Source organism: Gillisia sp. CAL575 (genome assembly GCF_000403785.1).
GTDB lineage: Bacteria > Bacteroidota > Bacteroidia > Flavobacteriales > Flavobacteriaceae > Gillisia.
Window position 1 is genome coordinate 1 of the sequence record NZ_APHJ01000023.1, and the last position, 115,343, is coordinate 115,343.

Sequence of the window (115,343 nt, forward strand, 5' to 3'; positions counted from 1 at the left end):
GTCAGGATACATTTCAATTACAATTTGGAACCTTATTAAATGATTTTGCTAAGCAAACGAAAGATCATTTATCGGGTGATCCAGTAGAATGTAGAGTTGCCGATCCTTCTTATGTATTAGTTGCTTTAACCAATAGCAGTGACGACTGGGTTGCTGGAATGAATCCAGAGGCAGATGCAAATGACTTCATTAAAATTAATGTTAAAAACAATAATGGAAGTTGGGAAACCCAATATTCTGATGTTTTAGGCTTGCCAGCAGGTACTTATAAATTACAGTATTTTATTGTTTATAGCGCAGATGATCAAGTATTATGGGTAGCTCCGCGTGAAGGAGGAGCCTATGCAGGTAGTGTAGCAGATGCATTGCCACAAACAATAGAATTAGGAGCAGGTACTAAGCCTTATGCAGACGTAGATGTATTATGCTATGTTCCTCGTATGGAAGAAGCATTTGGTTATATTTTCTTCGATATTAACTTAATTAGAATAACTAATAACTACTGCATCTTCGTAAACTTTTGTGATGATGGAACAGGAAGAGAATATCCAGCGAAATTCCAAGTAGATGTTTGGGCAGATGGATATGGTGGAAGTGAAGTTGTTATAGATGGAGAGATGAATACTGTTAGTGGAGAGGGTAATTCTTTTGCAGCTACCGTATTATGTTTCCCATTACCTCCATTAGGAGAAGGAGAAATTTATTATGCAAGAGTAACTGTACTTGATGCAGGAGTTTATGATGCTGATGCTTCAGATTTCGTTCAATTTACTATTTCTCAAGCAAATGTAGATGCTCAATTATTAGCTACTCCTAAATATGAACACGTTAGAATTAATTGTGGTGATGACGATAATGGAAATGGAGAATGTGATCAAACAAACCCTAAAGATGATTGTGATGATGATGGAATCTTAAATGAATGTGATACAGATAATCCAAACTGGGCAAGCTTTGATTGTGATGGGGATACAGTTGCCAATGGAGTTGATAATTGTCCAAATAGAGCAAATTCAGGCCAGGAACCAGATGAAGATTGTGATGGTATTTTAGATGCTGATGAAGCCGAGGGTTGTATAAACAATCCAGATCCAAACTGTGGTGTAATCACTCCTCCACCTTCATGTATTGATGAAAGTGGTTTTGTAATAACATTTAATCAAACTGTTGATGTTGCTGGTTTTCCTGTTGGAATTAATCCTTTTTATATTTTGGAGTTAGACGGAGAAGAAGTGGGGACTATTACATTTGAGCTGACGGTAGGACAGAATGAAAATTTAGTTGTATTAATTGATATGTATGACGGTACAGTAGAAAATGCTTTTACAGATTATACTGTTACTACAGTTGAGATAAGCTTACCAAGTATTGATGATGAATCTCTATGTGTAGAAAATATAGATGCTAATGAATTTCAAATCACATGGGATAGAGAAAACGCAGAAGCTCTTGCCTATCCTCTAGAAGTTATATTCAAAGCTAATGTGATGATATCAATGGAATAAAAAAAACTGACTTTAGTTGATTTGTCAACCGGGGGGATGACTTTTTTGCTGAGTTAGTTATATTGATCACCAATAGTTATTTTAATAATAAATAGAGGTGTTAATAGAAGAGGCTGTCCGAAACAAATCGGGCAGCTTTTCTTTTGTTTAAAATGTTAAAGTTAAATAAATATTAAAATTTTATACCGTTAATCGGATTTTTGTGTATTTTAGCGACTTCAAATAATGACGGACTCAGATCTCCCCCCCAAAATGAGCTGCCGCATTAGTTCAATCTTAATGAAAAATTGAATTGTATTTTTTTTAATTAAAACTTATTAAGATTAGATGTAATAATTCGTAAATATTATGAATTATTTAAATTATTGTTTTTTAACCGATTGATTATTAAATAATTGTGATTATTTAATAATTTTTTTGGAATGAACTTTGAAACAATCCAAGTCGTACAATTATTTTAATAACCAGAACAGATATTATATACTAAAAGAAGTATTTGTTCGATTTAATTTTTTTAAACCCTAATTTATGAGGAAATCAAATTTATTGTATTTACTACCGGCCCTAGCTATTTTTTCCTGTAGTAAAGATGAAATTACCCCAGAAACAGAACAACAATTATTAGAAACAAAAGAATTAGCTGCAAACGTCGAGGTGGCATACCCAGAGGATTTCGGTCTATTATCAGATGTCTATTATGCAGGTAAAAAAATTACTGTAGAAGAAATAGATGGCAATTATATTTACGAAGGAGACATCATTTTTTCAAATGATATGATTACATCACAAGATGTTAAACTAGTATTTGAAAAAGGCGAAGAGATACCGGCTCAAAAAAGTGTAGGGAGAACGTCAGCTAGATGGCCTGATAATACGGTATATTATTCTATAGATAGTAATCTTCCAGATCAAAATAGAGCAATTGATGCTATTAAACACTGGGAAGCGAATACGTCCCTAGAATTTGTTCAAAGAACTAGTCAGTCTAACTACATTTATTTTACTCCAGGATCAGGATGTTCTTCATATATAGGAATGACCGGGGGTAGACAAAATATAACCCTTGCCAGTGGATGTTCTACTGGAAATACCATTCATGAAATTGGACATGCAGTAGGATTGTGGCATGAGCAAAGTAGAGTGGATCGTGATAAACACATCAAGATCAATTATGCTAATATTCAAAGTGGGAGAGAACATAACTTTAATACTTATGAAGAAAGTGGATATGACGGAGATGAGTTCACTTCAAATTTAGATTTTGGTTCTATCATGTTATATAGTTCATATTCTTTTTCTAGCAATGGGCAGCCAACTATAGTAAAAGTAGATGGAAGTACTTTCAGCGTACAAAGAAATGCTCTGTCTTCTGGAGATAAAACTGGAATTAATGCGATGTATCCATCAGGAAATACAGGAGGCACTACCGAGCCTATTGAACCAACTTATATCAACGGAGAATATTATACTGTTGAAGGTTTAACTGTTCTTCGTTTTTACAATGGATGGTATTACAGCGGTCCTTATGGAATGCGAGCTGTAATACTTGTAAACGGCGTTTGGTATTATAAATAAGAAAAATAATTACAACCTGAGCAGTTTTAAATGTTCAGGTTGCAATTTATTGTGTATACTTTAATGGAACAACTGTGGAAATCTTTCACAGTTTTTTTGTCCGCATTATTTCAACCCACAGTCTTTTCTATTCACATCTTTTTTTTTCAATTAATTTAAATTGAGAGCTAACTATTAATGCATCTCCCCAATGATAATTAATAATTTAATTTCAAAAAACCTACTTATGAAAACACGTAGTTTATTTTATTTACTTCCTGCGCTAGCATTATTCTCATGCAGTGAAGAGCCAATAAATCAGCTGGAAACAGAAAATAAAGTTGATAATTCTGAGATTACTTTTAAAGCTATGGAATTGGCATTTCCTGGAGAATCTGGAAAAATTTCAGATGTTTATTTTGCAGGAAAGAAAATTCCTATAGAAAACATTAATGGAAATTTAGTGTATCAAGGTGATATTATATTCTCTAATGATATGGTGACAAATCAGCCAATTAAAATAGTTTATAATAAAGGAGAAGAAACCTCTCAACAAAAAAGTGTTGGAAGAACTTCTAATTACTGGCCAGATAATACAGTTTACTATGAAATTGATGGTTCCCTTCCAGATCAGGAAAGAGTAGCAAATGCAATTGCACATTGGGAATCCAATACCGCAATGAAATTTGTACAACGCTCGGGAGAACCCAATTATATATACTTCACTCCAGGAAGTGGATGTTCCTCTTATATTGGAATGGTAGGAGGGAGACAGAATATTACTCTTGCAAATGGGTGTTCTACAGGAAATACTATTCATGAAATAGGTCATGCAGTAGGCCTTTGGCATGAGCAAAGTAGAATTGATAGAAATAATTACATTACTATCAATTTCCAAAACATAGTTTCTGGAGCAGAGCACAATTTTCGAACTTATGAAGAGAGTGGGTATGATGGAGTGGAATTTACATCTAATCTGGATTTCGGTTCTATAATGATGTATAGTTCTTATTCATTTTCTAGTAATGGTCAACCAACCATTGTTAAGAATGATGGAAGTACTTATTCAGCACAGAGAAGTGGTTTATCTGGAGGAGATGTTGAAGGGATTTTTAGTATGTATCCTGGAGAAACTGGTGGAACACCACCACCGCCTATTCCTCCAACAGAACCAGAACCTACGCCAACTGAGCCAGAACCAACTAATCCTGAACCTACGAACCCAGAACCAACTTATATCAATGGTGAATATTATACTATTGCAGGTTTGACGGTATTAAGAAAAAAGGATAAATGGTTATATAAAAAAGATAGAGGAGGTTGGCAAGAAGTAGAATTAATTGACGGTATTTGGTATAATGTGAATTAAAATTTCAAATATATTTTCTAAAACCCGAAGCTTCTAGTTTCGGGTTTTCTTATATAAAATAATTAATAGAAATTGTGGGAAATTATTTGTTCTTGTAGGATTATTATACAGAGCTTTTCCCGTAATTATTTACCAGCATAAATAATATTTAATTTAAAAACGGGGTTTTTCCCCTTTCCTCATTTCCTTTTATTTTCTAATTTTGTTAATCAATACTAGAGACAGTATTTCCCTTTCCTCCCTTTCCTCCCTTTCCTCCCTTTCCCTCCATTTAAGACTACCCTTTTTTATTTCAAATTTTTAGATAACTTTTTTATTGCACTCTCAGGCTTAAGGAAATTCTTTATCCTGATTTTAACTTTTAATTTAAAATATCTAATCATGAAAGCGCACAAAAAAATTTTCTCACTCTTTTTAATTGCAAGCTTATATTTAGGTTGCAGCAGTTCGGATGATTCAAGTGTTATTGCCGAAAGTCCTTTCGGTACAGGTATCATTACATTTGGTGTGACACCAATCTATATTACGCGAAGTATGCAGACTGGTGAATTAATAAAGAAACAAGCAGATTGTTCTAGTTCAGAATGGAGATACGTTCGCGTAGCAATTAGAGATAGTCAAGGCAATTGTTTTTATGGGAATAGTGAAACTGGATTTCAGGAGATGGAAATGGATCCTTTAGGTATAGATACTAATAACGACGAGATCTTAGATACTTGGCATACATCTAGTAATAATAAATTGCTATTACCTGTTGGAAATTACACTTTGGAATATTTAGCGGTCACTAATAAAAGAGGTAGACATTCCGAGATCATTTTAATGTCACCTAAAAAAGGGGAGGAGGATAATGCAACGCAATATTATAATTTAGTAAACAATTCTTTACCTATTACTTTCTCTATTGTCGAAGGTCAAGAACAATATATTCCACTAGAGGCCCTATGTTTTAAAATGGAACATGCATATGAGTTTGGATTTATTTTCCTTTCTTATGAAGATTCTAATCCATTTTATTTATGCTCTCAGTAGAACTTTGTTTTTTGTTTTAGTACCAAAGTATCCCCCCATATTTTCCCAATCTTCTTTATAGTTCTATTTTATAATTTTCACTTTACGTTAAAAAGAATTTCTTCTTATTTAAATTCAACGCTCAACTTTATAGTTTTCTTCAAATTCTAATTATAGCTTCTTTAGATTAGCTTTAGTAAATAAAAATGGATCTAAATGACATCAATTTGATTCATATTTAAAATTTAGCGATTCTAAAAAATATTATAATTACTTAAAACATTTAACAAATTTGCTTTTTAGATATTTAAATAATTGGCTAAATTTTAAGAAAATTTTTGCTGATTAAATATTTTGTTAATTATCTGAATTATCCTCAGCGCCTACTGTTAAAAGGCTAACCGAATATCTTGTTATGTATTTAATTAACTTTCTAACTGATAATTGTTTAAAATATTATCAACAAAAACTACGGGTTTTCCCCTATACTGTTAATTGTTTTATGATTATAATTTGGTCATAGTGAAAATGTTTACTTCCCTACAATGTAATTTATTTTAGTCCTACCCACACAATTTTTGATTTGCTAATTAAAATTCAAATTTTTGATTTGCATTTCTACAACTGCCAATACCCATAAATTAAATTTTATAGATATGTTAAATTCTCGTGCTTTATTTTTCGGAATTCTTCTAATTTTTCTTTCATCCTCCTGTAGTAAAGAAGATGATACTAATTCAAAATTACCTGGAAATGTAGGAGAATCAAAGGGTATACTGTCCTTTGGTGGACTATTAGAAAATTTTGAGGACAATAATTTTAAAACCGTATTTGAGGAATTTGCAAAAATTCCTCAATGTTCTGATGAACTACCAAAATATGTAAGAGTCGCCGTGAGAGACTTAAGTGATAATTCTTGGGTAGCTGGGAGGGATGGTGTAAATAGTTTTATAGAAATTGAAGTAAATCCAAATGGTAGTGATACCAATGGAGATAATGTTTTAGATGCCTGGTTTACAAAAGAATCGGAAGACTTAGAACTTAATGCAGGATCTTACAGTATTGAATACTTTGCAGTACTAGATGGCAATGGTGATGATGCTAATATTATTTATCTAGCACCTAGAAAAGATGATAATTATGGCCCAATTTCTTTTCAAAACTACGTTAACAAACCTCTGCCAATTAAAGTAGATATTATGAGTGGTGAAAAGCATTATGCCCCAGTAGAGGTGTTATGTTATGATGAGCAACTTGCAATTGCTTTCGGGTATTTATTCTTTGATTTTACTAATCCCAACTTTATTTATATCTGTTCTTTCGGAAATATTTGTGATGATCTGGGAAGACATAGTCCAGCACATTTTAGACTTAAAGTATGGAAATTTGACGAAAATGGAGATTATAATGCTGCTAATCTGTTAGTAGATGAAGAAAACACAATTAAATCTATTATAGATGATGATGAAGTTGAACGTTTTTACGGGGATCTAATATGTATACCTCTACCTGATGGTCCTGGAGAAGATAAATTCTATGGTCAGATATATCTTATTGAAGATGATCAAACTCAAACTCTAATTCGTGAAGGTTCTTTTACAGATACTACAATTTTAGAAAATCTTTATAAAGAAGAGAAATTTAGCTTATATCATTTTAGAGATAATTGTTGTGGGCAGGAAGATAATTTCCCTTTACTAACAGATCTTACAACTACAGATTGTGAAGAACCAGAATGCCAAATTTGCGATGGGGAACTTACAAAATTAGACCTCAAATATACAGGAGCTGGATCTCAAGACGTATTGGTGAAATCTGGTGAAACTGTTCTTTTCGATGGCGCGGCATACACTAACGATGTAATTGAATTAAATAAAAATGGGACTCTATCAACCTTAGGTAATGAAATTAAGATTTATATAAACCAAGTACTGTATAGAAAAATTACCACAGACTGTTCAACTGCAGTAGGTCCAGGATTATTAGTAGGAGATTTTGAAATTGTAGCTGGGGAAAGTCTGAATGGTGGAAAACTTTGTCCTATTCCTCCGGGAAATAACCCAGAATGTCAAAGCTGTGATGGAAAAGTTACAGATCTAAGTATTCAATTTAATGGTCCAGATAATTCTACTATTAAAATTACACAGGAAAGTGATGGCTCTGTTTTATTTCAAAATAATGTAGATAACGGTGACATAATCAATATTACTCATGCTACTTCAAGTTCAACAATGGGTGATGATTTAAATATCTATATGGATGATTCATTTTACGGCAAGTTACATACTAGCTGTTCTACCCCAATTGGTCCTGGCTTAGAATTAGGCGATTTCACAATTGTTTCCGGAGCAAGTCTTATTGGAGGAATGTTATGTCCTGTTCAAACTCCTCCTGTGGATTGTGGCCCATGCTTAGGTAAGGTAACTAAATTGACACTTAAATATACTGGAGATGATGCTACCATTAAAGTAATCCAAGAGAAAGATGGAGCAATTTTATTTAATGCGATGGTTAGCAAAAACGGAAATTTTGATATCGTTGGGACTTATAATAAGAACGGTAAGATCAGTATGTGGGTAAATTTAAATGTATACATAAATGAAGTACATGGTACTGATATCCATACCAGCTGTTCCCAAACCATAACCCCAGGCACTGTATTCGGACAATTTGAAGTAATTGCCGGTAGCAGTTTGGGTGGAGGTCCATTCTGTTCCCCAGATTAAAAGAAGTTAAAACAGGTACCAATTATAATAATAGCTAGCTAACCAATTTAATTTTTAATCAAAACCAATTTAATTTTTAACTAAAACCAATTTAATTATGAAAAATGCAAGAATTTCAGTTATGCTTATTGCTGTAATAGCAATGTGCTTTACCTCCTGTAGTAAGGAGGACAATGCTGCACAAGATCCGGATGGACCACAGGCAGTAGAGAAAGTCAACTTAAGTTTTGATCTAGCACTTAAACAATTTGACCAATCTAGGATGCAAACAATGAAAAATCAGGAAAGCGACGATACGATGGTACCAATGTGTCCTGGTGATGATGTTATTCCTACCTATGTGAGGGCTATGATAGAAAAACCAGGCGGAGGTTATGTTTCTGATGGTGTGGGGGACCCTAATGATGTGCTGATTGACATTATAAATAACACATCAGACCCAGATGGGGATGGATTACTCAATTGGCTTACTTATGAAGAGAGCTTTTTGGAATTAGATCCAGGAACTTATAAACTTAAGTATTTCGCAGTATTAGATGCAGGTCAAAATATTATGTGGTTAGCACCTTCCTCTGATGATACTTATGGTCCAGCAAACTTCGCGAATTTTGTAAACAATCCACTTCCTCATAATATTGTTCTAGAAGAAGGAACTAAACATTATGACGAGGTAGAAGTACTATGTTATGATGAAACTTTTGCGAAAGAATACGGTTATTTATTCTTCGATTTTCAAGAGGTTCCATTAACTTATGTTTGTTTCTTTGGTAATGAATGTGATGAAAACGGAAGACATACTCCTTCTAATTTTAAAGTTATAGTTTGGGAGCATGATACAGATGCACAATCACCAGATTCCTTCTTTGATATAGTTTTAGATAGATCTAAAGCTTTGGTAGAAAGAACAAACAACGCAGTTTACGAAAGTGGAGTTGTTGTAAGTGCAGAGTCATTATGTATTCCTCTTCCAGATAGAACAGGGGAAGATTCTTATTATGCTGAAATTTGGACAGTAGATGAGAATGGAGTTGAAGAAGATCTTATTAGACGTGGTAATTTCACTGATACCATGATTAATAATGGTGATTTTGATGATCCAGACTCTGATCTTAAAAAATACTGGCACTTTAGAGAAGGACCTTACTGTGGAGAAGATTCTACTCCTTGTTTATTATCACCTTTAGCATATTATGAAAATAATTTTGATAATAGTGCATTCTTGTCAGGATCAGGTATTACTACAGGTACACAGTATAGCTATGTAGCACCAACGACAAATGCATTATGGCCAGAGGGAACATATACATTTACAGACAATCCTAGTACTGTTCATAATAACTTCGCCAATTTTAATAATGGAGATAATATGATGGTTATCAATGGATCTGTGGAAGATGGTAAGACAGTTTACTATTCATTTACATGTGAGGATATTTGTCCAAATTCAGATTATTATGTGACATTCGAAACTAGAAGCGTAGTTACTGCGAGTCCAGCAGAATTGAGAATAAGTGTGGATAGCAACTTGTTAGCAGATGTAATTACTACAAGTGATACATTTCAAAAAGTTGGACTATGGATAAGATCTGATGCTTCAGGACAATTAAAAATGCAGATACTTAATGATAATACAGCTCCAAGTGGTAATGACTTTGCGCTGGATGATGTTAAGATATCCAATAATACTAGTATAATGACGGGAATTGATATTCTGGTTGTTCAACCTTAAATTAATTAGTAATTAGTTTATTTTGTTTAGAATGAAGAGGGGCCATTGGCCCCTCTTTTATTATTAGAATCCGATTGCCGTATCGTCCCCCCTTTTATCTGCACCACCTTCCAATTTTCCATTTGGTAATTTTAATATAGCATCAACTTTTCCTAATATTGGAGAATCCTTTTCATTTACAGTATATCCCAATTCTTCTAAAGTTTGAAGCATTTTTTTATTGAAAGAATTTGGTTCAAAATTAATTTGATCTGGAAGCCATTGATGGTGGAATCTTGGCGCATTAACAGCCTCTTGCATATTCATTCCAAATTCAGAAACATTTAGAATAGTTTGTAATACAGAAGTGATGATAGTTGAACCACCTGGAGTTCCCACGCTCATCCAAAATTTGCCGTCTTTTTCTACTATTGTTGGCGTCATAGAACTTAACATTCTTTTACCTGGAGCAATAGAGTTTGCTTCTGCACCAATAAGACCAAACATATTTGGGACTCCTGGCTTTGCACTAAAATCGTCCATTTCATTATTAAGAAAAAAGCCTAATTCTTCCACATATAATTTAGAACCATATGCTCCATTTAAAGTTGAAGTCACCGCAATAGCATTTCCAAATTGATCTACTATAGAATAATGAGTGGTTTCCACGCTTTCGTATCCAGGCAGTGCTCCATGTTTTAAACTGTTGGAAGGTGTTGCTTTCTCAAAGCTGAAATTTTCCATACGTATATCCAGATAACTATCACTAGTTAATTTCTCCACTGGAACTTCATAGAAATCTGGATCTCCCAAATAATAACTTCTATCTGCATAAGCGCGTCTTTCAGCTTCCGTGATTACCTGAATTGCTTTTAAACTATTGTGACCAAATTCTTGAAGGGGGTATTTTTCTATTGTTTTCAGGATCTGAGCCAAAGCAACGCCTCCGCTAGAAGGTGGAGCCATAGAAATAACTTTTAAATTTTTATAATTAAAAGTTATCGGTTCTCTCCAAACAGTTTCGTAAGATTTAAGATCTTCTAAACTAATAATACCACCATTATCCTGGATGAATTTCACCAATATTTCGCCGGTCTTTCCTCCATAGTATTCACTCCTTCCATTATCTACTAATTTCTGAAGCGTTCTTGCAAGTGCTGGATTTTTAACTGTATCACCAGCCTTAAAATTTTTATTATATAAAATAGGTGTTTTATTAACCTTTCCAAATAGTTCCTGATGCCGGTTAAAACTATTTGCCTGTCCTTCAGATACTGCATATCCTTTTTTTGCCAGTGCTATAACAGGAGCTAAAATGGTTTCTATTGGAAGAGAACCTAATTTTTCGTGAACGGAGAAAATTCCAGCAACGGTTCCCGGAACTCCAATAGCTAAACTACCTAGTTGACTTTTTTCTGAAATCGCATTTCCATTTTCATCTAAATACATATTCTTAGATGCCGCAAGTGGTGCTTTTTCTCTAAAATCTAAACTTCCTATTTCGCCATTTGCTTTCCTAAACACCATGAATCCGCCACCGCCTAAGCTTCCAGCAAAAGGATAACTTACAGCAAGTGCCATTTCTGTTGCAACCATTGCATCAAAAGCATTTCCTCCTTGCTTCATAATATCTGATGCAATTTGAGAGGCTTCAGCTCTAGCCGAAACTACCATTGCATTCTCTGTGATTAATCCAACTTCAGGAGTTACCTCTTTTTTAGAAATCTCGGGCGGAGCAGATTTGCAGGCCAAGAAAAAACTAAATATGATAAGTAAAATTGATTTTTTCATAGGTTTAGGTATAATTTAATTTCCGAATTTCATCAGAAGAATATTTAATTATTTCATTAAAAAAAGCAGTGAATTCAGCTTCAAAAAGAGGATAATATAGTTCCAATTCTTTAGTGGCAAATTGCATTTTAGATCTATTCTTTGTTCGCTGATCCATTTGATAAAGAATTTTCCCTATTCCTTCTATACTTGCATAACTATATAACCAATTATCATCGATCATATATGGCAAAAATTGTTGAACTCTAAGTGGTAAGATTTCATAGTTTTCTGTGAGTAAATTATAAAAATCTTGGGTATAATCAAATAGAGGAACATCAGAATAGTCTTCCCAGTTCTTAGCCAAAAAATGATCATATAAAATATCTATAATTACTGCGCTATAATGTCCATACACGTCGAACAATCTATGCGTGCTTTTTCTCACTGTTGGATGCTTATCTGTAAAAGTATCTAAAGCTCGATGCAAAACGATTCCATCTTTAATTTTCTTTGGGAAATGACTGAATTTATTCCCTTTAATCGAGTCTGCGATGAAATTTCCAATTTTTAATTCTTCGATCTCCTTAGAAAGGTATATATGTGCGAGATAATTCATTTTTACAAGATACTAATTAAAGCGAATTCCTGTTTAATTTATGTTAACATTTGGGGAAGACCTATCTAGCCGTGTATATTTGCTAAAATTTACTTTTCAATCTATAAAACAGAGCTTTTAACAGGTTACTTTAGGAGCTATTAATATAAAGCAATATGAGTTTAATAAAATCAATTTCAGGAATTAGAGGAACAATAGGAGGAAAACCTTCAGAAAATCTTACTCCTTTGGATGCAGTAAAATTTGCTGCTGCTTACGGTACGTGGCTTAAGAGTGAGAATACTAAAACAAAATTAAAGGTTGTGATTGGCCGCGATGCCCGAATATCAGGTTCTATGATCCAACAATTGGTGATGAATACATTAGTTGGATTAGGAATAGACGTTATAGATCTTGGTCTTTCTACTACTCCCACAGTAGAAATCGCTGTTCCCTTAGAAGTTGCAGATGGAGGAATTATACTTACTGCAAGTCATAATCCTAAACAATGGAATGCTTTAAAACTTCTGAATAGAAAAGGAGAGTTTTTAAATGGAGCAGAAGGAATAAAGATTCTTAATTATGCTGAAAAAGAAGAGTTTGTATTTGCTGAGGTGGATGATCTTGGAGCCATTACCGTTAAAGATGATTATATAGATAGACATATCGAGCAGGTACTTAAACTGAAGCTAGTAGATGCAGAACTTGTAAAAAACGCTAAATTTAAAGTAGTAGTAGATGCAGTAAATTCTACGGGAGGTATTGCTATACCTGCACTACTTAAAAAAATGGGTGTAGAAGTAGTAGAGTTATATTGTGATCCTAATGGGCATTTCCCTCATAATCCGGAACCTTTAAAGGAACATTTGGGAGATATAAGCAAGTTGGTCGCAAAAGAAAAGGCAGATCTTGGAGTAGTAGTAGATCCAGATGTAGATAGACTGGCTTTAATAGACGAAAATGGGGAGATGTTTGGTGAAGAATATACCCTAGTTGCTTGTGCAGATTACGTACTTAGTAAAACTCCAGGTGACACGGTGAGTAATTTATCATCCTCCAGAGCATTAAGAGATCTTACACAAAAACACGGAAATACTTATAGAGCGAGTGCAGTAGGGGAAGTGAATGTAGTGGAATTGATGAAAGAGACTAATGCAGTAATTGGAGGAGAAGGAAATGGCGGAATCATTTATCCAGAATCTCATTACGGCCGTGATAGCTTAGTAGGTGTAGCTTTATTCTTAACCTATTTGGCAGAAAAGAAAATGACTGTTTCTGAAATAAAGAAAGGTTATCCAATGTATTATATGAGTAAGAATAAAATTGAGTTAACTCCAGAATTGGATGTTGATGCTATTCTAGAAAGTGTTAGAGAAAATCATTCTTCTGAAGAAATCTCTACTGTTGATGGGGTGAAAATTGACTTTGCTGAAAACTGGGTACATCTTAGAAAATCTAATACTGAGCCAATAATTAGAATTTATACTGAAGCAAAATCTCAAGCTGAAGCAGATTCTTTAGCAGAAAAAATGATTGAAGAAATTAAAGCTATAGTAGCTTAATTTCTAGGATAAATGGTAGCGCTATTAGGGATGGGAGCATCTTTATGTTTCCATCTCTTATGTGTCCAAAGATAATATTCTGGTTTTTCTCTAATTTGCTTTTCCAGTTCGGTTAGAAACTTATTGGTGATCATAAAAGGAGGCTCTTGTGCGGCTTTATCTGTAATTGGAATAAATGTGGCTTCATAAAATCCTCTATTTTTCTTTTCTACATGAAGATACATTACTGCCATATCTAAATTAGTAGCTAATTTTTCTGTTCCCATAAATATTGGAACCGTAGTACCCATAAATTTAGTCCAAGTTTTTGCTCTTCCCAATTTTGGAGATTGGTCTGCAACCATGGCGTATACTCCTAAAAGTCCTTTGTCTTGATTGCTTTTTATAGTTTTGGTAGCTTGTGAGGAGGTAATTAATTCTCCGTCAAATCTTTGGCGAATATCTTTAGCCATTTTATCAAAATATGGATTTTGCACCTTTTTATAGATACCATATCCTCTATAGTCTAGTCCATATAATTGTAATGCATTTATCCACTCGTAACTAGCATAGTGTCCACATATTAGAATTATACTTTTATTTAGCTCTCGTACTCTCTGAATTTCTTTAATATTGGAGAAAGTATAGCGCCTTTTTAATTCGTTATTGGGTATAGAGATGCTCTTAACCATTTCAAGAAACATATCGCACATATGTTTGAAAGATCCCTTACTTATCTCTTTATATTCTTTTTCGGATCTATCAGGAAGAGCAAGTTTTAAATTCTGAATTACCGTTTTTCTTCTATAACCAACTAAATAGTATACAATGAAGAAAACCAGATCTGATACCTTATAAAAAAGCCAAAACGGGAACTTAGAAATTACCCAAAGAAAAGGGTAGACTAACCAAAAAACTAATCGCTGCATCAACAAAAAATTTAGGCAAATATATGGTATATTTGGCACTAAACGTAAGTATCTATGGGAGATTTAAGCTTGGTAACTATAATTATCATTGCAGTAAATGTTATTATTTCATTCAAAGGTTTTAAAGATCGAGCCTTTTTTGAAAAATATAAATTCAATGTAGGCGATATTAAAGCTGGAGCGAAATATCAGATCTTCTCTTCTGGGTTTTTGCATGTAGATACTTCTCATTTATTTGTGAATATGCTTACCCTTTATTTTTTCGCTAATGTGGTACTTTCCTTTTTAGGTTCTGTTGGATTTATAATTGTGTATTTGGCAAGTTTAATCCTTGGAAATCTCCTAAGTTATTTCTTTCATAAAGACGATCTTAATTATACTGCTGTAGGAGCAAGTGGGGCAGTAATGGGAATCTTATATTCTGCTATTTTATTAAGACCAGATATGATGTTAGGCTTGTTCTTTATTATCCCAATTCCAGCTTATGTTTTTGGAATAGGTTATCTATTGTATACAATTTATGGTATGAAAAAGAGACTTGGAAATATTGGTCACGATGCTCATTTTGGTGGAGCTGTAGGCGGTTTCGTAATAACCATGATATTGGCTCCATGGATCTTCGAGCAACATTTGCTAATGGTCATTCTTCTAGCCATCCCCATATTAATATTGTTTGTTCTGCAAAAAGCTGGTAAAATATAATTTGGTATCCTTCTTGTAATACAGTCCTGAAATACTTAAAACCTAACTAAAATGAAATCTATTTTAATACTTTTTGCAGCTTTAGGAACTTTTGCTGTACAGGCACAACAAATTAATAATATCACCCCAGCAGTTTCCGTAAACGGAGAAGGGATAATAAAGGTGATTCCAGATGAGGTAGTTATTAAATCTCGTATAGAGCATGATGGAGAAAATGCTCAGGAAGTGAAAAAACAGAATGATGCCGTGGTAGATGCGGTGATCAAATATTTAAAATCTGAAGGGGTGCCAGAAAAAAATATTCAAACGGATTATGTGAATTTGAATAAAAACTATAATTATAATGATAAGACCTATAGTTATGTAGCAAATCAAGCAATTTCTATCAAACTAGATAATTTAAAAAATTACGAGAAGATAATGAGTGGCCTATTGAATGTTGGTTTAAACAGAATAGATGGAGTACAGTTCAAGTCCTCTGAAATGGAGAAATATATGACTGAGGCTAGAAAAAAAGCAGTTTTAAATGCCAAAAGTAAGGCTTCAGAATATGCTTCCCCTTTAAATCAATCTATAGGAAAAGCTATTAGCATAAGCGAAGTGCAAACCAATAATTTTCCTCCTATGTATAGAATGAATGAAATGAAAATGAGTTCAGATTCAGGGGAACAACAGGAAACTTTAGCTCCTGGAGAAATGGAGATCAGCGCACAAGTTACTGTGGCGTTTGAGCTGAAATAACTCTTAGATATAGGACAATAAAAAAGGCTTCTGAATTTTCAGAAGCCTTTTTTATTGTCGCCTTAGTTTTATCATATTCAGCTTGTCAACATATGCTTCATTTTTAATACTTTCATTCTAAGCGGAATGTATTGGAGTGAAGTGTTTCTAGATAGTAAAGAGATTACTATTCCAAAAGCTCTAATTGCTAAATAATATTTCTTAACAGCTGTTACATTGAGTTTGAAGAAATGTGCTTCTCAAAATGTTAGAATTATAATTATTTTTCTAGTAATTCCTTCACTTTAGCTTCTAAAGCATCTCCTCTAAGATTAGTAGCTACAATAACCCCATTCTCATCCAATAAAAATGCAGCAGGTATTGCTCTTATATTATATAGTTGTGCCACAGGATCATTCCAAAATTTTAAATTAGATACTTGGTTCCAAGTAAGATTATCATCTTTTATTGCCTGTACCCATTTGTCTTTTTGTCCCTCTCTATCTAAGGAAACGCCAATAATATTAAAGCCCTTATCGTGATATTTATTATACACTTTTACCACATTTGGATTTTCTATTCTACAAGGCTTACACCAAGCGGCCCAAAAATCAATTAAAGTAACTTTTCCTAAAACATCTTTCAGCGCAATTTGTTCTCCTTGTGGATTTGGAGCAGTGAACTCGGGTGCTTTACTACCTATTTCGGTTACACTTCTTTTATCTAAATTTTCTTTAAGCATCTTTCCAATAGAGGTTTGCTTTAAACCTTCAGAAAGCCCATCAAACAGTTCTTTAACTTCATTTGCTGTAGCTCCAACATTAATCATATCTGTAAGAACTAAAAGAGACACAAAACTTTCAGAATTTTCTTTTGCTATTTTTTTCTTATAAGCTAGATCGCTATTTCTAAGTCCCTCTTCCTCCTTTTGTAATTTCAACATTGCAGAAGAATCCTTAGCAGCGGAAGCTTGATTACGAAGGTCTGTTCTAATGGTCATCACCTTTTTATTTAACTCTTTAATATGGTTTAGATAATCATATAAAAGTTTGTTTTCCTCTCCACCTTTAACAATGGATGTTTCAAGACTATCTTTATATACCTCGAATTTTATAGGTTCATTCTCTGAAATAAACAAAACATTTCCTCTTACTCCTTCCAGTGTTAGAAAGTTTAAATTGGAATTTGTAACCTCGGGCAGGTCAAGTGCAAATTGTTCATCTTTTACTGCAACTGAATCTATTTTTTTAGGCTGATTATTTGCATCCAATTCAGACAGATAAACCATTTTCCCATCTTCTATATTTTTAAGGTCTCCAGAAATAGAATATCCTTCGTTTTCCTTGGCACATCCAAGAATGCTAAGTACTGCTATAGCAGTTATAAGTCGTTTCATTTGTAATTGTTTTGAGCAAAAATACGATACTCACCTTGGATAGTTTAATTAAGTTTGTAAAAAAATGTTAATTTAAGGGGCAGATAAGTAGGGCGCTAAAAGAAATAGTAATTTTAAGCTTCAAACAAGAATATGAAAAATCAGCTTCAGGATTTTCCTTTAGACATAAAAATAAGTTTCCATAAGATCATAGAAGAATACAGGCGTCTTTTAGATGAAGAGCAAAGTAGTATTTCTAAGGAATATATGGTAAAAGTTCTAGAATATGTTTCTTCCTTTCCTAAGCTAGAAGAAGGAATAGAGGATCCTAGTGACTTAAATAAATATAAGGATGTTATCAAGATCTTGTTGGACGAACTTTTTCCGAAGATTTTAACTAAAAATGAGATCAAGGCAGCTTCGTTACCGTTTCATAATCTAATCTTTAATACCTCTGCACGTTTCAAAAAGATCCTTGAAAACGCAGGAGAAGATTATGAGTTATCTATGCGGAATATAGACGAAGATATGTACTATATTTATGGATGTATCCTTATTCTTAATCATCATTACGGTTACAAAATAGATTTTTCCAGGCCTTTATATTATGATATCCCAGATGAAACAGGCATTTTAAAACATTATAGGATTGCTTTGAATGCAGATTTTATTGATATAGAAAAAGGTAAAAATGCAATTGATATCACTGAAGATGATGTAGATCTTTTAATTCAAAATATTGATGATGTAGAATTTTGGAAAAAGAAATTCCCGCCTTTAAGCTGGGTCTTTAAAGGTTTTGTGATTTTAAATTTGACAGATGTCACAGTAGATGATGCCATCTCTGATTTAAAAACCACGCTTCTCCATAAAGAATCTTCAGACGAAGAGGAATTACTGAAATTTCAGGAAATCTTTCAATCTATCTATAGACTTCCAGACATAAGAGTTGGTTTTACTGTTTTTAATGAAGACAGGATGATGTTCGAAAGAATGGATAACCAAGATTCTTTTAGTTTTATACTTAATAATAAGGATGAAAGTGATTGTAAAGAGAGCGTTTGTGATGAAACATTCAAAAAACTTATAGAGGAACAAACTTATTTTGCAATTACGAATGTTAAACGGTATGCTAAGGAGATGGATAACAATTTATTGTCCAGAAATCTTCTAAAGAATAATGTATTGAGCTGTATTCTTGCTCCTATAGCTGTTGAAAATAAAGTTTGGGGTATTTTGGAATTGGTGTCTTATAGAAAAAATGAGTTGAACAGCATTAATGCAATCAAACTAGACGATATATTGCCTTATATAGTCACATCTGTAGAAAGAAATAGAAGTGAATTTGAAAATAAAGTAAAGGCAGTTATCCAAAGCGAGTGTACCTCTATACACCCTAGTGTTTTGTGGATATTTGATAGAGAAGCAAAGCAATTTATTAAAGATTTAAATAAAGATGGCTTAGCCTCTTTTAAAGATATAGCCTTTAAAGATGTGTATCCTCTTTACGGTCAAATAGATATTGTTGGTTCTTCTGATGCTAGAAATTCTGCAATCCAAGATGATCTAATGCATCAATTGGAAGAGATAGAGCATATTATTGATATGGCATATCAAATAGAAAATATGCCGATTTATGATCAGGTAAGGTTTAGAATTACAGATTTTAAAGAAGATCTTCAAGACACTTTAAATGCTTCAAGTGAACAGAGAGTATTTAATTTGCTTCAGAAAGAAGTGAATCCCTTGATGCAGCATTTAAGCAACCAGTCTGATGATCTGAAGAAATTAGTAGATAATTACCAGAAACAATTAAATCCTGAAACAGGAATTATTTATAATCATCGTAAAAATTATGATGATACTGTGCAGCGAATTAATCGGACAATGGCGAGGTTACTAGATAAAAAACAAGTTGAGGCTCAAAAAATTTATCCTCACTATTTTGAACGCTATAAAACAGATGGAGTAGACCATAATATTTATATTGGAGCATCCTTAACCAATAATAAACCCTTTAATGAGGTGTACTTGTATAATCTTAGGCTATGGCAACTTGCTACAATGTGTGAGATGGAAAACAAATTCTATCAGTTACAAACTAACACGCCAATACAATTAGATGCCGCATCTTTGATATTAGTATTTAATAGCACTTTATCTATTAGATATAGAATGGATGAGAAGAAATTTGATGTGGATGGTACTTATAATGCACGTTATGAAATTATAAAAAAACGAATTGACAAGGCGTTTATAAAAAATACCGAGGAGAGAATTACTCAAAAAGGGAAGATCTCTATTGTCTATTCTCAAAGTAGTGACGAGCGAGAATATTTAAGATATATTAAATACCTTCAGATCAAGAAATATCTTGGAGATGAGGTGGAATTACTGGAATTAGAAGATGTGCAGGGAGTTATTGGTTTAAAAGCAATCCGGGTAAATATTTTATATCACCCGGATGATAATGCTTTTGAGAAGGCGATCAATTATGATGGCCTTATAGATTATTTAAGGTAAAAAGCGATCACAAAGCTTAATACTGAAGCTATAATTCCAACCATAAATACGGTATAAGTAAGTCTTAGTAACATGTATTTTCTATGTAATACTTTTCCTAATAGAAAGAGGTCTAGCATAAGAGATTCATATACATAATCCTTATCCTTAATTATTTCGTTAATACCCCATTTAAACTGGTCAAAGGGCATTTTATGAAAATTCCCGAAGAATAATAGATTCACATCTCTACTTTCTACCTGTTCTTTAGTGAACTCGCCCGTAGTTACATTTGGTCTTGTAGACATAATAGATAAAATGATAGAAGCCACACTAAAGATCACCAATATTAATGTAGGGATCAATAAATGCTTATTTGTAACTGCGTCTAATTTTGGGATGATGTTCGCTAATGCAAGCGAAATTATAATTGCATTTACAGACAGCAAGATGTTTGCTTTAGTGTCTGCAATATCACTTAATTTTATGTGATTTCTAAGAGTTACTCGGAACAAACTTTGAATACTTCTCTCAGGATTATTGTTCTTATACTCAGCTTTAAGACGTGCTTTTGTTTCTTCTTTCTTTAGCTTTTGAACCTTTTTCGTCTGCTTTTCTAATATTTCTGAAAGATTATTGTCTTTACCTTCTTTCCATTGTTTAGAAGCATATTCTGTAAAATATTGATGTTTATCTGTGAACAGGGTAACATTTTCTGCTAACCATTCCTCGGTAGAATAATTATGGATATTTAGAAGCTGTAATTCCTGTCTAAGCAATTCACTGGTTTCATCAAAATAATCTTTTGCTATATGAGAGCAGTCGGCATCTCTAATAATTTTTTCCAATTTAGTCTTTGGAGAGATTTGAAATTTGGTGGCCATAATGCATTTAGAAACCAGTTCTATAGTTTCATTATCCACATTATTATCCGTCAAAAATTGCTCCGCAATTTTTACACTTTCTTCCTCATGGCCGTCAAATTTTACGGTATATCCTGTGTCATGAAACCATGCAGACAAGAGCAAAACCTCTTCTTCTTTAACATTTATTTCCGAATTCTCAATTAATTCTTTAGTACTTTTAACCACCCGTTTTGTGTGGTTATAATTATGATATATAAATGTGTTTGGTAGTTTTTCCTTAAATAAATTTAGGACGAATTTATCTGCCTTTTTTATTAACTCTGTCATGGAAATGTTGATTAAATAAGGAGCCAAATTACAAAAAAAAACGCCCTATAGATTTTTATGAAAAAAAATAACATTTTTCTAACTTTATTGGCCATTTTACTGCTAGTTGGATGCTCCACGTACGATCCAAAATACAGAGAAGGCGAACCAACCGAGAATTTTAAGTATCCTACAGATAAGAAAATTGAGAAATCTTTTTACTTATTAGGTGATGGTGGTTATTCGCCACCTGGGGGTAGTTCTGAAGGATTAATTGCTCTTAAGAACTATATGGATTCGGTTAAGGTGACAGATAATTATACTATTTTATTAGGAGATAATATTTATCCAGTTGGGATGCCTCCAAAAGATGCTCCAGAGCGGGAAGCTGCAGAATATAGACTGGATGCACAATTAGATGCTTTCGAGAAATATGAAGGAAAAGTAATAGTTATTCCTGGAAACCATGATTGGTATAACGAGGGTATTAAAGGCCTTGAGCGTGAGAGAGATTATTTGAAATCTAAATTGAAGGACAATTTAATCTGGGCTCCAAAAACTGGATGTGGATTGGATGTAATCGAGATCTCAGAAAATATTCAGCTTATAACTTTAGATTCTCAGTGGTTCCTAGAAGATTGGGATAGACATCCTACTATTAATGACAATTGTGCGCAGATAAAAACAAGAGAAGCTTTGTTTTTGGAGTTAGCTTCAGAACTACAAAAAAATCAGAATAAAACAATTATAGTCGCCTTGCATCATCCATTATATACCAATGGAGTTCATGGGGGACAATATGAATTTACTAGACACATTTATCCTTCTCAAAAGAAAATTCCTATTCCTATACTTGGGTCTCTAGCTGCTTTAATCAGAACAAGTGGGGGAGTCTCTATTCAAGATGCGCAAAATGAAAGATATAAATCTCTTGTAAAAAGATTGGAGACCATTGCACAAGGATCAGATAGACTCCTTTTTGTCTCTGGCCATGAGCATTCTCTGCAGTATATAGAACATGATAGTATTAAACAGATTGTTGCCGGTTCTGGTTCTAAAGGGTCTTATGCAGTATTGAGTAACGATGGTTATTTTGCATATCCAGATCAAGGTTTTGCAGTTTATGACGTTTTTGAGGATGGCTCTTCATGGGCAAGTTTTTATGGAAATGAAAATAATAAAGCTAAATTATTATATCAAAAAGAAGTTTTTTCTGCTCCTAAACCTTATGATGTTTCTCACTTGCCAACTGAATTTCCTGAAACTATAACTACCTCGATTTATAATGAAAAGGAAACTGAGAAAACAGGATTATATGAAAGTGTTTGGGGCCAGCGATACAGAGATCTTTACGGAACTCCAATATCTGTTAAAGTCGCAGATTTGGATACTTTATATGGTGGTTTAAAACCTGTGATAAAAGGTGGAGGACATCAAACGATATCGGTTAGACTAGAAGACAGTTTAGGTAGAGATTATAATATGCGCCGTCTTAAAAAGAGTGCTGTGCAATTTTTACAAGCTGTTGCTTTTAAGGACACTCCGGTTCAAGATCAATTAGAAAATACCATTGCAGAAAATGTGATTCAGGATTTTTATACAGCAGCGCATCCTTATGCATTTCTTGCAGTTCCAAAACTATCTGATGCCATTGGATTATTCCATACCAATCCCAAATTATTCTACGTACCTAAGCAAAAAGCCTTAGAAGAATATAATTCAGATTTTGGGGATGAACTTTATATGATCGTGGAAAGACCAGAAGATGATTGGTCTAGTATGAAGTCTTTTGGAGAAGATACAGAAGATATTTTGAGTACTTCAGATATGTTAGAGAAGTTAAGGAAAGATGAGAAATATTTCCTAGATGAAAAAGCATATATCAAAGCTAGAATTTTCGATATGCTTATTGGAGATTGGGATAGGCATCAAGATCAATGGAAATGGGCAGAAGTAGAAACACCTAATGGAAATAAGCGATTTTTACCTATACCAAGAGATCGGGATCAAGCTTTTTCAAACTTTGATGGTGCATTCTTTGGAACCTTAAGAGGATTAGCTGGGTTTGCCAATCAATTTGCAGTATATGGTGATGATATTAAGGATGTAAAATGGTTTAATACTGCAGCAACAGGAATGGATAGAACTCTTATCCAGAATGTAGGTAGAGAAGAGTGGATTGAGCAAGCTGAATTTATTCAGAAGAATTTAACCGATGAGATTATTGATGAGGCATTTTTAGAATTACCAGAAATCACAAGAAACGAAACGACTGAATTTATCGTTAAAAGTCTGAAAGGGAGAAGAGGTAATATTGTAGATATCGCTAATAGATATTACGATTATATGGCTAAGCTGGCAGTAGTTACAGGAACCGATAAGGATGACTTCGTAGAAATTGAGCGTTTAGATGAAGGTAAAACTCGAATTACGATCTCTAGGATTAAAGGTGGGAAGAAAGCCGATTTGGTAAGTGATAAGGTTTATAATAAACAAGATACAGATGAAATTTGGTTGTATGCTTTAGATGATGATGATGTGATTAATGTAAAGGGAGCAGTAGATAAAAATTTGATATTTGTTCGGGTTATTGGTGGACAAAATAACGATATCTATAATGTAGATGAGAACAGCGGGAGAAAGGTTAAAATCTACGATTATTTAAGTAAACCAAGCACCGTAGAATCTATAGGGAATGCAAAAATTAGGTTTAGAGACAACTATAATCAGAACACTTTTGATAAAGATAAGAAGACGTTTAAATCTGGATCTCTATTACCAGGCTTTGGGTACAATCCAGATGATGGGATAAAATTAGGCATACAATCTGTTTCTACTGTGAATGGGTTTAAAAGAAATCCATTTACAACAAGGAATACCTACAGTTTAGGGTATTATTTTGCGACCAATGGTTTTGATGCCAGCTACGAAGGGGAATTTGCTAGAATTATAGGAAATTTTAATCTGTTGATAGGCGCTAATTTTTCTAGTCCTAATGCATCTAATAACTTCTTTGGCTTCGGAAATGAAACTGAGAATTTTGATGATGATTTAGATTACGACTATAATAGAACAAAAATAGGAAGAGCGGGAATTAAATTTGGTTTCGTTAGAAAATCGCCTTTTGGTAGTTATTTTGGATATATGGCAAATTTCGAAGGAATTAAGGTAGATGAAACTGAGGGAAGATTTATTTCTGAAGAATTTATGCCTGACAATCCAGAGTTTTTTGAAAGAAAATTCTTTACGGGATTAGATGCGACTTATAGATATGAGAGTTATGATAATAACTTGAATCCTACTCGAGGGATGAAATTTGAGTTGAATGGAGGAGGGAAATTAAACCTTGAAGAATTAGAAAGACATTTTGGCTATATTAAACCTTACTTAGGTTTTTATAATTCACTTTCAAAAAACAGAAAACTTGTTTTGAAATCTCAGGTACAAGCCCATTTTAATATTGGTGAAGACTATGAATTTTATCAAGCTGCGGTATTAGGAGGGAATTCAGGGTTAAGAGGTTTTAGACAACAACGTTTTTCCGGCAAAACAGCTTTTGCAACTGGTGCAGACTTACGTTATAGTTTTAACCAATTTAAAACTTCGTTCTTACCTTTTCAAATTGGAATATATGGAGGTTTCGATTTTGGGCGAGTTTGGACGGAAGAGGCAGATAGCAAAAGATGGCATGATAGCTATGGAGGAGGTTTATGGATTAATAGTGCTGAAGCTTTAAGCGCTAAATTTAGCCTTTTTGGTAGTGAAGAAGATATGAGATTTACTTTCGGTTTCGGATTTAAGTTTTAAATAAATAAATGGAAACAAAAAGGATCTGGTAATGATTTTCCGGGTTTTATATAACCATAAAACGTAGTTCCTTTCTATAAGTTGAGGGGGATTTTCCAGTAAAAATTTTAAATTGCTTATTAAAGTGGCTAAAATTATTAAACCCACTTTCAAAGGAAACTTCCGTTATGCTCATTTGTTCTTCATGCAGGAGTTTAGCAGCGTGGGTGAGCCTGTATTCATTTACGAATGTTGTAAAGGTTTTCCCTGTAATCTTTTTAAAATAGCGACAAAACGCAGGATTTGTCATACTCACCTTTTCGCTAATTTCATCTAAGGTAATAGGCCTTTGGAATTCTTCCTTTACGAAATTAAAAATAATATTGATCCTGTTATTATCTTGGACGGCCGTTTCAAGAATAAAACCATGAGCATTTAATATGGTATAATTGTCAGTTTTATCTAGATCCTTCAAAATATTCAGTAACCCTATTAACCGTTCAAAATGTGAAATTTCAGTCAGGTTTTCTAAATCTTTTCCTACCTTTCTTTTTGTATTTCCATGGAAAACTATTCCTTTTTTAGACCTTTCAAATAGGTTTCGAATGCCCCGCATTTCAGCAATATTAAAAAAATCTATACCCAAAAATTCAGGTTTCAATTGGATAACCGTTTCACATTTATGTTGGGTTATACTATCAGTAAAGCCACAATGGGGAAGGTTTGAACCTATCAAAATTAGGTCACCATTTCTAAAATAGGAAATATGGCTGCCAATCTGCCTTTTGCCGTATCCGCCATTTACATATACTAGCTCAATTTCAGGATGATAGTGCCAGAAATTTTTTTTTCCTCCATTTGTTCCAGGTAGATAAGTTCTATAAGTAAAAGAACTTCCAAAAGCGGGCTCTATTTTCTCTAGTTGCGGTTTATGGTTAAGAGACATATTGTTTTTTCTATAAATTTAATCCCATAACGAGGATATAAGATATGCAAAATTGATATTTATCTATGTTATTTTAACCGAGATTGTTTATAGCGCTAATTTTATAGCTAAAATAGCATATATATCTGCATATCCTGATATAGTTTTTAGCCAGGTTTAAAAGTAAGTTTGAATAGTTATTAATAGTAGTTCTAACCTTTTAAATCTTAAGATTATGAAAACAACAATCAAAACCTTCGTAGTAGCACTAATTAGTTTAGTTGCTGTAAATGTGAATGCAGCCGATGGGCTGGTGTTGAAAGTAAATAACGATCAAAACCTTATGGTGCAAATTGAAACAATTGAAAATGGGGCAAGGTTAACCCTGAAGAATAAAAGTGGTGAAATTCTCTTTAAAAATGTTTTCTTTGAAGAAGAGTCTTTCACAAAGACACTCAGTTTTAAAGATCTTGCAGATGGAGAATATCATTTGAGTTTAGATAAAAAATTTAGCATCTCAACATGGGTCATCAGAAAGAGTGGCGATCAATTGGATATAGATAAAAATGCATATGCCTTAGTGTTCAAACCAATCTTCAAAAAAGATGATAAGTTGGTCTACTTTTATGTTGCCAATCCTACGGAAGAAAAAACCTACCTTGAAATTTATGATAAGAGTGGGGTTTTGGTTGGAACCTCCAAAAGTGATAAACTTGTTGTTAAGAAAACCTTAGATTTTTCAACAATGCCTAACGGAGAATATTCTGTCATCGTAAAAATGGGCAATAAGAAATTCACGGAAAGGATTTTTATCTAAATTTTCTACAATAAAAAAAGCCTCTATAATTTGTAGAGGCTTTTTTTATTGTAGAAAATGAAGGCAATTCATAAATGTTAAATAAAACCTAAAATATTAAAACTATTATTCTAGTTATAGTTAAAATACGGTTATTCGCCATTCATCAATCCCAAGGTATATGTCTAAGCGTTTTTTTTTAAGCCTCATTATTGCTGCAACCTCATTATTTTCATTTTCTCAAGAATTTTCTGTTTCAGGAAAGCTAATAGATCTAGATACCAAATTGCCCTTAGAAGCAGCGACTGTGTTTGTTGAATCTGTAAAGGATAGCTCTTTAATAACTTATACGATATCAGATAAATTTGGAGTGTTTAATCTTAAAGGGAGAACTCAGGCTTCAAAAGTGAATTTATATATCTCTTTTGTGGGATACCAAGCTTATGAAAGGGAAATAATGCTAGAAGAGAATAGAGTATTGCAGTTAGAAGATATCAGCCTGAATGGCCAAATTGAATCTCTGGGGGATGTCGTGATACAAGGCAGGAGAGCACCGATAACAATTAAGAAGGATACTTTAGAATTTAATGTGGCTTCCTTTAAAACTAAAAAGGATGCTAATGTGGAAGATCTATTAAAAGAACTTCCCGGTGTAGAGGTAGATGAGCAAGGGAACATCACTGTAAATGGAAAACCTGTAAATAAAATATTAGTGAATGGTAAGCCATTTTTTGGGAATGATCCAACTATCGCAACCAGAAATCTTACTAAAGAGATTGTAGATAAAATACAGGTAACCGATACTAAAACAGATTCTGAAGCCTTTAATGATGAAAATGGAGATGATCAAAATAAAACCATCAACATCACTATAGACGAAGAGAAAAACAAAGGAATTTTTGGTAGAGTGGCAGCTGGTGCAGGAACCGATGAACGTTTTGAGTACGCGGGATTAATGAATTATTTTAATAATGATCTTCGAATAAGCGCCCTTTCAGGGGGAAATAACATTAATTCACCAGGATTTAGCTTCGGTGAAATTCAGAAAATGTTTGGAAATCCTACTTATATTAATGTGAATGGGAGTGGAACTTTGGATTTTGGAGGTAGAGTTTTTGGAGGCGGAGATGGGATTATAAATTCCAGAACTGCAGGATTAAATTATGCCGATAATCTAGGGGAGAAGGTGGAGATTTCTTCAGATTATTTTTATTCCGCTTCAAATTCTTATGAAGATAAAATTAGAAATAGAGAAAATATTCTGCCAGAACAGCGTTATTTTTCAAATTTGATTTCACGTTCCGATAGTAATAGTGATAACCATGCTATTAATCTTAATTTAAAAACGAAAATAGATTCCACTTTTTTAATCGAATTCAAGCCAAGGTTTAATTATACCAAAGGAGATTCTCGATTTACAAGTTCAGAAGAAACTTTAAATGAGGATATGGTACTCACAAATTCATCTTCTACTAATAAAGAAGCCTCCAGAGAAGGAAAGAACTTTAAAAGTGATCTAACCCTAAACAAGAAATTTGGAGCAAATGGTGGGTTTGTAAAGTTTTCTATTGAAAATGAAATAAATGATACCGATAATGATAATTTTTCTCAATCTGAAACCAAGATCTTTGGTGAAACTCCTCAAGAGATCCTTAGAGACCAATTTACAAATGGTAATCAACAATCTAATGGGATAGAGATCAATACCAATGTTCGTGTGCCATTAATCCCTAAGAAGGTGTTCTTGGATCTGGAGTATAAATTTGAAAATCAGAATAAAGATGATACACAATTTGTTTATGACCTAGATCAAAATTTGGATACTTATTCTTTGCTGAATTTAGATCAGAGTACAGATTTTTCTAATGTAGATAGAGCATCAACACCTGAAATAGGCCTAACATACGATTCAGAAAAATTTAGAATTAGACTGAATACGGGGTATGTATTTAGAAGTTTAGAAAGTGATGATGACTTAAGGAATATCAATTTTGAAAACGAATTTAATGCTATAGAATATAACGGAAACCTTCGCTATAAATTCAGTGAGAAAACTTCACTATATTCTGGATTTGGTTTATCCAATGATGTGCCCGGGATAAGACAATTATCACCTTACATAGATGTTTCAGACCCGTTAAATATTATTCAGGGAAACCCCGATCTAAAGCCTACCAAATCTCATTATCTCTATTTAAATTTAAATAATTATGATTTCCAGTCGCGCTCAGGAATGTATGCTTATGTGAATGTAAATATTGCTAATGATAGGGTAGTGTCTAGATCTACAATAGATCCTACATTTATTAGAACCACAACTTATGATAATGTTGATGGTTATTATCAGATATTTGGAAATACCAATTATAGTAAGAATATTACTTTAGATAGTCTAAGGACTTTAAATTTTGATGCAGGTATTGGTATTAATGCAAGTAGGAACGTTAATTTTAATAATGATGTAAAATACGCAAGTAGGAATTTTTCTTATAGGCCAAATTTCGGTTTGAAATTTACATGGAAATAACTATTTGAGATTAGACCTAATTATGAAATAAGTTATACCAGCAGTAAATTTGATTTGGATAATTTTGAAGACAGAAATTTTGTTAGACATGAGCTTAGGTTTAGGACGACCACTTATTATCCGAAGAAATTAGAATGGAATAATGATATCAAATATATTATTAATCCAGATGTAGCGCCAGGTTTTCTAACTAGTTCGGTTTTTTGGAATAGCTCCTTAGCTTATTCTGTATTAAAGGATCAAGGGACAATTACATTTAAGGTATACGATCTCCTTAACCAGAATACAAATTCACAGCGTACAGCAACTCAGGATTATATTCAGGATATGGAAAGTACTGTACTCCAGCGCTATTTCATGCTAGGCTTCAGCTATAAATTTAATACTCTCGGTAAGAAAGGTGAAACCGGTAAAAGCAATTTTTGGTTTGATTAAAAAAAGCCTTTGCAATTGCAGAGGCTTTTTTTAATCATTCAAGGTTAAATCTAATTTAAACCTTTCAGTTTAAATGATGGAATCGATTTTAGTTTTACTCCTCTTTTGAAGGCTCATTAATGGATAACTTGTTAGTAAAATCAATAGTTCTAATAGGGAACGGAATATTGATTCCGTTTTTATCATACGCTTTCTTAATTGCTATAATAGCTTTGTTCTTAGCAACTAATATATCTCGATTTCTAGTAACATCTGTCCAGAAACGAACTACAAAGTTAATAGAGCTATCTCCAAATTCCCCATACATAAATTCCACTTCCTCATTTCCTCTTTGCGGGAATAAAGATTGCATAGTTTCAATAGTTAATTTTTGAACGAATTCAAGATCACTACTATATCCTACTCCACAATTAACAAATACACGAGACCTAGCCGTTCTTGTATAATTCTTAAAAGGCTCTTCAACAATCTTAGAATTGGGGATCATCACATAATTGTTATCAGACTCCTTTACCACAATATTTCTCAAATTGATCTCTATAACTTCACCAGCGTATCCATTTGTTTCTACCCAATCTCCAATTTGTAGTTCGGGTAAGAAACTTAAAATAACACCACTAAACGTATTGCTAAGTGTGCCTTGAAGCGCAAGACCAATTGCTAGTCCAACCACACCAGCACCGGCTAGTACAGATGTTAATACTGTATCAAGGTTAAGAAGACTTAGCGCAATAAAGAATCCAAGTAAAATAATGAGAACCTTTACGACTTTGGTTGTTATCTGCCTAATAGAATCTTGGGAACCCTTTCTTTTAAGTAACTTATCTGCAAGTTGTGCTGCATATTTCGCGATAAAAATAAATATCACAAAAATTACAGCTGCTAATAAAAAATTTGGAAGATTAAGAATTATGGAGTCTAACCACGAGGCCATTTTATCCCATATTCCCCTAATAGATTCATTTAAATTGAATTCGTTCGCCATCTAGGAGTTTCTTTTTTATAAAGTTTTATGCGTGTCGTTGGTTTTCATTTTCCACGCATCTAGCATCCAACTGGTCTTTTCTAACTCTCCAATATACCCTCCAACTAGATCTATTGTTCCTTCATCACCACCCTTATCTGCCACCTCAGCAACTTTTCTAAGTTGTTTCAAAATAATACCATGATCCTCTAATAAGGTTTCAATCATGCGAGAGTCTGAAAGATCAGATGGAGATTCTTTAACTGTAGAAGTTTTAAGATATTCACTAAAATTACTCACGGGCTGATAACGGAGAGTAAGTATTCTCTCGGCTATTTCATCCACTTTAAGTTTAGCATCGTCATATAATTCTTCAAATTTCTCATGAAGGTCAAAAAAGTTCTTTCCAATAACGTTCCAATGAAAGTTTCTAAGCTTTTGATAATATAAGTGATAATCTGCCAGAAGAATATTTAGTTCTTTTACAGTGATTGCTGTTTTTTTATCGTCTAATCCTAAGTAGCTCATAGTTTTTATTTATTGATTCTTAAATTATCATACAAAAATATGATAGTAGATGTTGCTATCCAATTTTAAAAATAGGTTTAATACAACTTTAACGGGAGTTTTATTCAATTTCTCTACCCGATTTAAGATCGAGCTTTGCCATTAATTCTTTGGATATCTGACCACCAGAAATACCGTAACCATCCACCAAAGTGCCTTTTTTGCCATCTTTAGTATGAATGCAATATAGAATGGCATTATCATCTGGATTACTCATTCCTTCAAATCTCAAAACTTTATCTACTTCAAAATCGTCAACATGATATGTTTGACATTCCGCTTTTAACTCTATTTTTTCATCCATCAAATTAAAATCGTATTCATATCCTTCTTCCAATTTTAATATATTGATAGCTTGTGAAAGTGTCCCGTAATCCTTCATTTTAGTTATATTTTATATTTATAAGGAAAGTTACTGCCATGGTTTTCTAAAAACAAATTGCATTTAATGTTTAGTAAAAGTTTAACTCGTTCAACACCTTTATTCTTTGCTATTCTTACTTCGGAATAGGGCAAAAGGAATCGCGAAAAAGATAAATAAATACCAACCTGTGATGATACCGAAAAGGGTGATAATTGCTGCAACAATATAGATCCAATACGATTTTAGGAATTTCATATGGTGATTGAAATCAGGATTATAAAGAGCAAATAGTAAAACCAATATATCTTTGGTTTTACTGGATCGCTTCCAAATAATAGAATGGTTAACTTATAATAGAAACTCCTGTTTTTAGCAATATGATTATATGCATTATTACTTAAAACCTTAAACCATTTTTGTCTCTTATACCATAAATGCCATTTGGGATTGCCCAAATAATACTGGATCTTATATGCCGAGTCTGGCCCTGAATAGACATTTCCATTGGTGTCTATAAGCCTACTCGCTTTCTGAAATTCTTTAATTGGAATATCGGGAAATTCGAGTCCTGCTTCCTGATATGTACGAAAAATCACTTTACCTTTTGTTCTGTATTCCCATCTATTCTTCCACCATTTGCAAAATTTACAGTCGCCATCCCATATAAAGATTGAATATTCTGGAGGATGATTGGTTTTATTTATTTCTTGAAACATGTAATTGAATTGTATAAACAATAAAGTTATAAAATTGAAATTGATACTTTTGTGAAAACTAAGTATTTTAAAGGGTGATTGCAGATCAACCAAAATACTTGGCAATTCAAATATATGCAAGAAGAACTTGAAAACAAGGTTTTAGTAACCGGAGCCGCAGGATTTATAGGATTTCATTTAACAAAGCAGTTATTAGACTTGGGCTTTGAGGTAATAGGTCTGGATAATTTAAATGATTACTATGATGTAAATTTAAAGTTAGCAAGACTTAAAGAATTAGGGATTGATCAAGCTGTAATAAGTTATAATGAAACACTTCAAAGTGCAAAATTCTCCAAATTTCAGTTTATAAAATTAAATTTAGAGGATAGAGAACAATTACCACAGCTTTTTAAAGAGCATAGTTTTAAAATTGTTTGTAACCTGGCAGCACAAGCTGGAGTTAGGTATAGTCTAGAAAACCCGGAAGCTTATATAGATAGTAATGTAGTTGGTTTCTTAAATATTTTAGAATGTTGCAGAAATTATAATATTGAGCATTTAGTTTATGCAACCAGTTCTAGTGTGTATGGACAAAACAAAAAGATTCCTTTCTCTGTAAAAGATAATGTGGATCATCCTATTAGTTTATATGCAGCCACAAAGAAAAGCAACGAATTAATGGCACATACCTATGGCCACTTATTTAATTTTAAAACCACCGGTCTCCGTTTTTTCACAGTCTATGGGCCATGGGGAAGACCAGATATGGCAATGTTTTTATTTACTAATGCTATAATTAATGCTAAGCCTATAAAGGTGTTTAACAATGGTAATTTGGAAAGAGATTTTACCTTCATAGATGATATTATAGATGGGATCTTGAAGATTGTTACTAGTAAAAAAGAGCAAAAATCAAACTATAGTCTCTATAATATTGGGAATAGTAAACCAGTTAAACTTTTAGATTTTATCAATGAGATAGAAAGTGAACTAGACATAAAAGCTGAGAAGGAAATGTTGCCTATGCAAGCTGGGGATGTAGAGCGAACTTGGGCAGATGTTAGTGATCTAAAAAGAGATTTCGGGTACAAGCCAAGGACAAGCATAAAAGAAGGAGTAAGAAAGTATATAGATTGGTATAAGGAGTATTATATTCAAAATAAATAATATGAAAGTTTTGATAACTGGAGGAGCAGGTTTCATTGGCTCACATGTAGTAAGGTTATTTGTAAATAAATATCCTGAATATGAAATTTTCAATTTAGATGCATTAACCTATGCTGGGAATTTAGAAAATTTGAGAGATATTGAAGGTGCATCCAATTATAAATTTTTGAAAGCTGATATTAATGATGTCTTAGAAATTGATGCTTTATTTGAAAAATATCAGTTTGATAAGGTAATTCATCTTGCTGCGGAATCTCATGTAGATCGCTCAATTTCTGATCCTCTCGCATTTGTACGTACCAATGTGATTGGGACTATGAATTTGCTTAACGCAGCGAAGGGTTTATGGAAAGATAACTTTAAAGAAAAACTGTTTTATCATATTAGTACCGATGAAGTTTATGGAACTCTTGGCGAAACAGGATTGTTTACTGAATCTACATCGTACGCACCTAATTCACCATATTCTGCTTCAAAAGCAAGTTCAGATCATTTTGTGAGAGCATACGGAGAAACTTATGATTTGCCTTATATAATTTCCAACTGTTCAAATAATTATGGCCCAAATCAATTTCCAGAAAAACTGATTCCTTTATTTATTAATAATATTATCGATAAAAAGCCTCTTCCAGTTTATGGAAATGGGGATTATACTAGAGATTGGTTATATGTAATTGATCATGCAATTGCGATTGATAAAGTTTTCCATCAGGGTAGAAATAAAGAAACATATAACATTGGTGGAATTAATGAGTGGAAAAATATCGACTTGGTAAAACTTCTTTGCAAAATAATGGATGCTAAACTTAACAGAGCGGAAGGTAGCTCTGCGGAATTAATTAATTTTATACAAGATCGACTAGGTCATGATAAGCGTTATGCTATAGATGCTTCCAAAATAGGTAAACAATTAGGCTGGAAACCCACTGTAACTTTTCAGGAGGGCTTAGAGACTACAATTGACTGGTATTTGGATAATGAAGAATGGTTAAAAAATGTGACCTCAGGGAAATATAAAGATTATTATTTAAATCAATATTCTAGCAAATAAAGTATGAAAGGAATAATATTAGCAGGAGGAACGGGTACTAGACTCTATCCCATAACAAAGGGAATTTCTAAACAGCTGTTGCCAATTTATGATAAACCGATGATCTATTATCCTTTATCTGTTTTAATGTTGGCTGGGATACGTGATATTTTAATAATTTCTACCCCTGAAGATCTTCCCAATTTTAAAAAATTACTAGGAGATGGAAAAGAGTTAGGGATGAAATTTTCTTTTGAAGAACAAGCCTCCCCAGATGGCCTTGCCCAAGCATTCATTATTGGTGAAGATTTTATTGGAGATGATGATGTTTGTTTGATATTGGGGGATAATATTTTTTACGGACAAGGATTCACGGGCATGCTTAAAAAAGCAGTAGAAAATTCCAAAAATAAAAAAGCAACGGTCTTTGGTTATTACGTAAACGATCCACATAGGTATGGGGTTGTTGATTTCAATATCAAAGGGGAAGTTAAGAGTATCGAAGAGAAACCTATTAATCCAAAAAGCAACTATGCAGTAACAGGAATTTATTTTTATCCAAATTCAGTTATTAAAACAGCGAAATCTGTAAACCCAAGCGAGCGCGGTGAATTAGAAATAACGAGTGTGAACCAAAAATATTTAACAGAAGAGAAATTAGAAGTGGAATTAATGGGTAGAGGATTTGCTTGGCTAGATACAGGGACTCATGAATCCTTTTTGGAGGCCTCAAATTTTGTACATACAATAGAAAAACGTCAAGGGCTTAAAATAGCATGTATTGAAGAGATAGCTTACGATAAAAAATATATTTCCAGAGAGCAATTACGTGAACTAGCAATCCCATTACGAAAAAATGAATATGGGGAATACTTGATGAAAATTTTAAATAAAATTCAATAACTGTTTAGTGAATTTCCTTTTCACACTTCTTTAAGAGTTACAAAACCCTATCGCTAATTTAGAAATACTATCTTTGCCGATTGTTAACTAAAACTTTCGTATTTAATGCATGAACAATTTTCTAAACTAAAATCTTCAAAAATTTTAGTTACTGGTGGAGCAGGATTTATTGGCTCTAATCTTACTGAGACACTTCTAAACCTTGGCGCTCAAGTTGTTTGCTTAGATAACTTTGCTACAGGTAAGCGTGAAAATATAGAAGCTTTTAAAGATAATTCAATGTTCACCTTAATTGAGGGGGATATTAGAAATTTAGAAACTTGCCATAAAGCAGTGCAGGGTGTAGATTATATTTTGCACGAAGCAGCCTTAGGTTCTGTGCCGAGATCTTTGAAGGATCCAATTACAAGTAACGAAGTGAATGTGTCGGGATTTTTAAATATGTTAGTCGCTGCTCGAGATGCTAAAGTAAAAAGGTTTGTTTATGCAGCAAGTTCATCTACATATGGAGATTCAGAGAATCTACCAAAAGTTGAAGATGTAATCGGGAAACCGCTTTCTCCTTATGCAATAACAAAATATGTAAACGAGCTTTACGCCGATATTTTTAAATCTGCCTATGATCTGGATACTATAGGACTGAGATATTTCAATGTTTTTGGTAGAAAACAAGATCCCAACGGAGCTTATGCAGCCGTAATTCCAAAGTTTGTAATTCAATTAATGAATCATGAATCTCCTGTAATTAATGGAGATGGAACTTATTCTAGAGACTTTACCTATATAGATAATGTGGTTCAAATGAATCTTCTTGCTCTTACATCAGATAATGAAAAGGCATTAAATGAGGTTTATAATACTGCATTTGGAGACAGAACGAATCTTCTCGAATTGATACACTTGTTAAAGGAATATTTATCTGATTATGATCCGGAAATAGCGAAAGTGGAGATCATGCATGGACCAAACCGAGCGGGCGATATCCCACATTCTTTAGCATCAGTAGATAAGGCTAAAATGAATTTAGGATATGACCCGAAATTTAATATTCAGGCTGGATTGAAAGAGGCAGCTGCTTGGTATTGGAAGAATTTAAAATAACATTATATACTTTATAAGAAGCTTATATGAATAAAGATATTAAAATAGCAATTATTGGTTTAGGCTATGTTGGATTACCACTTGCCAGATTATTTGCTACCAAATTTTCTGTAATAGGTTTTGATATTAATAAACCAAGAGTTGCAGAACTAATGTCTGGGATCGATTCTACGTTGGAAGTCGAAAAAGAACTTTTGCAATCCTCTTTAGTAGATAACCCCTCTGGAGAAGTTGGTTTGTATTGCAGTACAGATCTTAAAGACATTAAGGATTGTAACTATTATATTATTACCGTACCAACTCCTGTAGATAAAAATAATAGACCAGATCTTACCCCATTATATAAAAGCAGTGAAACGGTAGGAAAAGTTCTCAAAATAGGGGATATAGTTATATATGAATCTACTGTGTATCCTGGGGTGACAGAGGATGAATGTGTCCCAGTTCTCGAAAAGGTTAGTGGGTTAAAATTCAATCAGGATTTCTTTGCTGGCTACTCTCCAGAAAGGATCAATCCAGGAGATAAGGAACATACCGTAGATAAAATCTTGAAGGTTACCGCTGGATCTACTCCAGAAATAGGTAAGAAAGTAGATGATCTTTATAAAGCCGTTATTACTGCTGGTACTCATTTAGCTCCGACAATAAAAGTAGCCGAAGCTGCAAAAGTAATAGAGAATTCTCAAAGAGATATTAATATTGCGTTTGTAAATGAGTTAGCTAAGATCTTCAATATGTTGGATATAGATACCAATGATGTTTTAGAGGCTGCTGGTACAAAATGGAACTTTTTACCTTTTAAACCCGGATTGGTTGGTGGACATTGTATTGGTGTAGATCCCTATTATTTGGCACAAAAAGCTCAAGAAGTGGGTTACCATCCTGAAATTATACTTGCAGGAAGAAGAATGAATGATAGTATGGGTCAATATGTTGCTAGTGAGGTAGTAAAGCTTATGTTGCAACATGACATTAAGGTAAAGGGTGCAAACGTTTTAATTTTAGGAATAACTTTTAAGGAAAACTGCCCTGATGTTCGGAATACTAAAGTTGTGGATGTTATTAAGAACTTAAAGGAATACGGAGTAAATATTACTATTTATGATCCTCTAGCTAATCCAAGCGAAGTGAAACATGAATATGGATTAGAAACTACTAGGGACTTACCTAAACAAAAATTTGATTCGATTGTTCTTGCAGTTGCTCATAAAGAATTTTTGGACCTTGAATTTAATGAACTTAAATCTCAGAAATCTGTAGTTTATGATGTTAAAGGAGTTTTAGGTGATAAATGTGATAAAAAATTATAGAATGAAGATTACAAATATTTGTTGTATTGGAGCTGGATATGTTGGAGGTCCAACTATGGCAATAATTGCTCAAAAGTGTCCGCACATCAATGTGACCGTTGTTGATATAAATGAAAAGAGAATTGCTGCTTGGAATGATGATGATGTGAATAACATTCCGATTTATGAGCCAGGTTTGTCAGATATAGTGAAAGAAGCCAGAGGGAGAAATTTGTTTTTTTCAACTAAAGTAGATGAAGCCATAGATAAAGCTGAAATGATCTTTATTTCAGTAAATACTCCTACCAAAACTTATGGTATAGGAAAGGGTATGGCTGCCGACTTAAAATTTATTGAACTTTGTGCTAGACAAATAGCGCGTGTTTCTAAAACGGATAAGATTGTAGTTGAAAAATCTACTTTACCTGTACGAACTGCTGAAGCATTAAAGAATATATTAGAAAACACTGGGAATGGAGTTAATTTTCAGATTCTTTCCAACCCAGAATTTTTAGCAGAAGGAACAGCCGTAGAAGATCTATTAGCTCCAGATAGAGTTTTAATAGGTGGTGATATAGATTCTGAAAGAGGTAAAGAGGCAGTAAATGCATTGGTTGAAGTGTATGCTAATTGGGTTTCTAAAGAGCATATTCTTACTACCAATGTTTGGTCTTCTGAATTATCTAAATTAACTGCAAATGCATTTTTAGCACAGCGGGTTTCAAGTATAAACGCTATGAGCGAATTATGTGAAAAGACTGGAGCAGATGTAAATGAAGTTGCTAAGGCGGTTGGGATGGATACTAGAATTGGCTCTAAATTCCTACAATCTTCTGTTGGATTTGGTGGATCTTGCTTTCAAAAAGACATCTTGAATTTAGTGTATATAGCCAAGTCTTTTGGACTGAATGAAGTTGCAGATTATTGGGAGCAGGTTATTATTCTAAATGATCATCAAAAAAGGAGATTTGCTTCAAATATTGTCAAGACATTATTCAATACCGTATCTGGTAAAAAAATAGCTATTTTAGGATGGGCATTTAAAAAAGATACTAACGACACCAGGGAATCTGCTGCTATTTATGTGTCAGATTATCTTTTAAATGAACAAGCTGAAATTGTGGTATACGATCCAAAAGTTACTGCAGAGCAGATCTACGCAGATTTAGATTATTTAGGATCGAGATCAGACTCAGAGAACAGATCTCTTGTAAAAGTGGTAAATTCAGCTGAAGAAGCTTGCAAAAACTCTCATGCAGTTGCAATTTTGACGGAATGGGATGAGTTTAAAGAACTTGATTGGCAAACTGTTTACGATAATATGTTGAAACCAGCCTTTCTGTTTGATGGTCGAAGACTATTGGAAAGAGCAACAAAGGAAAAAATTGGATTCGAATTTTATGCAATAGGAAACTAAATATCAAAAGTTATTATGAAGAAGGTATTAGTTACTGGAGCAGCAGGATTTATAGGTTTCCATTTATCAAAGATTCTTTTAAAACACGGCTATAATGTAGTTGGGATCGATAATATAAATGATTATTATGACATCAATTTAAAATATGGTAGGCTTAGTAAATTAGGGATAGATAGGGTAGATGCAGAACGATTTAATGAAGTTGCTAAAAGTTCTAATTCCAATTTTAAGTTTTTGCGTCTTAATCTAGAAGACCGAGAAAATTTACCTAAATTATTTACTAATCATAATTTTGATATAGTATGTAATCTTGCAGCTCAAGCTGGAGTAAGATATAGTATAGAAAACCCTGAGGCTTATATAGATAGTAATGTTGTTGGGTTCTTAAACTTATTGGAATGCTGTAGACATAACAAAATAGAACATTTAGTTTACGCTAGTAGTTCTAGTGTTTATGGTCAAAATGAAAAGATTCCTTTTGATACTCAAGATAATGTAGATCATCCTATTAGTTTATATGCCGCTACCAAAAAAAGCAATGAGTTAATGGCGTATACCTATAGCCATCTATATGATTTTAAAACCACAGGACTTAGGTTCTTTACTGTTTACGGACCATGGGGAAGACCAGATATGGCAATGTACTTGTTTACCGATGCTATTTTAAATGATAGACCTATCAAGGTTTTCAATAATGGTAATTTAGAAAGAGATTTCACTTACATAGATGATATTGTTGAAGGAGTTTTTAAAATAATTGACAAGGGAAATTCAGAAGACTCAAAAAAATATTCCCTTTATAATATAGGTAATAGTAAGCCAGTAAAATTGATGGATTTTATTACAGAGATTGAAAAGCAAACTGGTATTGAAGCAAAAAAGGAAATGTTACCTATGCAAGCTGGTGATGTTTCTAGAACATGGGCAAATGTGGACTTGCTTAAGAAAGACTATAACTATACTCCCAAAACCTCTGTTAGTGTTGGGGTAGAGCATTTTATAATATGGTTTAAAAGTTATTATAATCAACAATAAATTTATAGTTATTCACTGATGCTGGTTAGACATTTTAACGATTAAAACTATTCTAAATGACAAATTCTTTTCGCTCTAAATATAATAAATGTCTTTAAGAAAACAGGCTACAGCAGGTATTTTTTGGACTTTTGCACAACAATTTGGTCAACAGATTGTTCTTTTTGTGGTTTCCACTATATTAGCAAGATTGCTTTTACCAGAAGAATTTGGGTATATAGGGATGATTGCTATTTTCGTTTCTGTAGGGAATGCACTTTTAAAGGGAGGTTTAACCCAGTCCTTAATTAGAAGCAAGAATTTAGAGGAGGATGACTATGCCACCGTTTTTTACTATAATCTGGCTGCTAGTATTCTTATATATATAGTCATTTATTTTATTGCACCTTATGTTTCCGGTTTTTATGGTTACCCAATACTTACTCCAATTATAAGGTGGTATTGCTTAAGTTTCATTTTGTTTGCCTTTTCTGTAGTACAGGAAGCTAAACTAACAAAAGAAATGAATTTTAAGATTCAGACCTTAATTTCTATACCCTCAGTAATTATTGGTGGAATCGTGGGGATTGTTATGGCTTATTCAGGATACGGGGTATGGAGTATTGTCTGGAACCAGCTAATAACTGCATTAGTGAGAAGTATTCAGTTATGGATTTATTCTAAGTGGAGTCCAGGATTAATTTTTAATTTTGCTAAATTTAAAGAGCATTTAACATTTGGATATAAAATTACTTTGTCTTCGTTATTGGAAAATATTTTCAGTAACCTCTACGTTATAATAATTGGAAAATACTTTTCAGCAGGACAGGTTGGATTTTATACCAGAGCAGATAGTATGAAGAATCTTCCTGTAAATAATATTACCCTAGCTTTAACCAAAGTTACTTATCCTTTGTTTGCAGAAATTCAACATGATAATGAAAGATTGAAGAGAGTTTATAAACAACTCATGAAAATGTCTATATATGTTGTGGCTCCCATTATGATTTTTTTAATTATTCTTGCAGAACCAGTTTTTAGATTCCTGTTTACAGAGAAATGGTTGCCCGCAGTACCCTATTTTCAAATATTATGTGTTTCAGGTATCTTGTTCCCTATTCAAGGTTATAATGCAAATGTTTTGTTGGTAAAGGGGAAAAGTAATACCTTTTTAAAATTAACGGCTTTTAATAAATTTTTATTGGTTATTGGAATAATAATAGGTTTACAATTTGGTATAATGGGATTACTCTATACACAAGTTATATTATCTATTATTACTTTTTTTATATATGCATATCACACAGATAAAGTGATTGGATATTCTGCAATGCAGCAATTAGTGGATATCTTGCCTTTAATATTATTATCCTTTGTGCCTGGCCTTCTTGTATATTTTATGAATATATATCTTGAAAATCAATCAGATTTGTTAAGAATAATGGGAGGAGCAGGTGTTGGGGTTGTTTTATATGTTGGAATTAGTTATATTTTTAAAATTGAAAGTTTTAATGATATATTGGAAATAGTTTTTAAAAAAAAGAAGATAAGTATAACGAAAAAATAATTTTTCAAAAACTCGTATTTATACCAGTGCTTTATAAATATTTTATATAATTAAAATGAATTTAAACAATAAATCTATCCTAATTACAGGAGGAACAGGTTCTCTAGGAAAGGCCTTGACAAAACATTTGTTAGAATCTGGAACAGAAATAAAGAAACTTGTGATCTTTTCAAGAGATGAGCAAAAGCAATTTGAGATGGCACAGGAGTATCCCGCAGACCAATATCCTCAAATTCGATTTTTCATTGGTGACGTTAGAGACGAAGCTAGAGTAAAAAGAGCTCTAAAAGGAATAGACTACGTTATTCATGCAGCTGCGATGAAACATGTCCCCATTGCCGAATATAACCCTATGGAATGTGTGAAAACCAATATAATGGGAGCAGAAAATATTATTAACGCTTGTTTAGAAACTGAAGTTACTAGAGTAGTTGCCTTATCTACAGACAAAGCTGCAGCACCTATTAATTTATATGGTGCCACGAAACTTGCTTCGGACAAATTATTTGTAGCTGCTAATAATATCACCGGATGGAATCCTATTAAATTTTCTGTAGTAAGATATGGCAATGTTATGGGATCCAATGGTTCCGTAATTCCTTTTTTCCTAAAAAAGAAAAAAGAAGGAATTTTGCCAATAACAGATCCTACGATGACCAGGTTTAATATTTCTTTGCAAGGGGGAGTAGATATGGTGATGCATGCTTTAGAGCACGCATGGGGTGGAGAGATATTTGTCCCTAAAATACCATCTTATAAGATCACAGATGTTGCTGAAGCTATTGGACCGGAATGCGAAAAACCGATTGTGGGAATTCGTCCAGGTGAAAAAATTCATGAAGAAATGATCACAGCTTCAGATTCTTACTACACCTATGATCTAGGTAAATACTATACTATTCTTCCTTCTACACATAAATGGAATTTAAACGAGTTTATCAATGAATTTGGAGCAACAAAAGTAAAGCCAGGTTTTCAATATAACTCCGCAGACAATGAAGAATGGGAAACTGTTGGAGATCTTAGAAAATTAATTAAGGAGCATGTTGATTTAACGTTTGAAGTATAAATTATGAACAATTCAATTCCCTATGGACGTCAGAATATAACGCCAGAGGATATTCTTGCAGTTACAGAGGCATTACAGTCAGATTATCTAACCCAAGGACCTAGAATTTTAGAATTTGAAAATGAATTCGCATCTTATGTAGGTTCTAAATTTGCGGTTGCCGTTTCTAATGGTACTGCAGCATTGCATCTTAATGCACTTGCGTTAGGTGTGAAGCCAGGAAACAAGGTTATTACTACTCCACTAACTTTTGCAGCTTCGGCTAATTGTATACGATATTGTGGAGGTACAGTCGTTTTTGCTGATATTGATCCTGACACTTATTTATTAGATATCAAAGCTGTACGAAAACTTTTGGAAAGTGCTCCCAGAGGAACTTATCAAGGAATTGTTCCAGTAGATTTTGCTGGTAGAGCGGTCGATCTCGAAGCTTTTAGAAAATTAGCTGACGAATTTGACTTGTGGATTATAGAAGACTCTTGTCATTCTCCAGGCGGTTTTTTTATAGATAGTCAAGGTGTACAACAACACTGTGGTAACGGTAATTTTGCTGATTTGGCCATATTTTCTTTCCATCCAGTTAAACATATAGCTTGTGGTGAAGGAGGTATGATTTCCACGAACGATGAAGCACTTTATAAAAAATTGTTAGCATTAAGGACTCATGGTATAGTTAAAGATGAAGATTTATACACAAATAGTATAGAGTTTGCTTCCGCGAAAGCAAGTACCAATCAATATCCTGCGTGGTACATGGAAATGCAAATGCTCGGTTTTAATTATCGTTTAACAGATTTTCAGGCAGCCTTAGGAACAAGTCAATTACAAAGAGCAGATTTTGGATTGGAAGTTAGAAGAAGAATTGCAAAGACATATTTTCAAGCATTTAAAAATGAAGATTTTATCAAAGGTCAATCTGGAGTAATAGAAGGACATGCCTATCATTTATATGTGCTAGAAGTAGAGGATAGATTAGGCTTGTATAATTATTTACGTGAAAATAATATTTATGCGCAAATACATTATATACCTTGCCATTTAATGCCATATTATAGAGAATTAGGGTGGAAAGAAGGAGATATGCCAATTGCTGAAAATTATTATAAACACTGTATTAGTTTGCCTATGTATCCTACATTAACTAGAGATGAACAGGTCTTTGTTATTGAAAAGATAAATGAGTTTTACAATGTCTAATTTAGCAATTATTCCAGCTCGGGGAGGCAGTAAACGAATTCCAAGAAAAAACATCAAAGATTTTCTAGGTAAGCCAATTATTGCTTATTCTATTGAGGCTGCTTTAAAGTCTGACCTTTTTGACGAGGTGATGGTTTCTACAGATGATAAGGAAATTGCTGAAATTGCCATAAAATATGGAGCAAAGGTGCCTTTTTTGCGAAGTGGGAAAAATGCCGATGATTATGCTACAACTGTGGATGTATTAATAGAGGTAATAGAAAAATATAAAGCCCAGGGAAGAACATTTGAAAATATTGCTTGCCTGTATCCAAGCGCACCTTTCACCACCTCAAAGAAATTGAAGGAAGCTTATACAATATTGATATCAAAAAGGCTGGATGCAGTATTTCCTGTAATGCCTTTCAGTTTTCCTATTCAAAGGTCACTGAAGATGAATGAAGGTAAGCTTGAATATTTCTATCCGGAATTTGAAAATTCACGGTCTCAGGATCTGGAAAAAGCCTATCACGATGCCGGACAGTTTTATTTTATAAACACTTCAAACCTTTTAATTAATAAAAGCATACTATCAAAAAATACCGGAGCTATACTTATTACGGAATTAGAAGCTCAGGATATTGACAATGAAACCGATTGGAAAATTGCAGAAATTAAATATGAACTCCTACAAAGCACTAAATAAGCAAACTTTTAACTCGGGAAAGTATTCTATAGTTCCACTGAGGATGGAAGACCGCTATGCTATTATGAAATGGCGTAATGAACAGATCTATCATTTAAGACAACACAAAACTCTTACAAGAGAAGATCAGGACAAATATTTTGAAACAACAGTGGCAAGTTTATTTAAAAAAGAACAACCTGATCAAATCTTATTTTCTTATTTAAAAAATGACAAATGTATTGGTTATGGTGGATTGGTTCATATTAATTGGGTCGATAAAAATGCGGAGATTTCTTTTGTAATGGATACCATATTGGAAAAAGAGAATTTCTCCAAGCATTGGAGCCTGTTTTTAGGTTTAATTGAGCAAGTAGCCTTTAAAGAATTAAAGCTTTACAAGATATTTACGTTTGCTTTTGACCTTCGTCCACATTTATATGAACCCGTTGAAAATGCAGGTTTTGTTAAGGAAGCTACCTTAAAAAAGCAATGTCTTTTTAATGAAGAATATAAAGACATTATTATACATGCTAAGTTTAACATAACAGAAAAACTTTAAAACCATGCAAAAAGTATTTATCATAACAGGAGCAAATAGAGGTTTAGGAAAAGCATTTGCAGATATTTTAATACAAAACGAAAATCATTTTGTTATTTCAATATCAAGAAGTCAAAGTGATGAACAAAAAACCTATGAACCGGAAAACTTTTATTTTTTAAAGTCCGATTTGTCTGAGAATACTTTAGAGAAAAATATACAAGTTCTAAAAGGGCTAATTGCTAATCAGGACATCTATTTTATTAATAACGCAAGTATCATAGAACCTATAACTAAAATAGAGCATTTAGATGAAAACGCTATAGATAAGACAATTTCGGTTAATATTAAATCAACAATGTTGATTACTAAATATCTCCTTCGTAATTTTAGTAATCATAAATTATCTTTTGTTAATATTAGTTCCGGAGCAGCTAATCGGGCTATTAGTAATTGGTCACTATATTGTGCATCAAAAGCATTTGTTAAAATGTTTTTTGATGTAGCTGAAAGTGAATATGAACAGCATCGGTTTTTCAATATAGACCCAGGAGTTATGGATACTAATATGCAAAAAAGCATTAGAGAAAACGATTTTCCAGATTCTTCAAATTTTAAGAATTTGCAAGAAGAAGGAAAATTAAAATCACCAAAAGATGTTGCTTTAGAAATCCTAAATACTGTTTTATGAAAATAGCTGTTATTTCAGATATTCATGGTAATTATGATGCGTTAGTTGCAGTCTTAAAAAAGGCTAAGAAAGAAAATGTTGAGCACATATTAGTTCTTGGAGATATTGTAGGGTATTATTATCATCCGGATAAAATATTGAAACTGCTTTCAGAATGGAGTTTTGATATGATCAAAGGGAATCATGAAAATATACTTGAAAGTTTAATAGACACACCATCATTAAAAGAATCAATTCGAATAAAATATGGAAGTGGTCATCAAGAAGCTATAAATAAGCTGACAAAGAAGCAGTTAGAATTTTTAAAAGATTTACCAGAAACTAAATCTGTACAATTTGATGAAGTTTCTTTATTGATGAGTCATGGCAGTCCGTGGTCTAATGACTATTATATTTATCCAGATTGTGAAAATGAAACCATACTTAAGTGTGATTCAAAAGAACACGATTTTGTATTAATAGGACATTCACATTATGCTTTTGCAATTAAAAACACAAATAGCATCTTAATAAACCCCGGTTCAGTTGGTCAGTCAAGACAAACAGGAGGAAAAGCATCTTGGTGTATTATTAATACTTTAAATAAGTGTTTTCAATTAGTATCAACTGATTATAATATTGAAAATTTAGTATATGAAATTTCAAAAAAAGATACTGAAATAAAATACTTAACACAAATTTTAAAAAGAAAATGATTTATTATATATGATTAAAGCATTAAACATATTAGTTACAGGTTGTGGCGGAGATATTGGGCAAAGTATTGGTAAAATATTATTAAAATCTAGTTATACTAAAAACTTATTTGGAATCGATATTTCAAATAAAAATGCTGCACAATTTATTTATCCGAATTTTTCAGTTGGTTTACGTTTCACGCACCCGGATTATTTAAAAAAATTGGAATTATTTATAGAAGCGCATGCCATTGATATTATCATACCAATTGCAGAGCCGGAACTGAGGTTTTTTTCTGATCAAAATATATTAGATACCATTGGCCGGGCAAAAATGATAACAGCTTCATCTTTTGCATTAGAAATAGGATTTGATAAATTTAAAACTGCCGAGTTCTTAAAAAGTGAGAACCTTCCTTTCCCAGAAACATTTTTAGCAAAAGATTTAAATACTATTGAGTCCTTTCCCGTTATTCTAAAATCTAAAACAGGTTCAGGGAGTAAAGACATTCATAAGATTAATACGATGGATGAGTTTTTGTTTTATACCAGAAACGCTATACAAGATTTTGTTGTTCAAGAATTTATAACGGATGAAATTGGGGAATTCACATGTGGTTTGTACAGAAGTCGTGAAGGTGAAATACGATCTCAAATTTTTAAAAGAGAACTTACAGGAGGCTATAGTGGTTATGGTGAAGTGGTAGAAAGCAATGACATAACATGTCTCTTAGTTGAATTAGCAGTTAAGTTAGATTTAGTTGGAAGCATTAATGTACAATTAAGAATAACTGAAAATTTGCCTAAGGTTTTTGAAATCAATCCAAGATTTTCAAGTACAGTACTTTATAGACATCTTTTTGGTTTTGAGGATTTAATATGGTCTATTGAAGATGCATTGGGATATGAGTTATCTGATAATCGGGAGCACGCTACAGGTAGAAAATTTTATAAAGGGTTTCAAGAGTATATTAAATAAGAAATTAAATGAAAATAGCAAATTTTATAATTGACCAAGATTCACCAGTTTTTATTATTGCCGAGTTATCTGCCAATCACAATGGTAGTATAGTAACAGCAATAGAAACAGTAAAAGCCGCAAAACGAGCAGGTGCTAATTGTATTAAATTACAAACATTTACAGCTGATACCATCACATTAGATTCAAAAAAGGAAGATTTTAGAATTAACCAAGGCACACTTTGGGATGGGCAATATTTACATGATCTATATAAAACGACATTTTTACCTTGGGAATGGCATGAAAAAATTATGCAGGTTGCCAAAGAAGAAGGTTTGATTTGTTTTTCATCGCCATTTGATCCGACTTCAGTAGAATTTTTAGAAAAATTAAACGTTCCTGCATATAAAATCGCGTCTTTTGAGATTACCGATATTCCTTTGATCGAATTGGTTGCCTCTAAAGGAAAACCGGTTATAATTTCAACCGGAATTGCCGGGCAGGGAGATATAGAGTTGGCTTTGGATGCCTGCAAAAGAATGGGTAATAATGATATTGCTTTATTAAAATGTACATCTTCCTATCCCGCACCTATTGACGAAGCCAATATGGTTATGGTAAAAGATCTGGCAGAACGCTATGGAGTGATCTCCGGTTTGTCGGATCATACAATGGGAAATACCGTACCTGTGGTAGCTACCTGCTTCGGTGCAAAAATTATTGAAAAACATTTTATCTTAGATAAAACGATTGGAGGTGCAGATGCTTCCTTCTCTATGGATGAGATGGAATTTACTGAAATGGTAAAAGCGGTAAGAGAGGCAGAAAAAGCGATTGGGAAGGTAGATTATACCTTAACCGAAAAACAAAAAAAAGGCAGGGAGTTTTCCCGGTCTTTATATGTGGTGGAAGATATTAAGACAGGGGAAGTTATTACTGAAAAAAATGTGAGGTCTATTAGGCCAGGTTTTGGGATGCATCCAAAATATTACGATCAAATTATTGGTCAGAAATTTTCTAAAGGAGTGGAAAAAGGGGATCGGCTTACCAAAGATTCCATTATTGGCTTTAAATAGCTAAAAAATTCCGTTTTAACATTATAGACACTGTATTGTAGATTTAAAGCAACGGATTCCGTATTTTATAATTATTTAGAGATATGCTAAGTTTTAATTTTTATTTTTTTCCTTATCAATTTATTTTTTTCCGATAAAAAGATTTTTAATAGACAAGCATTAATTTTTTATGATAATATCTAATGACTGTATAGACAACTTGTTATATTCTGCTATAAGAAGTGATAAACATTTAATGGTAAGAAAGAAATCTTATTTTAAGAGAGCCTTGCAATTAATTTATCTGTATGGTTCAGTAAAAAAGAAAATATACTTTCCGAAAAATCGCAAGGTCGTATTAAATTATTTAGATAAAAGTTACATTGATTTCAATGATTTTAAAGGAAGTCAGGAGTATAAATTTGACTTGGAGGAAAGTGAGCTTAAGCCTTTATACATAGCAGAATTATTAATAATTGCAGCGTTTCTATTAAATTTTAAAGGGGCTCAAAGATTCTTTCTAAAAGCATCTACAAATATAATTGTTAAACTGATAAAAAGCAGGAAAATTGAGGCGCTGATATGTGGACACCCAGATCTTCTAATTTCGTTTTTAGGGTTTTGTTTAAAAAAAGAAAATAAAGAAGTAATCACTGTACAACACGGAATTTACAATTTATCTTCTTATGAGGTATTATGGTGGGAAAAGGAGATAGCAAATGCAATAATCGTCTATGGGCAAGAATTCAAGGAGTTATACATTAAGCAAGGAGTACAACCTGAAAAGGTAAAATTAGGGACACCTTATTTTAACAGTGCTTTTAAACAAAGAGAATCGCAGTGCGTAAAGCCGGAAATTAGTAAAGGGAAGGTTATTTTTTTAGGGCAACAGCTTTATAAAATTAGTGATATGGTTTTTGAAGGTTATAATGAATTTATTTCCTTTCTTATAAATTATTATAAAAATAAACAGGTGGAAGTATACTATAAGCCTCATCCCAGAGAAGATATTCAACAGAGTTTAACATCGGCCAATATTTCTGCTTTGAAAATTTACGAAAAGGAAGGAAAACCTGAAGATTTATATAATAACTTCGACCTCTATTTTTCTGTCAATTCTTCCATTCTAATTGAACTTTATCTTCAACAAAAAATTTGTTATCAGGTGGATATTACTATAGGTGATTTTGAATATGATAATTTTAAGAATTTTACAGGAATTCCAATGGTCAATATTCAAACATTAGCCAATAAATTAGAAATAGAAAAATATCACTTTCATTACAGCCCAGATTACCTTAATATTCAATTAAATAATAATGAATACATGGTTAACCTTGTTAAAGGATTAATTGAAAAGAGTATTATTGAATAGATTCTAAATGAAGTTTTCTAAACAAGAAATAATATGATAAGAGTTCTATTTTTGATTGATACCCTTTTAACTGGAGGAGCTGAGAAAAGCCTTGTGTCTATAGCCTCGAAATTCACACAAGTGGAACCTGTGTTTGTTCACATTTATGATGGAAATTTTTTAGAAAAATCATTAAAAGGTTTTGGTATAAAAGTATTTTCTTTAGGGGTTAAAAGAAATTATAACTTTGATGATGCAACAGCTAGGTTGTTACCAATTTTACAAGAAGTGAAACCAGATATTATTCATTCTACACTTTTCAATTCTGATATAGTGGCTAGAAGAATAAAGGCTAAATATCCGGTACTTTTAATTAACAGCTTCGTAAATAATTCTTATACAGCTCAACGCTATTCTAATTCCTCAATAATCAATAAATTTAAATTATTTCTTTTTCAGCAATATGATAAATTTTCTGCTAGTAACGTGGATCTCTTTATTTCTAATTCGGAAGCTATCAAATTAACAAATGCATCGGCATTGAATATACCTCATCAAAAAATAAAGGTAATTCATAGAGGTCGAGAAATTTCTCAATTTCAACCCATATCTTCTCATCAGAAAGAAAGTTTGAAGAGAGAGTTAAAATTAAGCGATGAAACAGTTCTATTGAATGTTGGTAGATTATTAGAACGAAAAGGGCAAATGGATCTTTTAGTAGCTTTTAAAAAGCTTGTTTTAACTCAACCAAATTTAAAACTGTTAATAGCGGGAGAAGGTTCCTTTAAAAACAACCTTAAAGAATTTATTGATAATAATGGCTTGGCTTCAAAAGTTATGTTGTTAGGTAACAGAAATGATATCTCAGATTTGTTGCAACTTGCTGATTATTTTATATTCCCTAGTTGGTATGAAGGACTTCCGGGGTCTTTAATTGAAGCAATGATGGCTGGTACTCCCATAGTTGCCTCTGATATCCCTGAAAATTTAGAATGCATATCTCGTAAAACTGGTCTTATTTTTGAAACCAAGAATTCTGATGACCTAAAAACCAAGATAATTACTGCATTGAATGATAGGGATGGTATGTTGGAAAAATCAAGGTTGGCCAAATTAGTTGCATTGGAAAAATTTGATATAAATAAAATAGCTAGTGTGTATGAGAAGACATATTTAGATCTAATCGAAAAAAAATCTTTAAATGGGTAAAAACTACACTTCTATTAACTTTTTTTCCAGTGACACGCGTGCAGATTTAAACAGGTACAGTACTAATTATAGTTTTAAATCTTTTTGCAAAGCGGTTTTGACTCATCCTGGGGCAAGATTTATGTTTTTATACAGAAAATGTCAAGAGACCTCAAATAAAAGTATTTTCGGATTATTTTACCGTTTTTGGTTTTCTAGGATAAGTAGAAGAAGTGCTATAGAGATTCCCCATGCTTGTAAATTAGGGCGCGGTCTTTACATGGGGCATTTTAAGGCTATTATAATCAATCAGAACGCTAAGATAGGTGTCAATTGTAATATTAGTCAGGGAGTAACTATTGGAAGAGAAAGCCGAGGAAAGAGAGAAGGTAGTCCTAAAATTGGGGACAGAGTTTTAATAGGTGCAAATTCTGTGGTGGTTGGGAATATTAGTATTGGAGATGATGTATTAATTGCTCCTTTAACATTCGTTAATTTTGATGTTCCCGCTAACTCGGTTGTGCTGGGAAATCCGGCCAAAATTGTGTCAAATAAAGGAAGTCATGGGTATATTAAAAAAATTTTAATATGAACAAAATGATTGGGGAAATTAAATTAAAAACAGAGATTGCAGAAATGACGGTGATTATGCCTGTTTATAACCGGAGAGATGCAGTTAAAAATGCTATCTTCAGTGTATTAAACCAATCGTTTCCCGATTTTGAACTGATTATTGTTGATGATTGTTCTACTGATGGTTCTTGGGAATTTTGTAATTCTATAAATGATAGACGTATAAGAACTTTTAAGCTGCCAAAAAATTCTGGGGCCGCTGTTGCTAGAAACTTTGGAATTTCCAAAAGTCTAGGAAAATATATTTCTTTTTTAGATAGTGATGACACCTTTGAAGAAAATTTTTTGAAAATCTCTAAGGAAACTTTGGATGATACTGCACAAAAAATCGGTTTTATGTGGACCGGTAGAAGAATTATATTAAACGGAAAAATTCATGAAGAAGTTTGGAGGCCATTGGGAACTTCATCTTACTCGATTTTTCTTAAAAATATTAGAATAGGCACTGGGGCGGGAGTTACAATAAAAAGAGAAGTTTTCGAAAAATGCGGAAATTTTGATATGACCCTTCCGGCCGCAGAGGATACTGACTTTTTTTTTAGAATCTCTCAGCATTTTGATTTCACATATTCTGAAGAGATTTTAGTCAATATATATAAGAACAATATTGATAGGATGTCCAAAAATTATAAAAATCAAGCAACAGCCTATAATTTATTTTTAACACAACATTCAACGGAAATAGGTAAAGACCCAGAATTAGAAAGAATTTATTTTTATAAACTGATGTGGTTAAACTTTCATCTCAATGATAAGGTTAAAGCAAAGGAATATTTTAGAAAAATACCAAGAAATTCCTTAAAGTTTAGTTTGAAGATTTTATTTGTTTATAACATCTATTTTTACCTTCCTTTACGAATTGCTTCCTATATTCATGGAAAACTAGCAGATTGAAAGATCTTTTTTGTTAAATATATTTTGAATTAAATTAATGTTTGAAGTTTTAGTATATCATAAGATACATAATGTAATAAATTTTGAAAGGCAAATTGTTTTTCTGAAGAAAAAGTATACTATTCTTAATTTAGATAAATTTAAAGAAAATATAAGACGTAATGATGATTATAATAAGCCTTCTTTATTACTAACTTTTGATGACGGAGATATTTCTTTTTATAAGAATGCTTTTCCTATATTAAAAAAGCATAATGTTCCTGCTGTAATTTTTGTCATTACTGATTTGATAAATACCAATAAACCATTTTGGTGGGATGCCATTCCTTATTACAATATAGATGTGGATGCTTCTAAACTTGTATGGGATGTAAAAAAAGTTCCTAACTATAGAAGAATTGAAATATTACAAGAATTAAAGAATAAATCAGGGAAGAAAGATTTAGAATATCCGCAATTAACTTATAACCAACTAGAGGAAATGGGCAAGTCGGGAATAAGTATAGCTAATCATTCTCATACTCATCCCATTTTTGATCAATGCTCCAATCAAGAATTACGGTATGAAATGGAATTTTCAATCAAAGTATTAAAAGAAAGAAATCATTATTATGATGTTTTTGCTTACCCAAATGGTAATTTCTCTTTAGAAAGCGAAGAAATTATTAGAGACTCTGGAATTAAATTTGCTTTTTTGTTTGACCATAAAATGAAGAAAAATCCTATAAATCCTTTACGGATATCTCGATTGATGGTGGATGACACTACTTCTCTTTGGAAATTTAAATTTATATTAAGTGGTCTTCATAGTAAAATACTACCCCTAAGAAAGAAAGTGGCAAAATGGTTGTAATTAATTATAGAAATTTTTAAAGATAGAGTGGATTGGAGTATAGAAGTTTAAATTTTGAGGATGACATAAATGAAGTAGTATTGCTTATAAATGATAATTTAGATCCACTTTATACTAAAGAATTAATTCTATGGAAACATCTTCATAATCCTTTTGGAAAGTCTATTGCCATGGTAGCTGTTATAGATGCTAAAATAGTTGGGGTAGTATTTTACATGCGCTATAATTTTGAAAATAATAAAGGCAAAATTGTTAAAACCATTAGACCTCTAGATGTTTGTACTGCCAGTAGCCAAAGAGGGAAAGGAATATTCAAAATCTTGTTGCAAAAATGTTTAGAAACCGCAAAAGATTATGATTTGCTGTTTTCAACTCCCAATAAAAATAGTTATCCCGAATTTATAAAACTTGGTTGGTCTGCTTTAAAAGATCAATATTATTTTAAAGTGGGAATAATTTCGCCCTTGAATTTTGGTAGAAGTTTAAAATTGAGCGAAGTTGATTTAAGTATAAATGTAAGCAGGAGTCAAAATAATCATAATTATCTTGTTACCGCTAATTCCTTAGAATTTATAAAATGGCGTTATAAAGATTCAGACTATAATATTAAACAATTTATTATAGATGGCAGTATGAATATGATAGTCTATAGAGTTGAAAAACTTAAAGGGATTAAGACTATAATACTATGTGACTATATGGGTGATGAAACTATAATAAATGAAGCTGTAAAATCTATTTCCCGTTTAGAAAACATCTTTGTTCTATATTGTTTAAATAATAGTATAACAAAGAATATTAAATTTATTTGGAGTAAAAAACAAGGGGATGCAATAATGATTTATAAAGAAAATAATTGCAATTTTAACGATAATATATCTATTTCTCTAGGCGATATAGAAGCTAGATTATAAGTAAACAAATTATAATATTTGAAAATCCTTCAACTTATACACAAGATCCAAAATAGAGGAGCAGAAACCTTTACTTGTCAACTTTCTAACCATTTAATAAAACTAGGGCACGAAGTAAAGATCGTAGCGCTTTACAATGGCTCGGCTACATTACCATTCAAAGGTGAAATTGAAATTCTCAATAATACTAAAAGCAATAGATTTCTTGATTTAAAACATTGGAAAAAACTTGCTAACATTATTTCTAATTTTCAACCGGACTTAGTTCAAGCTAATGCTGGAGACACTCTTAAATATGCCGTTTTTTCTAAAAAAGTTTTCAAATGGAAACAACCCATAGTTTTTAGAAATGCAAGTGAAGTGGGACGCTACTTAAAATCGCCTTTACAGAAAGGCTTAAATAAATTATTATACAAAAATGTTGATTGGGTAGTATCTGTATCTCAGGCATCTAGAAAAGATTTGATCTCTCATTTTCCGTTTTTAAATGGAAGAGTGGATGTTGTTGGGGTAGGATTAGATTCTTTTGAACTGCAAAGTCCTAAAGTTTTAAAACCAGTAGAAAAAAAACATATTATTCACATAGGTGGATTTTCTTTTGAAAAAAACCATCAAGGTTTATTGGATATTTTTGAACTACTCTCCAAAGAAAGAAATGATATTCATTTACACCTAATTGGTGATGGACCACTTAAGGCTGATGTAGAGTTGCTAGCTGCACAAAGGAATTTATTAGATAAGATAACTTTCTATGGATTTGTTAATGATCCATTATCTTATTTACAGTCAGGTGATATTTTAGTTTTGCCTAGTATAATAGAAGGTTTACCGGGGGTTATATTGGAGGCTATGCTCTGTAAAACACCAGTTGTAGCATTTAATGTTGGAGGAATTTCTGAAGTTTTAAATACCGCTACAGGGAGTTTAATAATTCCTGGAGATAATACATCGTTTGTAAATGCAATTATAGAGACTTTAAAGCAGCCTAATTCAGATCAATTAGAAAAGGCCTATAGTCTGGTAACCACTGAGTTTATGAATGCTCAATTAGCGTTAAATTTCGTTAATTCTTATCAAAAACTTGTTCCCATTTTATAATAAGGTATTTTTGCAGTTCAATCAAAATTAACCTTTCTAATCTTGTATGCAAAAAATAAAAGTTCTTCATATAATAAAGTCATTAGGGAGAGGAGGAGCAGAAACCTTACTGCCGGAAACCCTTAAGCTACATAATAGCGAAAAATTTGAATTTCATTATATTTATTTTCTTCCATGGAAAGATCAAATGGTCGATGCTATAGAAGTACAAGGCGGAAAAGTTACCTGTTTGGCTGCTAGTAATAATTTAAAATTATTGCAACAATATCCGGCTGTGATTAACTATTGTAAAAAACATGCTATAGACTTAATTCACTGCCATTTACCATGGTCTGGGTTTTTAGGAAGAATTGTTTATGCTAAAACCAAAATCCCTGTAATTTATACGGAGCACAATATTCAGGAGCGTTATCATATTATTACTAAGCTTCTTAATAAATCCACTTTTAATAGTCAAAGCATTGCCTTAGGTGTTTCCAAAGATGTGTCCCGCTCTATTAAACAACATATAAAACCTAAAATCCCTATTCAGACATTATTGAACGGAGTTAACACAGATAAATTCACCAGAAATCCACTCAAAGCACAGAGTATACGTGATCAATACGGTATTCCTGAAGAAGCTGTTGTAATTGGTAACATTGCTGTTTTTAGAGAACAAAAATGTATTCCAGATTGGTTAAATGCTTTCAAAAAAATTAGTGATAAAAATAACAATACCTATGGTCTTTTAGTAGGAGCAGGGCCTTTAGAAACAGAAATAAAGACACTTGTAAAAGAGTTGAAACTTGAAAAGAATGTGATCCTTCCAGGTTTACAAACCGATACGGTTTCCTATTTTTCTGCAATGGATATTTTTATGATGAGTTCTGCATTTGAAGGATTACCCATAGCTTTATTAGAAGCAATGAGCATGCAATGTGCTGTTATTTCTACTAGAGCCGGAGGTGTAGTAGAAGTTGTGAGAGATTCCAAAGACGGATTATTGTGCGATGTTGGCGATACTAAAAATATGGCTGATTTAGCTGTAGGTCTTTTAAATGATAAAGATAAAAGAGTTGCCTTTCAAAATGCAGCTCGTGCCAGAGTAGTGGATTCATTTAGTTTGACGAATATGGTTTCCGAACTTGAGAAGGTATATACTAAATGTAATGAAGTATGATATTAAGGGAAGCTAATATCGAGGATATTCCTGAAATAGTGAAAGTGCTTAAACTAAGTTTGGGAGAGCAAGATTTACCGCTATCTGAATCTATTTGGAATTTCAAGCATAAGGAAAATCCTTTTGGTAAATCTTTGGTCTTTGTAGCGGAAGAAGATAATAATATTGTTGGAGTTAGAGCTTTTATGAGATGGGAATGGAAAGTGGGAGATAAAATCTATCAAACTTTTAGAGCAGTTGATACGGCAACCCATCCATCACATCAAGGGAAGGGCATTTTTAAGAAACTGACTCTTAAAGCGGTTGAAGTTGCTAAAGAAAATGGAGATAAGTTCATCTTTAATACCCCTAATGATCAGAGTAGGCCGGGCTATTTGAAAATGGGATGGCAACAAGTAGACAAATTGAAGGTTGCCTTAAGGCCTGCGTACCATTCATTTTGGAAGTTTATAGACGGAACAGCTACGGAATATTCTACAAACATTCAATGCAGTCTAATGCAGATCGATCAATTGTGTAATGATTGGAATGATAAATTTGTAAATCGTAAAACTTTAATAACTCCAAAATCCGCAAAATTTCTCTCTTGGAGATATGAGAAAAATCCGCTTCAGAAATATGAGATATATGCAAAAAACGGACTTTATCTCGCGGCATATATTAAAATAAGGAAAGGATTAAAAGAACTTAGAATTTCAGAGTGTATTTATAATGGAAACTCCAAATCTGAAATCACTAGAATAGTTAAATCTTTTTCAATTAAATTTGGAGCTCATTTTATTTCCTATTCTCCAGAACTTTTGGAATTAAAATGGAATTTAGTTAGTTCCAATATTGGTCCGATATTAACTTTGAAAGACCTTAATTTGGATGAAGAGGAAAAATTGCAGTTTGAAGAAATTCATAATTGGGGTTATTCTTTGGGTGATCTAGAATTGTTTTAAGATGTTAGGAGTATTATTTTTAATCATTTTATTTTTTGGACTGAATCAAATATTTTATTCAGTCTTTCAAAAAAGACATGCCTTTTTTGATAAGAAAAAAATGACATTATTATACCTTTATCATTTGGTTTTTTATGGGGTATATACTTGGTATGCTTATAATAATCCTTCAGATTCCAAGAATTATTTTAATGAGTTAGAGGTGCATACAGGTAGCTGGTTCGACCTATGGGGGACAGATACCACCTTTATTAATTTTTTATCGTATCCGTTCCATCAACTTGGATTTAATTATGACATGCTTATGGTTACATTCGCGTGGTTTGGATATTTAGGCTTTCTCTATGCTTATTTATTCATAAGAGAGAAAATTCCAATTAAAATTACAGTTTTTAAGAAGTTAGATTTACTCACCTTAATTTTATTTTTTCCTAATATGCATTTTTGGACCGCTTCTTTAGGAAAAGGTTCTGCTATTTTTCTGGGCTTAATGATGTTTACCTATGCCATTATTGCTCCAAAGGCTAGGTTGCGATTATTAATATTCTCTTCCGCAGTTATTTTTTATATTAGACCTCACGTATTTATGTTTGTTGCAATTGGGGCAATTTTGGGAAATATGAGTGGGAAGGAGAAAATCCCTTTGTGGCAGAAATTTATGGTTTTCGTTGTAATGATAGGGGCATTAGTATTATTGCAAGATCAAATATTGGGTGTAATGAATTTACAGAATTCAGATAACATTTTAGAAGATTTTGAAGAGGCAGCTGAGAAAAATTCGGAAGATTTAAGTAAGGCAGGCTCTGGTGTAGATATGTCAGCTTATCCTTTACCCTTAAAACTATTTACATTTTGGTTTAGACCCTTATTTTTTGATGCTCCAAATATATTGGGTCTAATAACATCTGTGGAAAATCTCTTATATCTCCTATTGTTCTTTAAGATATGTAAAAAGGATTTTATAAAATTCATTAGAAAATCACCTGCATTGGTAAAGATGAGTTTGGTGATATTTTTTACGGCTTCCTTTGCCATGACCTTCGTAATGTCCAATTTAGGAATCATTATGCGACAGAAGACAATGGTTATGTATTTTCTGTTCTTCGTGATTTATTATTATTTAGCAGAGAAAAAATATTTTAAGATTTTAGAACTAAAAAAACGAAAGGAAAAACTAAGAGCTTCTATAAGTATAAATGAAAATCCTCTTGGTAATTTATAATTGAAAATTATGTCTAAAAAAGGCTGCTTAGTTATCTCATTAGATTTCGAATTAATTTGGGGTGTATTTGATACTGTTGAAATTAAGGATAAAACTGAATATTTTTTAAATACTAGAAAAGTAATTCCAGAAATTTTGGAGTTATTTAAAAGGTCTTCAATTCATGCTACGTGGGCAAGTGTTGGAATGCTCTTTAATAATAACTGGACAGAATGGAATTGTCATAGATCTAAGCAAGAACCAAGATATGCCAATTCTAAACTCTCATCGTATTTATATGGAGAGAGTATTCAAAAATTTGATTTTAGAGATATTTGTTTTGCTCCAGAATTAATAAAAGAAATTTACGAGACTAATGGACAGGAAATGGCTACACATACCTATTCTCATTACTATTGTTTAGAACAAGGGCAAGGAAAAGAATCATTTCGACAGGATTTGGTACAAGCAATCGCAGTGGCATCTAAAATTGGAATCGAACTAAAATCTTTGGTCTTTCCTAGAAATCAAATCAAACAGGAATATTTAAAAGTTTGTGAATCATTGGGGATTCAAAATGTGCGGTCTAATCCGGATAACTGGTATTGGAAAGATACTAGTGCGAGCGGACTAAGCTCTAAAATAGCTAGAACAGCCGATGCTTATGTCAATTTAGGTAAGAAGTCATATCCGTTCTCAGATCTTAAAGCGAAAAAAGGTTTTCCTCTAGAACAGAAGGCAAGTAGGTTTTTAAGACCAGTTGAAGGAAATTCTTCTTTGCGTAAGCTTAAATTGAAAAGAATTAAGAGCGAAATGACAACTGCGGCAAAAAATGCTGAGGTTTATCATTTGTGGTGGCATCCACATAACTTTGGAGACCAGCCAGAAGAAAGTTTATTAGATCTATCTGAAATTATAAAACATTTTGAATTCTTAAGAACTAAATATGGGTTTCAGTCTTTCAATATGATGGAATTAGGCAACAAGGTTATTTAACTCAAATTGAATAACTAAATAACAACTTTAATTATCTTTGCAAGCTTAAAATATTTTATATGTGCGGAATTAACGGAGTCTTATTCCAAGGGAAACATGAACCTGAAGCTATAGGCAAGGTGTTGTCTAAAATGAATATGGAGATAATCCATAGGGGACCAGATCAGGATGGTTTTTTTGTGAAAGATGATGATCAGTATGCTGTAGGTTTTGCCATGAGGAGATTGTCTATTATAGATCTCAGCACAGGGAAACAACCTATGTTTTCTGAAGATGGAAATATATGTATTGTGTTTAATGGAGAGATATATAATTATCTTAAACTTAAAGATCTACTGCAAAAGAAGGGTGCAAAGTTTTACACAACATCGGATACAGAAGTTATCCTCCGTCTCTATGAAAATTTTGGCTCAAAAGCTTTTGCTATGCTCGATGGTATGTTTGCATTTAGTATATATGATAGTAATCTAAATAAGATCTTAATAGCTAGAGACTATTTTGGTGAAAAACCTCTTTATTATACCAAAAATAACGGAAATCTTATTTGGGGTTCAGAGCTTAAATCTATAATTTCCGTAATAGGGCAAAAGCCAGAGATCTCTAAACAAGGTTTGAATTTATATTTTCAGCTTACTTATATTCCTGCTCCTTACACAATATATAGTGATATTAATAAACTGGAAGCTAATCACTATATGGAGATTAATTGTAATGATCAATCTTACAATATTGTAGAAATAGAACAAAACTTTAAAAAGGAAGTTGATCCTAATATCTCCTTTGAAAAAGCAAAAGAATTAACACATACTCTTATTAATAATAGCGTTTCATCTAGATCTATAGCAGATGTACCATTGGGCACATTTTTGTCTGGTGGAGTAGATTCTTCTATAGTTTCTTTAGCGTTATCAAAACAGACTAATACCAAGATAGATACCTTCTCTGTAGGTTTTGAGAAGAAGTCTTTTGACGAATCTGACAAGGCTAGGACAGTTGCGAAATTAATAAATAGTAATCATCATGAATTTATAGTTTCTGTAGATGATCTTAAAAGTAATATAGATGATATTCTGCTAAATTTTGATGAGCCTTTTGCAGATTCTTCATCTTTACCAACATATCTAGTAGCACATAAGACTAGACAACATGTTAAGGTAGCTCTAACTGGTGACGGTGGCGATGAAGTTTTTGGTGGTTATAATAAGTATTACATGGGTAAATTAAATGCGAAATACGCTTCAATTATACCTCGTGGTGCACACGCTACCTTAAAAAGCCTTTTAAATCCAGTTTTATCAACGAAAGACGATAAGCGCGGAAAACGATTTAAGGTTAAAAAGCTGTTGAATGCAATTAATTATGAAGATGAATTCTATTATAACATTATTTCATTAGCATATCAAAATAGTGAAGTGGCTGCAATCCTGAAAAAGGAGGCTTATTTAAATGACTCCCTACAATACTTCAAAAATAAAATAGGGAAGAACAACAATACATTAACCGATTTCAGAAATATTGATAAAATTATAAGTTTGGAAGGTGATATGTTGGTGAAAGTTGACAGAACCAGTATGCTTACTTCTTTAGAAAGTCGTGCTCCATTTTTAAATAAAGAAATTTGGAATTTTACTTCTCAACTTCCCGAAGATTATTTAATGAAGGGTTGGAATAAAAAATATCTTTTAAAAGATTCGTTTAAACAATATTTTCCCGATCAGTTTCTCGACAAGTCCAAGAAAGGTTTCGGTGTTCCCGTAGGCGATTGGTTACGTGGATATCTTTCTGAAGAATTAAGATCTTACATAGAGAAAGAATTTTTAATAAAACAAGATCTATTTAATATAGAAGAAATTACAGAAATTGTAGAAAAGCATCTATCAGGAAAAGAGGATAACACCTTCAAGGTTTGGACATTCTTTTGTTTTCAAAAATGGTATAAACAAACCTACGAAGCTATTTCGTAGCTTATAAAATGCTTAATAATATGTAAAAAATCTACACTAATATGTAGATTTTTATTTTATAACTAGCCTAAATGTAGATCTTTTTGGACGTTAAATCTCGAAATATTATTTCACTGTTAGCGTAATTGCTTGTTTAATAAGAGGCAACAATATAATCAAGGCATCAAATCATATTTATATAAAGTTTGGCTATGATGTTGCATATCCCTTTGCTCAATTTTAAATTATGCAATTGGATACCGCACTTATATTGGATATTTTAGGGGCACTTTTTATAATTCCTTTTTTATATCTAGTTACTCAATTAATTTTTAATTCTCTTCAGAAAAAACATGATTTCTTTAATAGGAGATTATTGAATAAGTTATTTTATTATCACATGTTCTTTGGCGCTGTATATTATGTATATGCTTCTTTTCATCCATCAGATTCTCACAAATATTTTATATGGCCTCAAAATATTAATAAAAGTTGGTTAGACTTTTTAGGAACAGAAACCACCTTTGTGAATTTTATATCCTATCCATTTATAAATGGTTTAGGCTTTAGCTATGAAATGATGATGATTTTATATACATGGTTTGGGTTTCTTGGGTTTGTTTATGCATATCTTTTTTTTAAAGAGAATATTTCTTTGGAGATAAAAGTTTTCAAACATATTGACTTACTTACTTTAATTCTTTTTTTACCTAATATGCATTTTTGGACAGCTTCCATGGGAAAAGGAGCTATTATGTTTTTGGGTCTAATGCTTTTTGCCTTTTCTATTAAAAATCCCAAATCAAGAATTTTTGGATTGATAATTGGTTCCTTATTGGTATTCTACATTAGACCGCATATTTTCTTGCTGCTTACGGTTGGTGGTTTGGGTGGGTTTCTATTAGGTAAGGATAGTATCTCATGGAAGAAAAAAGGTTTTATTGGTTTATCAATAATAGCAGGGCTATTTTTAGTTCATGAGCAAATTTTGGCTGTTGTTCACTTAAACAATTCAAAAGATCTTTTAGGAGATTTTTTGAAATTTACTACGGCGAGATCAAATGATCTAGATAATGCTGGTTCCGGTGTTAATATGGCAGGTTATTCTTTACCAGAGAAATTCTTCACTTTTTGGTTCAGACCTTTATTTTTTGATGCTCCAGGTATTTTGGGAATTATTATCTCTGCAGAGAATTTGATTTACCTCTTGCTTTCTTTAAAAATTATTAAACTTGATTTTTTGAAATTTTTAAAAAATGCACCTATCAATGTAAGAATGAGTCTTTTGTTGTTTTTAATAACATCATTTGCAATGACTTTTGTAATGTCTAACTTGGGTATCATCATTAGACAAAAATCTATGGTCATGTATTTTCTGTTTTTTGTTATCTATTACTATCTTGCTCACGAAAAAACATTGTTGGATAAATTAAATTTAACAAACATAAATACGCCAAAATTAGAGATGCAGCGTAAAACTACATATGGATAAATCTACATATTTAATCGGTGAAATTGGTCAGAATCATAATGGTTCTGTAGAGTTGGCTAAATTAATTGTAGATGTAGCGGCCCGACCTATAGTTGATGATCTTTTTAGTCATCAATTAAAGAGTATGGACGCTATTAAGCTTACTAAGAGAGATCTGGATTATGAACTTTCCAAAACTGCTTTATCTAAAACATATACAAGTATTCATTCTTTCGGAAAAACATATGGTGAGCATAGGCAAGCTTTAGAACTCACATATGAAGAACATTTAGAGATTTATAACTATGCTAAGACTAAAAATTTAGACGTCGTAGAAACACTTTGCGCTCCCAGTTGTTTAAATATCTTAAATTATTTTACCCCAGATAAATTAAAAGTGGCCTCTCGAGATCTTACCAACTTACCCCTTTTAGAGGCTTTAGCTCAATCTAAAATACCAATAATACTTTCCACAGGAATGGGAGGCCAAGAAGAGTTGAATGAAGCTTTGGAGGTGATTTCCAAACATCACGAAAACATCTCTATACTTCATTGCGTTTCAGAATATCCAACTAATCCAATTCATGTAAATTTAAGATCTATCTCATATTTAAAGGAGCAATATCCTAATTACAATATAGGTTATTCAGATCATACTATTGGTATTTCAACTCCTATTGCAGCTGTTGCAATGGGAGCAAATATTATTGAGAAGCATTTAACATTAGATCGAAAAATGAAAGGTACAGATCAAGCTGGTTCTTTAGGAATTGATGGTTGTTGGAGAATGATTAGAGATATTAGACTGTTAGAATTATCTATGGGCCAAGAAGATGTTTTTATTGAACCAGCTGTGAAAGAGACTAAAATTAAATTAGAAAGATCTTTGGCTGTAAATAAGGATATTGCTATAGGATCAACAATAAATGAATCTGACTTGCATTTGCTTTCTCCTGGTGATGGATTTAAATGGTTAGATAAAGATCATATTCTTGGTAAGAAAGCTTTAATTCTTATTGAAAAAGATGAGTTGATTTATCCGAATATGATTTCTAAGTAAATTAAATTCAGACTTTAATTTTTCTAATGTTATTCTTCAATTCTTATTAGTTTGATTATTTTATCTTTAGCCAATGGAATCTATAGAAAATAATAAAATTAAAATTTCAACTTTGTCTTCTTCAGAGGAAATGAAAAATCGGGCAGAAATGTTAGTTCTTCATAATCAAAATCCTATTCCAGAAGATGAAAAAATTAATAATACCTCCCTATTTCTTAAAAGGCAAGAATTATCTAAAATATTATTTTTTAATGAGCTCTATCAAAAAGTTATAAAAGTTCATGGAATCATAATAGAATTTGGGTGCCGTTGGGGTCAAAATTTGGTAACCTTAAATAATCTTCGGGGAATCTATGAACCTTATAATTATAATAGAAGGATTGTAGGCTTTGATACATTTGCTGGATTTAATAAAACTCACGATAAAGATGGGAATAATGAAATTATAGCCGTTGGTAACTTTAACGTTACCAACGGCTATGAAAATTATTTGAATAAACTTTTAAAATATCATGAGGCAGAATCTCCTTTAAATCATATTTCTAAAAATTTACTAATCAAAGGGGACGCTGGGGAAGAATTGGAGAAATATCTTCAAGAAAATCCTCAAACACTAATCGCGTTTGCATGGTTTGATTTTGATCTTTATCAGCCTACAATAGAATGTTTAAAGCTCATTAAATCATATATTACTAAAGGCACAATTATAGGTTTTGATGAATTAAATGATCCCAAGTTTCCGGGTGAGACTATAGCCCTTTCTGAAGTTTTTGACTTGAAGGATTTAAATATAACAAGGAACAAATTTTCTGGAATGCAATCTTATATTGAATTTAATTAAATATGGAGAAAAATATTAAATTATTGGTCTCAGATATTGATGGGGTCTGGACAGATGGCTCATTTTATTATGATTTTAATGGAGATTCCTTCCGAAAATTTAATACCAAAGATGGTTTTGGGGTAGCTTTAGCCAAGTTAGTAGATTTACCAATTTTAATTTTATCTGGGGAAGATAACGAGATGGTTAGATTTAGATTGACTAAGCTTAAAATTGAGGATTATAAACTTGGAGTGACTAATAAATTACAAGTTTTAATTGATCACTGTGCTAAATTAAATATCTACCTTTCTGAAGTTGCCTATTTAGGTGACGATATGAATGATTATAATATCATAAATAAAGTTGGATTATTTGCTTGTCCCTCTGATGCCTATATGAGAGTAAAGGATAAAGCCGATATTATTTTAGAAACCGCTGGCGGCCAAGGAGCTTTTAGGGAATTTGTGGAAAATATTCTACAAGATAAAGGTGTTCTTGATTGGGCATATGATTTGTACCTGAATAATTAATGGAAAAACTTGCTATAATTATTCAGGCAAGAATGTCAAGTTCTAGACTTCCAGGAAAAAGCTTGCAGCTTATTGGCTATAAACCATTAATATTCTATGTTATTGAGAGGTTTAGGGTATTAAAATTACCAATAATTGTTGCAACTAGTACAGATACCTCAGATGATATCCTAGTTGATTACTTAAAAAGCTTGGAGGGTATTGCGATATTTAGAGGAAGTCTTGATAATGTGTTGAATCGATATATAGCTGCTGCTGATAAATTCGGTGTAAATAATATAATTCGTGTAACGGGAGATAATCCACTAGTTGATATTGTTGTGTTGAGGAAATCCTTAAGCTTGTTTCTAAAATACAATTATTTGGACGGTATCTATCAGAATGGCTTGGTAAAAGGTACCGGATTCGAACTGGTTAGTTTAAAAGAATTAAAATCCATTACATCGAAGAAATCGTATCATTTGGAACACGTAACCGCAGCACTTAGAGAAAATATACCTAAAAATCCTAAATATAAAGAAATACAGGTTCCAGATTATCATCAGTTTATTGATAAAATTATACTGACCTGTGATTATGAAGAAGATTTGGAATTATTAAAAAAGGTGTTTGCATTTTTTAAATATAACTTGAATATAACCATTCCGGAAGTTGTCCAATTATATAAGATAAAACCCGAATTATTTGCATTAAATGCCTCATTACATCTATGAAGATTTAATGTTCTTAAATCCAAATAAATTTGGTGAGTTAGATCCATATAACGTAATTACTTTTACAGAGGTAATACTATGAATTTCAATTAAACTTTATTGTTGAAAGTATGTAGGTCATTTTGGTTGTAAGTCAAAATAAAAAATCTTAGAGGAAACCATTAATATGGTTCGAACTTTATTGATGACTAAAGTTATAAAATAAGTTGGGTTAGTCCATCTATCTTTGAAAAATGAAGAATATTTAGTTACTAAAGGGGAATTTTCGCTTAGTAGTCTGTTATACATATTGGTTTTGGCTGCACGAACGTATATATGATTGTTGATACCCATTTTTTTTGCAATATTCCTTTCAATTAAATTCCAGCTTTCTATATAACTCTTAACGCCTTCGTCCTCCATAATTTGCGTTGTAATTCGGTTTCCAGCACCCATTCTATAAACTGCAAAGGTATTATTGCAGAATTTGATTTTTGAACTGTTTAAAATAACTCTTGAAAAATATTCTCCGTCATCATTTACTGACAAATGTTCATTCCACATTCCTGCTTTTTCAATTATTAATTTAGGAATTAAAAACACATGTAATGGAAAATATGAAAAGCTGAGTGCTAAAGTTTTCAATAAATTATGAGGATTTTCAAAGTTTCTAAATGAGGCTAATCCATATAAAATTTTCGGATTACCCTGCATTGTTTTCATAATCCCATATCGGCAAGTTGCAATTGCATTCAAATCTTCATTTTTCAAAAGCTCAATTTGAATTTCAAATTTATTCGTTGCAAGGATATCATCTGAATCTAAAAATTGGATGTAATCTCCTGTAGCATTTTCTAGCCCAATATTCCTACATGTAGCTGCTCCCTTATTTCTTGATAATGGCCTCTTAATAAATTTAAACCTATTATCTATAATAGCATATTCCTTGATTAATCGTTCCGAATGATCTGTAGATCCGTCATCAATTATAATACATTCCCAGTTAGGATAGGTCTGCCTTAAAACACACTCCAAAGCATCCTTTAATATGTGCGCTCTATTATAGGTGGGTATTATTACAGAAATTTTATCTTTCATTATTTTTTTATTAAAAAATTCTGCTAGTATTTAAATTTAGGAAACATAAAAGTATTAATGAACAATGTAATAATAGTTAACACAGTTTATTCATTAACCTTACTAATTTGATAATGCTGAATGTTTTCTAGGAGTTTTGTAATAATTTCAAGCATCCTTGAATTATTTTATAGCCTGCCTTTGTTTAGCGTAAAGTGATAAGTTAATATAATGTGGAGAATAAAAACAAGTACAGCAGCAGTATGTTTGCTTGGTTTTTATTATATCTCAGATTTTAACCGAATCTTCATAAATACATTCTAGAAATATATTGAAAAATACTATTATTATAATAGACCCATTTTTTGATAAAATTACCTAGGGGACTTTTTTAAATTCAACATCATTATAAAACGATATTTTACAATTAATTTTTAATTTAAATATTACAGAATTAAAACCCACTATTGAGCTGACTAAAGTAACTTTTTTGAATATTACTTTTGTAAAGTCGTACGTAAATTTATTTTGAAATTAATGTATTTTTCTCTTCTATAGGAATAGTTGAAATTAATCATAAACTAATTTTTATCTTTGGTGTCGTTCCTTTAGATTTTTAATTAATAGTTTCGAAGATTATTTCAAAGCATCTATGGCTTACAAAAGATTCTTAAAAAATTATTTCCATTACCTATCCTATTTCTATGGGTATTTAAAACATAGAATATTCATATCGTTAGGAGTTAGTTTAATGGTGGGGCTATTAGATGGAATAGGATTAGCTTTATTTATACCATTGCTTAAGTTGATATCTACCAATTCCACTGCTATAGATACTATTGGCGATAAAGATGTTATAAGTGATTTCGTAATAAACACCTTAAAAATTGTTCCCAGTCTTTTAAATATATTTTTATTGATATTTTTATTTTTCTCTCTAAAAGGAATAGCCAAGTTTATTGAATCTTATTTAAGGGTTATTTATCAGCAAATCTTTATGCGGAAAATTCGAGTTTCTAACATAGATTTATTAAGCCAATTTGAATTCCAGTCTTTTATTACTTCTGATACCGGTAGAATCCAGAATACTTTTGGAGGAGAAATTAATCGTCTTAATTCTGCTTATAATCATTATTTTAAATCTATACAGTTAGGCGTTTTAGTTGGAGTTTACTTAATACTTGCGTTTGGTTCCAATTGGAAATTTACCTTTTTGGTGATATTGGGAGGAGGATTTGTGAATTTAATATTCAAATTTTTATACAAGAGAACAGTTTATTTTTCAAAAAAATACACCAAGAAAACTCATGTCTTTCAAAATCTGCTGATTCAAAAGGTTCATTTGTTCAAATACTTAAAAGCCACAGGTCAAAATGTGAAATATGGAGAAAAGCTTAAGAACAATATATATGATTTAGAACAAGTTCAAAAGAGATTAGGTGTTATAGATGCAATTCTTGGTGCAGTAAGAGAACCACTTTCAATTCTGGTAATATTTTTAGCTATATTTTTAAATATATATTTTTTTAACGAGAAGATAACCAGTATCATGCTTAGCTTATTATTATTGTATAGATCTATAAGCTTCTTTATGATTATGCAAGAACAGTGGAATGCCTTTCTTGGAGTTTCGGGAAGTCTTGAAAATATGAAGGAATTCACTAAATCATTAGAATCTAATCAAGAGATAAATGGTTCTGTAGCCTTAGATGGTTTTAAAAGTTTTTTAACAATGCAGGGATTAGATTTTAAATTTAAAAATGGATATACAGTTTTAAAAGATATCAATCTTGAAATAGTGAAGAATGAAACTATTGCTATTATTGGCGAAAGTGGTTCCGGTAAATCAACATTAATGAATGTGATATCTGGTCTATTAAAACCAACTTCAGGCACATATTTAGTGGATGGTATTAATGTTGAAGATTTAGATCTATTATCATTTAAGAAGCAGTTAGGATATATTGTACAAGATGCCACCATTTTCAATGATACTATTTATAATAATATAAGTTTCTGGGCACCTAAAACACTGGAGAATTTAAATAAATTTGAAAGGGCTGTTAAAAAATCGGCTATTTCAAAATTTATATTAGAACTTCCCGATAAAGAAGATACTGTTATTGGATCCAATGGGATTAATATAAGTGGAGGACAAAGACAAAGATTATCTATAGCAAGAGAACTATTTAAAGATGTAGATATACTATTATTAGATGAAGCAACCTCCTCCTTGGATAGCGAAACAGAAAATGAGATTCAATCTAATATTAATGCTCTCAAGGGACAGTATACCATTATAATTATTGCTCATAGACTTGCAACAATTAAAAATGCAGACAGAATACTTTTAATGAAAAATGGAACCATTAATGCTATAGGAAACTTTGAAGCTTTACTTAAGAGTTCTATAAGCTTCAGAGAAATGGTTCAAAATCAAAATTTATAAATAAAATAGATGAATATTTTAATTGCATCAATATTTAGTATTGATAGCTATTCCAGAGGAATTATGCCTGATGTTCTTCAGGAACAAATAGCTAATAATCCTGATGCTAATATTTACTATTTAACTTGTTCTAATACCTTCGACGTTTGCTATTTTAATATTTCCAAACAACCGGATATTTGTTTTAGATGTAAAGCAGGAGTCTCAAATACATTAAGTCTGATTGAAGGTGATTTTCATAGTATAAAATTATCAGATTTAATAATAAATCACGATAGAGAACTTGCTCAGGAGTTCTTCCAAAAGAATAATAAAATAGATTTTGATCTTAATTATGAAAATTTTGAAATAGGATCATCTACTTTGTCTACCTATATTTCTCGCTCTCGAGATAGAGATCTTCTGCATGTTAATCAAGATTATGTGCATGAATTAGCTAGTAACGCTTTAGTTACTTTTCTAAGCGTTAAGAGATTTATAGCTGATAAAGAAATAGATCTTGTTTACAATTTTAATGGTAGACAAGATTACGTTAGAGCCATTTTAAGAGCAGCTTTAGCAAACAATATTGATTGTTTAAATGTTGAGCGCGCAAGATTAGGTGGTTTTGTTGAAACTTATAAGAACGTACTGCCCCATAATATTCATAATAAATGGGAATTAGTTCAAGAGTGCTGGGATAAATCACAGCTTAGTCAAGAAGAAAAATTAAAGATTGGTTCAGAATTTTTCGAAAGGCAGAAATCAGGAGAGAGTATAATTTTTCCTTCATATACTGGAGAGATGAAGAAAGGTTCTTTACCAAAAATGATATTTAATGGTAATAAAAATATAGTATTATTTAATAGTTCTGATGATGAATTTGCCGCGCTTGGTAAGGAATTCGATAATCCATATTATAAAGATCAACTAGAGGCGCTTCAGGTCTTAACAGATTTTGTGGGTAGATCTCTTTCTTCTCATAATTTAATAATAAGAATGCATCCTAATCTAAAGGGGGTGACACATGAATATGCAACTAAAATTTTAGGTTTAAATAAATTGTATCCTAATATTTTTGTTATTTCCCCGGAGAGTCCAGCGGATAGTTATGAGTTGATAGGAATTGCAGATAAGGTTATAAGTTTTGGGTCCACGACAGGTCTAGAAGCAAACTACCAAGGAAAACCAGTGATATTATTAGGGAAAGGTCTCTACTTTTATTCCATTGTTGCTTATGTTCCTAAAAACATATCAGAGATTAGAGTGTTGCTTAAAAAGGACTTACAGCCTAAACCTAAAGATGATACTATAAAATTTGGATTCTATTTTTTGAAGGGTGGGAAGAAAACTAAGTACTATTTTGAAGATAGTTCTGGTGAGGGAATATTCTTTAAAAAGGTAAGAATTCATTACTACACGTTTGCTCAGAGATTTAAATCTAAATTGATTCAAATTGCATATAAGTTATTTCAACTAAGAATTAAGCTTTAAAAGGATGAAAAATTACAAATTTGCTGCGTTTGTAATGACCTATGAGCGTTCAGAAATAATTTTAGACACCATAAGCAAAATTCTTGGCCAAACATTCCCGCCAAAGGTGATTTTGATTGTAGATAACAGTCATTCTGTTTTAACAGAGAAAGCTATTCAAGATCAAGAATTTCAGAATGTAATATATCATCAAGTTGGCTACAATAGCGGGCCAGCTGGAGCTGCTTATTATGGCCTTAAAGAACTAACTCGATTAGGATATGATTGGATTTACTGGGGAGATGATGACAATCCTCCTAGAGATCATTTTGTTTTTGAGGATTTATTTATAGGAATTGAAAAATTAATTCAGAGTAATTTTAATTTGGGAGTAATAGGTGAGAAAGGTGGGTATTTTAATGCTAATACTGGAAGAATTAGATCTTTATCTAATAATGAGTTAAAGAAAAATACTTACTTAGAAGTAGATTCGATACCAGGGGGTCATAGTATGATTGTGAATTCTCAAGTAATAAAAGATGGTATACTTCCGGATCCAAAATTGTTTTTTGGTTTTGAGGAATTCGACTTTTGCTTGAAAGCAAAAAAAGGGGGGTATAAATTATTTATTGATGCAGCAAAATGGTATAAAATTAGAGCATTAGCTGGTAATACTTCAATAGATTTTCAAAGAAAAAACACTAATTTAGGAATTGATAATTTAGTGAAGAGAGAGTACTATAGCACTAGAAATCTTTTGAGAATCTATTCTAGCCAACATTTATATACATCATTTGCAGTTCTTGTTATTAAATCTTTGGGAAAAATGATATATGGATATAGATTTGGCCTTAAATACGGTTCAAAAATGTTTAATTTACAGAGGTTTGCTTTAAGAGACTTCGTTAAACACCGATACGGAGAGCTAAATTAATCTTCCTAACTTTGGAGTAGTTTTAAATGAATATTAAATGCTGAAGGAAAACACAAGGGATTTAAAATTATTAGATTGTACACTGCGAGATGGTGGCTATTATACCCATTGGGATTTTGATGATAGTTTGGTTGATGAATATTTTAGGGAAATAAATCAGCTTCCTTTGGAATATGTTGAAATTGGTTATAGATCTAAAAGAAGTAGTTCGTATGAAGGTGCTTATTATTTTTTACCGAAGTTTTTATTAAGAGATTGTAAAGAAAAGTGCAATAAGAAACTAGCCATAATCTTGAATGAGAAGGAGGTTAAAGTTAAAGATTTAAAAGCTCTTCTTAAACCATGTAAAGGTATAATTGCTCTGGTGAGAATTGCTGTAGACCCAATTAACCTGAATAGAGCGATTACACTTTCTAAAGCGATTAAAGAGTTAGGTTTTAAAGTTGGATTTAATTTGATGTATGCTTCAAAATGGGAAAATCACTCTTTATATAACAAAGATCTTAATCGCATTAATGATGTTGCTGATTATTTTTATGTTGTAGATAGTTTTGGGGGACTTTATCCAAAAGATGTTGAAGAAATTTTCACAAAAATACAGAGGCAGATTACAATACCAATCGGGTTTCATGGTCATGATAATTTAGAACTGGCTCTTATTAATTCTTTAACGGCTATTACTAGTGGTGCTCAAATTGTTGATAGTACTGTAATGGGGATGGGGAGAGGAGCAGGAAATTTAAAAACAGAATTAATTTTAACGATCCTAAACAAACAAAATAAATTACTGGTAAATTTTGATGCTCTTTTCAATTTGTGTAAATCATTTCAACATTTAAGAGTAAAATATAATTGGGGAACCAATTTGCCTTATATGATTTCTGGTGCTTTCTCAATGCCACAAGACACTGTGATGTCTAAAATTAAGAAAAGATTTCATTCTCTTAATTCAATTATTAATGAGAATGTTTCTCCAAAGCAAAGTGCTATTTCTAACTTGCAAGATTTTCCTATTTTCAAACCTAATAAAAGTTATGCATCTATACTCGTTGTAGGTGGAGGCAAATCTACAATAAAGAATAAAAAGGCTCATCAAGAATTTTTGAAACAGAATCCAGATATTGCAATAGTTTTTGTAAGTTCAAAGAATATCCATGTGTTTTCAAATGTTGCCAATTATCAAATTCACTGTTTATTAGGTAAAGAAGGACAAAGGCTAGAGAAAATGATTAATTTAGAAGAGTTCTCAAATAAAACTTTTATAATACCTCCGATAATTTCTTCCTTAAAAAGTTATGTTCCAATCTGTTTGAAAGAATATACCCAGGCAATAAAGGAAGTTGATTTTGAAAGTAACTTGGAGGAGTCTGCTACAGCGCTTGCATTTCAAATTGGATTTGATTTAAAAGCAGAAAAAGTTTTCCTAACAGGTTATGATGGTTATTCAGAGAACATACAAAAAGAGGAGATGGAATTATTTAAAGAAAATCAATTAATTTTTGATCATGTAATAAGTAAAGGAATTAGTTTGTATTCTATAACTCCTACACAATATAATATAAAATCTAAATCTATTTATTCGTTATTGTAATATGTCAATAAGCTTATTTTTACCTGTTAGGGCTGGAAGTGAAAGAGTGAAGAATAAAAATACACGCTCTTTCGCAGGTATTGATAATGGCATTTTAGAGTTGAAATTAAATCAATTAGTGAATTTACAGTTTGTAGATGAGGTAATTATTTCTAGTAATAGTAATACATGTTTGGAAATCGCTGAAACTTATAAGAATAGAATAAAGAATTTAGTAATTGATGAGCGACCAGAGCATCTAGGAAATTCTTCAACTAAACTTAAAGATTTAATACTATATGCAGCTGAAATAAATTCATGTGAGAATATATTGTGGACACATGCAACAAATCCTTTATTCAATGCTAAAAATTATAATCAAGCTATAGAGGTATTTTTACATCAGAAGAAAAATGGCTATGATTCTTTGGTTACTGGCTGCATTTGTAAAGATTTTTTGTTAGATACGGAGTCTAATAAAATTATAAATAATACTACTAAACTTAATTGGCCTCGTACACAAGATTTGAAGGAATTGTTCGCTATTAATAATGCCGTATTTATTGCAAATAGAGAACGATATTTACTTGGGGAGAGATTGGGCATTAAACCTTATTATTTAGAAAACGATAAAATTTCATCATTAGATATAGATTATGAAGAGGATTTTTTAATCGCAGAAGCAGTGTATGAAAAACTTAAAAGATAGAAAAGCCATTTTATGGGATTTTGATGGAGTAATAATTAATTCTATGCCGATAAGGGAGAGAGGTTTTAGAGAAGTACTCTCCAATTATCCTAAGGATGAAGTAGATGAATTAATTGATTTTCATACTAAAAATGCAGGTCTTTCAAGGTATGTCAAATTTGAGTATTTTTTTAAGAATATTCGAATTGAATCCAATACAGAGAAAAAGGAAGCTGAGTTTGCTAAACATTTTTCTGAAATTATGAAGGAAATGCTTATTAATAAAGACCTATTGATTCTTGATGTGCTAAACTTTATCAAGAAAACCCCAAATATAAATATGCATATAGTTTCAGGGTCTGATGGGAAAGAATTAAATTATCTATGTGAAAAATTGGGAATTGAATGCTTATTCACATCTATTGATGGTTCACCTACACCCAAAGTTAATCTTGTTAAAGATTTATTGAATAATTATAAATATAACAAGGATGAAGTCTGTTTTATAGGTGACTCTATAAATGATTATGATGCTGCTAATGAAAATAATATTGACTTCATTGGGTACAATAGTGTAGAATTAAGATTATTGAATGAAAATTATATAGTTAGCTTTAATGAGCTTGATTAGAACTCTAAAGGGACTTTATTTTATGATTGGCTCCTTAAAAATTTTTAAGGTTAACGATTCGTTTAAAAATAAACGAATCGCAATCGTGGGTGCTGCAGATTCTTCTTTTGTAGAGAGAAATGGAAACTATATTGATAGTTTTGATATTGTAGTAAGAGTGAATAAGGCACCTTATAGCCTCACAGAGAAAAGTTTTCCTTTTCTAGGGTCTAAAACAAATTATCTCTTTCATAGTTTTTATGAGAACAATTTTAGTGGAGGAGGTCCAATAGAATGGGAATTATATAAGAGATTAGGAATAGAGAAAGTTATCAATCCTAATATGAATCTGAAAGGTTTAGTTACTCATTTAAATTTTTACAAAAGACATCTTGAGAATAGAGTGACATATAACATTTCAAGAAAGAATTATAAGGTAATTACCAATGGACTGGGTGCTTATATACCAACCATTGGTTTTTCTGCATTAATGTTAATTCTAAATTCAGATTATAAAGAATTATATATTACAGGCTTTACATTTTTTCAGACGCCTTATGCAAAAGGATATAGGGATGAGCTAATAAATACGAAAGCCAATGAAGAACATATTAGTAAACAAGGAATACACAATCCTTCATTGGAATTGAAACTCTTTAAAAAAGCAATTGAGAATTCCAAACCAAAAAAAGTTACCTTTGACGCCGAACTGAGTAAAATAATCGGATCGAGATCTACTTTATGAAATTCTTGTATTACTCAACTTCATATTACGCAAATCACGGAGGTAGCATCCAGTCTATAGAATTTTTTAATCAATTAGGTGTACATAAGGATATTACAGAGAAAGCTATTTTTCCAATAATTCAGTCCAAGGGAGAGTTGAAAATAGAGCCGAAGTTTTCTATAAGATCATTTTTGAGGAAAATTCCCTTATTACAAGTTTTGTTTTTTTTTAGAAGAAATTCATTCCACTTTAAGAAGCTTGTTGAAAAAATTCAAGAATTTAAACCAGATATAATTTTAATTCAAATTGATTCGAATTTTCTTCAGATTAAACGACTAAAAAAACGGTTTCCAGAGCTAATAATTTGTAATCAAATTAACGGATCTCCTTTTGATGAACCATTCAAGAATATAGCATTTAAGAACATATTTTTGAATATGCAATTGCAGGCATATTTACATTCAGATCTTAATATTTTTATTTCTGATTTCTCTCGGACACGAATTATGGGAGATCATGTCAATAATGGTCGTGATGTAGTAATTCATAATGGGACAGATCCAGATAAATTCTTTCCCATGTTAGATCCGGACTCTTTGAGAATAAAATGGAATTATCCGATAGATAAATTCGTAATAGGATATATTGGCACTCTTGATTTTCATAAACAACTAGGCGTGTTAATTGACGTTTTCAACGAACTACTTAAGGATAATCCGAATCTATATTTAGTTATAGTTGGTGATGGACCAGCATTGGCTAAATTAAAAGAAAAGGTTGTAAATCTAAGCTTGTCTAAAAATGTGTGCTTGCGAGGATGGATAAAGCATGAAGATATCAATGAGAATCTCAATTGTTTTGATTTGGCAGTGCATCACTATGCCAATACGTATATGAATCCACTAAAGATTTTCGAATATTTATCTGCAGGCCTACCTGTTATTGCCCCAGACATTCCTTCAGTGAGAGCTATTTTTCGTGATAGGGAAGATCTATTAATTACCGGGCCTTCTCATATGGAATTAAAAAATGCTATGAAAGAAGTTTTAACTGATGATAATCTAAAAAGTAGGTTAAGTAACAATCAACATTTAATTCATGAGATTGAAGGAAATTATACGTGGAAAAAATACACAAATAGTATTATATCTAAAATCCATGGTAAGCTAAATCCTAGTTCTCATAATTAATTTCACTTAAAATAAATATATTTTTGAATAAACTCATACGAATTACCACAATACCTCTTTCATTAGAGAAACTTTTAGAAGGGCAACTTAGCTTTATGAATAATCATTATGAAGTTATTGCGATAGCTGCAGAAGAGGATCGTCTAGAAAAATATGGTAGTGCAAACAAGGTTAGAACTTTTTGGGTTGAGATGACAAGAAAAGTCACTCCAATTCAAGATCTAATCTCCGTATTGAAGCTCTATCAATTTTTTAGATCTGAGAAACCATTGATTGTTCACACTCACACCCCTAAAGCTGGTATTGTTGGAATGCTTGCAGCCAGGATAGCGGGAGTTCCAATTAGATTACATACGGTTGCAGGATTGCCATTGTTAGAGACAACTGGTACTAAAAGAAAAGTTTTAAATATTGTAGAAAAGTTTACTTATAGCCTAGCTACAAGGATTTATCCTAATTCTTTTGAATTAAAAAAAATTATACTGAATGAGAAATTTACTTCAGATAAAAAGCTTAAAATTTTAGGGAAAGGTAGCTCAAATGGAATAAGCACTAAATATTTTGATCCACATTTATATTCTAAAAAGGATAATGATATACTTAGAAAGGAACTTGGTATAAATAGTAATGAGCTTGTTTTTATTTTTATCGGAAGAATTGTTTCAGAGAAAGGTATTAATGAGCTGGTCACGGCATTTATAAGATTATACGAAACTAATTCTAATATTAAGTTGTTACTGGTTGGGCCTTTTGAAAGTGATCTAGATCCAATTGAGGACTCTAATTTGGAAATAATCAATTCTCATAAAGGGATTATTTCTGTTGGTTACAAAGAAGATGTCAGACCATATTTTGCGATTTCTGATGTTCTTACCTTCCCAAGTTATAGAGAAGGCTTTCCTAATGTGGTTATGCAAGCAGGAGCTATGAATTTACCTTCTATAGTTACCGATATCAATGGTTGTAACGAAATTATCACGAACAACAAAAATGGAATTATAATTCCAGTGAAGGATAGTAATAGTTTGTATGATGCAATGAGTCAATTGTATAATAACCGGCTTTTTTTAGAGGAATTTAAAAAAAATACAAGGCATCATATAACAGAGAACTATGAAAGAGAGCAATTTTGGAATTTACTTTTAGCTGAATATAGAGCGTTAGAAAAGGACTATATTAAGAGTAAATAGAAATAAAATATTTACATTAAAGAATTTTGTACTTTTGCTCGAATTTATCACCTGATATTTTGATGAAATTTATATTGATAATTCCAAAAATTTAAAGTAAAATTTTGAAGATTTATATATTATTTTTTAAGCCATTTTCAGATTTTATTATTGCATTTGTAGCACTTCTAATGTTAAGTCCGTTACTATTAATAGCTACGATTCTATTATTTTTGGCAAATAAAGGAAATCCTTTTTTTGTGCAGAAAAGACCTGGTAAGAATGGTGAAATTTTTAAGATAGTGAAGTTTAAAACTATGACTGATGAGAAGGGTTCTAATGGTATTTTACTTCCAGATTCTCAAAGATTAACATCCATAGGCAAGTTTATCCGGAAAACATCTCTAGATGAAATTCCGCAATTGTGGAATGTTTTAATCGGAGATATGAGTATTGTTGGACCAAGACCTCTTCTGCCAAAATATTTATCGATTTATACACCTTATCAATATAAGAGACATGATTTAAAACCAGGAATCACTGGTTGGGCTCAGGTAAATGGTAGAAATGCAATTAGTTGGACTCAAAAATTTGAATATGATGTTTGGTATGTGCAAAACGTTTCATTTTTTCTAGATATTCAAATTTTATTCAAAACTGTTCAGAAAGTATTGGTTTCTGAAGGGATTAATGCTGAGAACATGGCTACAACAGAACCTTTTAACGGAAATAATTAGCTATGAATATTTATGGAGCCAGTGGACATGGAAAAGTAATTATTGATATTGCAGAGTCAATCGATATAATTATTGATCAAATTTTTGATGATAATAGAAATGTAGTTTTACTAAATGAACGAGTAGTTACTCATGAGTTAAATAAAAACTTTTTGGATTCTGACACAATTATTGCAATTGGAAATAACATAATCCGGAAAAGAGTTACGAATTCGTTTACGGGTAATGTATCAGATGCAATAATTCATAAATCGGCTATTATATCCCCGAACGCAAATTTAAAAAATGGCACGGTTGTTATGTCTAATGCTTGTGTGAATTCTTCAACAGTAATAGGAAAACAATGTATAATAAATACCGCTTCCACAATAGATCATGATTGCGAGTTAGCTGATTATGTTCATATTTCTCCCAATGCGGCTATTGCTGGAAATGTAATTATTGAAGAAGGAACCCATGTTGGAATTGGAGCAGTAGTAATTCCTGGTATAAAAATTGGTAAATGGGTGACAATTGGAGCTGGAGCCGTAATTATAAGGGATGTTCCAGATTATGCTGTAGTTGTAGGAAATCCTGGTAAGATAATAAAGTATTTAAATAAATAAATATATGGAACAGAGCAAAATATGGCTCTCTTCACCTCATATGGGTGGGAACGAACAAAAATTTGTAAATGAAGCTTTTGATGCAAACTGGATAGCACCATTAGGTCCAAACGTAACTGGTTTTGAAATAGATATAGAAAATTATTTATCTAATTCAAAAATTGATGAAAATCTAGTGAACGTTGCAGCTTTAAGTTCAGGAACAGCAGCGCTTCATTTGGCTTTGATTTTATTAGGAGTAAAAGCAGGTGATGAAGTAATTTGCCAAAGTATGACATTTGCAGCATCAGCAAATCCTATTATGTATTTAGGAGCAACTCCAGTATTTGTTGATAGTGAAAGCGATACTTTGAACTTATGTCCTGTTCAGTTGGAAAAAGCTATAGAGGATAGGATTGCTAAAGGGAATAAGCCCAAGGCTATTATTGCTGTACATTTGTATGGAATGCCTTATAAGGTTGATGAGATTCAAAAAGTTGCAGATAAATTTGAAATTCCTATTATCGAGGATAGTGCTGAGGCATTGGGAAGTTCTTATAAAGGAAGAAAATGTGGTACTTTTGGGGAAATAGGGATTTTATCTTTTAATGGTAATAAGATAATAACTACTTCTGGTGGAGGTGCTTTAATAGCTAAGAATAAATCGATTAAACAAAAAGCTATATTTTTAGCTACGCAGGCACGCGATGATGCTCCTCACTATCAGCATACTGAAATTGGTTATAATTACAGATTAAGTAATATATCTGCCGGTATTGGACGAGGACAAATGGAAGTCTTGGATAAACATGTTAACTTGAGAAGAAAAATGAATATGTTCTATCAAGAAGTATTTTCAAATATAAAGGGAGTTACTGTGTTTTCTGAACCTAGTGATGATTATTTTTGTAATAACTGGTTGAGCATAATTTCTGTTGATAAGGAAATTACAGGAAAATCTAGAGAAGATTTAAGATTGTTTATGGAAGGTCTTAAAATCGAATGTAGACCACTTTGGAAACCAATGCATTTACAGCCAGTTTTTAAGAACATGCCATTTTATGGAGATGGTTTGGCTGAAGAATTATTCGATACTGGTTTATGTCTTCCTTCAGGTTCTAACTTAACTAATGAGGATAGAGAAAGATTAAGTTTAGGAATTAATGAATTTTTTAGAGCATAGAATTAAAAATTTTAAAAATGGGTGAGCGTTTACTTTCAGCATTAAAATTAAGTTTGACCTCTACAGATAGTGCATTGAATTTAAGAAACTTAAAATACCTCCCGAGATGGGCGGTATTTCTTATTGATATATTTTTAGTTTCTATTTCGTCTTTATTGACCATATTGATAATTGTAGATCTTACTCCCAACTATTATACTTTATTGGACTTTCCCTTAAAGGCATTAATTATTGTTTTAACTAACATTTTCTTTTTCTTTGTTTTTAAAACATACGCTGGGATTATTAGATATTCTTCCAATATTGATGCTTTAAAACTAATATTAGCTACTACATCTTCATTTATTACTTTAGTTGTTCTTAATTATATTACATTTTTTGTAATAGGTCAAAAGATCTACTTGGTTGGCGGATTACTTATTAATTTGTGGATCTCATTTTCTCTTCTATTTTTATTTCGATTAGGCGTAAAACAGACTTATGAGTTCTATAAGATTGTACTGCGAGGAGACGCTATTAAAAGAGCCGTTATTATAGGAGCAGATGAAAATGCTATTTCTATTGCAGGAGCTTTAAATATAGAGCACCCACGTAGATTCAAAATTGTAGGTTTTCTCACAAAAACAAAGCATAACAATAGTATTAGAATTCTCGACAAACCAGTTGTAAAGTATAGAACCACTATACATAATCAGCTAAAAATTTTAAACGCTTCTGCAGTTATATTAACTGAACAAAACTTTAGTTCAGAAGAAAAATTTGCACTTGTAGAAGATTGCTTAGAAAATGATATTCAAGTTTTTAATGCGCCATTAGTCTCGAATTGGGCAGATGATGATAAACCGATATCCCAGAATATTAAAACCTTGCAAATCGAAGATCTTTTGGATAGAGAGCCAATAGTTCTTGATAGAGAAAATAAAACGGCTCAGCTTACAGGAAAAACCATTTTAGTAACGGGAGGTGCAGGTTCTATTGGTAGTGAGATCGTTAGACAAGTTGCTCAATATAATCCTAAAAAGCTAATTATCTTAGATCAGGCAGAAACACCTCTGCATAATCTGCAATTAGAGGTAGAAGGTAAGTTTCCTGATTTAAAATGTAGATTTATAATTTGTGATGTAGGAAATCAAAAGAGATTGGAGTTAATGTTTCAGAATCATAGTATCGATGTGGTTTATCATGCTGCAGCTTATAAGCATGTTCCTTTAATGGAAGCAAATCCTCACGAAGCAATTTCGGTTAATATTCGTGGGACAAAAAACCTTGCAGATCTTGCTGTCAAATATGATGTGGGACATTTTGTAATGGTATCTACAGATAAAGCCGTAAATCCTAGTAATGTGATGGGCGCGTCTAAAAGAGCGGCCGAAATGTATGTGCAATCGCTTTATCATGACCAAGCTAAATTTGATAAGAAAGAAACTAAGTTTATAACTACCAGATTCGGAAATGTTTTAGGTTCTAATGGATCTGTTGTTCCTTTATTTAGAAAACAAATAGAAAAAGGAGGTCCTGTTACAATTACCCATCCCGATATTATTCGATATTTCATGACGATCCCTGAAGCATGCCAATTGGTATTGGAGGCTGGGACAATGGGGAAAGGCGGAGAAATTTTTGTTTTTGATATGGGCGAGCCTGTTAAAATAATGGATTTAGCTATTAAGATGATAAAACTAGCGGGTTATACTCCTAATAAAAATATCAAGGTAAAGATAACAGGGCTTAGACCTGGTGAGAAGCTATACGAAGAATTATTAAATGATGAGTGTAAGACTTTACCAACACATCATAAGAAAATTATGATAGGTGTTGATAAGGTTCAGGATTATGAATTCATTAATCTGAAAATCGAGAAGATTATTAAATCTTCTGAAAAATTAAAGAATGATAAAGTTGTAGCAAAATTGAAGGAATTAATCCCTGAATTTATTAGCAATAACTCTTCTTATCAGAGTTTAGATAAAGTTTCACTCAAATTGAAAAGAGACAACATTCCCCAAGAACAAAATAATAAGTAAAATATGATTTAACTAAAATCATATTATATTTGATACATCAAAAGAATTCCATGAAAAAGAATATTGTTTTATTATTAATTAGTGCGCTTTTTTTTAGCTGCTCAACAAAAAAAGAAATTTTATTTTTTCAGAACCCTGAGAATCTTGAGTCATTGGAGAAAATGAAAAATTTCGAGCCCGTTTTTGAGGTAAATGACATACTTCACATAAAAGTTTCCTCAATGAATGAGGAGGTAGCTGCTCCGTTTCAAATGAATACAGGCGGTCAATCTCAAGGTGGGGGTGGACAACAAAATCCATCACTTATGGGCTATATGGTAGACGTTGATGGAAATATACAGTTTCCAGTTATAGGGAAAATATCGGTGGAAGGTAAAAGTAGAAGTGAGCTTGAATCTTTTTTAACAGAAGAAATAAGAAATTATGTAACAGATGCTGTAATTGCAGTTAGATTGTTAAACTTTAGAGTGGTCGTGCTTGGTGAAACAGGGCAATCTGTAGTGGAAGTTGAAAATGAACAAATTTCGATCCCTGAATTACTAGCCAAAGCTGGAGGAATAACTTATGATGGGAAACGCGATAATATTTTAGTTATTCGTGAAATTGATGGTGAGAAAACATACGGTAGAGTAGATATGACTACTTCAGATGTTTTTAAAAATCCATATTATTTCCTAAAGCAAAATGATATAGTATATGTTGAACCTACATACAGGAAAGTTAAATCTGCTGGCTTTATAACCTCCTATACAGGCTTAATTTCATTGGCAACCACAATTTTCGGAATTGTAGTGCTTATTACCAGATAATTTTACATGGAAGAATTACAGGATTTTACAGAAGAAAAGGAGTCAAATTTTGATCTCAAGGCTGAGATATTTAAATATCTAGCCCATTGGAAATGGCTCGTTTTATGTTTTTTGATTGGAGGATTACTAGCTTTTCTTTATAATAGATATACTATTCCTCAATTTCGTACCGAAGCATCGATGATGATTCTGAATGAGGAAAAAAGCAATTTGGCAAGTGCCCTTCCATCTGGTGGAGGATCAATTTTAAAATTTGATGATAATTCTTTAGATAATCAAATAATTACTCTCAAGTCCAAACGGTTAGTGGAAAAAGTAGTTGAAGAATTAGACCATAACATCTCATATTTTATTGAAGGTAATATTATTACCACCGAAGCTTACAAGAATAGCCCCATAAAAATTCAATTTATTTCTCCTGATAGCCTCATCCAAAAAGCATCTAGAACTTTATTTATTACTCCTACCTCAGATACAGATTTCATTTTAAGTGATGAGGCTTCGGATTATGAGAAAAAGCATAATATAGGTGAAATTGTAAATTTGGAGGGTTTAAAATTCTCAATTGTACCAAGGACTAATGGTTCAGAATCTATATTTAAAAAAACCAAAACTGTTCAAATCAATATAAGGCCAGTAGATCAAACTGCTGGAGAATATATTTCAGGACTTGTTATTGCACCAAAAGGTAAAGCAGCAGATATTTTATCCTTGTCTATTATACAAGCTGAGAGCGAAAAGTCTCAAGATTTTCTAAATAATTTAATGTTTCAGTTCAATGCTGATGGGGTAGCAGATAAACGACAAGTTGCTTTGAGCACCACTGAATTTATTCAAGATCGTCTAGGAATTATTACATCCGAATTGGATTCAGTGGAAGGTGGAATGGCTAATTTTAAAAGGGAGAATAAGTTCATGGATGTTTCCTCTGGCGCACAAGAATTTTTGTCAAAATCCACTCAAGCAGAGCAACAGGTTTTTGATATTGAGACCCAATTAATGATTATTAATTCTGTTGAGGACTTACTAATTTCCAGAGAAAAATATGAATTGTTGCCTTCTAATATTGGAATTGAAGGTGGAATATCTGGTTTTATTTCTACATATAATGCACTAGTTTTAGAAAGGAATGCTTATTTAAGATCTTCTACAACGCAAAACCCTGTAGTTCAAAAAATTACCGCATCTTTAGATTCGCTAAAGGAAAATTTAAGAGATAATATAGATAGTCAAAAGCGATCATTAAATATTCAATTAAGTGAATTAAATCAATTAGACAGGTCTGCTCAAAGTAAATTTAGTGGTTTTCCAGGTATGGAAAAAGGCATGCGCGGGATTGAAAGACAGCAACAAATTAAGGAGCAATTATATTTATTTCTTCTTCAACGTAGGGAGGAAGCTGCAATAGCATTTGCTGTAACAGGTCCAGTAGCAAAAGTAATTGATCCGGCCTATACTATACCTTCAGCTGTGGATCCTAAACCTTGGCTTATTTTAGTTGGAGGTTTTTTAATTGGGCTTTTATTGCCTTTACTGGTCCTTTTCGGGAAATTTATGTTGGATACTAAGATTCACCATAAGGGTGATTTAGAACCTTTAATAAAAAACATCCCTTTTCTGGGAGAAATTCCAAGAATTAACGAAGGCTTAGAAGAAACCATACAGCTAAATGATAGATCTCCCTTAGCTGAGTCTTTTAGAATTTTAAGAACGAATCTTGCATATTTGTTAAAGCCAAAATCAAATAATAAAGGTGAAATAATTTATGTAACATCTACAATAAAAGGAGAGGGTAAAACTTTTATTTCTTATAATGTAGCTAGAACTTTGGCTTCCACTAAAAAGAAAGTGGTACTTATTGGGGCAGATATTCGTAATCCTAAATTACATAGATATACAGATATACCAATGGAGTCCAAAGGACTTTCGGATTACTTATATAATTATGACCTTACCTCAATTGATATTATTTCTGAATCTTCAGATAAAGATATAAAAGTAGACTTAGTGCTATCTGGCTCAATTCCTCCTAATCCTGCAGAACTTTTTATGAGCGATAGAATGAAAAATTTATTAGATGACTTGTCTACTAATTATGATTTTGTTATCGTTGATACTGCTCCGACTATGATCGTTACCGATACCCTATTAATAAGCCCGTTAGCAGATACAACTTTATATGTAACGCGAGCTGGTTATACAGAAAAGAAACTTTTAGATTTCCCGAAGGAACTCAAGCAACAAGGAAAATTAAAAGGATTGGCAATCATATTAAATGATGTGGACTATTCTAAATTTTCCTATGGTGCTAAATATGGATATTCCTATGGTTATGGGTACGGCTACGGTGTAGACGAGGAGTCTAGATTAAAGAAATTGTTGAAAAAAACTAAAAAGAAATCTAACTAAATTTTTCTTTTGTATTTGAAATAATCTTTAGCAATGATTCATTTAATTTTCTATTTATAACTATGTTAGATAATTTCTCTATATGCTGAATTCTATGGGTATCACTTCCAATGAAATCAATCATTCCTTTTTCCAATAGTTTATAAGCGATTTTTTGCATATTCCCTCCATAATGCGGAGTAAGTGATAAAGTATTCAATTGGAATAAACAACCTCGATTTTTCAATTCTTCATATTTTGTTAGGTCCTTCGTATGATAGAAGGCATATCTCTCTGGATGTGCTAAAACCGGTTTATATCCTTTAGTTTGAAGTCTAAATAAAATTTGATTTAAATTTATTGGAGCCTGAAAATAGGACATTTCAACAAGAACCATATTATCCTTAAGGGTTAGAAGTTCTTCGTTTTCTACCAATTCTAAAAAATTCTGATCCATCATGTATTCTGCAGCATACCTTATATCTGTATTTTTTAGTTTTTCGTTATTATTGATCTCATTTTGTAAAAGGCTTAAAGCAGAATTAATTGTTTCAGGTGTATTTGGATAATAATCGTTCATTATATGCGGAGTTGCAATGAACTTAGTAATACCGAGATCATAAAATCTATCTAGCAATTCAATCGAATCTGTTACATTTTGTGCTCCATCGTCTATTCCTGGTAGGATATGATTGTGTATATCTGTTATTCCCTCTAGGTAATCAATTAAATATTGTTTTTTTCTAAAAATGGAAATCATAAAGTTGAATTATATCGTATAAAATTACATATTTTTATCACTAAAATTGGATGCCGAGCATCTTTAGCCTTATTTATATTTTATATGAAGCTCTCATTAACTTTTCTGCTTTTATTAATTGGTACTTGTTTAGTAAATGCACAACAAATAAAATATGAAGGTTTTGGCTCATTAACGGGTATTGTATATTCCCAAGAGGAGTCCCCATTTTGGATTAATACCAATCAAAGGGGGAGGATAGACGAATCTAGTAACGTTTCTGCTTACTTCAATGGAAAGGCCACTTACCAATTCTCCAGACATGCTAAACTAGAATTTGGATTAGGGGGTCTCTTTCATGATGGTTATACTGAAAAATTACAACTGGATGAATCTTATGTAATGTTAGAGAACTACTGGTTAAAAGCATATGCAGGAAGAAAACAAAAAGAGTTGCTTTATGATGGTTTAAGTGCTAGTAATCAAAATATCCTTTGGTCTTTAAATGCAAGGCCCTTACTAGGAATCAGTTTATCCTTAAAAAACCCAATAATTGTTTCTGAAAAGGCTGGATTAAGTATAGATTTAACTTTAGAAGAATTTATAACAGATGATGAACGCCATGTTGAAAATACTAGGATCCACCATAAAAGTTTTCATTTAATTTTCGATAAAATAAACAATTTTCAAATAAAAGCAGGACTTCAGCATTTTGTTCAATGGGGAGGAGATGCACCAGATTTCGGAAAATTACCTGGTAGCTTTGGAGATTATATCAATGTTTTTTTAGGTAAGGAAGGCAATAATAATGTTGGAGGTCAAGAAGCTAATGCACTTGGGAATCATCTTGGGAGCTATGAAGTTTATCTAAACACTACAATTAACGATTATAAAGTTGAAATTCTCTATAATCACTTGTTCGAAGATGGATCTGGAAGAGTTTTGAGAAATACTCCCGATGGGAGATATGGTGTTTTTGTGAAAAGTCCGAACCCAGATAATTTTATTAATTCGGCTATGTATGAGTTATATTATACACGAGATCAAAGTGATGAAAATATTACATCAGACGGAAATGATAATTACTTCAATAATAACTTATATAGGTCTGGTTGGACCTATGAAAGTAGGATTTTAGGTGTACCCTTTATAACTTTAGATGATGATAGATTCAGAATAAGCAATAATAAAGTAATTGTACATCATATTGGAGTCTCTGGAATAATAGGTGATTTGCCTTATAAATTTTTAACAAGTTACAGAAAGAACTATGGTGCTAAGGGAGCTCGTAATTTTAAAGAAAGCACCATTTTATCTAGTTATCTTGATCTAAAAGTTTGGAAAGATTCATTTGATATAAATCTTCAATTAGGGGCAGATTTAAGCTCTATAGCTTCTCCAAATTTTGGAGTAGGGGTTCAAATAAGTAAGCAATTCTTTTAATCTTTTCTGGTGGACTTTATCGCTTGATACTATAATTCATCAATAATATGCTTTGAGCTACTTGAGCAGAGTATTAGAAAAAATAGCTACAAACTCAAAGGTTCTTGTCTACTTGGATTAACTTTTCTATCTTTTAGAACTGAAGTTCAAATTACCCTAACCACCTTTTATGCCCATTAAAAACTCCGAAAATTTAAAGAGAGAATCTCTGATCTCCGAAATTTTAGACAATACAAATTCTAGTAGATTTATAAGTAGTAAATCTAAGCATTCTCTTTTAGTAGATTTTGTTGGGAATATTAAGCTTATCGATTCCGAAACTTCTGACTTCCTAAAACTCAATTTCAATCTATTCTTAAAGGAAAAGGATAGCATATTTGAAATAATTCCTACAGAATTTTTAAAGGAATTTTTATATCAATTTAAGGAAACCCAATCGGGATTTTCTACGATTACAATTATTAGAAGCAATTTTATAAATAAGGAATTTCATTTTAGAAAAACTCGTTTAAAGAGAGATGGAACTGATTTCATTGAAATTCATATTTCAAATTTACCTACCTCTTCTAAAAATGCAACTTCTAAAATTTTACGTGAATCTTCAAAACAGGTTGAAATTTTAAATGAGACATCTCAAGTATTTGAAGCCCTATTTAATAATCACCCAGATGCAATTTATTCTTTCGATTTTAACGGCTATTTTATTAGTGCAAATGCAAGTGCATCTAAACTTGGTGAAGTTTCTATACAAGAGCTAATTAAGCATAAGGTAATGGAAGTAATTCCTGATGAAGATTTTAATAGGGTGAAACATCACTTTAAAAAAGCTGCCAAAGGTGAGCTTCAAAATTACAATACAGGTTTTATTAGTTTCAAGGGTTCTAAAAGGGTTATAAACGTTACCAATTTTCCAATTATTATAAATGGTAAAACTACAGGTGTTTTTGGAATCGCGAAGGATATCACAGAAGCTGAAATAAATAAAAAGCATTCAATAAATCTGGAAAAACGTTACAAAACAATACTTGATCAATCGTTAGATGTTATTTGTACTATTGATAAAAATGGTTTTTTTATAGAAGTAAATGAAGCCTGTTATAATATGTGGGGTTATAGTCCGGAGGATCTTATTGGGATAAACTACATAGATTTAGTATTCGAAGAAGATAAGATTTTGACACAAATTAGTGCGAAGGAAATCATGAAAGGCGAAGATGAGACGAGTTTTTTTAATAGATATCTTAAAAAAGATGGGACTATAGTGCCAATGGTATGGTCATCACGATGGGTAGAGGAAGAACAAATTTATTATTCGATTGCGAGGAATGCATCTGAAATAATTGCAATTAAATCTAAACTCGAAGAAGAGCGAAATATTTTAAGAGCAATTATAGATAATATTCCTGATTATGTATTTGTAAAAAATAATGAGGATGAATTGATTCTAGCAAATAAAATGTTTTATTCAGATTACTTGGGAAAAGATAATGAAGCTGATTTAATAGGACTAAAACCTACCGAATATTTGCCAGAAAACTATGGAAAGGAAGTAACAAAGGAAAATAAATTAGTAGTAGAAAATAACCTGACTGTTATTAATAGAAAGGACATTGTTTATGATTATAAAGGAAAAAAGGAAGCTATATTATTAACTAAGGTTCCGTTTAAAACAAATGAAGGAAATATAATCGGTCTGGTTGGAATTGCTCGAAATATTACCGAAAATCATGAATATGAGCAAGAACAAGAACTAGTATCTCAATTAATTGCTTCTTTAAGTATTTCCAAAAATTTAAAACAGGGTTTGAGTGAAACTATCCAATTAATTTCGAAATATTTTAATTTCGATTTTGCTCAAGCTTGGGAAGTTGGAATAGTAAATGGTGATTTAGTAGAACTTGTAAGTTATAAGAAACTAAAAAACACTTCATTAAGCTCAGAGGTTTTTAAAACTATGTCTTTGGAAGAACTCCCAAAGGCTGTATTAGATTCTCAAAATCTGGTTACTTATTTAGATATAGATTTGAATAACATTTTCGTTGGTGTTCCAATTATTTTTGATGATAATGTGATACAAGTACTCACTTTTTATGGCATAAAAAGAGATAGAGAGGTAAATGTTATAAAGGAAATATTAAGCAGATTAAGCTTGCAAATTTCCATCGATATCCAACGAAAGCTTACTGAATCTCAACTTAATAGCCTTTTTAAGCATTCCCCCACCTTAATTGCAATTATTGGAATGGATGGGTATATGAAAAAAGTTAGCCCATCGTTCACTAAAATCTTTGGTTTTTCTGAGCAAGAACTATTGAACACACCATATCATGAATTCTTACATCCAGAGGAGTTAAGTCTTACATTTAAAAGGTTAAAAGAAGTAACCCAAGGTTACGTTACCAAATCTTATGAGGGTAGGTGTAGAACAAAGAGTGGAGAATGGAAATGGATTTCTTGGACACCTTCAGAAATTATTTCAAACGATGGTGTAATCAATCTTTTTGGACTTGATATAACTCCGCTTAAAACAGCAAATTTAGAAATGCTGAAGTTTAAAAATATTATTGAAAGTTCTTCTGAGGGGGTTTCTATAATAGATTTAAATACTGAAGATGTTTATTTAAATAGCTCCTTTAAAAAGGCATTAGGATATAATGAAAAAGACCTTAATCAAGTAGGAAAGATTATTAAGTCCTATAAATGTAAAAATCAAGGAGAAGAGGTTTTTGCTCACCTATTAAATGGTAAATCATGGAATGGTGACATCCAGCTATTAAATAAAACTAACGAAATTTTAGATTATCAATTTAATGGTGGGCCCATTTTTAATCAGAACGAGGAGTTAATTGCCGTATATGGAATTCACACAGATATTACAGATCGTAAAAACTATGAGAAAGAATTAATGCAATTCAATATAAAAGTAAATAATATTCTAGAAAGTATTACCGACGGTTTTTTCTCTATTACAAAAGATTGGATTGTAACTTATTTTAATAAGGAGGCAGAAAAACTTCTAAGAATCTCAAAGGATACAATATTAAATAAATATTTGTGGGATTATTTTCCTGAATCTAAAAAATTAGACTCTCATAGATATTATTCAAAAGCTTTTGAAACAGGTAAGAAAGTATCCTTTCAGGATTATTTTGAGCCATTTGATACTTGGTTTGAAATTAATGTGTATCCAAGTGCATCTGGATTGTCTATTTACTTTAAGGATATTACAACAAAGAAGAGGAGAGATGAAGAAATTAGAATTGCAAAAGAACGTTATGATCTTATAACAAAAGTAACTAACGAAGCAATCTATGATTGGGATATTCCTAAGAATACTATGGAATGGAGCAAGGCATATTTTAGTACCTATGGATATGAAATTCCTGAATTAGGAGATGGGTTAAAGCACTGGGAGAATCAATTACATCCCGACTATAAAGAAGAAGTTATTCTAAGTTTAGAAAATGCACTTAAGGATCCATCAGTGAATTTCTGGGAATATGTTTATAAGCTGGTAAAAGCAAATAAAGAGATTTCTATCGTGATAGATAAAGGATTAATTACGAGAAATCCAGAGGGATTACCTGTTAGAATGATCGGATCACTTCAGGATATAACCCAATTAAAACAAAATGAGATTGTATTAGAGCAGTTAAATTCAAAATTGAGGTTTAGGGCAGAAGAGTTAGCTACATCTAATGCGGAATTAGAACAATTTGCATACATAGCTTCTCATGATCTACAGGAGCCCTTAAGAATGGTAACCAGTTTTTTAACACAATTGAATAAAAAGTATAAAGACCAATTAGATCCCAAAGCTCAACAATACATATATTTCGCTACAGATGGTGCAGTAAGAATGCGACAAATCTTATTAGATCTACTTGAATATTCTCGAGTGGGAAGAATGGACTATAAGATAGAAGCTATTGATTTAAATGTGCTGATTAATGAAATTATTAGTCTTCATAGAGATCTAATATTAGAATCTAAAGGGAAAATCATATTTAATAAGTTACCAATAATTTATGCAGCTCCTCTGCCTTTGCAACGTGTGCTAGCCAATTTAATTACTAATGCATTAAAATACCAGAATGCAGACAATAACGCAGAAATTAAAATAGAAGTTTTTGATGAATTTGATTTTTGGCAAATTGATATTGTAGATAATGGAATTGGAATTGAAGAACAATTTTTTGAAAAGATTTTTGTGGTTTTTCAAAGGCTACATAGCAAAGATAAATACTCCGGAACAGGAATAGGATTAGCAATATGTAAGAAGATCATTGAAAATCACGGAGGAAAGATTTGGGTAAGTTCAAAAATAAATAAAGGAAGTACTTTCCATATTACAATTAAAAAACAAAATTAGTATATTTGAGACGCCCCACAAAAATCACCCTATGAACCCTATAAATATTTTACTGGTTGAAGATAATGAAGGAGATATTTTATTAACCAAAGAAGCTTTAGCTGAAGGAGATATTTCCAAAGATTTACAAGTTGTAAAAGATGGATGGGAAGCTTTGATGTATTTAGAAAAAAACGGTGATTATACTTCAGCAATAACTCCAGATCTTATTTTATTAGATATTAATCTACCTAAAATGAATGGTCATGAAGTGTTGAAAAACATAAAAGCTAATAGCAACATTCACCATATTCCTGTTGTAATGCTAAGTACTTCTTCCTCTAGCAATGATATAAACCAATGTTATAAAAATCAGGCAAACTGTTATATTACTAAGCCCGTGGATGCAAATGATTTTTCTAAGGTTATTTCTTCAATTGAAAAATTTTGGTTAACCACAGTTAAACTTTCAGTTAATAAATAGATTTATATGACCGATAGTGAAGGAGCTTTAAATATTCTAGTAGTAGAAGACCATATAGGTGACTATATTTTGATTGAGGACTATTTAAGCGAGGAACATTTACAAATAAATCTAACCAGAGCAACAACTTTTAAAGAGGCTAAAGATAACCTAAGTGTTAATCATAATTTTAAAGTTGTCCTTCTCGACCTTTCCTTACCAGACGTTGAAAGTAATGAGGACTTAGTAACTGGAATGGTTGCCTTAGCTCCTAACACACCTATAATAGTTCTTACAGGTTTTTCAAATAAACAATTTGGAGTTAAAACATTATCACTGGGGATTTCAGACTATTTATTAAAAGACGATTTAAATTCAACTCAACTTGCAAAAAGTATTTTCTATAGTATAGAGCGCAAGAATAATGATTTTAAATTAGGTGAATCTGAAAGAAAATATAAAGCACTTTTTGATTCTAGCCCTTTACCAATGTGGGTTTTGGATAAACACACCTTAGAGTTTTTGAATGTTAATGATGCTGCGATAGACTTATATGAATATTCAAAAGAAGAATTTTTAGGAATGAATGTTCGTGATCTTTGGACTAAGGATATAAGAAAGGAAATTGAATTTACGTGGAAAGAAAATTACCATGAGAACTTTGGGATTACTGTAAAGCATCTCAAAAAGAATGGAGAACTTCTCCACATGGAAATTAAAAGCAACCCAATAGATTTTGATGGTAGGGAAGCACGGGTTACACAAGCAAAGGATATTACAGCTCAGCTAGATGCAGAGCAGGCTTTGAAACATAGTGAAAAACGCTTTAAAGCACTTGTTCAAGACGCATCAGATTTAATAATGATCATGGATTTTTCGGGTGAGTTATCCTACGTAAGTCCGTCTTCTTCGCAAATGACAGGTATTTCAGATGCAGAAATGATCAAAAATAATTTCTTTCATTACATTCATAAAAATGATGTAAAAAGTGTAAAATCACACTTATTAAAATTGAAAGATAATAAGCGTATTCAAATTCCTTCTTACAGAATAAAAACTTCAGATAAAAAGTGGCGATATATAGAAACCATTATAACCAATTTAAATGATGACTCATCTGTAAAAGGATTAGTTGCTAATTCTAGAGATATAACAGAATTTATTACGCAAGAAAAAAAATTAATACATAGCTTAAAGCGTTACGATATTGTAGCTAAAGCAACTAGTGACACTATCACAGATTACGATGTAGTAAATGATAAGATGTATTATAATGAAGGGATAGAAAGTGTTTTTGGCTATTCTAAAAGTGAAATTGAAAATACTGGTAGTTGGTGGAACGAAAAATTACACCCAGAGGATAGAGAAAGAGTTAAAAGATATTCACAACAAGTTCAAAAACTCACATCAGGATATATACATATAGAATATAGATTTAGATGTGCAGATGGAAGCTATAGGTATATTTTGGATAGAAGCTACTTGGTTACTGATGAGAGTGGAAATAAATTGCGCATTATAGGTGCTATGCAAGACATTACAGAAATCCAGAACTATATTCAAACTATAGAAGATCATAACAGTAGGCTAAAAGATATCGCCTGGACGCAGTCTCATGTTGTTCGAGCTCCTTTGGCAAGGATTATGGGATTAATAGACTTGATACAGAGCTATCCGAATATTGATGAACAAGCCCAACTATTAGAGCATATTAATACTTCAGCAAGAGAATTAGATGACATAATTCGAAACATAACGAGAAAGACTGAAGATGTAACCTTAAATCCTAAAGAATGCTGAAGGTATTGATAATTGATGATGATGATATTGTTAGATTAGTTCAAAGTAAATTATTACAAAATTGTAATTTCACTAAAGAACCTTTAAAATTTAAGAGAGCATCTGATGCAGTTGAATATTTAAATTCAGCCTCAATAGAACATCATTATTTGTTGATGTTAGATATTAATATGCCAATGATGAATGGGTGGGAATTCTTAGATGAGGTTGAAAGAATGGAAGTGAAAGAAAATGTGTACGTGTTAATGGTATCTTCTTCTGTAGATTATAATGATAAAGAAAAGGCTGATAAGTACGATAAGATCATCAATTTTATAGAGAAGCCAATTACAGCTAAAAATTGTGAGCAACTCAAAGAATTATCAATTCTTAAACCTTTCTTTCCAGAACCAATTTAGACATCCGTTTCTGTAGGATTTCCATTATTTATTTTTTTTTCGGCCCATTCCTCTTCTTCACTATCTGCCTCTTCTGGTTTATCCTGAAATTCCTCGGCTCGTGGTTCATGATTCAGTTTAATATACATTGGAAAATGATCTGAGCCAATACTTTCTAAACGAGCAATATTTACCAAGGTGAAATCTGCTGTGTGAAAAACATGATCTAGAGGCCATCTGAATATTAAGTAACCTGTATGAAAAGTGTTGAAAAACCCCCTTCCTAAACGAGGATCCATTAAGCCACTTATTTTTTGAAACAATCTGGTAGTACGAGACCAAGCTACATCATTTAGATCCCCTAAAACCAATACAGTTTCTTGATCTTTTTTAACATCGCGGCCAACAAATAATAGTTCTGCATCTCTATTGGTTGAAGTTAGATCTTCTGTAGGACTAGGCGGTTTTGGGTGTAAACAATGTATTTTTACTGGATGACCATTTGGTAATATTGCATGGCCATGTATAGATGGAATCTCATCGTCTATAAGATATTTGACATTTATATTCTTCAATTCCAATTTGGAATATAAATGCATTCCGTATAAATTATCCATCGGGATCTTTACAGAATATTTATAATCCTTTTCAATTATTTCTAATTCAGATTCCCATTTCTTATCCGTTTCCAATGTGAGTAAAAGATCTGGATTCTTCGTTTTTATAAGTGCTAGTAATTTTTTATAGTTGGTGTTGGTGGTGAGTACATTACTCACCAAAATGGAAATATGATTTTTAGTATCATCACCGCTAAAGGACTGAACCGTTTTTTTTGCTAAAATTGTGTATGGGTAAATCCTAACTAATTGATAAAATAAACTGAATATTAAAAGGATTAGTAATATAACTTCCCAAAGTTCATCAAAACGGAAAATTATAATAAATGCTGTTATTTCAACCATCAATATAAAACTAATCTGTAGTCTTGGGAAGTCAAAGCCACGAATCCACCAATGATCAAATCTGGTTATAGATGCCAGAGTTGGGATTAACATAATAATTCCAATAACAATAACAACGATTTCAGTAATTCCCATTTATAAAATTCTGTTCAAACAAATTAAGCCGCAATTTAAGCTTTCTTTTAAAACTTATAATTTAAAGCTAGGCCTTGTGAAGAGAAATTATATTCTCCTTGATTAAAGGCAGTTGTTGGGTAAATTTGAAGATTTTTATTAGTTTTTTTATGTAATTCTGGAATCAAAATACCAGCTGCTGCACCAATACCATAGCCAATTAAGTTATCTGTTAAAAAATGTTTCCCAGCTTTAACTCTCATATATCCTACAGAAGCAGGAACTACAGCAGCAATTCCCCAAACTAGTGGTTTTAATGGTGAATCTGGATTGAAATCATTAAATACCTTTGCAGCAAAAAACGAAGCAGCAGCAGTTGCAGCAGTATGCCCAGCAAAGAAAGAACGCTGTTCATCGCTATCAATCCTCTTTTCTGTCTCTAAAGATTCATTATAAACCAATGGTCTACTTTTCTCAACTAAACCAGCAGTAATTGTAAATAATGCACCTGTGGTAGCCATTGTTTCTACAAATAGAACTGAAATTTGCCCAGCATTTCCACGTTCATTTTCATTTAATAGTAGGGCAAAAGGCATTACAAAAGAGGCATAAAATGGAATATAGCTATCAGAATTCGCTTGTTCAGAATAATATCCTGCAGCCCAGCGATCTACACCCCAAATATCATCTTTAGACAAATTATTTAGATCAGTTAAACTAAGAGCATCTTTTTCCTGAATTATTTTCACACCCAATACATTTAGCCCCACTGCAGAAGTGATCCAGATTCCATCTTTTACGAAATCGGTCTTATAAGGAGATTCTTTTTTCTCTTGTGAGAATCCAGAAAAAGTAATTAGGCAAATAACAACAAGAAGAATTTTATTTTTCAGCATTTTTTTTCGCCAAATCTCATATTTATTCAACAAATGCGAAAAGGTTTAAGAAAAGTATAACATCAAAATTTGATTTTCAGTAATTTCTTTCGACTACAGAGATGAGCAAGTTTCTAAATTATGTTTTCTAATTAACAAAAGTTTAGTTCCTGTTCACAATAGTATAACTTCCTAGAACGCTTAAAATAAGTTAACTTTAAAGAATGAAAAAGAAGGATGAACGCATACGCAGTGGTTTTATTTTCAAGAAATTTGAAGAGGAAAATATAAGTCCGTTTGATAGATTATTTGAAATATTTAAGGAGTTGATCACGCACACCTCGGGAGATTTTGATGAAGCTATCGAGTGGCTAAGGAATTTGGACGAAGAGTACAAACTTACAACCAGTGAATATACTATAGACGACTTTATAGAAGATCTTAAGAATAAGGGCTATATAAGAGAAGAGATAAAACCCGATGGAGAAGGAGGAATGGGTATTACGGCTAAAACAGAAAGAGCCATAAGACAGCAAGCTTTAAATCAGATCTTCGGAAAGATAAAAAGAAGTGGTTCGGGAAACCACTCTACAAAACATCAAGGTTTAGGTGATGAGCATACTGGTGAATTCAAGGAATTCCATTATGGGGATTCTTTGGATAGAATCTCTATGACAGAAAGTTTAAAAAATGCTCAGATCAATCATGGTGTAGGAGAATTTAAAATGACTGAAGATGATCTTGTGGTTGAGGAAACTCATCATAAATCACAAATGAGTACAGTGCTAATGATAGATATAAGTCATAGTATGATCTTATATGGAGAAGATAGAATTACACCTGCCAAAAAAGTAGCCATGGCATTAGCTGAACTAATTACAACTCGATATCCAAAGGATACTTTAGATATTCTTGTTTTTGGGAACGATGCTTGGGCAATTTCTATTGGAGATTTACCTTATCTTAATGTTGGACCATATCACACCAACACAGTGGCAGGATTACAGCTAGCAATGGATCTTTTAAGGCGTAAACGAAATACGAATAAGCAAATCTTCATGATAACAGATGGGAAGCCAAGCTGCATAAGAGAACGTGATGGTACTTATTATAAGAATAGTGTTGGTCTAGATCCATATATAGTAGAAAAATGCTATAGTGCTGCTAGCCAGGCTAGAAAACTACATATTCCAATCACGACATTTATGATAGCCCAAGATCCTTATCTAGAAAGGTTTGTTAGAGAGTTTACTCAAGCTAATCATGGAAAAGCATTTTTTACCGGACTTAAAGGTTTAGGGGAAATGATCTTTGAGGATTATGAAAACAACAGAAAAAAGAAAATTAGAGGATAATAAAACTTCATTATAATTATATAAAATAAACATTCAGTCCAGAATTTCTTAGGACTAAATAATAAGAAAATATGAAAATAGAGAATATAAAAACATTTGGCGAATTAAAGAATTCAGGATATACCACTAAGGGTATAAAGGAAGAATTAAGACAGAATTTATTAAGCAACATTAAAAACGGGAAAAGTTCTTTTGAAGGGATACATGGCTATGAGAATACTGTGATCCCAGAATTGGAAAGAGCTATTCTTTCCAAGCATAATATTAATTTTCTTGGTTTAAGAGGACAAGCAAAAACACGTTTGGCCAGACTTATGGTTAATCTTTTAGATGAATGGATACCTATTGTTGAAGGATCAGAAATTAATGACGATCCCTTTCATCCCATTTCCAGATATGCAATAGAACTTATTAGAGAAAAAGGAGATGATACTCCAATTGGTTGGGTTGCAAGAGAAGAGCGATTCTTCGAAAAACTAGCAACTCCAGATGTTACCGTAGCAGATCTTATAGGGGATGTAGATCCTATTAAGGCTGCTAATTTAAAATTAAGCTATGCAGATGATCGTGTGATTCACTTTGGGATGATTCCACGTGCAAATAGGAGTATTTTTGTGATCAACGAACTTCCAGATCTACAAGCCAGAATTCAAGTAGCGCTTTTCAATATTCTACAAGAAGGGGATATCCAAATTCGTGGATTCAAATTGAGACTACCTTTAGATATGCAATTTGTATTTACTGCAAATCCTGAAGACTATACCAATAGAGGAAGCATTGTAACTCCTTTAAAAGATAGAATTGGTTCACAGATACTTACACATTACCCCCGTACTATAGAGGTAGCTAAAACGATCACGCAACAAGAAGCTAAATTAGATGAGCGTCAACTTGGATTGGTACATGTACCAGAATTGGCTAAGGATCTTTTAGAACAGTTAAGCTTTGAAGCTAGGGATAATGAATATATAGATGCTAGGAGTGGTATTAGTGCAAGGTTAAGTATTTCTGCTTATGAAAACTTATTGAGTGCTGCGGAACGTAGAGCTCTAATTACAGGAGAAGAAAAAACCTTGTTGAGGTTCAGTGATTTCTTAGGAGTTATTCCAGCAATTACTGGAAAAGTAGAATTAGTTTATGAAGGTGAGCAGGAGGGAAGCGCCGTGGTTGCTCAAGAATTAATTAGTGATGCTGTGAAAACATTATTCCCGAAATATTTTCCGAAGATTGAAAAATTGGAAAAAGTAGATGATAATAATCCTTACAATGACCTAGTAGAATGGTTTTTTGCTGAAAGCGGATTTGAATTATTAGATGATCTTTCAGAAAAAGAATATAAGGAACGATTAGATTCTATTCCGCCCTTAAATCAGCTAATTGATAAATATCAATCAGATATTTCAAAAGAAGATTCTTATTTCTTGAAGGAGTTTGTTTTGTGGGGTTTAGTGGAATATAAAAAGCTTAATAAATACAGGTCTACAGAAGGAATGCAATTTAAAGACCTTTATGGAAGCTATATTAGTGGTTTATAGTATAAGTTTAACGTTGTATTTGGACAATTTTAGAACTTCGATTTATAAATTGAAGCCTAATATTTAAAGACTAAAAATTATATTATGAGTAAAGATAAAAATGTAAAGGCGCAGGAAAAATTTGGAGAAGCAGTAAATACAGGCAAGTTAGAAATGATTAGGGATGTGGTTTCAGAGAAAGTGAAGGATCATGATCCAGCAGATATTCAGGGGCCAGGAGCACAAGGATTTATAGATTTTTTTAGCATGATGCGCACTGCATTTCCAGATTTAGGAGTAGAAGTAGAGCATATGGTGACTGACGAGGATAATGTGAGCTTTGCATATACAGTTTCAGGAACTCATAAGGGAGAATTCATGGGAGTATCCCCTACAGGAAAATCTTTCGAGGTTAGAGGAATGCAAATTGGAAAATTTGAAGATGGTAAATTAATAGAGCGTTGGGGAGCTACAAATGAACTTGGAATCTTAAAACAACTTGGTGTAAAACCTGTGAAATAGTTTATTTTTTTCTTTTAAAATAGAATTGAAGCACTTCTTTAACCAGAAATAATTCAATCAATTTACGAATCTGATAATTTAAAACCATTAAATTATCAGATTTGTTATTTTATAATATGCTGATTAAGAATACTCTAATATTTATTTTAAATATAATAAAAGGTCTCTAAGACCACTTTTATTTATACATTTATAATCAGTTTTTTAAGAAGCATGATTTATAAAAATTTTTTAAATAGCATTTCAAAAATTATTCCTGGCTCTACAGGCAATACTGCTATTTATATGTTTTCTATTACCCCTATGGGGTATTATATATAAAACTTCCGCACCAATATTTCCATTTTTTTTATAATTTTAATAATCCTAGCATGAATATAATGAAATTCGGAGGTTCCTCATTAGCCTCTCCAAGTAGAATAAAATTAGTATCTGAAATCGTTCAAGAAAAACTTCAAACAGGTACAAGCATAGTGGTATTCTCTGCATTTGGAGGAGTTACAAACGATTTCTTACAAATGGCCGATCTTGCTGCTAACGGCGATTTGAGTTATAAGGAAATTCTTCAGAAAAACGAAAAGAGACATTTAGATGCTATCAAGGAACTTATCCCAATTAAAAGTCAAAGTAGTATTCTAAGCAAGGTCAAAACTGAATTTAATGGATTAGAAACACTTTACGAAGGAGTCTACTTACTAAATGAACTTTCCAATAAGACCAAACATGTAATCGCAAGTTATGGTGAGATCTTGTCTTCTCTTATAATTACGGAGTATTTTAAAGCTTTAGAATTAAATGTGAAGTTCACAGATTCCAGAGATCTTATTGTGTGTAAAAATGAGAATGAAAAAGTGCAAGTGAATTATGTAAAGACCAATGCAAATATTTTAAACTATTTCAAAGAGAATAAAGCAGATCTCTATGTAGTACCTGGGTTTGTGGCTAATAATGAACAAGGTGTTCCTAGTACATTAGGAAGAGGAGGTTCAGATTTTACTGCCGCAATTTTTGCAGGTGCCTTAGATGCAGATAAAGTGTTAATTTATACAGACGTAAATGGAATGTATACTGCCAATCCAAGTATCGTATCTCATGCATATCCCTTAAAAAACATCTCTTATGAAGAGGCGATGGAATTATCTCATTTTGGTGCCAAGGTTTTATATCCACCAACTTTGCAGCCTTTGTTAAATAAGCAAATAGAGATCCACATAAAGAACACCTTTAAACCTTCTGAAGTTGGTACTATAATATCCAAATCTAGTAAGGAGAATTTTAGATGGGTTACGGGTATTACTCATATAGACTCTATAAAATTGCTAAATATAGAAGGTAGTGGTATGGTGGGGATTCCTGGGTTTTCTAAGCGAATTTTTGAAGTATTGTTTCAGGAGAAAATAAATGTTGTACTAATTACTCAAGCTTCTTCAGAACATAGTATTTGTATTGCTGTCAAAGATGATGAAGCTGATCAGGCAAAGGAAATTTTAGATGAAACTTTTCTAACCGAGATGCAAAATAATAAGATCAAACCTGTAGAGATCGAAGATAATGTAGCCATCGTTGCACTTGTGGGAGATAGAATGCGGAGTCATCATGGGCTAAGTGGTAAGATGTTTAGCGCTTTGGGAAATAATAACATTAATATTAGAGCCATCGCACAGGGATCATCAGAAAGAAATATCTCCACGGTGATTGCAAAGAAGGATGTAAATAAGGCCTTGAACACATTGCACGAACAGTTTTTTGAAGTTCCTTCAAAAGAATTGAACTTGTTTATTACAGGAGTTGGAAACGTAGGGAGTAAACTTATTGAGCAGCTAAAACTCCAAGAAAATTATTTGCTTGAAAAGCTTCGACTTAAGGTTAGAGTTCTTGGATTATCCAACTCCAAAAAAATGGTATTTAAAGAAGATGGTATAGATCTTACTTCATGGTCTGAATTACTAAATAGTGGTGAAAATGCTACTAAAGAAGGATTTTTTGAGAAAGTAAAAGAACTCAATTTAAGAAATAGCATTTTTGTAGATAACACTGCAAGTCCTGCTATTGCTGCTTGGTATAAAGAATATCTTGCTAATTCTATTTCGGTAGTGACTTGCAATAAAATTGCCTGCGCAGATGATTTTGTTAATTATCAGAATTTACAAGATCTGTCGCGAGAGTACGGCGCTTCTTTTTTATATGAAACCAATGTGGGAGCAGGATTACCTATAATAGATACTCTAAAGAATTTAATGGCTTCAGGAGATAGAGTTCATAAAATACAAGCAGTACTATCTGGAAGCTTAAACTTCGTTTTCAATAATTACAACGCAGAGGAACCTTTTTATAAAACTGTAGAACAGGCAATGCTGGAAGGATATACAGAGCCAGATCCAAAAATTGACCTTAGCGGAATCGATGTATCCCGAAAAATACTCATCCTTGCTCGTGAGAGTGGTTTGGAAATGGAATTGAGTGATATTGAGAATGATAGTTTTTTATCTGAAGAAAGTTTGAATACTAATACAAATGAAACATTTTTTGAGTTGTTGAAAAGTGATGAGAAAGAATTTAAAAAGATGTATCAGGATGCTGAAGCTAATAATAAACAATTAAAATATGTAGCTCAACTAGATAATGGTAAAGCTAAGGTTGGCTTGCAACAAGTGGGACCCGAACATCCATTTTATAATTTAAGTGGTAGTGATAATATCGTTTTATTCTTTACTAATAGATATAGTGAACAACCATTAATAGTAAAAGGAGCCGGAGCTGGGGCAGATGTTACTGCCTCAGGAATATTTGCAGATATAATTAGAATAGGTAAAAAATAACCAATGGAAGAAATTAAAATCTTTGCTCCGGCAACATTGGCTAATCTCTCTTGTGGTTTTGATGTGCTGGGTTGCTGTCTAGACAGTGTGGGAGACGAAATGCTCATTAAAAAGAATACTATTAATGAGGTCAAGATCACTAGAATTACGGGTCAATTGCTTCCAATGGAAACAAATGAAAATGTAGCTGGTGTTGCTGTTCAAGCTTTATTAAAAAGCCTTAATTCTACTCAGGGATTTGATATTGAGATAGATAAGCACATAAAGCCTGGGAGTGGTATAGGGAGTAGTGCTGCGAGCTCTGCAGGAGCAGTATATGCGGTTAATAAAATACTGGGCGAACCTTTTACTCTCAAGGAACTTATTCCGTTTGCTATGGAAGGAGAACGTTTAGCCAGTGGTAATGCGCATGCAGATAATGTTGCTCCTGCTTTAATGGGAGGATTCAATCTTGTGAGGAGTTATGAGCCATTAGAAGTAATTAGCTTGCCATCACCTCCAGAAATAAGAGTTGTTATTTTACACCCATTAATTGAATTGAAAACCAAAGATTCCCGAGCAATATTAAAACAAAGTGTGCATTTAAAAGATGCTGTAAGCCAATGGGGAAATCTGGGAGCTTTAATAAGCTCTTTATACACTGAAGATTATGAACTTTTTGGGCGCAGCTTAGAAGATAAGATCATAGAACCTGTACGATCTATTCTAATTCCTTATTTTGATGATCTTAAAAAAATCGCATTGGAAAGAGGAGCCTTAGGTTTTGGTATCTCAGGCTCAGGACCATCAGTTTTTGCTATGTGCAAAGGAGATGTCGTTGCAACGGATGTAAGGGAAGCAATGCAGTTGTTTTATAAAGTAAAAGGAATAGATTTCGATTTACATCAATCAAAAATTAATACTCAAGGAATTAAAATTTTATAATGCAATACTTCAGTTTAAATAATAGAGAACATACCTCAAATTTTGAGAATGCAGTTCTAAAAGGGCTCGCTCCGGATAAAGGCTTGTACTTTCCCGAAAAGATTATTAGTTTACCTAAATCATTTTTTAAAGATATCAATGGTTTTTCTAAAGTAGATCTAGCCTTTCAAGTAATCAAAAATTATATAGGAGATGAAATCCCTACATCAGAATTAACCAGCATCATTGAGCACACATTGGATTTTGATTTTCCTGTGGTTCCTATAAATGAGAATATTGGAGTTTTAGAGCTTTTTCATGGTCCAACCATGGCATTTAAAGATGTTGGTGCAAGGTTTATGGCGGGGAGCTTAGGCTACTTCATTAAAAAAGGTAATGTTGGGAATGTAACTGTATTGGTAGCGACATCTGGAGATACTGGTGGAGCTGTAGCAAATGGTTTCCTTGGTGTGGAAGGGATAGATGTAGTTATTCTTTATCCAAAAGGAAAAGTAAGCGAAATACAAGAGAAGCAACTAACCACCTTAGGGCAAAACATTATTGCGTTGGAAGTTGATGGTACTTTTGATGAATGCCAAGATATGGTTAAGCAGGCTTTTTTAGATGAAGAGATCCAGAACCAAAGACAATTAACCTCAGCGAATTCTATAAATGTAGCGCGATGGTTACCACAAATGTTCTATTATTTTATTGCTTATCAGCAACTCGCTGAAATAGATAAAAAAATAGCATTTTCTGTTCCTAGTGGAAATTTTGGAAATATATGTGCAGGTATGTTGGCAGTAAAAATGGGTCTACCAATAGATCACTTTATTGCTTCCAGTAATGCGAACGATGTGGTAGGTAGATATCTCAACTCTGAAAAATATGAACCTAAACCAAGTGTTTCAACAATTTCTAATGCTATGGATGTTGGAAATCCTAGTAATTTTATTAGAATAATGGAACTTTTTGAGAAAGATTTCAAGGATCTTAAAGGTCATTTATCCTCCTATAGTTTTTCTGACGATCTTACTAAGAAGGCTATGAAGGAGATGTTTGATGAAACTGGATATGTAATGGATCCACATGGAGCAGTTGGATATTTAGGTTTACAAGAATTTCTGAAAAAGAATCCTGATTATTATGGTACTTTTTTGGAAACTGCTCATCCTGTGAAATTTTTGGAAACAGTGGAGAAGGTTATTGGAAAAAACATGGAAATTCCGTTAAGTATTCAAGCCATTTTAAATAAAGAAAAGATTTCCTTTTCAATAATAAATTATGCAGATCTAAAAGCGCATTTATTAGGTTAAAACTTAAAAATCCCTTTCAAGTAGCTTGAAAGGGATTTTTATATTAAACATAATTTAAAATTATTGTGCGCTATACTTTGCTGCTTCTCCTTCTTTCGGCAGAGATTTTAAAATGAAATCTCTAATATCATTATTTGCATTTTTAAGATCTTCACTTCTTAGGTACATCATATGTCCACTTCTATATCCCTTAAAGCTTAATCTATTCTGCATTTTTCCGCTAGGATCTAATTGCCACATAGAATATTTTGCATTAAAATAAGTAGTAGCACCATCATAATAACCAGATTGGATAAGCACATCTAAATTAGGATTTTGTGCCATTGCTTGTCTTAAATTCTCGCCACTGTTATCACCGCTTCTATCCCAAGGATGCACCGGGCCAAACATATTATATTTAATGTCGGTTTTAAAATTCAATTCCTGTTGCAGATAGTAATTAATAGCAGGAGTAAAGGAGTGTAACCAAGAAGTAAGTTCTGCGTTGTAATCTGGAGAATCTCCAGCCACTTTGCTGTCCATCCCCAAATATCGGGAATCTAAACGTCCAATAGTAAATCCACCATCTTCTCTCATAAGTTCTTTCCAGAAATACTGAAAGGGTACTGCAAGGTTATTTTGCACGAACACTTTTTCTGAAATCCCAGAATAGCTAGACATTTTAGCAGCAATCTCTATCTTTTTAGTTTCATCAATGAAACCACCTTTTACTAATACTGGTAGCAAGGTATTTATGGAATAATTTTCAACTTCTGCAAGAACTGCATCCAAATCTTTGTTTTGTAACGCTGTAGGAAGTTTTTGATGATACCATGCTGCCGCTGCAAAATAAGGAAGCCTATTGGCTATTTCTACAGGGCCGTCTCGCTCTATTCCAATTTCCGTAGGAGAAACCAAAATAACGCCATTTAAATACATCCAGTGACTGTTTTGAAGCTCCAGCGCTAATCCAGAAACTCTTGTAGTTCCATAACTCTCACCAATAAGATATTTTGGAGACAACCATCTATTTTTTCTGGTTACAAAGGTGTTAACCCATTCTGCCAGATATTTTATATCTGCTTGTACTCCGAAGAAATCTTTTCTGTCTGTTTTGTTCTCTTCCGGATCTATCAACCTAGAATATCCTGTGTTTACAGGATTTACATACACGATATCTGCAACATCAAGAATTGAATACGGATTTTCTTTCACTCCATAAGGTTGTACAGGAAAGCCTTCATCGTCAATCTTTAAAATTCTAGGCCCGGTATATGCCAAATGCATCCAAACTGAAGCAGATCCTGGTCCTCCGTTAAAGGAGATCACTAACGGCCTATTCTCTGTGTTTTTAATATCATCGCGTTTATAATAAGTGTAAAACAAACTTGCAACAGGAATCCCTTTTTCGTTCCAAACTGGTTGTGTTCCGGTTTGGGCGGTATAGTTTATGTTCTTCCCATTGATTGTTACAGAATGCCTAGAAGCAACCAAGGTGTCTACCGGTAATTTAACTTGTTGAGAAAATGAGGTAAGCGAAATTAAGCAAAGACTTAATAGGGTAATAAATTTCATAAAGTGAATTTTAAATTGAAGCTAATTAGAAGATTTCAAGTTAATTATTTTTTGAATTTAAAACCTTCATCTTTAAAAATAATAATATAGCTTAAGAAAAGTCCACCAAAAGCTGCGATCATAAAAAATATAATAGCAAGACCGGGATATCCAAAAATTATAAAAGTAGAAGGCACTTTCATTAACATAGCTGCGCCTACTATCATAGCTGCAATGATAAGTCCTAAAGTAATTCTGTTTGCAACCTTCTGGAAACCATCGGTAAAACGTTGCTGATCTATGGCATCTACCTTGATCTTGAATTCATTATTAGCAAGATTTTCAGAAATTTTATTTAGTCGTTCTGGGAGACGCTCTGCTAATTTTTTTGATTCTAAGGCAACCGAAAATAAATTTTCAGGTTTTAATTCCTTGTACATTTTGGAACGCATCATCTTATGCACATGCTTCTTAATCGCTTCCTTAAGATCGAATTCAGGATCTAAGACTGCAATGATCTGATCCATATTAAGAAATATTTTCCCTAAAATATTAATCTCTACACAAATTAAGATCCCATTATCGGCAGCAATTCGATTCATCTGAATTAAAAGTCGTCCTGTCTCCATTTCTTTAGCCATTTTCACCTGACTATCCATAATCAATTTATTAATAGATCTGCGGAAGGTTTTTACATCAGATTGATCTGTGAGTTCGCTCATATTTAATAGCACATCTGCAGCGGCTTCCCCATCTTCCTGACTCAAAGCTATTAATAGCTGAAGTAGTTTTTCTTGAATATTCCGAGTGAATTTGGCGACCATTCCCAGATCTATCAAGGCGATCTGGTTGTTAGATGTAATATGGATATTTCCGGGATGAGGATCTGCATGTACAAATCCATCCGTGATAATTTGTTTTAAATATGCTTCTACCAACTCATCTACAAGAGGACCTAAATCATTCTCTAACTTTTTCATAGGAGAAATAGAGGTGATCTTTTTACCTTGAATATAATCCATGGTAAGAACTTTAGATGAAGAATAATCCAGAATAGGTTGAGGAACCGTAAGATTTCTGAATTCCTTTAAGTTTTCTCCTAAAGTGATTAAATTTTGTGCTTCTCTCTTGTAATCTAGTTCTTGCAAAAGGATATGTCTAAGCTCAGCCAGAACATTATCAAAAGCATATTTTTTAGCAACATCTGTATGTTTAACAGCAAAATCTGCTATTTCTTTCAAGGTATCCAGATCATCCAAAAATTTCTTACGGATTCCAGGTCTCTGAATTTTAACTGCAACCGTTTTTCCTGATCTTAAGGTTGCTTTATGAACTTGCCCAATAGACGCACTTGCTAAAGGCTCTTCATCAAAAGAAGTAAATGCTTTGGAAATTCGAATTCCAATTTCCTCTTCAACGATCTCTTGAACTGTACTGTATTCAATTGGTGGCACGTCATCTTGTAAACTTGCTAAGGCCTCTAAATATGAATCTGGTAAAAGATCTGGTCTTGTAGATAGAAGTTGACCTAATTTAATATAAGTTGGCCCCATATTCTTGAGGTCTTCTACTAATTCTTCTGGCGACTGATCATAAGCTTCAGACAATTTTTCATCTTGATCATCTTCGTTTAAAGCTGTAGAAGCGGTTTTAGTGAAAAGATCGCTGTTCCAATATTTCAGCATAAAAGCCATGAATTTTTGATAACGCTGAAGATTTTCGGGAAGTATAGACATATTCCTATTTTAGTTTTGTTGAAGATTTAAATATATATTTTAAATGTTTTACCAGCAAAATCATTTAATAATACTTTGGCAGAACTGAATATTTATTCGGCCAGAATTGATGGCCCACTTTTTAGGAAATCGATCTTTGTGTCCACCTTCTGTTATACAAAAAGGAAATTCAGATCTCGTTTCTAAATTTATACATATTCTAAAATCGTTATAGAGTCAATTTAAATTTAGAGAAATCTTGTTTGCCCTATAGAAGATTTACAAATAATATCTAATCAACAATTGTTAAATGAGAAGTAAGAGAAAGCACTGCGAATAATCTGGCTATAAAGACAATTCTTTGTTGAGGTTGTTAATGTTTGAAGGAGCGCCAAAGAGGTAGAGTAGATCTCCCTGTTTTATAACTGTATCTGGAGTGATATCTGTAATATAATGGCTATCTCGTTTTATTGTTAAAATAGTAACCCCATAATTCTTGCTAATCCCAGATTCCATAACGGTTTTTTCTACCACGCTATTTGCACCTTGTGTTACACTAAGGGTTACAATATCTTTATTTGGTATATTTAAATGCCTGTAAGATGGAGTATGAGGCCCCACTTTTAGAGTAGTTAACATTTCATAATCTGAAGATCGCACCTGATTTATGAAATTTTGAATCTCATCATGAGGAATCAAATATTTCCTTAATACTCTACTGAAGATCTCTATAGATGTTTCAAATTCTTCTGGGATTACCTCATCTGCACCAAGTCTTATATTTTCTGCGATTTCTTTGACATATCTAGTGCGCACAATAATAAACGCGGTCTTAGAATAGTCTCGAACTTCATTGATGATTTTTTTGGTGGCATCAGGATCAGAAATAGCTATTACTACTACCCGAGCTTCTTGTACATGAATATGTTTTAAAATAACTGGATTGGTAGCATCTCCAAATACAATTGGTTCATTATTTTTCTTAGCCTCTTGAAATGCCTCTTGTTCCAGATCTACAATAATATAAGGAATATTAGTGCTTTTTGCCGCTTTAGATATATTCTTTCCGTTAATTCCATAGCCAATAATTACTAAATGATCTTTCAACTCTTCAGTATTAGAATGATTTTGAAGCTGAATATTATGGTAACTAATTAGTCGTTTTCTTATCGTTTTTGGAACAGGTAATTTCAGCAGAAAATAAGTAAGCTTAGGTGCATAGTTCATTAAGAACGGAGTAAGCGCCATTGTAATAATTGAAATTGCTAAAAAGTACTGGTAGATATTGGTAGGTAATAAGCCGTTTTCTAGACCTACGGTGGATAGTAAAAGGGAAAATTCACCTACTTGAAATATCGAGAAAACAGTTAAAAACATCGTTCTCGCAGGGTATCTTAAGCTTATCACTGTAATCGTAATTATCAGCATTTTCAGTAAAATAACTGCAATAACTAAGAGTATAACGTAAATGAAATTATTAAAAAAGAACTCTAGATTCAATAAAGAGCCTACAGAGATAAAGAAAAAGCTTATAAAGATCTCCCGAAATGGTAGCACATTCGCTGTAGCCTGATGACTGTAATCTGATTCAGATATAATTAGACCCGCAAAGAATGCTCCTAAGGCTAGTGAAAGTCCTATAGCAGATGTAAGCCACGCTACCGAGAAGCAAAACACTATGGTAGTTAAGATAAATAACTCCCTGTTTTTGGATTTTATTACTAATTCAAAAATCCTCGGGACTATATAGATAGCCAATAGATAAATGATAATTAAAACACCCACTATTTTAATAAGGAGGATTCCAAGGGTGTTCCAAATGTTTTCATCTTGCCCTGTTAATAGTGGAGTTAGTAACATCATGGGAACAACCACGATATCCTGAAATATTAGGATGGCAACTGTTATTCTTCCATGTGGGGAGGTAACTTCTCCCTTTTCCTGTAGAATTTTTAGTACGATTGCAGTACTACTTAAGGAAAATAGAAACCCAATAAAAACAGCTGTATTAAGAGGAATTCCTATGATGTTAGCCAAAAAAGCAGTTAAAAGTATGGTACCGCCAACTTGCATTCCACCACCAATAATGATGGTTTTTTTTATGGCTGCCAAACCTTTAAGAGAAAGTTCTATTCCAATAATAAAGAGAAGAAATATGATTCCTATTTCAGACAGAAGTTCTACTTCATGTTGGGAACTAATTAAATTGAAAGCGTAAGGTCCTGCAATTATTCCCGCAAGTAAAAAACCCAATAAGGAGGGAACTTTTATTTTCTGAAATAAAAGAATTATAAAAATAGAAAGACCTAAAATTATAACGATGTCCTTGAGGATTGGTATATCCATTACTGCTAAAATTGATTTTTATTAGCAACGAATTTACAAATAGGAGTTCAATAATAATATTATAAGTGTGCTTTGTGACAGAAATATTAAAATTCTACTAAGAATAAGTTTTAGGTAATCAACATAACTTTGAAAAAAATAAGAGGTTGTCTAATAAAAATCATCCTAGCATGCCGAAAAAATTCAGAATGAAGATCTTTATTAAACAACCTCTAGTAATTCTTGCGGTATGCCTTTAGTTTTTTAACCAGGCAGTTCTTAATTTCACTTTTGCATCTGTTGCAGGAAGTTCCATTTCTTTTATTGTAGTTGTCTTAGTAGAAGGAGCTGTGATTTTCCCCGTTAATAAAACTTCTTCCTCATTTCTTTCTAGCAACATATTAATATCATCACCTTCACTCCATGACTGTGAACCCATTACTAAATCGTATACATTCTGGATAGTATATGTAGTTCCATTCACTTCTTTAATAATGTCTCCATTTTTGACTCCTAGTTGGGTTAAAAAAGAATTTAATGTAATCCCTTTTCTGAAAAACAATTCCATGCTCTCAGGATTTCCATCTATATAAGGCACCTGTCCATTTAAGAAAAAGGAGGTTGGAGTTTCTTCGGTAGCCATTTCAATACCAACTTTACTTAAAAATTGATCATAAGGAATAGGAGTACTCCCCGTAACATAAGTGTCAAAGAAATTCTGAATTTCTGGATAGGTCAATGAAACGATAGTTGGTATTAATTGATCATCTTTAAATGGCTTATTCTTGCCATATTTCTCACTAAGTTTTTTCATAAGATCTAAAATTCCCATTTCACCTTTACTCAATTCTCGAAGTCTAAGATCTAAAGCCATTCCAATTAATGCACCTTTTTGATATACATTATAGTACTCATCTTTGTAAGGAGCATCCAAAACATTTTTGCTCATGTAAGTAAATGATAAGCTATCATTATAGTTCTTAGAAGACTCTATTTGAGAGGATACTCTCTTATAAAAATCTTGGTTATCTATTAAACCTTGATTTATTTGAAATAGATTGGCGAAGTATTCTGTTACTCCTTCATACATCCATAAATGCTGAGACATTTTAGGATTGTTATAATCAAAATAATGGATCTCTTCTGCATGGACATTTAATGGAGTAAGAATATGAAAGAATTCATGGGAAACCACATCTGTCATTGCACCATTTAAAGTTTCTAATGGCATTGTCTCGGGAAGTACTACTACCGTAGAAGTATGATGTTCTAAAGCTCCAAATCCTTTAGCGTCTAATTTTGCAGGATCTGCCAAATACAGTAAGATGGAGTAATTAGCTGTATTGTCTATTTTTCCTAAAAATCGCTTTTGAGCTGCGATCATAGTTTCAATTTGTGGCTTGATGCTTTTAGCTGTATGAATCTTGTTTGGAGAATACACAGATAATAACACTTTTATACCTTCTACATTTACATAAGTAGTATCTGGCTTGGAATACATAATGGGATTATCTACTACGTCAAAATACCGCTGAGCTAAGTAAATGTCTTTTTTAGAATTTGGTGTTTTCTCTAGATCAACACTTTCTGAAAGTTTAAGGGAAGTACTACCAAAAAGATCATTTGGTCTATTGATGATTAATTGATAAGGTTTTTCTTTTAATTCATCAAAATAGCCTACAAAACCATGTAGATTTAAGAGGATGTTATTTTTCACATCGATATTAGTTCCAGAAGGAGAAAACACTCCTTTTTCACCATCAATGTCAAAAGTATCATTCACCAAGTAAGTGATCTTATCTAGATTTGCTGAGTTTTCAATTTTCCAGGAATTTTCATCAGTTTTAACAACTAACAGTTCTGCACCTAAATAATCTATAGCTTTAAAATCCTCTATAAATTTTCCGTAATTATCTATAGAATAAGTACCAGGAACTGTTTTAGGGATATGAAATGTTACTTCTGAAGTGATAAATTTTCCTGGATCTACTGTAACTTTTACTCTATCATCTTTAATATTTATAAGATCGAGATTTACTACAGTTCTATCTTCTGTAGTAGTATTAATATTTTGAGTTGTTTTACATCCAAATGCCACACTTATTAGTGCTATAGAATATATTAATTTCTTCATTAATTAGGGTTTATTTTCGTTTACACGAATTAGACTTACAGCAGTATCAAATGTTACACCATTTTGTCTTCAACTCATTCAATATTATAGGTTTTGTATTATTATTTACAATTCGTTAATAAGTTGTTAATAAATTCATAAAGTGAAATAGCTGAAAATGAGCGTACTTGCGATATCTAAAAACCTAATAAATATGAAATTAACATTACTCTACAAATTATGTGTAATAATCTGTTTGCTTTTTAGTATAACAGGAATCGCACAAGAAGTTTTTGTGAATGAAATCCATTATGACAATAATAGTAGTGATATAGGTGAAGGTATAGAAATTGCCGGGCCAGCAGGTACGCTCCTTGATGGATGGTCTATAGTTGAATATAATGGTAACGGTGGTGGAACTTCAGGAACTACTGCATTATTTGGTACTATTCCAGATCTTCAAGGTGGTTTTGGTGCTATTTTCTTCCCTATCTCAGGTTTACAAAATGGATCTCCAGATGGATTTGCATTGGTAAATGATCTAAATGAAATCATACAATTTTTAAGTTATGAAGGGGTGCTAATCGCAACGTCTGGAGTAGCTAACGGATTAACCAGTACAGATATTGGAGTTAGTGAATCTGGAACTTCAGCAGTAGGTTTTTCACTTCAGCTAGCGGGTACAGGACAGCAGTATCAGGATTTTACCTGGCAAGAATCTGCATTAAACAGCTATGATGCTGTTAATAATGGGCAAGATTTTGGAGGAGAAGTAGTACCGCCAACGATTGTAATAAACGAAGTTGATGCAGATACTCCTGGAACTGATGTTTTGGAATTTGTAGAGCTTTATGATGGAGGAGTTGGGAACTCTTCACTAGATGGAAAAGTGTTGGTTTTCTTTAATGGATCTAATAATCTTAGTTATAATACTTTCGACCTAAGCGGTATGACCACTAATGAGGAGGGATATTTGGTTTTAGGAAATACAGATGTGGAAAATGTAAATATTATATTTTCTAGTAACGGACTCCAGAATGGAGCTGATGCTGTTGCACTTTATAATGGATCTTCTATAGATTTTCCAAACGGAACTGCTGTAACTACAAATAATTTAATTGATTCATTTGTATATGACACCAATGATTCTGATGATGCAGATTTATTAGTCTTATTAAATGAAGGTCAGCCGCAGATAAATGAAGATGGAATGGGAGATAAAGATTCTCATTCTTCTCAACGATATATCAACGGGACTGGAGGACTTAGAAATAGCCTTACCTACGTTCAGGCATTGCCAACTCCAGGTAAAGTAAATACCAATATTACAGAACCAGTTAATTTAGTGATTAATGAACTGGATGCGGATACTCCGGGAAGCGATTCAAAAGAATTTTTAGAATTATATGATGGTGGAAAAGGGAATACTCCTTTAGATGGATTTATCGTGGTGACCTATAACGGGAACGGTGATAAAAGTTATGGTGCATATGATCTTGCAGGACAAGTTACCAATACAGAAGGTTATTTTGTTATGGGAAATGCCGATGTAGAAAACGTAAATATGGTCGTTTCTAGTAATACCTTTCAAAATGGAGCAGACGCAGTTGCATTATATCAGGATGTAGTATCCAGTTTTCCGAATGGAACCGAAATTACTTTAGAAAATTTAGTAGATGCTTTAGTATATGGGACAGACGATCCTCAAGATGAAGAATTGGTAGTTCTTCTAAATGAAGGACAATTGCAAGCAGATGAAAATGCTAACGGAAGTCAGGCAGATGAATCTTTACAGAGATTTCCAAATGGCCAAGGAGGAGTAAGAAACACAGCTTCATATATTGCAACAAAACCATCGCCAGGTAAAGAAAATGGTGCTATAATTCCTCAAACAGAATTATTGACGATTGCTGAAGCCAGAATAGTAGCAGATAATGAGACTGTTACAATCACAGGTACCTTAACGGTAACAGATCAATTTAGTGGTCCTGCTTATATTCAAGATGAAACTGGAGCAATGGCTATTTATGATGCACAGGTTTATGGAAAGGATAACTTTAAGATTGGAGATTCTATAACAGTAACCGGAACTAAGATCACTTATAATGGACAAATTGAAATTAGTCCTGTTAGTAGAGTAGATTTTGAGGGACAAGCCATTAATCCAATT

89 protein-coding genes and 2 pseudogenes (1 of these 91 running past the window's edge) are annotated in these 115,343 nt (G+C 32.3%); 73 read left to right on the forward strand and 18 right to left on the reverse strand.

The window, feature by feature from the left end:
- The 6 genes and pseudogenes from I130_RS16690 to I130_RS06640 form a co-directional block, all read left to right on the forward strand.
- Positions 1-1,505, forward strand: a pseudogene (locus I130_RS16690) (hypothetical protein); the annotation flags it as partial.
- Between the two features lie 528 nt (positions 1,506-2,033).
- Complete coding sequence (locus I130_RS06620; protein ID WP_034920665.1) at positions 2,034-3,080, forward strand: M12 family metallopeptidase; 1,047 nt, start codon at positions 2,034-2,036, stop codon at positions 3,078-3,080.
- Between the two features lie 226 nt (positions 3,081-3,306).
- Positions 3,307-4,428, forward strand: coding sequence for a M12 family metallopeptidase (locus I130_RS06625; RefSeq protein ID WP_034920965.1), 1,122 nt, complete (start codon positions 3,307-3,309; stop codon positions 4,426-4,428).
- Positions 4,429-4,809: 381 nt separating this feature from the next.
- Positions 4,810-5,460: a hypothetical protein gene (locus I130_RS06630; protein ID WP_034920666.1), complete on the forward strand. Its 651-nt coding sequence runs from the start codon at positions 4,810-4,812 to the stop codon at positions 5,458-5,460.
- Between the two features lie 584 nt (positions 5,461-6,044).
- Entirely contained in the window at positions 6,045-8,165 is a 2,121-nt protein-coding gene (locus I130_RS06635; RefSeq protein ID WP_034920667.1) for a hypothetical protein, read from the forward strand.
- 97 nt (positions 8,166-8,262) lie between these two features.
- Positions 8,263-9,894 (forward strand): hypothetical protein, encoded by a 1,632-nt coding sequence (locus I130_RS06640; RefSeq protein WP_034920668.1) that lies wholly within the window; start codon positions 8,263-8,265, stop codon positions 9,892-9,894.
- A 63-nt stretch (positions 9,895-9,957) separates the two neighbouring features.
- On the opposite strand, the gene ggt is transcribed toward I130_RS06640, so the two are convergent.
- Together ggt and I130_RS06650 are read right to left on the reverse strand one after the other, a co-directional pair.
- A complete protein-coding gene (ggt, locus tag I130_RS06645) occupies positions 9,958-11,664 on the reverse strand; it encodes a gamma-glutamyltransferase (RefSeq protein ID WP_034920669.1) in 1,707 nt (568 codons plus the stop codon).
- A 4-nt stretch (positions 11,665-11,668) separates the two neighbouring features.
- Positions 11,669-12,262, reverse strand: a complete 594-nt coding sequence (locus I130_RS06650; protein ID WP_034920670.1) for an ACP phosphodiesterase — start codon at positions 12,260-12,262, stop codon at positions 11,669-11,671.
- Between the two features lie 155 nt (positions 12,263-12,417).
- Here I130_RS06650 and glmM point away from each other — a divergent pair, with 155 nt between their 5' ends.
- Positions 12,418-13,803 (forward strand): phosphoglucosamine mutase, encoded by a 1,386-nt coding sequence (gene glmM, locus I130_RS06655; protein ID WP_034920671.1) that lies wholly within the window; start codon positions 12,418-12,420, stop codon positions 13,801-13,803.
- On the opposite strand, the gene I130_RS06660 is transcribed toward glmM, so the two are convergent.
- Positions 13,800-14,711 carry a lysophospholipid acyltransferase family protein gene (locus I130_RS06660; protein ID WP_034920672.1) on the reverse strand — a complete coding sequence of 304 codons (912 nt, stop codon included), beginning with the start codon at positions 14,709-14,711 and terminating at the stop codon, positions 13,800-13,802. The two genes, glmM and I130_RS06660, sit on opposite strands and share 4 nt — an antisense overlap.
- 54 nt (positions 14,712-14,765) lie before the next feature.
- Here I130_RS06660 and I130_RS06665 point away from each other — a divergent pair, with 54 nt between their 5' ends.
- Together I130_RS06665 and I130_RS06670 are read left to right on the forward strand one after the other, a co-directional pair.
- Positions 14,766-15,413 (forward strand): rhomboid family intramembrane serine protease, encoded by a 648-nt coding sequence (locus I130_RS06665; RefSeq protein WP_034920673.1) that lies wholly within the window; start codon positions 14,766-14,768, stop codon positions 15,411-15,413.
- A gap of 51 nt (positions 15,414-15,464) precedes the next feature.
- Positions 15,465-16,154 (forward strand): SIMPL domain-containing protein, encoded by a 690-nt coding sequence (locus tag I130_RS06670; protein ID WP_034920674.1) that lies wholly within the window; start codon positions 15,465-15,467, stop codon positions 16,152-16,154.
- Between the two features lie 259 nt (positions 16,155-16,413).
- On the opposite strand, the gene I130_RS06675 is transcribed toward I130_RS06670, so the two are convergent.
- Positions 16,414-17,529 (reverse strand): TlpA disulfide reductase family protein, encoded by a 1,116-nt coding sequence (locus tag I130_RS06675; RefSeq protein ID WP_034920675.1) that lies wholly within the window; start codon positions 17,527-17,529, stop codon positions 16,414-16,416.
- 132 nt (positions 17,530-17,661) lie between these two features.
- Here I130_RS06675 and I130_RS06680 point away from each other — a divergent pair, with 132 nt between their 5' ends.
- A complete protein-coding gene (locus I130_RS06680) occupies positions 17,662-20,031 on the forward strand; it encodes a GAF domain-containing protein (RefSeq protein WP_034920676.1) in 2,370 nt (789 codons plus the stop codon).
- Here I130_RS06680 and I130_RS06685 read toward each other — a convergent pair.
- Positions 20,019-21,203: a Pycsar system effector family protein gene (locus I130_RS06685; RefSeq protein ID WP_034920677.1), complete on the reverse strand. Its 1,185-nt coding sequence runs from the start codon at positions 21,201-21,203 to the stop codon at positions 20,019-20,021. The two genes, I130_RS06680 and I130_RS06685, sit on opposite strands and share 13 nt — an antisense overlap.
- A gap of 57 nt (positions 21,204-21,260) precedes the next feature.
- On the opposite strand from I130_RS06685, the gene I130_RS06690 reads away from it, so the two are divergent.
- Positions 21,261-24,989 carry a metallophosphoesterase gene (locus I130_RS06690; RefSeq protein ID WP_034920678.1) on the forward strand — a complete coding sequence of 1,243 codons (3,729 nt, stop codon included), beginning with the start codon at positions 21,261-21,263 and terminating at the stop codon, positions 24,987-24,989.
- Positions 24,990-25,035: 46 nt separating this feature from the next.
- Here the strand turns inward: I130_RS06690 and I130_RS06695 are convergent, their stop codons facing one another.
- Positions 25,036-25,914, reverse strand: a complete 879-nt coding sequence (locus I130_RS06695) for an AraC family transcriptional regulator (protein WP_034920679.1) — start codon at positions 25,912-25,914, stop codon at positions 25,036-25,038.
- Between the two features lie 214 nt (positions 25,915-26,128).
- On the opposite strand from I130_RS06695, the gene I130_RS06700 reads away from it, so the two are divergent.
- Positions 26,129-26,710, forward strand: coding sequence for a DUF3244 domain-containing protein (locus tag I130_RS06700; RefSeq protein WP_034920680.1), 582 nt, complete (start codon positions 26,129-26,131; stop codon positions 26,708-26,710).
- Positions 26,711-26,870: 160 nt separating this feature from the next.
- Positions 26,871-29,651: pseudogene (locus tag I130_RS06705) on the forward strand (outer membrane beta-barrel protein).
- A 94-nt stretch (positions 29,652-29,745) separates the two neighbouring features.
- Here I130_RS06705 and I130_RS06710 read toward each other — a convergent pair.
- The 4 genes from I130_RS06710 to I130_RS06725 form a co-directional block, all read right to left on the reverse strand.
- Entirely contained in the window at positions 29,746-30,636 is an 891-nt protein-coding gene (locus tag I130_RS06710; RefSeq protein ID WP_034920681.1) for a mechanosensitive ion channel family protein, read from the reverse strand.
- A gap of 15 nt (positions 30,637-30,651) precedes the next feature.
- The gene (locus tag I130_RS06715; protein WP_034920682.1) at positions 30,652-31,143 is read right to left on the reverse strand and encodes a Dps family protein; all 492 of its coding nucleotides are present in this window, start codon (positions 31,141-31,143) and stop codon (positions 30,652-30,654) included.
- 100 nt (positions 31,144-31,243) lie between these two features.
- Complete coding sequence (locus I130_RS06720) at positions 31,244-31,564, reverse strand: hypothetical protein (RefSeq protein ID WP_034920683.1); 321 nt, start codon at positions 31,562-31,564, stop codon at positions 31,244-31,246.
- A gap of 233 nt (positions 31,565-31,797) precedes the next feature.
- Complete coding sequence (locus tag I130_RS06725) at positions 31,798-32,262, reverse strand: thiol-disulfide oxidoreductase DCC family protein (RefSeq protein WP_034920969.1); 465 nt, start codon at positions 32,260-32,262, stop codon at positions 31,798-31,800.
- Positions 32,263-32,376: 114 nt separating this feature from the next.
- Here I130_RS06725 and I130_RS06730 point away from each other — a divergent pair, with 114 nt between their 5' ends.
- From I130_RS06730 to I130_RS06890, 33 genes are all read left to right on the forward strand, one after another.
- Complete coding sequence (locus I130_RS06730; RefSeq protein WP_034920684.1) at positions 32,377-33,411, forward strand: NAD-dependent epimerase; 1,035 nt, start codon at positions 32,377-32,379, stop codon at positions 33,409-33,411.
- Between the two features lies 1 nt (position 33,412).
- Positions 33,413-34,462: a dTDP-glucose 4,6-dehydratase gene (rfbB, locus tag I130_RS06735; RefSeq protein ID WP_034920685.1), complete on the forward strand. Its 1,050-nt coding sequence runs from the start codon at positions 33,413-33,415 to the stop codon at positions 34,460-34,462.
- 3 nt (positions 34,463-34,465) lie between these two features.
- A complete protein-coding gene (gene rfbA / locus I130_RS06740; RefSeq protein ID WP_034920686.1) occupies positions 34,466-35,344 on the forward strand; it encodes a glucose-1-phosphate thymidylyltransferase RfbA in 879 nt (292 codons plus the stop codon).
- A 105-nt stretch (positions 35,345-35,449) separates the two neighbouring features.
- Positions 35,450-36,445 carry an SDR family oxidoreductase gene (locus I130_RS06745; protein ID WP_034920687.1) on the forward strand — a complete coding sequence of 332 codons (996 nt, stop codon included), beginning with the start codon at positions 35,450-35,452 and terminating at the stop codon, positions 36,443-36,445.
- A 26-nt stretch (positions 36,446-36,471) separates the two neighbouring features.
- The gene (locus I130_RS06750) at positions 36,472-37,755 is read left to right on the forward strand and encodes a nucleotide sugar dehydrogenase (protein WP_034920688.1); all 1,284 of its coding nucleotides are present in this window, start codon (positions 36,472-36,474) and stop codon (positions 37,753-37,755) included.
- 1 nt (position 37,756) lies between these two features.
- Entirely contained in the window at positions 37,757-39,151 is a 1,395-nt protein-coding gene (locus I130_RS06755) for a nucleotide sugar dehydrogenase (RefSeq protein ID WP_034920689.1), read from the forward strand.
- A 15-nt stretch (positions 39,152-39,166) separates the two neighbouring features.
- The gene (locus I130_RS06760; RefSeq protein ID WP_034920690.1) at positions 39,167-40,186 is read left to right on the forward strand and encodes an NAD-dependent epimerase; all 1,020 of its coding nucleotides are present in this window, start codon (positions 39,167-39,169) and stop codon (positions 40,184-40,186) included.
- Between the two features lie 88 nt (positions 40,187-40,274).
- Positions 40,275-41,732 (forward strand): lipopolysaccharide biosynthesis protein, encoded by a 1,458-nt coding sequence (locus I130_RS06765; protein WP_034920691.1) that lies wholly within the window; start codon positions 40,275-40,277, stop codon positions 41,730-41,732.
- A gap of 55 nt (positions 41,733-41,787) precedes the next feature.
- Positions 41,788-42,801 carry a UDP-N-acetylglucosamine 4,6-dehydratase (inverting) gene (gene pseB / locus I130_RS06770; protein ID WP_034920692.1) on the forward strand — a complete coding sequence of 338 codons (1,014 nt, stop codon included), beginning with the start codon at positions 41,788-41,790 and terminating at the stop codon, positions 42,799-42,801.
- 3 nt (positions 42,802-42,804) lie between these two features.
- Complete coding sequence (gene pseC / locus I130_RS06775) at positions 42,805-43,998, forward strand: UDP-4-amino-4,6-dideoxy-N-acetyl-beta-L-altrosamine transaminase (protein WP_198012037.1); 1,194 nt, start codon at positions 42,805-42,807, stop codon at positions 43,996-43,998.
- Positions 43,991-44,683, forward strand: coding sequence for a pseudaminic acid cytidylyltransferase (gene pseF, locus I130_RS06780; protein ID WP_034920694.1), 693 nt, complete (start codon positions 43,991-43,993; stop codon positions 44,681-44,683). The genes pseC and pseF overlap by 8 nt, the downstream gene beginning before the upstream one ends.
- On the forward strand, positions 44,658-45,224 hold the full coding sequence (locus I130_RS06785; protein WP_034920695.1) for a GNAT family N-acetyltransferase: 567 nt from the start codon (positions 44,658-44,660) through the stop codon (positions 45,222-45,224). The genes pseF and I130_RS06785 overlap by 26 nt, the downstream gene beginning before the upstream one ends.
- 4 nt (positions 45,225-45,228) lie before the next feature.
- Positions 45,229-45,894: an SDR family NAD(P)-dependent oxidoreductase gene (locus I130_RS06790; RefSeq protein WP_034920696.1), complete on the forward strand. Its 666-nt coding sequence runs from the start codon at positions 45,229-45,231 to the stop codon at positions 45,892-45,894.
- Entirely contained in the window at positions 45,891-46,589 is a 699-nt protein-coding gene (locus tag I130_RS06795; RefSeq protein WP_034920697.1) for a metallophosphoesterase family protein, read from the forward strand. Before I130_RS06790 ends, I130_RS06795 begins: the two co-directional genes overlap by 4 nt.
- Before the next feature lie 10 nt (positions 46,590-46,599).
- Positions 46,600-47,550, forward strand: coding sequence for an ATP-grasp domain-containing protein (locus I130_RS06800; protein ID WP_051119634.1), 951 nt, complete (start codon positions 46,600-46,602; stop codon positions 47,548-47,550).
- An 8-nt stretch (positions 47,551-47,558) separates the two neighbouring features.
- The gene (pseI, locus tag I130_RS06805) at positions 47,559-48,608 is read left to right on the forward strand and encodes a pseudaminic acid synthase (RefSeq protein WP_034920698.1); all 1,050 of its coding nucleotides are present in this window, start codon (positions 47,559-47,561) and stop codon (positions 48,606-48,608) included.
- A 169-nt stretch (positions 48,609-48,777) separates the two neighbouring features.
- On the forward strand, positions 48,778-49,962 hold the full coding sequence (locus I130_RS06810) for a polysialyltransferase family glycosyltransferase (RefSeq protein WP_034920699.1): 1,185 nt from the start codon (positions 48,778-48,780) through the stop codon (positions 49,960-49,962).
- Positions 49,963-49,995: 33 nt separating this feature from the next.
- A complete protein-coding gene (locus I130_RS06815) occupies positions 49,996-51,150 on the forward strand; it encodes a glycosyltransferase (RefSeq protein ID WP_034920700.1) in 1,155 nt (384 codons plus the stop codon).
- Entirely contained in the window at positions 51,143-51,721 is a 579-nt protein-coding gene (locus tag I130_RS06820) for a serine O-acetyltransferase (protein ID WP_051119635.1), read from the forward strand. The genes I130_RS06815 and I130_RS06820 overlap by 8 nt, the downstream gene beginning before the upstream one ends.
- On the forward strand, positions 51,718-52,656 hold the full coding sequence (locus tag I130_RS06825; RefSeq protein WP_034920701.1) for a glycosyltransferase family 2 protein: 939 nt from the start codon (positions 51,718-51,720) through the stop codon (positions 52,654-52,656). The genes I130_RS06820 and I130_RS06825 overlap by 4 nt, the downstream gene beginning before the upstream one ends.
- A gap of 37 nt (positions 52,657-52,693) precedes the next feature.
- Positions 52,694-53,509: a polysaccharide deacetylase family protein gene (locus tag I130_RS06830; RefSeq protein ID WP_034920702.1), complete on the forward strand. Its 816-nt coding sequence runs from the start codon at positions 52,694-52,696 to the stop codon at positions 53,507-53,509.
- Positions 53,510-53,541: 32 nt separating this feature from the next.
- Positions 53,542-54,423 (forward strand): GNAT family N-acetyltransferase, encoded by an 882-nt coding sequence (locus tag I130_RS06835; protein ID WP_034920703.1) that lies wholly within the window; start codon positions 53,542-53,544, stop codon positions 54,421-54,423.
- A gap of 18 nt (positions 54,424-54,441) precedes the next feature.
- Entirely contained in the window at positions 54,442-55,521 is a 1,080-nt protein-coding gene (locus I130_RS06840; RefSeq protein WP_034920704.1) for a glycosyltransferase, read from the forward strand.
- Positions 55,522-55,567: 46 nt separating this feature from the next.
- Positions 55,568-56,683, forward strand: coding sequence for a glycosyltransferase (locus I130_RS06845; RefSeq protein WP_034920705.1), 1,116 nt, complete (start codon positions 55,568-55,570; stop codon positions 56,681-56,683).
- A complete protein-coding gene (locus I130_RS16210; RefSeq protein ID WP_051119636.1) occupies positions 56,680-57,627 on the forward strand; it encodes a GNAT family N-acetyltransferase in 948 nt (315 codons plus the stop codon). Before I130_RS06845 ends, I130_RS16210 begins: the two co-directional genes overlap by 4 nt.
- 100 nt (positions 57,628-57,727) lie before the next feature.
- A complete protein-coding gene (locus I130_RS06855; protein ID WP_232224037.1) occupies positions 57,728-58,849 on the forward strand; it encodes a hypothetical protein in 1,122 nt (373 codons plus the stop codon).
- 9 nt (positions 58,850-58,858) lie between these two features.
- Complete coding sequence (locus tag I130_RS06860) at positions 58,859-59,824, forward strand: polysaccharide deacetylase family protein (RefSeq protein ID WP_034920707.1); 966 nt, start codon at positions 58,859-58,861, stop codon at positions 59,822-59,824.
- Positions 59,825-59,883: 59 nt separating this feature from the next.
- Positions 59,884-61,788, forward strand: a complete 1,905-nt coding sequence (asnB, locus tag I130_RS06865) for an asparagine synthase (glutamine-hydrolyzing) (protein ID WP_034920708.1) — start codon at positions 59,884-59,886, stop codon at positions 61,786-61,788.
- A 226-nt stretch (positions 61,789-62,014) separates the two neighbouring features.
- Complete coding sequence (locus I130_RS06870; RefSeq protein WP_051119637.1) at positions 62,015-63,259, forward strand: hypothetical protein; 1,245 nt, start codon at positions 62,015-62,017, stop codon at positions 63,257-63,259.
- Positions 63,252-64,298, forward strand: a complete 1,047-nt coding sequence (locus tag I130_RS06875; RefSeq protein WP_034920709.1) for an N-acetylneuraminate synthase family protein — start codon at positions 63,252-63,254, stop codon at positions 64,296-64,298. Before I130_RS06870 ends, I130_RS06875 begins: the two co-directional genes overlap by 8 nt.
- Before the next feature lie 73 nt (positions 64,299-64,371).
- Positions 64,372-65,139 (forward strand): crotonobetainyl-CoA--carnitine CoA-transferase, encoded by a 768-nt coding sequence (locus tag I130_RS06880; protein ID WP_034920710.1) that lies wholly within the window; start codon positions 64,372-64,374, stop codon positions 65,137-65,139.
- A 2-nt stretch (positions 65,140-65,141) separates the two neighbouring features.
- Positions 65,142-65,651: a KdsC family phosphatase gene (locus I130_RS06885; protein ID WP_034920711.1), complete on the forward strand. Its 510-nt coding sequence runs from the start codon at positions 65,142-65,144 to the stop codon at positions 65,649-65,651.
- A complete protein-coding gene (locus I130_RS06890) occupies positions 65,651-66,364 on the forward strand; it encodes a cytidylyltransferase domain-containing protein (RefSeq protein ID WP_034920712.1) in 714 nt (237 codons plus the stop codon). Before I130_RS06885 ends, I130_RS06890 begins: the two co-directional genes overlap by 1 nt.
- Before the next feature lie 117 nt (positions 66,365-66,481).
- On the opposite strand, the gene I130_RS16215 is transcribed toward I130_RS06890, so the two are convergent.
- Positions 66,482-67,441 (reverse strand): glycosyltransferase family 2 protein, encoded by a 960-nt coding sequence (locus I130_RS16215; protein ID WP_051119638.1) that lies wholly within the window; start codon positions 67,439-67,441, stop codon positions 66,482-66,484.
- 631 nt (positions 67,442-68,072) lie between these two features.
- On the opposite strand from I130_RS16215, the gene I130_RS06900 reads away from it, so the two are divergent.
- The 15 genes from I130_RS06900 to I130_RS06970 all read left to right on the forward strand — a co-directional run bounded on the left by I130_RS06900 (position 68,073) and on the right by I130_RS06970 (position 85,955).
- Entirely contained in the window at positions 68,073-69,869 is a 1,797-nt protein-coding gene (locus I130_RS06900; RefSeq protein WP_034920713.1) for an ABC transporter ATP-binding protein, read from the forward strand.
- A 9-nt stretch (positions 69,870-69,878) separates the two neighbouring features.
- On the forward strand, positions 69,879-71,342 hold the full coding sequence (locus tag I130_RS06905; protein WP_034920714.1) for a hypothetical protein: 1,464 nt from the start codon (positions 69,879-69,881) through the stop codon (positions 71,340-71,342).
- Positions 71,343-71,346: 4 nt separating this feature from the next.
- The gene (locus I130_RS06910) at positions 71,347-72,255 is read left to right on the forward strand and encodes a glycosyltransferase (protein ID WP_034920715.1); all 909 of its coding nucleotides are present in this window, start codon (positions 71,347-71,349) and stop codon (positions 72,253-72,255) included.
- A 37-nt stretch (positions 72,256-72,292) separates the two neighbouring features.
- The gene (locus I130_RS06915) at positions 72,293-73,846 is read left to right on the forward strand and encodes an aldolase catalytic domain-containing protein (RefSeq protein WP_034920716.1); all 1,554 of its coding nucleotides are present in this window, start codon (positions 72,293-72,295) and stop codon (positions 73,844-73,846) included.
- 1 nt (position 73,847) lies between these two features.
- Positions 73,848-74,534: a cytidylyltransferase domain-containing protein gene (locus I130_RS06920; RefSeq protein ID WP_034920717.1), complete on the forward strand. Its 687-nt coding sequence runs from the start codon at positions 73,848-73,850 to the stop codon at positions 74,532-74,534.
- Complete coding sequence (locus I130_RS06925) at positions 74,515-75,144, forward strand: HAD family hydrolase (protein WP_034920718.1); 630 nt, start codon at positions 74,515-74,517, stop codon at positions 75,142-75,144. Before I130_RS06920 ends, I130_RS06925 begins: the two co-directional genes overlap by 20 nt.
- A gap of 22 nt (positions 75,145-75,166) precedes the next feature.
- Entirely contained in the window at positions 75,167-75,868 is a 702-nt protein-coding gene (locus I130_RS06930) for a hypothetical protein (protein ID WP_157480527.1), read from the forward strand.
- Positions 75,865-77,040, forward strand: a complete 1,176-nt coding sequence (locus I130_RS06935) for a glycosyltransferase family 4 protein (protein ID WP_034920720.1) — start codon at positions 75,865-75,867, stop codon at positions 77,038-77,040. Before I130_RS06930 ends, I130_RS06935 begins: the two co-directional genes overlap by 4 nt.
- Before the next feature lie 23 nt (positions 77,041-77,063).
- On the forward strand, positions 77,064-78,230 hold the full coding sequence (locus I130_RS06940) for a glycosyltransferase family 4 protein (protein WP_034920721.1): 1,167 nt from the start codon (positions 77,064-77,066) through the stop codon (positions 78,228-78,230).
- A 110-nt stretch (positions 78,231-78,340) separates the two neighbouring features.
- Entirely contained in the window at positions 78,341-78,946 is a 606-nt protein-coding gene (locus tag I130_RS06945; protein WP_034920987.1) for a sugar transferase, read from the forward strand.
- Between the two features lie 2 nt (positions 78,947-78,948).
- Positions 78,949-79,551 (forward strand): acetyltransferase, encoded by a 603-nt coding sequence (locus tag I130_RS06950; RefSeq protein WP_034920722.1) that lies wholly within the window; start codon positions 78,949-78,951, stop codon positions 79,549-79,551.
- 4 nt (positions 79,552-79,555) lie between these two features.
- Positions 79,556-80,713 carry an aminotransferase class I/II-fold pyridoxal phosphate-dependent enzyme gene (locus I130_RS06955; protein ID WP_034920723.1) on the forward strand — a complete coding sequence of 386 codons (1,158 nt, stop codon included), beginning with the start codon at positions 79,556-79,558 and terminating at the stop codon, positions 80,711-80,713.
- Positions 80,714-80,730: 17 nt separating this feature from the next.
- Positions 80,731-82,737 carry a polysaccharide biosynthesis protein gene (locus I130_RS06960; protein ID WP_051119639.1) on the forward strand — a complete coding sequence of 669 codons (2,007 nt, stop codon included), beginning with the start codon at positions 80,731-80,733 and terminating at the stop codon, positions 82,735-82,737.
- Positions 82,738-82,787: 50 nt separating this feature from the next.
- Positions 82,788-83,546 carry a polysaccharide biosynthesis/export family protein gene (locus I130_RS06965; RefSeq protein WP_034920724.1) on the forward strand — a complete coding sequence of 253 codons (759 nt, stop codon included), beginning with the start codon at positions 82,788-82,790 and terminating at the stop codon, positions 83,544-83,546.
- Positions 83,547-83,552: 6 nt separating this feature from the next.
- The gene (locus tag I130_RS06970) at positions 83,553-85,955 is read left to right on the forward strand and encodes a GumC family protein (protein WP_034920725.1); all 2,403 of its coding nucleotides are present in this window, start codon (positions 83,553-83,555) and stop codon (positions 85,953-85,955) included.
- Here the strand turns inward: I130_RS06970 and I130_RS06975 are convergent.
- Positions 85,948-86,694 (reverse strand): tyrosine-protein phosphatase, encoded by a 747-nt coding sequence (locus tag I130_RS06975; RefSeq protein ID WP_034920726.1) that lies wholly within the window; start codon positions 86,692-86,694, stop codon positions 85,948-85,950. The two genes, I130_RS06970 and I130_RS06975, sit on opposite strands and share 8 nt — an antisense overlap.
- An 84-nt stretch (positions 86,695-86,778) precedes the next feature.
- Between I130_RS06975 and I130_RS06980 the strand changes: the two genes are divergently transcribed.
- The 5 genes from I130_RS06980 (at position 86,779) to I130_RS07005 (ending at position 95,128) form a co-directional block, all read left to right on the forward strand.
- Positions 86,779-88,116 carry a capsule assembly Wzi family protein gene (locus I130_RS06980; protein ID WP_034920727.1) on the forward strand — a complete coding sequence of 446 codons (1,338 nt, stop codon included), beginning with the start codon at positions 86,779-86,781 and terminating at the stop codon, positions 88,114-88,116.
- Between the two features lie 169 nt (positions 88,117-88,285).
- Positions 88,286-92,488: a PAS domain S-box protein gene (locus I130_RS06985; RefSeq protein WP_034920728.1), complete on the forward strand. Its 4,203-nt coding sequence runs from the start codon at positions 88,286-88,288 to the stop codon at positions 92,486-92,488.
- A gap of 31 nt (positions 92,489-92,519) precedes the next feature.
- Entirely contained in the window at positions 92,520-92,951 is a 432-nt protein-coding gene (locus I130_RS06990) for a response regulator (protein WP_034920729.1), read from the forward strand.
- A 6-nt stretch (positions 92,952-92,957) separates the two neighbouring features.
- Positions 92,958-94,730, forward strand: a complete 1,773-nt coding sequence (locus I130_RS16220; protein ID WP_051119640.1) for a PAS domain S-box protein — start codon at positions 92,958-92,960, stop codon at positions 94,728-94,730.
- Entirely contained in the window at positions 94,724-95,128 is a 405-nt protein-coding gene (locus I130_RS07005; protein WP_034920730.1) for a response regulator, read from the forward strand. The genes I130_RS16220 and I130_RS07005 overlap by 7 nt, the downstream gene beginning before the upstream one ends.
- Here the strand turns inward: I130_RS07005 and I130_RS07010 are convergent.
- Both I130_RS07010 and I130_RS07015 read right to left on the reverse strand, forming a co-directional pair.
- The gene (locus tag I130_RS07010; RefSeq protein WP_034920731.1) at positions 95,125-96,204 is read right to left on the reverse strand and encodes an endonuclease/exonuclease/phosphatase family protein; all 1,080 of its coding nucleotides are present in this window, start codon (positions 96,202-96,204) and stop codon (positions 95,125-95,127) included. The genes I130_RS07005 and I130_RS07010 overlap by 4 nt on opposite strands.
- A 47-nt stretch (positions 96,205-96,251) precedes the next feature.
- Positions 96,252-97,079, reverse strand: coding sequence for a phosphatase PAP2 family protein (locus I130_RS07015; protein WP_034920732.1), 828 nt, complete (start codon positions 97,077-97,079; stop codon positions 96,252-96,254).
- Positions 97,080-97,282: 203 nt separating this feature from the next.
- Here I130_RS07015 and I130_RS07020 point away from each other — a divergent pair, with 203 nt between their 5' ends.
- The 6 genes from I130_RS07020 to thrC all read left to right on the forward strand — a co-directional run bounded on the left by I130_RS07020 (position 97,283) and on the right by thrC (position 105,487).
- Entirely contained in the window at positions 97,283-98,413 is a 1,131-nt protein-coding gene (locus tag I130_RS07020) for a vWA domain-containing protein (protein WP_034920733.1), read from the forward strand.
- Positions 98,414-98,484: 71 nt separating this feature from the next.
- Positions 98,485-99,948 carry a hypothetical protein gene (locus I130_RS07025; protein ID WP_034920734.1) on the forward strand — a complete coding sequence of 488 codons (1,464 nt, stop codon included), beginning with the start codon at positions 98,485-98,487 and terminating at the stop codon, positions 99,946-99,948.
- Between the two features lie 84 nt (positions 99,949-100,032).
- Positions 100,033-100,449: an ester cyclase gene (locus I130_RS07030; protein ID WP_034920735.1), complete on the forward strand. Its 417-nt coding sequence runs from the start codon at positions 100,033-100,035 to the stop codon at positions 100,447-100,449.
- Between the two features lie 371 nt (positions 100,450-100,820).
- A complete protein-coding gene (gene thrA / locus I130_RS07035) occupies positions 100,821-103,268 on the forward strand; it encodes a bifunctional aspartate kinase/homoserine dehydrogenase I (protein ID WP_034920736.1) in 2,448 nt (815 codons plus the stop codon).
- A gap of 3 nt (positions 103,269-103,271) precedes the next feature.
- A complete protein-coding gene (locus tag I130_RS07040; RefSeq protein ID WP_034920737.1) occupies positions 103,272-104,192 on the forward strand; it encodes a homoserine kinase in 921 nt (306 codons plus the stop codon).
- Positions 104,192-105,487: a threonine synthase gene (gene thrC / locus I130_RS07045; protein ID WP_034920738.1), complete on the forward strand. Its 1,296-nt coding sequence runs from the start codon at positions 104,192-104,194 to the stop codon at positions 105,485-105,487. The genes I130_RS07040 and thrC overlap by 1 nt, the downstream gene beginning before the upstream one ends.
- A gap of 60 nt (positions 105,488-105,547) precedes the next feature.
- On the opposite strand, the gene I130_RS07050 is transcribed toward thrC, so the two are convergent.
- From I130_RS07050 to I130_RS07065, 4 genes are all read right to left on the reverse strand, one after another.
- Positions 105,548-107,041 (reverse strand): S10 family peptidase, encoded by a 1,494-nt coding sequence (locus I130_RS07050; protein ID WP_034920739.1) that lies wholly within the window; start codon positions 107,039-107,041, stop codon positions 105,548-105,550.
- Positions 107,042-107,085: 44 nt separating this feature from the next.
- Positions 107,086-108,756: an ABC1 kinase family protein gene (locus I130_RS07055; protein ID WP_034920740.1), complete on the reverse strand. Its 1,671-nt coding sequence runs from the start codon at positions 108,754-108,756 to the stop codon at positions 107,086-107,088.
- A gap of 324 nt (positions 108,757-109,080) precedes the next feature.
- Complete coding sequence (locus I130_RS07060) at positions 109,081-111,081, reverse strand: cation:proton antiporter (protein ID WP_034920741.1); 2,001 nt, start codon at positions 111,079-111,081, stop codon at positions 109,081-109,083.
- Positions 111,082-111,316: 235 nt separating this feature from the next.
- Complete coding sequence (locus I130_RS07065) at positions 111,317-113,194, reverse strand: peptidase M61 (protein WP_034920742.1); 1,878 nt, start codon at positions 113,192-113,194, stop codon at positions 111,317-111,319.
- A 193-nt stretch (positions 113,195-113,387) separates the two neighbouring features.
- On the opposite strand from I130_RS07065, the gene I130_RS07070 reads away from it, so the two are divergent.
- Positions 113,388-115,343, forward strand: the start of a protein-coding gene (locus I130_RS07070) for an endonuclease/exonuclease/phosphatase family protein (protein ID WP_034920743.1). The gene runs 2,085 nt beyond the window's last position; the window shows 1,956 of its 4,041 coding nt (coding positions 1-1,956); the start codon lies at positions 113,388-113,390; the stop codon falls past the right edge of the window.

What these genes read in the sequence shown, in the direction of transcription:
- I130_RS06620 (WP_034920665.1), top strand. Translation starts at nt 2,034, where the DNA reads ATGAGGAAATCAAATTTATTGTATTTACTACCGGCCCTAGCTATTTTT.
- I130_RS06625 (WP_034920965.1), top strand. Translation starts at nt 3,307, where the DNA reads ATGAAAACACGTAGTTTATTTTATTTACTTCCTGCGCTAGCATTATTC.
- I130_RS06630 (WP_034920666.1), top strand. Translation starts at nt 4,810, where the DNA reads ATGAAAGCGCACAAAAAAATTTTCTCACTCTTTTTAATTGCAAGCTTA.
- I130_RS06640 (WP_034920668.1), top strand. Translation starts at nt 8,263, where the DNA reads ATGAAAAATGCAAGAATTTCAGTTATGCTTATTGCTGTAATAGCAATG.
- ggt (WP_034920669.1), bottom strand. Translation starts at nt 11,664, where the DNA reads ATGAAAAAATCAATTTTACTTATCATATTTAGTTTTTTCTTGGCCTGC.
- I130_RS06650 (WP_034920670.1), bottom strand. Translation starts at nt 12,262, where the DNA reads ATGAATTATCTCGCACATATATACCTTTCTAAGGAGATCGAAGAATTA.
- glmM (WP_034920671.1), top strand. Translation starts at nt 12,418, where the DNA reads ATGAGTTTAATAAAATCAATTTCAGGAATTAGAGGAACAATAGGAGGA.
- I130_RS06660 (WP_034920672.1), bottom strand. Translation starts at nt 14,711, where the DNA reads ATGCAGCGATTAGTTTTTTGGTTAGTCTACCCTTTTCTTTGGGTAATT.
- I130_RS06665 (WP_034920673.1), top strand. Translation starts at nt 14,766, where the DNA reads ATGGGAGATTTAAGCTTGGTAACTATAATTATCATTGCAGTAAATGTT.
- I130_RS06670 (WP_034920674.1), top strand. Translation starts at nt 15,465, where the DNA reads ATGAAATCTATTTTAATACTTTTTGCAGCTTTAGGAACTTTTGCTGTA.
- I130_RS06675 (WP_034920675.1), bottom strand. Translation starts at nt 17,529, where the DNA reads ATGAAACGACTTATAACTGCTATAGCAGTACTTAGCATTCTTGGATGT.
- I130_RS06680 (WP_034920676.1), top strand. Translation starts at nt 17,662, where the DNA reads ATGAAAAATCAGCTTCAGGATTTTCCTTTAGACATAAAAATAAGTTTC.
- I130_RS06685 (WP_034920677.1), bottom strand. Translation starts at nt 21,203, where the DNA reads ATGACAGAGTTAATAAAAAAGGCAGATAAATTCGTCCTAAATTTATTT.
- I130_RS06690 (WP_034920678.1), top strand. Translation starts at nt 21,261, where the DNA reads ATGAAAAAAAATAACATTTTTCTAACTTTATTGGCCATTTTACTGCTA.
- I130_RS06695 (WP_034920679.1), bottom strand. Translation starts at nt 25,914, where the DNA reads ATGTCTCTTAACCATAAACCGCAACTAGAGAAAATAGAGCCCGCTTTT.
- I130_RS06700 (WP_034920680.1), top strand. Translation starts at nt 26,129, where the DNA reads ATGAAAACAACAATCAAAACCTTCGTAGTAGCACTAATTAGTTTAGTT.
- I130_RS06710 (WP_034920681.1), bottom strand. Translation starts at nt 30,636, where the DNA reads ATGGCGAACGAATTCAATTTAAATGAATCTATTAGGGGAATATGGGAT.
- I130_RS06715 (WP_034920682.1), bottom strand. Translation starts at nt 31,143, where the DNA reads ATGAGCTACTTAGGATTAGACGATAAAAAAACAGCAATCACTGTAAAA.
- I130_RS06720 (WP_034920683.1), bottom strand. Translation starts at nt 31,564, where the DNA reads ATGAAGGATTACGGGACACTTTCACAAGCTATCAATATATTAAAATTG.
- I130_RS06725 (WP_034920969.1), bottom strand. Translation starts at nt 32,262, where the DNA reads ATGTTTCAAGAAATAAATAAAACCAATCATCCTCCAGAATATTCAATC.
- I130_RS06730 (WP_034920684.1), top strand. Translation starts at nt 32,377, where the DNA reads ATGCAAGAAGAACTTGAAAACAAGGTTTTAGTAACCGGAGCCGCAGGA.
- rfbB (WP_034920685.1), top strand. Translation starts at nt 33,413, where the DNA reads ATGAAAGTTTTGATAACTGGAGGAGCAGGTTTCATTGGCTCACATGTA.
- rfbA (WP_034920686.1), top strand. Translation starts at nt 34,466, where the DNA reads ATGAAAGGAATAATATTAGCAGGAGGAACGGGTACTAGACTCTATCCC.
- I130_RS06745 (WP_034920687.1), top strand. Translation starts at nt 35,450, where the DNA reads ATGCATGAACAATTTTCTAAACTAAAATCTTCAAAAATTTTAGTTACT.
- I130_RS06750 (WP_034920688.1), top strand. Translation starts at nt 36,472, where the DNA reads ATGAATAAAGATATTAAAATAGCAATTATTGGTTTAGGCTATGTTGGA.
- I130_RS06755 (WP_034920689.1), top strand. Translation starts at nt 37,757, where the DNA reads ATGAAGATTACAAATATTTGTTGTATTGGAGCTGGATATGTTGGAGGT.
- I130_RS06760 (WP_034920690.1), top strand. Translation starts at nt 39,167, where the DNA reads ATGAAGAAGGTATTAGTTACTGGAGCAGCAGGATTTATAGGTTTCCAT.
- I130_RS06765 (WP_034920691.1), top strand. Translation starts at nt 40,275, where the DNA reads ATGTCTTTAAGAAAACAGGCTACAGCAGGTATTTTTTGGACTTTTGCA.
- pseB (WP_034920692.1), top strand. Translation starts at nt 41,788, where the DNA reads ATGAATTTAAACAATAAATCTATCCTAATTACAGGAGGAACAGGTTCT.
- pseC (WP_198012037.1), top strand. Translation starts at nt 42,805, where the DNA reads ATGAACAATTCAATTCCCTATGGACGTCAGAATATAACGCCAGAGGAT.
- pseF (WP_034920694.1), top strand. Translation starts at nt 43,991, where the DNA reads ATGTCTAATTTAGCAATTATTCCAGCTCGGGGAGGCAGTAAACGAATT.
- I130_RS06785 (WP_034920695.1), top strand. Translation starts at nt 44,658, where the DNA reads ATGAACTCCTACAAAGCACTAAATAAGCAAACTTTTAACTCGGGAAAG.
- I130_RS06790 (WP_034920696.1), top strand. Translation starts at nt 45,229, where the DNA reads ATGCAAAAAGTATTTATCATAACAGGAGCAAATAGAGGTTTAGGAAAA.
- I130_RS06795 (WP_034920697.1), top strand. Translation starts at nt 45,891, where the DNA reads ATGAAAATAGCTGTTATTTCAGATATTCATGGTAATTATGATGCGTTA.
- I130_RS06800 (WP_051119634.1), top strand. Translation starts at nt 46,600, where the DNA reads ATGATTAAAGCATTAAACATATTAGTTACAGGTTGTGGCGGAGATATT.
- pseI (WP_034920698.1), top strand. Translation starts at nt 47,559, where the DNA reads ATGAAAATAGCAAATTTTATAATTGACCAAGATTCACCAGTTTTTATT.
- I130_RS06810 (WP_034920699.1), top strand. Translation starts at nt 48,778, where the DNA reads ATGATAATATCTAATGACTGTATAGACAACTTGTTATATTCTGCTATA.
- I130_RS06815 (WP_034920700.1), top strand. Translation starts at nt 49,996, where the DNA reads ATGATAAGAGTTCTATTTTTGATTGATACCCTTTTAACTGGAGGAGCT.
- I130_RS06820 (WP_051119635.1), top strand. Translation starts at nt 51,143, where the DNA reads ATGGGTAAAAACTACACTTCTATTAACTTTTTTTCCAGTGACACGCGT.
- I130_RS06825 (WP_034920701.1), top strand. Translation starts at nt 51,718, where the DNA reads ATGAACAAAATGATTGGGGAAATTAAATTAAAAACAGAGATTGCAGAA.
- I130_RS06830 (WP_034920702.1), top strand. Translation starts at nt 52,694, where the DNA reads ATGTTTGAAGTTTTAGTATATCATAAGATACATAATGTAATAAATTTT.
- I130_RS06845 (WP_034920705.1), top strand. Translation starts at nt 55,568, where the DNA reads ATGCAAAAAATAAAAGTTCTTCATATAATAAAGTCATTAGGGAGAGGA.
- I130_RS16210 (WP_051119636.1), top strand. Translation starts at nt 56,680, where the DNA reads ATGATATTAAGGGAAGCTAATATCGAGGATATTCCTGAAATAGTGAAA.
- I130_RS06855 (WP_232224037.1), top strand. Translation starts at nt 57,728, where the DNA reads ATGACATTATTATACCTTTATCATTTGGTTTTTTATGGGGTATATACT.
- I130_RS06860 (WP_034920707.1), top strand. Translation starts at nt 58,859, where the DNA reads ATGTCTAAAAAAGGCTGCTTAGTTATCTCATTAGATTTCGAATTAATT.
- asnB (WP_034920708.1), top strand. Translation starts at nt 59,884, where the DNA reads ATGTGCGGAATTAACGGAGTCTTATTCCAAGGGAAACATGAACCTGAA.
- I130_RS06870 (WP_051119637.1), top strand. Translation starts at nt 62,015, where the DNA reads ATGCAATTGGATACCGCACTTATATTGGATATTTTAGGGGCACTTTTT.
- I130_RS06875 (WP_034920709.1), top strand. Translation starts at nt 63,252, where the DNA reads ATGGATAAATCTACATATTTAATCGGTGAAATTGGTCAGAATCATAAT.
- I130_RS06880 (WP_034920710.1), top strand. Translation starts at nt 64,372, where the DNA reads ATGGAATCTATAGAAAATAATAAAATTAAAATTTCAACTTTGTCTTCT.
- I130_RS06885 (WP_034920711.1), top strand. Translation starts at nt 65,142, where the DNA reads ATGGAGAAAAATATTAAATTATTGGTCTCAGATATTGATGGGGTCTGG.
- I130_RS06890 (WP_034920712.1), top strand. Translation starts at nt 65,651, where the DNA reads ATGGAAAAACTTGCTATAATTATTCAGGCAAGAATGTCAAGTTCTAGA.
- I130_RS16215 (WP_051119638.1), bottom strand. Translation starts at nt 67,441, where the DNA reads ATGAAAGATAAAATTTCTGTAATAATACCCACCTATAATAGAGCGCAC.
- I130_RS06900 (WP_034920713.1), top strand. Translation starts at nt 68,073, where the DNA reads ATGGCTTACAAAAGATTCTTAAAAAATTATTTCCATTACCTATCCTAT.
- I130_RS06905 (WP_034920714.1), top strand. Translation starts at nt 69,879, where the DNA reads ATGAATATTTTAATTGCATCAATATTTAGTATTGATAGCTATTCCAGA.
- I130_RS06910 (WP_034920715.1), top strand. Translation starts at nt 71,347, where the DNA reads ATGAAAAATTACAAATTTGCTGCGTTTGTAATGACCTATGAGCGTTCA.
- I130_RS06915 (WP_034920716.1), top strand. Translation starts at nt 72,293, where the DNA reads ATGCTGAAGGAAAACACAAGGGATTTAAAATTATTAGATTGTACACTG.
- I130_RS06920 (WP_034920717.1), top strand. Translation starts at nt 73,848, where the DNA reads ATGTCAATAAGCTTATTTTTACCTGTTAGGGCTGGAAGTGAAAGAGTG.
- I130_RS06925 (WP_034920718.1), top strand. Translation starts at nt 74,515, where the DNA reads ATGAAAAACTTAAAAGATAGAAAAGCCATTTTATGGGATTTTGATGGA.
- I130_RS06930 (WP_157480527.1), top strand. Translation starts at nt 75,167, where the DNA reads ATGATTGGCTCCTTAAAAATTTTTAAGGTTAACGATTCGTTTAAAAAT.
- I130_RS06935 (WP_034920720.1), top strand. Translation starts at nt 75,865, where the DNA reads ATGAAATTCTTGTATTACTCAACTTCATATTACGCAAATCACGGAGGT.
- I130_RS06950 (WP_034920722.1), top strand. Translation starts at nt 78,949, where the DNA reads ATGAATATTTATGGAGCCAGTGGACATGGAAAAGTAATTATTGATATT.
- I130_RS06955 (WP_034920723.1), top strand. Translation starts at nt 79,556, where the DNA reads ATGGAACAGAGCAAAATATGGCTCTCTTCACCTCATATGGGTGGGAAC.
- I130_RS06960 (WP_051119639.1), top strand. Translation starts at nt 80,731, where the DNA reads ATGGGTGAGCGTTTACTTTCAGCATTAAAATTAAGTTTGACCTCTACA.
- I130_RS06965 (WP_034920724.1), top strand. Translation starts at nt 82,788, where the DNA reads ATGAAAAAGAATATTGTTTTATTATTAATTAGTGCGCTTTTTTTTAGC.
- I130_RS06970 (WP_034920725.1), top strand. Translation starts at nt 83,553, where the DNA reads ATGGAAGAATTACAGGATTTTACAGAAGAAAAGGAGTCAAATTTTGAT.
- I130_RS06975 (WP_034920726.1), bottom strand. Translation starts at nt 86,694, where the DNA reads ATGATTTCCATTTTTAGAAAAAAACAATATTTAATTGATTACCTAGAG.
- I130_RS06980 (WP_034920727.1), top strand. Translation starts at nt 86,779, where the DNA reads ATGAAGCTCTCATTAACTTTTCTGCTTTTATTAATTGGTACTTGTTTA.
- I130_RS06985 (WP_034920728.1), top strand. Translation starts at nt 88,286, where the DNA reads ATGCCCATTAAAAACTCCGAAAATTTAAAGAGAGAATCTCTGATCTCC.
- I130_RS06990 (WP_034920729.1), top strand. Translation starts at nt 92,520, where the DNA reads ATGAACCCTATAAATATTTTACTGGTTGAAGATAATGAAGGAGATATT.
- I130_RS16220 (WP_051119640.1), top strand. Translation starts at nt 92,958, where the DNA reads ATGACCGATAGTGAAGGAGCTTTAAATATTCTAGTAGTAGAAGACCAT.
- I130_RS07005 (WP_034920730.1), top strand. Translation starts at nt 94,724, where the DNA reads ATGCTGAAGGTATTGATAATTGATGATGATGATATTGTTAGATTAGTT.
- I130_RS07010 (WP_034920731.1), bottom strand. Translation starts at nt 96,204, where the DNA reads ATGGGAATTACTGAAATCGTTGTTATTGTTATTGGAATTATTATGTTA.
- I130_RS07015 (WP_034920732.1), bottom strand. Translation starts at nt 97,079, where the DNA reads ATGCTGAAAAATAAAATTCTTCTTGTTGTTATTTGCCTAATTACTTTT.
- I130_RS07020 (WP_034920733.1), top strand. Translation starts at nt 97,283, where the DNA reads ATGAAAAAGAAGGATGAACGCATACGCAGTGGTTTTATTTTCAAGAAA.
- I130_RS07025 (WP_034920734.1), top strand. Translation starts at nt 98,485, where the DNA reads ATGAAAATAGAGAATATAAAAACATTTGGCGAATTAAAGAATTCAGGA.
- I130_RS07030 (WP_034920735.1), top strand. Translation starts at nt 100,033, where the DNA reads ATGAGTAAAGATAAAAATGTAAAGGCGCAGGAAAAATTTGGAGAAGCA.
- thrA (WP_034920736.1), top strand. Translation starts at nt 100,821, where the DNA reads ATGAATATAATGAAATTCGGAGGTTCCTCATTAGCCTCTCCAAGTAGA.
- I130_RS07040 (WP_034920737.1), top strand. Translation starts at nt 103,272, where the DNA reads ATGGAAGAAATTAAAATCTTTGCTCCGGCAACATTGGCTAATCTCTCT.
- thrC (WP_034920738.1), top strand. Translation starts at nt 104,192, where the DNA reads ATGCAATACTTCAGTTTAAATAATAGAGAACATACCTCAAATTTTGAG.
- I130_RS07050 (WP_034920739.1), bottom strand. Translation starts at nt 107,041, where the DNA reads ATGAAATTTATTACCCTATTAAGTCTTTGCTTAATTTCGCTTACCTCA.
- I130_RS07055 (WP_034920740.1), bottom strand. Translation starts at nt 108,756, where the DNA reads ATGTCTATACTTCCCGAAAATCTTCAGCGTTATCAAAAATTCATGGCT.
- I130_RS07060 (WP_034920741.1), bottom strand. Translation starts at nt 111,081, where the DNA reads ATGGATATACCAATCCTCAAGGACATCGTTATAATTTTAGGTCTTTCT.
- I130_RS07065 (WP_034920742.1), bottom strand. Translation starts at nt 113,194, where the DNA reads ATGAAGAAATTAATATATTCTATAGCACTAATAAGTGTGGCATTTGGA.